The sequence below is a fragment of the Psychrobacter sp. 2Y5 genome (assembly GCF_051847375.1).
Lineage (GTDB): Bacteria > Pseudomonadota > Gammaproteobacteria > Pseudomonadales > Moraxellaceae > Psychrobacter.
Genome location: NZ_JBPYDA010000001.1, coordinates 115,344 through 230,686, shown reverse-complemented (window position 1 = coordinate 230,686; position 115,343 = coordinate 115,344). Strand labels below are relative to the sequence as shown.

The window sequence follows — 115,343 nt, the reverse complement described above, 5'->3', positions numbered from 1 at the left end:
AAGCTGAGCAACTGGCTAAACAAATGCCAAACCCCTCTAGCCGCAGCCCTTTATTAGCCAGTATCAAAAAAGAAATCACAGAGGTAAAAACCGCCCAAGACTTTAAGCCTTAGGCGGTTATGATGCGCGCTCTCTAATTCGCTATAAAACCCATACCGTTTGATTGGTATAAATTTAGCCTTGCAGTGCTTCTTTGACAAGTCTTGAGATAACAGCAGGATCCGCGCGGCCTGCGGTTTTGGTTTTTAGGGCGCCCATGACACTACCCATATCGCGCATAGAGGTGGCGCCTTGTTCGCTAATCTCTTTATTAACTAACGCGGCAAGCTCGTCGTCATCCATCTGTTTTGGCATAAACTCATTGATAATATCAATCTCGAACTGCTCTTTACTTGCCAAATCATCGCGGCCATTTTCGGTAAAGATAGCCAAAGACTCTTGACGCTGTTTGAGCTGCTTTTGCAGTATCTCTAACACCCCTGCATCATCTAGCTCAATTTTGCGATCGATCTCGATCTGCTTGACGACAGATTGCACATTACGCATCACTTTGACGCGCTCAAGCTCGCGGGCTTTCATAGAAGTGACGATAGTATCTGCTAATTGTTGTTTTAGTGCACTCATGATGGTGGCTAATCCTTGTTCATGTTTTTATAGAGGTTTTAGTTAATCAGTATTGACCCAAAGTCATTACTAATTGGCAATAATAAAAATTGTAGCATAAAAAACGCCACTGATATCAATCGATAACAGTGGCGCTAGTCGCTGTACTATTATTAGTACTATCAATATTAGTACTAATAGTCAGTCATTCACTGACTTATTATTAGTACATACGCGTGGTACGAATAGTATCGCGTTGCAGTTTTTTCTTATAACGCTTTACGGCAGCCGCTTTTTTGCGCTTGCGCTCTTGCGTTGGCTTTTCATAAAACTCACGCTTACGTACATCTGACAATACGCCAGCTTTTTCACAAGCACGCTTAAAACGACGGATAGCGATATCAACGGGTTCGTTTTCTTTAACCTTAACTGCAGGCATGAAGACTCCTTATAGGGATGAGATACAAAGGCATTAGTTTGGCTGTGTATTAGTATTTAGCGGTAATATCTCAAGATTAACGCATCAGCTCAAACTAGGATAAGCTTGCACAGAAGTACAAGGGCGGTAATTTTACCTAAAATCATCAATAAAGTCAAGGATTTTGGAGCGTTTATCGTCACTCAGCGCTAGCCTATCAAAAGGCAAATTCTTCATTATTAGATTGTTTAGAGCTATATTATTTTATCAGACTTAACTCTCAATACCGTCTGTTTTACTTATTTACTTCATAAAATAATACTCGGCAAGTCACAAAAATGCCGATAAAACACCTTATGACGATAACGGCTTTAACCGAATTTATGCTATGATAATTGCAATAATCCAGTAAGCTTTATAGGTTTTTATATCAATTTTGGTGAGGATGTTGGAATGAGAAAAACGGCACTAAACACAGCATTGTGGACGACTCTAGTGGTCAGCTTAGGCGTTAGTCTTAGCGCTTGTAGTGGTGGTCATGAAGAGGTAAAAGCGCCAGAGCGAGTCGAGGAGGCTGCTGAGATTGCTCGTGCCAATGCTCCTGAAGCAGAAGATATGGAGTTTGCAGAAACAGAGCCTATGGTCGTCGCGACTGCAGACACCGCCGGCACTGAAGATGAAGATGAAGATGTAGATATGGCAGCGTCAGCAGTTGCAGAAGAGAGCGCTGGTGATTCTGAGGATCTAGCGGTAAACGTTGGGGCTGAGCTTTATGATAAGCAGTGTATGGCTTGCCATGCTACAGGTTTATTAAACGCGCCAAAATATGGCGACGCTGCGGCTTGGGCCCCGCGTATCGAAAAAGGCGTAGCCACGTTAACAGATCATTCAGCTAATGGTTTCAATCAGATGCCAGCGCAGGCTTATAATGGCGTGACCGAAGATCAGATCAAAGCTGCTGTAGAATATATGATTGCTGCTGCTAGCTAATAGCCATCATTCGCTCTTGAAATTTGTTAAATGAGCCGTCATTGTGTACTAACAATGGCGGTTTTTTGTCATTAAGATCATGAGTGTTAAAACACTGAGAAACGTAAGTACACCGCGGTTACTTCAGAAATAAAGGCGATGGCATGAAAGTATTAGGCTTAGAGACTTCCTGTGACGAGACCGGTCTGGCTATTTTTGATAGCAAGCAGATCGATAGTGCCAATAAAGGCCTGATCGGGCAAGTGCTGTATTCGCAAATTGAGCTGCATGCGGTCTATGGTGGCGTGGTGCCTGAGCTGGCTAGCCGCGATCATATTCGCAAACTAGTGCCGCTGCTCGATGAGCTATTAGCGCAATGTAACCTTAGCAAGAACGATATTGATGCTATCGCTTATACTAAGGGTCCAGGGCTGATTGGGGCACTGATGACAGGCGCATTATTTGGTCGCAGTTTAGCTTTTGGTTTAGGTATTCCAGCTATTGGCGTGCATCATATGGAAGGCCATTTGCTTGCACCGCTGATGGGCGCTAATCCGCCGCCGTTTCCTTTTGTCTCCTTGCTGGTCTCTGGTGGTCATACTCAGCTTATTGCTGCTCGCGGCATCGGCGAGTATGAGATATTGGGCGAGTCCATCGATGATGCCGCTGGAGAGTGCTTCGATAAAGCGGCTAAAATGCTCGGTTTGCCGTATCCGGGTGGCCCTAATATTGCCAAATTAGCAGAATCGGGCAATCCGCAAGCTTACGATTTACCACGTCCTATGCTACATCGCGGTCTTGATTTCTCTTTTAGTGGGATGAAAACGGCGGTGCATAATCTCATAAAGGATACGGCAGGTTCAGATAGCGATGCACAAGTACGCGCCGATATTGCCGCGAGCTTCCAACACGCAATGGTTGATACTTTAGTAAAAAAATGCGTAAAAGCGCTTAAACAAGCGGATATGAATCGGCTGGTTATTGCAGGCGGGGTGAGTGCTAATACTCATTTGCGTGAGACCTTAGAGACGGAATTGGCCAAAATCAATGCCACCGTACATTACGCACCGCCCGCTTTGTGTACAGATAATGGCGCGATGATTGCTTATGCAGGCTTTGAGCGCTTGAATGCGGGTCAGAGCGATGATTTGGCAGTGAGCTGCGTGCCGCGTTGGCCGATGACCGAGTTGCCTGCGGTATAAAGTTTAAAAGCCATATAAATTAAGGATAATCTATGCAGTGGCTTGCCATTGGTTTGGGAGCAGCACTTGGTGCGTGTTTGCGTGGCTATTTAGCGCGCTTTAACCCACTGCATCATTGGATACCGCTTGGTACGCTTAGCGCAAATGTGTTGGGCGGTTTACTAATCGGACTAGCGCTCGTTTGGTTTGAGCGTGTGGGTAGCGACTTATCTCCCAATATCAGGCTATTTGTGATTACTGGGTTTTTGGGTGGACTGACGACTTTTAGCACTTTTAGTGCTGAGGTATTTACTTTTATTAGTGCGGGCAAAATAATAGCAGGACTGGGATTAATTGGCTTACATGTTGGACTGACTTTATTGGCTACAGCAGTTGGGTTTTATTTATTTAAGTTGGTGCTTTGAGCTTTTATATATATCACTTGCTTAATGAGTGGTCTGATTTAAATAGTTCTGTTGGAATATATGCTTTTTCACACACACATTTTACTGACTGTAATTTCATTTTCGTACTTACCGGTAGGCCCGTAACCACCTTCAGAGCCAATCACTCCAACCACGCAAGTTTCAAACAACTTGTAATACCCATCTTGACCAATTTCAGTAGACTTTTTCATCAAAAGCTGTTTTGGATCTGCTACATAGTAAATTTTGCCATTCGCCTCTAGCTCATGTACTTCAAAGCTTCTTTTAAAACTTCCATGTATCTTTACTTCTTCTGGAATTTGCTTTGCTATAGTTTCTAATGGGTTCTCTTTTACTTCATTGATGCTGTTAGACTCTTTTTTACTGCAACCGACATTTAAAAGCATAAGTGTCGCAAACCCTATTACTACCAATCTGAGGTTAGACATTGAGTCTTCCTTACCAATGTATTAGTGAGTTAGATTTCTTATAGTACAAAGTCAAAAAAGCGTTTTATAAATATAAAAATAGCTCTCCTTTAATAGATTGTTATTGACTAAATTAAGCAGTTGTACAATAAAGTTGACACCTTTTAACGAAAGAAACTTCATAAGTAAATTATAAATTACACTACCAATATCTAAACAGCTCAAACCACTGATACCATTAGCCCACAGTCAAAGGTTCAAGTCCTCACTAGGGAACCATCATTTACCACAACGCTCATCATAAAGTAACAAAGCGGAGGATATCTCATGACCAAAAAAAGTAATAGATAGTGAAATATTAAACCGGCTTAATAATCCCATCAAGCAAACTGGCAAACCCTTGCATATAAGCCGTATCTTGACTAGAAGTACGCGTAGCCGCATATAGCTGACAATGCACGCCTTCTCCTAATGGTCTTGAAACTACCCAGCCTTTTTTCTCATATTCGCTTACCACCCAATCGGGCAGGGCTGCCACGCCGCGTTCACTAGCCACTAACTGAATCAGCATCGCGGTGAGCTCAGTGGTGCGAATATCTTTAAAGCTGACCTCAGATGGCGTCATAAAATTAGCAATAATATCGAGGCGCTTGGCTTCTACCGGATAAGCGATCAAAGTTTCATCGACCAAATCTGTAGGCGTTACAAAGTCTCGTTCAGCCAAATCGTGAGTAGGTGAGAGTACCAAGCGACTCTCATACTCAAATAACGGCTGATAGCTAATACCCTCAAGGGGCAAATTGCTAGTCGTAATCAGCAGGTCAATATCACCTTCCATCAATAAGTGGTGCGGCTCAGGCTCAAAACCAGTCGCAAAGTCCAGCTCGACATCCGACCACTCGCGGCGATAGTGATTGAGTATCGGCATCAGCCAATCAAAGCAGCTATGACATTCAGAGGCCAGACGCAGGCGACCGGCTTGACCATGGGCTAAGCGCTTTAAGTCGTTTTTGGTACGCGTCACTTGCGGTAGGATGCTATCGGCTAAGGCCAGTACCGCTTTACCCGCAGGGGTGAAGGTGAGCGGGCGTGTGCGGCGATTGACGAGGCTGATATCGTAGTAATTCTCCAGCTCTTTGAGTTGATGCGAGACTGCAGAAGCGGTGACATGAAGCTCGTCAGCTGCTGCTGCTAGTGAGCCATGCGCACGTAGTGCGGTTAAGGTATTGAGATGACGAAGCTCGAGCATAAATAACTTAATAGTGAGGATGAAGTGGATTCATTATAAACGATAAGGTGCTGAAATTCACTCATAAGTATCAATAGGGTTAGCGGCGACGTAATAACAGCTGTGAAATAATTACTAATACTAATGAAGCGGCTAACAACAACGTACCTACGGCATTGACCTCAGGCTTCAGTCCGACGCGTACCATAGAATAAATCCGTAATGGCAAGATCTCATAGCTTGGGCCAGTGACGAAAGTCGAGACCACCACATCATCGAGTGATAAGGTAAAGGCCAATAGCCAACCGGCCATGACTGCCGGCATAATCACTGGAATAAGTACAGTGCGCACCATCGTCGACTCAGAAGCGCCTAAGTCACGCGCCGCTTCCATCAGCCTCTCATCTAAGCTGCTTAGACGCGCAAAAACGGTAATAACCACAAACGGCAAGCAAAAAGTGATATGCGCTATCAGTAAAGACACAAAACCTAGCTGCAATCCTATCAATAAAAACAGCGCCAATAATGAAATCGCTAGCACAATCTCAGGCGACATCATCAGCACAAACAGCAGCCCATTCAATAAACCTTTACCGCGAAAGTGATAGCGATGTAGCGCCATAGCGGTCAAAGTACCGATCAAGGTAGAAACCGTTGCGGCGACCAATCCCAGAACAATAGAATGCCAAAAAGCATCGAGCATCGCTTGGTTATTAAATAGCGATTCGTACCACTTTAGGCTAAAACCGCCCCAGTTATAGCCCGTCTTTGACTCATTAAACGACATCACTACTAAGATGATAATCGGTAGATAAAGCAGGATATAAATGAGGCTTAGATAGCCTTTAGCAAATAGGCTTCCTAGTTTTAGTGCCTTTTTTGGCTTATTCGCTTTTGTAGAGGATTGGCTTTTATTCACTGAGTTAATAGAATTAGCAGACATCAGGCCACCTCATTGAAGTCAGTTTTGCCAATGCGTTTGCTACTGGCGCGATAAGCCAATAATAATACCGCCATTGCCAGCGTCAGCAGTACACTAGCCGCCGCGCCAAAGGGCCAGTCTCGCGCATCCAAAAATTGATTTTTGATGATATTACCTACCAGTAAGTTGCGCGAACCGCCCAAAATATCCGCCACATAGAACATGCCCATAGCTGGCAGCAAGACGAGTAAGACGCCGGAGATGATACCCGGCGTCGTCAAGGGTAGCACGATATGCCAAAAGGTCTGCCGCCTACTTGCGCCCAAATCTTGTGAGGCCAAAAGCATATCATTACGCAGGTCCGTGAATACCGCATACAACGGCAGCACCATAAACGGGAACAACAGATAAGTTAAGCCAACGATCACTGCGCCTTGGGTGTAGAGCATGTTAATAGGCGTCTCAATGATACCGATAGCGAGCAGCGCTTTATTGATTAGACCGTTAGTTGCTAGCAGCAGCTTTAGCGCGTAGACCCGCACTAAGGAGTTGGTCCAAAACGGTAATATAAGTAGTAACATCAGTAGCGGCTGCCAGCGCAGCTGAGCTCGTGAGACCAGCCAAGCAAAAGGGTAGCCAAGTAACAAACATAGTACGGTGGTAATACCCGCCATCCATAAGGAGTGGACGAACACCTCAAAATACAGCGGGTCTAATAAGCGCAGATAGCTCTCAATAGTGACCGGCAAGCTAATAAAGTCGCTAGTATCGCGCGTCAAAAAACTGACGGCAATGACTAAGATATTAGGCAAGAGCGCAAAGATCAACAGCCAGCCCCATATCAGCCATAGGGTAACCGTGCGAAAAGCGCCTTTATTCGTTAAGCTACTACGCGCCATCAGTCCATATCCTTCTGCGTAGCGTTAAGACCGTTCATAGTATCGACTGTCACTGCTTCAGCGGCTGCATGATTGAACGTAACGTCATCTGTCTTGTCGTCGGCAGTAGCGGTGTCATTCGGTAGTACCCACTCCCAACCATCAACCCAAGATACTTTTACCGCCTCATTGATTTTATAATCAAAGCTCGGATCATCTTCATCAAAGAATTCTGAGGCTTTGATGATATGGCCGTTTTGTAGCTCAATAATCGAATCTAAGGTGCTGCCTTTATAATTACTTTCGATCACTCGTCCGAGTAAGCCAGCATGATTGCTGTCGGCGGGATCATAGATACGCAAATCCTCAGGACGTAGCAGTAGATTGACCCTATCGCCGACTTGCACGGCATTGGCAAAGTCAGGACGGCGCAAATTACGCAAATTAGTGGCTCCGTCTTGCGCCTGCGCTTCACAGACTTCGACTTCAATACGGCCATTGGTAAGCTGGCCATTGCGATCCGCTTGCTCAGGATAGACCCCATGTACTTCTGCTTGAAAGAGATTGGCCTCACCGATGAACTTAGCGGTAAACAAATTAGCCGGGGTTTCATAAATCTCTATTGGTGTACCGACTTGCTGAAAGCGGCCGTCTTTCATTACCGCAATTCGATCCGACATCGATAGCGCTTCTTCTTGATCATGGGTCACGAACACAAAGGTAATACCCAGCTCACGCTGCAAGCGCTTGAGCTCTGATTGCATTTGCAAGCGCAGTTTATGATCGAGGGCGGAGAGTGGTTCATCGAGCAAAAGTAGTTTAGGGCGATTGATGACGGCGCGCGCAATAGCGACGCGTTGCTGCTGACCACCCGACAAGTCTTGTGGGCGGCGATTGGCTAGATGCTCCATCTGCACCATAGCTAACATCTCACGCACCCGGGCTTGTATCTCCGCCTTGGGCACTTTTTTGATCTTTAGACCATAAGCGACGTTTTGCGCTACGCTCATATGCGGAAACAAGGCGTATTGCTGAAACACGGTATTGACCGGACGTTTATCAGCAGGCAAGCCTGCCATTTGTATGCCATCTAGTTGAATTTTGCCAACGCTTGGTTGTTCAAAACCAGCAATCAGACGCAGCAGGGTGGTTTTGCCACAACCAGAAGGCCCAAGCAGAGTCAAAAACTCACCATGCTTGATGTCGAGCGTAATATCGCGCAATACTTCGGTCTGATCGTAAGACTTTTTGATCCCTGTCAGTTGCAGTAGCGTCTTGCCAACAGGGTCGGTGCTATCAATTTGCGCGCTATCCATCTTAGCAGACTGGGTAAAAGTAGAAGCGGCGGTCGCGGGCGAGTCAGTCATGAACGAAAGTCCTGATTATCCAAATCAATCTCATATTTAGCGAGAGACAAGTGTGGGTTATTATAACAAACCCGCTGAGCAAATAAGTGCAAGTTCGTTAGGGTCTGTTGAACATTCGCAAATGAGCACGGCCGAATGGTCAACAGACCCCTATAGATTGCAAGAGAGCGTCAAACTGGTCACGTCCGCCTAAAAGAGCAAACCGCTGTTAACCATAAAAAGCAAATTTTATTATTAATCGCTTTTTTATTACTATACAATTATTACGGTTACTGGTTTAAAGCAGATACCTTACCAGTTAACACTTTATAATTGAAATGAGCTGGTTTTAGAGCCAATGTTCTAAAGCTAGCTATTCAAATCTAATTATCTACCCGAAGGTTACTGAAGGATATCTTATGACAGCCGAGAACCGCCCAGCAACAGGCGCTGAAGCATTAGAGATGTTGAAACAAGGCAATATTCGCTATGTAGAAAACTTAACCGCCGAACCCTGCACACAAAAGCGACCGGAGCTAGTCAGTATCCAGAATCCTTTAGCTATTATTTTGGGCTGCTCAGATGCGCGCGTACCGGTAGAGATTGTCTTCGATCAAGGTTTAGGCGAACTCTTTGTCATTCGGGTCGCAGGTAATGTCGTGGCACCATCGCAGATAGGTTCAGTCGAGTTTGCGGCTGACAAGTTCGACACTAAGCTGGTCGTGGTGTTAGGACATTCGCACTGCGGCGCTGTTACCGCTTGCGTTGATGCTTTAATCAATCCTGAACAAAACTACTCTCCAAACCTACAATCTATCGTCGATCGTATTCGTCCTAGTGTTTATAATCTGCATGAGCTTGCCACCGCTGATGGTCAAGACGTCGATGCTGATGAGTTAATTGAGCGCTCAATACGCGCCAATGTACGTACTTCAGTGAGTCAGCTCAAGTACGGCTCACGTATTTTAGAGGATTTAGTAGGCAGCGGCCAACTACTAATCGTTGGCGCAGAATATGACTTGCAGACTGGCAAGGTAAGTTTTTTAGAGGAATAATGGTTGGTTATTAAAGTCTGTTGAACGGCCTAAGGACTGTTGAACAGTTGACCATGGCATCGACAGATCCTAATATAAGTACAATTATCATTATATTTTTTAACGTGATAGGGTAATTAACAACATCAATAATAGAGGCTATTATGTCAAACGATATGTCAACTCATCAGCAACCCGATAACAGTGTAAAATCAGCGGGCGTCCAGGCCATTGCTACGCAAACTGACGGCTTTACCTTCAATCACACTATGCTCAGAGTGAAGGATCCGGTCAAAGCTTTGCACTTTTATACTGGCATACTGGGCATGACTTTATTAGCGGTAAAAAAGTTCCCTGAAATGAAGTTTGATTTATATTTTTTGGCTAAGCTGACTGATGAAGAGCGTGACAACCTCCCCACGGGTGATGATTTAGCCATCTATACCTTTCGTCAGCGCGGAATTTTAGAGCTGACCCATAACTATGGCACAGAAGATAAAGCCGATTTTAGCTATCACGATGGCAACGAAGAGCCACAAGGCTTTGGTCATATTTGCTTTACCGTGCCTGACTTAGAAGCGGCGGTCGCTTGGTTTGATCAAAACCATGTCACCTTCAAAAAGCGTCCCGAAGAAGGCGGCATGAAAAACATTGCTTTTATTAAAGATGTCGATGGCTATTGGATTGAGATCGTTCAAGCGGACTTAATGGGCTAGCGTAGCGTTTATAGTGTACTGATCATAGCCAATACTAACTAAAGGATAACCTGTTTTATGTCGAGCCCTGTCGCTACTGCTGAACCCACTGCGGATACCGCAACGGATGTTGTGCCTACTGATGCTATGACTTATCACACTATCGTTGATACCGCCAACGAGCTAGTGATGAGCTTTGTCGAGCGCATTCCTTATTTTGTCGCCGCGATAATCGTTATAGTTATTTTTTGGTTATTATCGCTGTTGTTCAAAAAAGTGGTGCGCAAGATATTAGGAAGTCGGAGTCGGCATCAAAACTTAGTCAAAGTGTTCCAACGCATAGGCGGCGCGCTGATATTTTTTATTGGTTTTATGATTGCGATGGTGGTTGCTATCCCAGGCTTTACCCCCGCCAAACTGATAGGAGCGCTCGGTATTGGTTCCGTGGCGATTGGTTTTGCCTTCAAAGACATCTTCCAAAACTTGCTATCTGGTATTTTACTGTTGATCTCCGAGCCGTTTCGTATTGGCGATCAGATTGTCTCAGGCGATTATGAAGGAACGGTCGAGGATATTAAGATCCGCGCGACTACAATTAAGACCTATGACGGTCGGCAGGTGGTCATCCCCAACTCTGATTTGTATACTTCAGCGTTGACAGTCAATACCGCTTACAAGCAGCGCCGCTTGCAGGTAGAAGTGGGTATCGGTTATGAGGATGATATCGAAGAAGCCAAGGCAGAGATTATCCAAGCCCTAAAAAAAGCAGATACAGTGTCAGTTAAAGCAGATCCAAGTATCATTGCCACAGGGTTTGGTGGCTCATCTATGGATCTAACGGTACGCTGGTTTATTGAAGATGGTACGCAAGCTAATAAAGTAGCCTCTATCCATCAAGTGATCGTTGAGATCAAAAAAGCGCTCGATGCAGCGGATATCAATATTCCTTTCCCTATACGCACGATAGATTTGAGTGATCCGTCAGTAAAAACTGTCGTCAATGACTTAAATGACTCAAATAAATTGGATCAAACACAAACGAGTGATGCCAATAAAACATCAATAGAATAACAGGATGACTGTAAGATCGCCGGGTCAGTTGCTATTGTCGCCTAACAGAAGCCTCCTTTTATGACCAATAGAACCATCGCCCTTGGTGTCATGAAACTTAGCATTGCTAAGAGGACAGACGATGCTAAGGCAAATGATTTGGTTGGCCTAAACACATCAACAAACACGTTAGATAGCTTGACCGAGGCGGCAATGGTCAAGTTCAATCAAGTCATACAAGAAAGGTTAAACATAGAAGTCGCGTCGTTTTCTTTTGCAGGGCCAGGCCTCACTCCTGATGAGAATGGCTACCGCGCGCTTGATTTTGTACAGATTGGCATCAATGAGAAGACCGAGCGCAAGCTGGCGTTTTTGCTGATTATCACCGATGTAGAGATTGCTGCCGCATCAATGTCCTACCTGCTAGCGCTGCCCTCCCAGCTCACCAATGTGGCAGTGATCTCTACGCGCCGGCTAATCGATAGTAGCGAGGACAAGCGTTCTCAAGAAGCACTACGTACCGAACGGTTGACGACCTTGATGTTGCACTGCTTTGGACGTCTGCTCAATCTAGACTACGCCGCAGATACAAGCAATTATTTGGCTCGCGTACAAGCAGCGGAGGATTTAGATGCTATGCAGCACTTTACAGAGGCTCAGCATCAGCAAATGGTTCAGAACCTGCCGCGCGAGGCCAATGACCGCTACTCCCAAAGCAGCGAAAAGGGTAGCAAACTTGCTTTTATTGTCCGCCATATCTTAGGTAATCTGCCGCGTATCCTACGCGGCGCGATCCGCGCCAACCCGTTACGCATCACTACCAAGCTACCCACTATGATCGCCGCCGCGCTATCGGTGATTATTGTGCTTATCTTTGGCGGCGAGACCTGGGACTTCGCCGCCTCGGTGTCTTATGCACAGTTGGCTGTTTTTGTGCTGGCCAGTTTTTTGGCTGCCAGCTTTGTCCTTTATCGAGCTTTTTCTTTTCGGTTGATCTCCACACGGCGAGGGCAGACCTCAGAGAGTTCAGTGGTGACTGCTGCCGCCACTTATTTGGCGCTGATGCTGACGCTGATCTGTCTGTTTTTTATGTTCGGCGTGCTGATGTACGGCGTGGTGATCTTTGTCTTCCCAGACCCCTTGATGAGTACTTGGACATCGGATAAGGACGGCGCGACCTTAGGCGCTCACATGCGTCTGGTGATCTTTTTAGCTTCTGTAGGCGTGCTATCGGGCTCACTTGGTGGCTCGGCGGATTCGCGCTCAGTGGTACGCAATGTGCTGTTTGCCGCTGACGAGACTTAATGAGTGGCTTAGTTCAGTACCAAAAAACCGCTATATCAGCTGATATAGCGGTTTTATTTTTTACCCTATCAAGATTAATTTATGGTTGTAGTATTAATCAGTTTTTACTTTAAAGTCAGTATGACAAGATTTACAGCTAGCGCCTACTTCTTTGAAGGCAGGTGCAAAATCATTAACGCTAGTTGCAGTCTGAGCTGCATTATTCAATTCAGCAGTTACTTGTTGAAAGTTCTCTGACTCAGCGACAAAGCTTGGGTTATCGCTCCAAACTGCTTCGGTAGCATTACCAATCGCTTCTTGGTTTTCGAAATGGATCCAAGGATTTTGTGACGCTTCTGCCAAAAATGACGTTTGGTTTTTCAGAAGTTCCGCATCAAAGGTGTCAGGCGCTTCCAACATATCGCCCATGATACCCATTGCATCACCATAATCTTTCATAATATCTTGACGAGCTTTTACGTCAGGGTCTACAGGGTCGCTGCAAGCGGTTATGCCTAAGGCGGCAGACATCAAAGCGATGCCAAAGATAGATTTTAGTGAGGTCTTGCGATGAAGGGATAGCATATGCAAACTTCCTTATTTAATGGCTATTGAATTAGGCGCACTATCTAATGCTTTGCCTAAAAATCGGCTGTCGTTAAAGAGGTGCTCTCAGTTAAAAAGTGTTACAAGTTAAAAAGTATGCTAAAAGTACAATGAACTTTTTTTATACTTATTGCTTTAAATATAAAGGGTGCAGCGATGAGTTGTGTAGAGTATTTGTGTAATAAACCACTATAAAGCTTCTATAACGATAAAGGCCAGCTATAAAAGCTGACCTAAAAGTAAGTTTTCACTAATAGCTGACTGTAATTAGCTAACTACCATATCAACTCTCAATAACACCATACCATGAGCGATGGATAAAACACTTGTTTGTAAAAGTAGCGTTCATTGTAGCGGTAAAAGCTACAAAGTCAACCAATCACGCGGCTTTAAATAATAATCCGTCAGCTCAAATTCAGGCGTACCTTCAGCAGGTTCAAAGCGATAATGCCAGCTGGCAAGCGGCGGCATACTGACTAAGATAGACTCAATACGGCCGTTGCTCTGTAGGCCAAATAGCGTACCACGATCGTAGACTAAGTTATACTCTACATAGCGACCACGGCGATAAAGCTGAAACTGGCGCTGCTCATCGGTAAAAGGGGTGTCTTGACGCTGCTCAAAAATAGGCAAGATACCATCAAGATAGCCGTTACCTACGGCTTTCATAAAGTCAAAGCAGGTCTCAAAATCCCAACCGCGACTCTCAAAGTTGACATCGTCATAAAACAGACCGCCGATACCGCGCTGCTCATCACGATGACGCAGATGAAAGTACTCATCACACCACTGTTTGAAATCAGGGTAGACCGTATCGCCAAAGGGCGCGCACAGATCATGACAGACCCGGTGCCAATGCACACAATCCGCCAGTACCGGATAAAATGGCGTCAGATCGAAGCCGCCACCAAACCACCAAATCGGATCTTCGCCTTCAGCCTCGGCGACAAACAGACGCACATTAGCATGGCTAGTGGGAACGTTAGGATTTTTGGGATGGACCACTAAAGAGACGCCCATTGCTTGCGCCCTGCGACCGGCAATATTAGGGTGGCGCGCTGTCGCTGAAGCTGGCAAGTTATGTACGTGGATGTGGCTGAACATCACGCCTGCTTTTTCGATAACCTCACCATCTGCCAAAATACAAGAGCGACCACCGCCACCTTCGGGACGTTCCCAATCATCAGGAACAAAAGTGGCACTGCCGCCGCCCTTGCGCTCTTGTGCTTCTAACGCTTGACAGATACGCGCTTGTAGCTCAACTAAGAAGGCACGTACTCGCGCAATATCATCGTGAGTAGGGGTAACAGGCTCAGTATGAGAATGGCTATTGGGATTAGTGCTATCAGAATAACTCATAAAAATATCTATAATATCTGGTGTGTTTAAGTGTGCCGTTTAAGGTCTGTTTACGCTAGCACAGACCTTATTTATTGAGATGGATTGCGGTATTGAATTCTTTGTCAAATAGATGCCCCATACGATCGCGTTTGGTAGCCAAATAGTCAGCATTGGCGTCATTGATACCAACGACTAGGGGAATGCGCTTCGCAACTTTGATACCGTTTTCGCTTAGATAAGCGACTTTATCAGGGTTGTTAGTGATGAGATGAACCTCATCGACACCGACGTGCGCAAGCATCGGCTGACACATATCATAAATGCGAGCATCTGCTGGCAAGCCTAACATTAAGTTGGCATCTAAGGTATCATGGCCCTGATCTTGCAGCGCGTAAGCACGAATCTTGTTGGTCAAACCGATACCACGTCCTTCTTGGCGTAGATATAAGATAGCGCCGCAGCCATTTTCTTGAATGGCTTGCATCGCGGTATTGAGCTGCGGACCACAATCGCATTTCAAAGAGCCAAAAGCATCACCAGTTAAGCACTCAGAATGGATACGAACCAGTGGTACCGGCCGATTGGCTGCACTATTTTGCTTATCTTCATTGTGCTTATCTATGGGCAGGCCTATAGTCAGCATCACATGCTCTTGACCGTCTTCATTCTCAAAGACGTGAATATCAAAATCGCCATGATGAGTAGGTAGGGCTGCGCTAGTAATAAATTGGTATGACATTTAGGTCCTGCAAAGGCCAATCATCGGGTAATCAAAAACCGTTAAATCTAAAAGCGGCTTTATTATCAATGAGGGTTTATAATTAAGGTTTGTTTATCTGTTTACGACTTCGTACACAAATTATAAGTAGAGACATGGCAGCAACCATAAATACTGACTATATCCTTGCTATAAGATAAGCACTGACTATAAAAATATGTAGAGTATAAAAATAGCTGCGTCTATAGGACTATATAGTTGCTTTTATCCAAAATACTAGGGCAGATGCCGATTGAGCAGAAAAACACATAAAGTTCACAGACAACGCACGATGATTAAAGCGACAGATTAAAAAAAATGCTATTATGCCATACTATTTTAACAGATACAGTGACAAGTCTCTGTCCTCATTCTACTGCCTCGTCAACATTGCTTGCTATAAATCCAAAGTAATGAGGTATGCTATCAGCGCGTGGTGAGACAGTAATGAGTCTATTAAGTCGATATCGAGGGCCGAGACATAGCGTCGCCATCGCTTGATTGTATTTTATACAGCTCGTAGAGTCACTTGTAACATCTATATAATATAACGGTATGGTAAGGCGATGCCTTGTCAGCAGATTGGTAGGTATAGTACGGTTTATGCAGCAATCCCCTCATTCCTCACAGTCTTATTTATCAGCTGATTCGTCTACGTTACCAGCTCCCCATTCTGCTACGCCACTGTCAGCATTGCAACAGACTTATGCGCAGATTCCGCGTGTGCGTCCGAACACGCCACTGCTCGATGCTATTGACTCGCCAAAAGACATCAAATCATTAAATGCAGCAGAGCTGATAACCTTAGCCGATGAGCTACGACTGTTTTTGTTGTATTCAGCCGGACAAAGCGGCGGTCATTTCGGTGCTAATCTAGGCGTTATTGAGCTGACTATCGTGCTGCACTATTTATTAGATACGCCAAGCGATCAGATCGTGTGGGATGTTGGGCATCAGGCTTATGCTCATAAAGTCCTAACTGGCCGCCGTGAGCAGCTACACAGTATTCGCGCGAAAGATGGGCTAACAGCGTTTCCTGAGCGTGTAGAGTCCGTTTATGACACCTTTGGCGTAGGGCATTCTTCGACGTCTATCTCAGCCGGTTTAGGTATGAGCTTGGCGCTGCGTTATCAAGGCCTTGAGCAGACGGTCGCTTGTGTGATTGGTGATGGGGCGATGACCGGCGGTATGGCTTTTGAAGCGATGAATGATGCCGTACAACAAGATGCTGACTTGCTGGTAATTTTGAATGATAATGATATGTCGATATCTTGCTCTATTGGCGGGTTTTCGCGTCATTTAGCGATGCTATGGGAGTCAGGCTATCAAGTCGATATCTCAGATACTGGCGAGCCTATTTTATGCCATCGCCCTCATATGCAGGGCTTTGATCGCCGTAAACGTCACAAAGAACATCGTGATGTGCCGGTAATAGAAGATAATTTATTCAAAGCGATAGGTTTTACTTACTTTGGCCCTTTTGATGGTCATAATATCCCTGAGCTAGTGCGAGTGTTATCGCTAGCTAAGCAAGTATCAGGTCCAGTACTGGTACATATTTATACCACCAAAGGTAAAGGCTTTGCGCCAGCAGAAGCGGATCCTGTGGGCTATCATGCCATTAGCAAACTTCCTGTTGAGACAAGTCCTGAGGCGAATGCGACTCAAAAAAATGATACTAAAAATAATGAGACCGATAGCGAAAAGAAAAGTGCCGAGCAAGCGCCTATTGCTACTTCTGCCTTAAAGTATTCGCAAGTTTTTGGGCAGTTTTTGTGCGATAAAGCCGCTGCCGACGAGCGTTTACTTGCTATCACGCCTGCGATGGAAGAAGGCTCAGGCATGACTGAATTTGCGCGTCAGTTTCCAGAGCGCTTCTTCGATGTGGCTATTGCTGAGCAGCATGCGGTCACTTTAGCGGCTGGTATGGCAACGCAAGGCGTCAAGCCGATCGTCGCTATTTATTCGACCTTCTTGCAGCGCGGTTATGATCAGCTTATCCATGATGTGGCGTTACAAGATCTCGATGTCACCTTCGCTATCGATAGAGCCGGACTCGTCGGTGAAGATGGCGCTACCCACGCTGGGGTCTTTGATTTTGCGTTTTTGCGCTGCGTGCCCAATATGATAATCGCCGCACCAAAAGACGAAAACGAGTGTTATCAGCTCTTGAATACTTGTTATGAGTATAAAGGCGCAGCCGCGGTTCGCTATCCACGGGGGCAGGGTATCGGCGCGGTCATTCAGCGCCCGCTGCAGCAATACAAAGTCGGAGAGGCAGTTATAGAGACTGTGCTGGGAGCCGATAATGCGACGACTAAGCTTACGATTTTAGCTTTTGGTACGACGGTTGCGACAGCACAAGATGCCGCGGTTAGTATCATAGAACAAAGCCGCAACAGCGACAGTAACGATACGCTACAAGTACAAGTGGTCAATATGCGCTGGGTCAAACCGCTAGATAGCGAGCTGATTGAGTCAATACTAGCGCAAGGCGTGACTCATATTGCCACAATAGAGGAGCATATGCTTATGGGCGGCGCGGGTAGTGCAGTCAATGAATATCTACTCAACGACTCTACAGCTTTTAAACATCAGCGCCCTCTACTACGCAATATAGGTATTGCCGATCGATTTATCGCTCATGGCTCGCAAGCTGAGCAGTGGGCTGATAGTGGTCTGGATGTCGTAGGAGTCGTCAAGCAGCTTCAGCAGCTTTTATCGTAAGGCGGCTTGTTCTCTCAATATTATTTTCTTCAATGTTTTACATATTATTTTATCACTCAAGTAAATAGGTTATTTATGGAACCCATGGTCGTTATCGCAGCGCGTGCTGCCGAAAAAGTCGGTAAAGAGATACTATACGCGCATCAAAACCGTCACAAAGTCGAGCTAGATACTGAGTCAAAGGGACTCGATGGTTTAGTGACTCGTATTGACCGCTATAGCGAAGAGTTAACGATTGCTACGCTCAAAGCCAGCTACCCTGACCATTCTTTCTTAGGCGAAGAGTTTGGCAGGCAAGACGGGCGCGGTGAAGATGCTGATTGGTGTTGGATTATCGATCCGCTTGATGGCACTAAAAACTTTGTCCACGGTGTGCCGCAGTTTTGTGTGTCTATCGCTGTGCAGTATAAAGGGGTGACTGAGCATGGCGTCGTCTATGATCCAGTTCGTGACGAGATGTTTTCAGCCAGCCGCGGTAAAGGCGCGCGTTTGAACAACCGCCGTATGCAGGTCACCGATCGCAAAACTTTAGAGGGCGGCCTATTTACTACCGGTCACCCCCTAGAGCGCCATCGTGACGGCGAAGTGGTTTCTTATGCCAAGCAGCACTTTGAGAGTTTGCAAAAGGTAAGCGAAGCGGGCGGCCAAGTACGCCGTTTAGGCTCAGCGGCGCTAGATTTATGTTACGTAGCCGCGGGCCGTTTCGATGGCTATTTTGAGATGTCTATTAAGCCTTGGGATATCGCCGCAGGAGAGTTGATTGTGACCGAAGCACGTGGTACTGTGGTCGACCATACCGGTGCTCATAACTCTATGACCTCAGGCTCTATCTTTGCCTGTAACGTCAAGCTGTTAAAACCACTTATGCAAACGGTCGTTCCTTGCTGGAGTGGCGCGCTATAGTAATTAAACAGCATTAGTTAAATAGCGCCGTACTTAAAAATAGCTAAGAAAAAGTAGTAAGAATTAATAGCAAAAAAGCTGACTTCATTATGAGGTCAGCTTTTTTATTTATTTGACATTGAGCAAATACTTAGCCTCAATAATTAGCGAATTGATGCCGTCAAATCAGTAGCGAACGCCTAAGCGCTTCTCTTCACAGATATCCTCAAGCAAGCTGAGCTCTTCTTCCATTAATAATAAAATATCCTGTACACGGGGTAGCAGCTTACTACACGCGGTGATACAAAACTCAATCTTATCTAAGTAAGTTGCCAAGGTAATATTCATCGCTTGTCCATCGACCAAAATGGAGGCTGGATATAGTGCTCTTAGCGGCGCACCGTTCCAGTATAGCGGCTCTTTTGAGCCTGGTACGTTAGAGATAATCAGGTTAAAAGCTTGTTTCTTGGGGAATATCCCGGTCAGAACGTTGAGCCCCTCCCAAGCGTAAGCGATGGCGCTATAGTTGATGACTTGGGCTTTATTCATCCGGCGAAAGCGGCGCTTACCACTATTCATACTGTCGTGAATCAGTTGCATACGCTTGACGGGATCCTCTAGATGCGTTCCTAAATTGGCCATCAAAAAGGAGATTTGATTCCCCGAAGCGCTTTCATCTCTGCGTAGAGACATAGGAACGAAAGCAATTAAAGGCTTGCTCGGTAGCGCATCCATAGTCAGTAGATAGCGACGGATGGCACCGGCACAAACTGCGAGTACCACATCGTTTTGATTGACACTAAAGGCGGTAGCGATAGTATGAAAACGCTGTAAATCATAGGACTGAGCCGCAATACGACGTGAGGCGGAGATTCGCTGATTAAGCACACTCATAGGCGCATCAAAAGTACCGACATAATCCGGCTTGCCGTTGTGTTTGAAGTTATCGATAAGTTCCGTAAATACCGGTTTGATAGTCGATAATTGCTCTTTGACTATACGCGAAGCGGAGCGGGCAACGGGAAGCAAGTTTTCAGCTTTTTTGCCATGACGGGTGATGAGTGACCAGATAGGTAGCGTCACCGGCTCATTAGGTGATTGTGACAAAGCCTTTTGTACCAAGCGCATCGCGGCAATGCCATCGACTAATGAGTGGTGGATTTTGAAGTATAAAGCGAAACGCTGAGGCCTACCTTCGGCTTCTGGCAAAATACCTTCGATGACATGACACTCCCACAGTGGCATCGCGCGATCTAATAGACGGCTATGCTCTTTGGAGATGTACATTAGTAGCTCACGCACGCGGCCAGGATTAGGCAGCGCCACATGGCGAAAATGGTGCTCGACATCGAACTGATCATCTGTCTTCCAAAATAGCAAGTTTTCTAATACTTGGTTGAATGGAAAACTTGGCGGCACTTCAGAGTTTTGCAGTTGTTGGACAAGCTGATAAACAAAGTCGCTATCTTCTCCTTGTTCCTCTTCCGGTAACTCAAACAAAAACAAGCCGCCCACATGCATGGGCTGCTTACGAGACTCAAGAAGTAAAAAGAGTTGATCAACTGCTGTCATTAGTCGCATGCTAAATCCTTTTATGGCGATAGGGCAATACATAAGTATTATAACTAACTAAATCAATATTCACTAAAAATAATATAAAACTCAGCAGGCTCAAACTGGCTATTGAAAGAAATAACCGGTTTGAGGCGAGCTGGCAGTAGCCATTCTGCGCATCGGCATACGGCCTGCTAAGAAGGCAGCGCGTCCAGCGCGAACCGCTTGTTTCATGGCCTGGGCCATCAAGACTGGGTTTTGCGCGTGAGCAATCGCTGAGTTCATCAGGACGCCATCACAGCCCAGCTCCATTGCGATAGCAGCATCGGAGGCGGTGCCTACGCCGGCATCAACTAAGACTGGCACCTTAGCGTTATCAATAATTAAGCTCAAAGTATGGCGATTTAGCAGACCAAGACCTGAGCCAATCAAGCTTCCTAAGGGCATAATGGCGACGCAGCCCATGCTCTCTAACTCTTGGGCGACGATAGGATCATCTGAGGTGTAGACCATCACCTCAAAACCATCATCAATTAATAGTTTAGCGGCCTTTAAGGTCTCAGTGACATTAGGGTATAGGCTTTTTTCATCGCCTAATACTTCAAGCTTGACTAGGTTGTGACCCCCTAGTAGCTCACGAGCCAATTTACAAGTGCGTACCGCGCTATCGGCATCGAAACAACCAGCGGTGTTGGGCAGTATGGTATATTTATCTGGCGAGATGACCTCTAGCAGATTAGGTTCATCGCTGTTTTGACCGATATTGGTGCGGCGAATAGCGACAGTGACGATCTCAGCCTCTGAGGCGGTAATAGCTTTACCCGTCTGGGTTAAGTCTTTATATTTACCAGTACCGACTAGCAGTCTCGATGAAAATGTCCGGCTACCTACAGTGAAAGTATCTAAATCATCTACAGTGGCAGCGCTGTGGTCGTTAGCTGTCGTTATCGCTTGTGACATATCATGAGTCCTGATAGCTTATTCATAAAAGCAGTTTGAAGTATGGAGTTACTGAAATAAAAGTTAAAAAAAGGGATTGTTTAAGGGTTGTGTTGAGCCAAATAAGATAAATGTCATCAACATCGCATAGTGAATAAATAGTATAGTTTAGCTATTACTCACGCGCTCAAAAGTAGCAAAAGTGTTATTATAACAAAATCATAGAAGCTTACTAAAAAACTTTCAACGCTATAAAGTAACTGTTTATACGCAAGCTATTTTATGATCCAGTTTTTAGATCCATTAGTTATTAGGTCACCATTATGACGCCACTGCCGTACAGCTTTGCTAAGCGCCATCAGTTATTGGCAATACCTGCCATCGACCCTGATATGCCGCCGACACTAGTGCTGACTAAAGCCACGCCTTTATCGGCTGTCAATGAAGCGATGCGGTTTTTGCAGCAGCAAGGGCTACGCACAGCTCCTGAGTATAGTAGCGTCAGTCCTGATGAGTTTGAAAAACGCATGAATGCCGCTTATGCAGGCAATACTGGCGAGTCACAGCATATTGCTGCAGGCCTTGAAGATCATCCCGATCTCGATAGTTTAGCGGATAGTGTTCCTGAGACCGAAGACCTTATGGACAGTCAAGACGATGCGCCTATTATTCGGCTGATCAATGCGCTGTTATCAGAAGCTATTCGCTTAAATGCTTCAGATATTCATATCGAGACTTTTGAGAAGCGGTTGGTGGTGCGTTTTCGCGTTGATGGCGAGCTCAAAGAGATTATCACTCCCAAGCGGCAACTGGCCCCATTACTAGTGTCGCGTATCAAAGTTATGGCCAAGCTTGATATCGCCGAAAAGCGCGTGCCACAGGATGGGCGTATCAGTTTGAGACTGGCAGGGCGCGAAGTGGATGTGCGGGTATCGACGCTGCCCTCAAGCTTTGGCGAGCGGGTGGTGATGCGCCTGCTCGATAAGCAAGCGGGCCGGCTCAACATGACTTACTTAGGGCTCGCCGATAATGACTACAAACAGCTTGCGCATCTGATTCATCGGCCGCACGGTATTATATTGGTTACCGGCCCGACGGGTTCGGGTAAAACCACGACGCTTTATGCTGCGTTGACTGACCTCAATGATCAGACGCGCAATATTTTGACCGCCGAAGATCCGATCGAGTTTCAGCTCGATGGTATCGGGCAGACGCAGGTCAATAATAAGGTCGATATGACCTTTGCCAAAAGCCTGCGCGCGATGCTACGTCAAGATCCAGATGTGGTGATGGTGGGGGAAATTCGTGATCTTGAGACTGCTGAGATTGCGGTTCAAGCTTCTTTAACCGGTCACTTAGTGCTATCTACTTTGCATACTAATACCGCTATTGGTGCGGTGACCCGCTTGCAAGATATGGGTGTCGAGCCGTTTTTATTATCCTCGTCTTTGATTGGCGTTGTGGCGCAGCGCTTGGTACGTACCTTGTGTAGTCACTGCCATAGTTGGCAAGTCGCTGATATTGAGCAAGCCAAGCTATTTACCGAGATTGGCATTGAGCATCTTAGTACTATCAAGCTACCCAAACCTGTCGGCTGTGATAAGTGTAATCAATCCGGATTTAAGGGACGTACCGCTATTTATGAAGTCGTGCCTATCGATGATACCTTGCGGCGGATGATTCATAGCAATACTGCCGAGTTTGAGCTAGAAGCCTACGCGCGTGCGCAGACGCCATCGATTCGCGCTGATGGTTTGCATAAAGTGATCGCGGGTCGCACGACACTTGAGGAGGTGTTACGCGTCACGAAAGAAAGCGCCCTGCTAGAGGACGCTTTACCGATATAAATAATGACCGATATAAAGAATGCTAAAAAATAACGGTCTTCACACGATTTTTATAACGTACTATAGTTAATACACTTCAAAATCACATAGCATTACTGGGATGAATTTTGTGCAGCCTTTGGAGTGACGAAGTCGCACAGCAAGCAAGTAAGATTTATACCAGTAGCGCGTCTAAATTTATAACAGTTTTATTTTCAACAGACCCTATATTAGAGCGTATTGAACCTTTAAGACTAAGCTATTTACTACTTAGCTGCGATACATTCAATCTCAACGCTAGCATTGGCGGCTAAGTCTGCTACTCCAAAGGCTGAACGTACTGGATAAGGCTTGCTCAGCTCAGCTTTATACACCTCGTTGAAGTCGTCAAAGTCGCCCATATCCGTGAGCATAGCCATACATTTGACTAGGTCTGATTTTTGGTAGCCGTATTGCAACAGCACGCCATTGATATTATCTAGGCTCTGTTTGGCTTCTGCTTTGATGCCGCCTTCGACTAACTTACCGTCTTTAAAGCCAATCTGCCCTGACATATATAAGGTATCACCAACCCGAACCGCGGATGAAAAAGGATAGTCGCCACCATCCCCTAAGAATACAGGTTTCGATTGGCTCAAAGTAGGGTTAGCCGTTGCTGTTGCCGCCTGCGCACTAAAAGCTAAGCCTAGAGCTAGTGCTGCCGTGGGTAATATTTTGCCAAGTTTTGTGGCAGGTGATTTATGAGATGTAATCATCATTTTATCCTTATTATTGCAGGTTTGGTTTTAGTCATATTTGACTAGCACTGTAAATGGTAAATTCCGTTGTTAGTGAACGTACTAATCAATAAATTCTAATCCTAGCTCTTGAGTTAAGTATCGGTTTGCTCTTTGTCCGTAGAGTTTGACTCACTATTCTCAGTGTTATTGGCTTTCGTTTCTTGCGCGGATTGCTCGCGGCCTTGACGACGCGCCTCAAGCTCAGATTTGGGTATCCAGGCCCAAGTCATCTCAACGGTGATAGGGTCGCGCGCACTTTCAGACTCGCGATCATTGATCACACAAGGGATAACCATCTCACCCTTTGGCGTATTTAGAATCTCTAAGCGCTGTTCATCAGACAAAGTAGCGATTGCAGCGACTTGGCCTTTTTTTAGCGGACGATAAAAATTGACCGAGTAGGATTTTATCAGCAGCATCCGATCGGTAGGTAAATTAAGCCCTAAGATAAACCCTGTCGCGGTTTCAGCCAGTAAAGTCACGGCGACCGCATGGATGGAGCCGATATGGTTCTGCACGCCTTTGTCGTTTTTTAAACTGACGACCACTTGGTTGGGCTCAACGGTTTCGTAATAAACGCCAGTAGTCCCAACATAAGGCACTACTTTGCCAAAGGCTTTGGATAAAATGGTAGAGCGGGCGCCACTAGGCAGATATTTAGTGACTGATAATAGCTTAGAGAATTGATTATTCACAGGTTTTAAGGTGCTGGTTGGCGCATTGGTCTGGTCGTCTTTATCCGTTACCGTATTGATGGCTTCTGCTACTTTTTCAGGCAGCTGACTGGGAACCTTTTCGGTGACTTTTTTGGTCAATTTACGGGGTAAGTTATTGAATAATCCTGACATATAATATTCCTAGAGTGACACCATTTAAAAGTCATATTGCAGTGAGAGATAAGCAAGATATGATAGCATTAAGCGACTTATCGTTTTGTCTATTAGCATAAACTACCACGCCATCAAAATACAGTGATATACAGTGACGTTATGAGATCTTTGACACCTACCGAAACCTTACCCGCTAACCAAAATCCCGTCAACGTCATCTATAGCGGTGTCGCTGGCACGGGCAAAACGTATCGGCTGCTACAAATCGCTAAACAGTACAGCGATTGTTTGCCCACCGTTGACCAACAAACGTGGGTGACGCAGTTGGTCAGTGAGTTGAGCTGGCGTGAAGTGGTCTGCCTGATCTTATTAGATAAAAAGGCTGAGCAAAAAGAGTTGGTGAAAGTACCAGAAATCGTGGCGCATGAGTTTTTTGTCACAAAAGCGGCGCAGAATGAGCGAATCAAAAATCTTAATAACACCGTCTGGTCGGTACTCCAGACTCATAGTCCGGTCAGTTCACAAACGGTCAGCTGTGATAAGCGCGCCAGCCAAGCTTATTTTGATAAAGATGAGAGCGGTGCTTGGTATTTGTTAGCCGATAGTCTGACACTGCTAGAGGACTTACAGCAGCAGCTAACGGAGTATCGCCAGGCCCAGCAAACTAGCCAAGCTAGCAGCGCTCAACCCATGCGTAACGAGCGCTTCAGTATGGTGAGCTTTCATCAGGCCTATGGTTATGAGGAGTTTGTCGAGGGCATTCGTCCGGTGCTAGGCGCTCACAGCTCGGGGCAAGTCAGCTATCAAGTACAAGACGGCGCATTCTTGCAGCTGTGTCAGCGAGCAGCTCATGATCCTGAGCAGCGTTATGCTATGCTGATTGATGAGATCAATCGCGCCAACGTCGCTCGCGTGTTTGGCGAGCTTTTGAGTTTAATTGAGCCGGACAAACGTATCGGGATGCCCAATGCTATGTCTGTGACGCTCGCGTATTCTGGGCGCTCCTTTAGCGTTCCGGCCAATGTTGATATCTATGCCACTATGAATACCCAAGACCATTCGTTAGCCCCGCTCGATATAGCACTGCGCCGACGTTTTCGCTTCATTGATTGTCCGACGCAGCCTGAATTGCTAGCGACAATTCGCGTCGATGAGGAGGCTGTTGATTTAGGACAGTTATTGGCTGGGCTTAATCAACGAATTACGCAGACGCTTGGGCAAGAGGCGCAGTTGGGCCACGCGTTTTTATTAACCGTAAACAACTTGCCGCAGCTACAAGCCGCGCTAGTAGAGCAGATCATTCCGCAATTAGCACAAGCTACTGGCGGACAGCTAAGGGCGCTACAGTTTCTATTTCGTGATGAGGAGCAGCCTTTGGCGGCGCAGTTCATTCATAATGCACAGATAAGCCGTCAGCATATAGCAGATCATAATGCAGAGGCCCACAACGATATCGCCGCTCATCCTAATGTTTTGGCGTCTAACAGCATCTTTGGCTCACCTAATATTAGCAATAGCGGTTACGTTATCAATGCTGACTTGCTAGCTTGCTCTGGCAAGTTTGCCCAAGCGGCAGTGTATCAGCGCTTATATTGAAGCTATAATGCAACCCTATTGAAAGAATAAACGATGGTATCTAAAACAAACATAGATAGTGCGGCCCAAGCAGTGATGAGTGTGTATGAGCACCAACGCCTAACGGTAGAAGATTTTGCTTATGCCAGCGATTTCATGTGGCTGATGGCGCAAGAGTTGCCTGTATTTAGTATCAAGCGTCAGCGCGGTCAATGGCAGCTCAAAGTCGGTCATTATATAGGCGTCATCCTTATGCCTAGTCATATCACTTTAGAGGTACTACCAAAAACGCTTGCTAATACTCTCAGTAAAGCGCCTGCTAAAACCTCACACTCGCAGAATAATTCACACTCTGAGAATATAGTACAAACACGCCAGTGGGTTGGGCAAATGCTGAGCGCTTTGATTAATGCCAGTGATGCTCAACTGCCAACGCTCAAAAATTTCGGGCAAGCAAGCACAAGTTTGACGCCGCTACCGGTAGCAGACACTCCTATATCGCAATGGCTACTAGAGCAGTTTTTGCAGCTACTCAGTCGTTATCAGCCGAGTCAGCACTATCAAACCAAGGTTGAAAACCAAGCGACTTTACAAGGTAAACTGCTCATCAAAGAGCAGCTGCGAGATAACAGCTATCAGCCGCATAAATTTGTCAGCGAAGTCAGCACCTTAAGCGCTCAGATGCTCAGCAACCGGCTGATTAAAAGCGCTCTTCAGCTCATTGAGCCACTGCTTAACTATCCGCTGTTGCCCAAAGATGGGTTGGCGTGGCGCAGCATCACTGCCCTTAGCGCCCATGAGTATCGGCAGCTTGACTCGTTATACATCAGCGCTAAGCAGCAGCTTAGCCAGCAGCCTGTTGGCAGACAGCAACGTCAGGCGTCTCAGCAGCTGCTAGCCTTCGCTCACTGGCTACTCAAGACTCAAGCGGCAACGATGCCGACGGGCAATATCATCAGCAGTCATCAGAGTAGTCGTCAACAGCAAGACCTTAATCATTCATCGCCACTACGGCTGTGTTTATTACTCAATATGAACCAAGCCTTCGAGCAGTGGGCGAGCCTAAGTATTGCCGCTAGCTTTGCGAAGCTGCAAGGTCATTATCTGCCCCTTTATCAAGCTCAGCACGTTTGGCTCAAAGATCATTTAGGCCAAGCTCAGCTGTCTATGCGCCCTGATTTATTGATCTATCGGCAGGCGACAGAGCAGGGCTGCGTTCCCGGTATCGCTAGCCGCCATTGTAGCCATGTGATAGATATCAAGTGGAAGCTGTTGGCTAAGACTAGTGATATTAGCGCTAGTGATGCTTATCAACTGAGTAGTTACGCGCAGGCTTATCAGGCCCAGCAAGTGTGGCTGGTCTATCCCGTGACTGATAGCAGCCAGCGGCCGATCGCACTGCATCGTCAGTTTGACTCACGCTTTAGCTCTGTTACTAAGGTAGATAACAGAGCCGCAAACCGCACTCAAAATCAAAGCGCTTCTAGTGCTAAGCCGGTAGAAGGAACCCTTTGGTTGATGCCTTTTAATGTCTTGACGGGACAGATACTAAGCTCCATAGAACCTGTATAGAGCAATAACTATGGCAAAAGGTGGCCTCGATTAAAACAATCAATATGCCCCAAATGACTCTACAAAATAGCGCAAGATAAAATTATTTAAAAATAGGTGTTGACAGTATCGTCATTTCCCCTTAATATGTGCACCTCGATAGCGAGGAACACGAAGTAATTAAAAGCGCAGTTTATCTGATAGCCAATAATTATTTAAATGTTTTAACTGTCGAGACAATAGAGACTTTCGGAGTGTGGCGCAGTTTGGTAGCGCATCTGGTTTGGGACCAGAGGGTCGTAGGTTCGAATCCTATCACTCCGACCATCTATTTTAAGAGCCTTACAGGCTTTTTTTTATGTATAATGGTTTAGTTGCTTATATTTAAATAATAGCTCAGCCTAAATAGATAAAAAGCCCTTAAGAGCGCCTGTAGCTCAGCTGGATAGAGCATCTCCCTTCTAAGGAGGTGGCCGCAGGTTCGAATCCTGCCAGGCGCGCCATTTAGCCTGTAAATCTTGCCTTCCTTGGCAATAGTTATGGCGGTTGTAGCTCAGTTGGTAGAGCCCCGGGTTGTGATCTCGGTTGTCGTGGGTTCGAGTCCCATCAGTCGCCCCATTATTTTCATTTCTTCTTTTTATCTTAGTAAACCTTGTAGCTGACTATTCTGCAGCTTGCAAAGCTTAGTTCTATCTCTCCTTTTAGCTTAAACCCCTAAATATTTAGACCCTAAATAGTATAAAATCTATTAACGCTTGCCTTTTTGGGCATTTTTTTGCGTCTGGATTTTATAGTTTTCTGCTTTTTTATATGTTCGCCAAGCTATCGCGATTATATTTGAGCTTTTATCCAAGCTCTTATATGCTTTGTATAAGCCTAGATTAGTGGTATTGTTTAAGGCTAAGATGTGTTTAGCGTACGTATATTCTTATTTAGAGTCCAAATTGAACGATTTGACTTGTTTGCTAACAGATAGGTAGTTTATTTTGCTACCGCTGACTAATTAGCCATTAGAGTGTTGAAGGAAAAATCGATGGACGCACTAAGCGTGTTATTACAAAACGTGAATTTGTTCGAAACCAAATATCATCGTCTGAATGGCGCTGGTAACTGGTCTTATTCAATCGATAAAAAAGATACCATCTTGTTTTATTTAGTGCTATCTGGTGGGTTTTGTCTTGATGTTGGTAATGAAGTGCGTCAAGCTAACGCCGGTGATATTATTATGATATCTAATGCTGCTCAGCATATTAGTTATGCGCTTAATTATCACGGTAATGAAGCGAAATCTTTGGATACCAGATTGGTTAATGAAGGCAGTAAGGTTATCGAGCTAAACGTTACTGGCGATAACAATGCGTCTTTGATATTGATTGAGTGCCAATATGATAAAGAGATAATTCGTCCTTTATTGTCAGTGCTACCATCGATTCTGCCTGAGCTGAGCGAATCTTCTGATGCTAGGTTTGGGGTTGTGGATATTGAGGTCAAACTATTAACCTTAGAATCTGAAAAAGAGCGCATGGGTAGGATGGCGGTCATCAATCACTGGGCAGGTATTATGATGATTGAGTGCTTGCGTACTTATATAGAGAGCTTACCTGAGGCGACTGATAACTGGCTAAGGGCACTAAAAGATCCTTATCTTGCTAAAGCGATAGCCGCTATGCATGGTGACCCGAGCCAGAACTGGACAATCCATAAACTCGCTGAAGTGGCCGGTATGTCGCGCTCGAGTTTCGCGCAACGCTTCAAAGAAGTAGTCGGTATGCCGCCTTTGACTTACTTAATTGGTTATCGTCTACGCTTAGCGTCCCGCTACTTGCGTTTGCAGCAAAACAGTATTAGCCGTATCAGTGAGCTGGTCGGTTATGCCTCTGACTCCACCTTCAGTCAAGCTTTTAAACGCGTTTATGGCGTCTCGCCAAAAGCCTATCGCCAGCAGTATCAAAACAAGATAGCGGTCTAAGCAAGTCATAATGCCGGAATATCATGATGCGCCGATACCATAAACGATAGTCGTCTTCAATGCTAAAAGCATCAAGATTAAATCTATAATCTTGGTGCTTTTTTATTGGCGATTTTTAGGATTATAACCAGCAGCAAAAGAAAAACGATACCTCTTAGTGAACTTAAGCGCTACTGGCATAAATTCTTCTAGCGTGTTGTCTTTCGCTACGAGCGCCACTCTTGTCTTGCAATATATAAAACAGTGCGTTATCCCCTTTCAGGGCAGCTGACAACTGCAGTGGGTTAAGGTACTATAGACAGTGACTCGTTTTAGAGTATCAATACCAAAACGATACTGTCTAAACGATATTTATTTTTGTTAGCGAAGATATGCTATGACCCAACCAAATTCTGAGCAACACTTTACTGCGCTAGAGCCTGCAGCTCAAGATAGCAGTGAAAACCATACAAACAAAGAGAGGCTGTATCACGAGCCATTATCCTCTACGACAGCGTCCAATAAGGCTGAGCTATTAGAGCGGTTTTTAGTGCCCGTAGCGGATGTCATCGATCAAGGCGCAGCAGCGCTCGACACCCAGAGCAATGTGGCGGAGCAGCGAATCGCGCTCTATCGTGCTCAGCATGAGCGCACGCGCCTACTTTATCTAGCTCCCGCAAATATGCGTCCCACTTATTTAGTGCAAACCTTGAAGACGCAGTTCGCTGAATATCAGCAGTTTACGCTCGCCCAGCAGCTTGATAAACGTGGTTTGCTCGAAGTGGAATCTATAGAGCGCCTTTGGCAGCAGCTACATGTGGTCGATGATATTATCGCTGATATCGTTAGCACCATGCCTGCGCAGCAGCCGGCAGGTTGGCAGCTCACCGCGCAAGAGGGTCATAATCCGCTGCGCCTGCCTACTATCGGCAAGCTCAAGCATGGCAAGCCTATTACCGATCAAGGTAGTCTCAATAGCTATGTCTTAGGTCACTTCGGTGTCAGTAGCTTCACTTATGATCGTGGCTATTATATTGGCCATGTCATTGGTTATTTATTTAGCTGTTATTTCTGCGCGCATCTCTCTATCAGTTACGGCGTGTCGGCATTGGGCGAACAAGTGGTTGAGGGCTATGATTACGCCAGTCTTGAGACGCCTTATATGGTACGTCTGCTACAAGGCCTAGATGGCTACTGCAAAAAGCGTGTTTATCAGTTGGCGGTGATTTGTGCGCGTTTGAGCGTCTATGCCAGCGACAAGCGTATCGAAAAAATGCTGATTGCCGAGGTCAATGACTTTGATAAAAAACTACAACAGCAGCACTTAGAGGTATTATTGCTACAAGGAATGATGCCTGAGAGTCAAGATTCGACTCCTTTGTTCTAATTCTTGTTCTAATGCTTCAATTAGGTTTGAACGTTAAAAAAGTTTTATAACCGGCGACTCTAAAGTTGTCTTGTTTGCGGTATTGTCACGCTAATTTCCCCCTTATTCGCTCATTTAGGATCCTTGCTGTTATGACCGCTTATCATTACAAAGCTTTTGATGACCAAGGAGCGATGCAAAAAGGCCTATTAGAAGGCGATTCTGCGCGGCAGATACGCCAGCAGCTACGTGATAAGCACTGGACACCTGTAGAAGTCAGCGCCGTCAATGACAGACAAAATAAACATAAAAACCGCTATAAAAAACCTTCTGCTTATGAGCTAGCGCTATTAACGCGTCAGCTATCGGTGCTACTAGCGGCCGGTATTCCACTAGAAGAAACGCTAGCGGCCGTCGCCAAACAATCGCCTAAAACCCATATAAAATCCTTAATGCTAGCGGTACGCTCGCATGTATTAGAAGGCTTAAGCTTGGCGCGAGCTTTGCAGCAAGCGGCCAGCTTTCCGCCCCTTTATATCGCCACCATTGCCGCCGGCGAGAAATCCGGTCACTTAGATCTCATCCTCAATCAGCTTGCCGACTACACCGAAAACCGCTTTGCTCTACAAAAGAAGATTCAAGGCGCTATGGTTTATCCCATTATACTGATGGTTATGGCGGCAGCGGTTATCATGGGGCTAATGAGCTTTGTAGTACCCAAAATTGTCAAAGTCTTTGAACAGTCCGAGCAAGCGCTGCCTTGGATTACGCAAGTAGTGCTGACGCTATCGAATGTTATTACTGATTGGTGGTGGCTGATGCTGCTTATGTTAGCGGCGGCCGGGTTTGTCTTGTACCGCTTCGCGCAAACGCAGGCAGGTAAGCTGGCTATCGATAGCCTGGTACTAAAACTACCGATATTAGCGAGACTATCCAAAGGCCTAAATGCCGCTCGCTTCGCTAGTACGCTTGCGATATTGGTGCGCTCCGGCGTGCCCCTGATCGAGGCTTTGCACATAGGCGCGGCAGTGGCGACTAACCTGCATATTCAGCAGACCATTATCACTGCAGCCGATCGAGTCACCGAAGGCGCGAGTCTCTCCAGTCAGCTCGAGCGCTCCTCGTACTTTCCGCCGATGATGGTACAGATGATCAAGAGCGGCGAGAACTCAGGCGAGCTTGAAAACATGCTGAGCCGTGCGGCAAACATGCAAGAGGCGGAAGCCACTAACTTTATTAGTACTTTACTATCGCTACTTGAGCCGCTGATGCTAGTGTTTATGGGTGTTATCGTGATGATTATCGTCATGGCGGTGATGCTACCTATCGTCAATATGAATGACTTGGCAGGATAAGCCCGTGCTAGCTTTCTTAAGTTTTGCGCACTGTTGTAGATTGTTGACTGACGCCTGTTTACGCTTATGCCAGATAGCACATTAGGCTATAGTAGCGGTTGTTCCTGATGCCGTTGATAGGATGCGCCTAAAAAAGCGCAATATTGAGCTTTAAATAAGAAGTACTAAAAATATAAAGCACCGAGCATCGTCAGTTCGCTGACGATAGTGGAAAAATAGCAACTCATAGTCTATAGTGATTATTATTAAATTTTACAGCCTTTTATTACTCACTTTTATTATTAACCCGGTACGGATGCAAGCGATGACTATGATGGACCAAGCGCAAACGATCAGCATGAAAGTACAGCACCAGCGCCACCTGACAAAAACAAGCTCACAAGCAGGCTTTACTTTGATTGAGATTATGGTGGTCATTGTTATTTTGGCGATTTTGGCCGGTTTAGTCGTACCCAGAGTGGTGGGGCAAAGTGACAAAGCAAGAGTCAAAACCACAGAGACGGCGCTTGCTACCGTATCAAACGCGCTAGATATGTATAAAGTGGACAACTCGCGCTATCCCACTTCAGGCCAAGGACTAGATGCGCTGACGACGCCGCCAAGCAATGCCAAAAACTATCCAGAAGGCGGCTATATCAAGGGCGGTTATCCAACAGATGGCTGGGATAATGAGCTCCAGTATGCCTCACCTGGTAGCGAAGGGCGTCAGTATGACTTGTTCTCCTTGGGAGCAGATAATCAGCCGGGTGGTGAAGGGCTAGACGCGGATATCTACGCGCAAATATAGTCGAATTACTTTAAAAATGTTATAGCGCTGCTTAGCCTTCTTTCACATCGTCTTTTGCCATCTAGCTTTTTATTATATAAGCACTCAATATCAATCAATAAGTCGTTATTGGTTGATATTTTTTATTAAATATAAGTCGTTGCAACAAAAGGTAGTTTTTTATGTCAATTATGCGAACTTCTAAAACAACCAATCGCCTAAGTACGATAGCTATGGCGTTCGTACTATCAATGGCTGCTATGAGTACGCAAGCGGCGGGCTTAAATGAGCTGTTTGGTAATAACAGCGGGAGCAAAGCGAAGTTTTTGCCAGTGGATGAGGCTTTTGATGTCTTGACTAGCACCAAATCCACGAGTCAAGGCACGCGCCTATCGATTACCTTTGACATCACGCCAGGTCACTATGTTTATAAAGACCAGCTAAAAGTGCGCTTTCCTAAAGGCATCAGCGCGACGCCTTTTACCTACAGTCAAAAGCCGGTGACTATCGATGATCCTACTTTTGGTAAAGTGCCGGTGTTTAAACAAAGAACCGTCGTTGCTACCACCACTTTAGCAACCAAAAACGGTAAAGGCGCCAAAAACGCCCCGATCCTTATCGATTGGCAAGGCTGCGCTACCGCAGGACTATGCTACCCACCAGAAAAAGTAAAAACCAAAATCAATATTCCGGCGACTCTTTAATAGCCCTTATCAGTACCCTGTTAGTCCAGCACTAGTAATAAAAAGGTAGTCCTTTATGTCTAAAACGACGTCAATAAACCATCCAGCGCCGACGAAAAAAGCCCGCTCAAGAGCCGCTTATCTGTTGGCGTTAGGACTATCTGGCGGCTCGTTACTAACGGGTGCGGCAGCGACAGGACTGATGGCTGTCTCTAGCACTGCTCAAGCGTCTGCCCTTAGCGATTTATTTGGCAATAGCTCTGAAGCTCCTCCTAAGTTCTTGCCCGTGGACGAGGCTTTTCAGGTCACTAGCAGCACAAAAGCCTTGGCTAACGGCACGCGGCTAGCGATTAATTTTGAGATTACCCCTGAGCATTATGTCTATAAAGATCAGCTCAAACTTAAGCTGCCTGCTGGAGTAACCGCCAGCCCTTTCAGTTTTAATCAAAAGCCGGTCTCCATCGACGATCCAACTTATGGGCAAGTGCCGGTGTTTGATCAGGCCAATATGATCGCTAGCACCACACTGACAAGCACCAACGGTAAAAGCGTGAGCGCTGGCGAGGTGACGATTGGCTGGCAAGGCTGCGCCAAAGCCGGTCTGTGCTATCCCCCTGAGAAGATCAAAACCACAGTGTCTATTAAAAGTGGTAATGATAGCGAGAATAGTGATAGTAGTAAGGCGGATACGTCTACAATAGCCGCCGCTGGCAATACTGCTAGTAGCGATAACTCAGTAGCTGCCCAATCAGCCTCAACGTCTGCGGCAGCGGCTGACGAGGCTGTCGACTATGATGACTTAGACAGCGATGCTATCGATTATGATACTTTAGAGAGCGACATGACAGCGACGAGCTCAGTCTCTGGTGGCGATAGCAGTGTCAACGGCGAAGATAGTGCCAGCCTTGACGATGAAAGCACGACATCGAGTACCGAGAATAATAGTAGTGGCGTGGTCAACGGTCTAGATAATAGTGATCCGTTTGGGCTTGCAACGCATCCTTGGCTGGCTTTACTACTATTATTTATAGCAGGATTAGGACTAGCACTCACGCCTTGTGTCTTACCGATGCTGCCGATAGTCGCCAATATTGTTGCGCGTCAAGAGAACCCAACGGTCAAAAAGGGCGTTATCTTAACCACCAGCTATGCGCTAGGGGTGGCTATCGCTTACGGTATCTTAGGGGCGGTGATTGCGGTATTTGGTGAGTCGCTCGGTATCATCGGCTGGCTACAAAACCCTATTATTCTAATTAGCTTTGCTATTATTTTTGTACTACTGGCGCTGTACATGCTTGGTGTCTTTAGCATTCGTCTGCCGCGCGCCATTAGCAACAAGATGCAGGGCTTAAGCCAAGTTGGCGACAGTAAGCTTGGCAGTACTGGCGGTAGTTTAGTGGCTGGGTTTTTATCGGCGTTAGTGGTCTCGCCTTGTGTGTCTGCGCCATTGTTTGGTGCGCTATTGGCGGTCTCGACTATTGGCAGTCCGCTATTGGGTTTTGCCGCGTTATTTATGCTCGGGTTTGGTTTGTCTGCGCCGCTGATCTTGATTGGTGCGACCCAGGGCAAGATTATGCCAAAAGCGGGCGCGTGGATGAACTGGGTCAAGCAGGGCTTTGCGCTGTTATTATTCGCCGTGGCACTGTTACTGATCGAGCGAGTGTTTATCTCACCAGTGATGTTACTGGTGTGGGCGCTATGGTTTATGGTGGTAGCGACTTGGGCGTGGAGCTGGGTCGGTAGGGCGCGTATGCTGACGCAGGCGCTAGGTCTAGTCGTTGGGATTTGGGCGACGATGCTCATCATTGGCGCGGCTTTAGGCAATGATGACAGCTTACAACCGCTAGCATCATTAACAGCAGCACCGATGATGGTGCCATCAGCAGGTCAGACTAGTGATCAAGCCGCAGGAGCCAATAAAGCAACAGATGAGCATATCACTACGCTGGCAGAGCTTGATGCGATTACGGCGAAAAACCCGAAAGTCATCGTCGATCTCACGGCCGATTGGTGTATTGAATGCCGCATCATGGACAAAAACTTATTTACCAACCGTCCTGCGCAGATGCAGGACTGGCAATTGGTTAGACTCGATATCACTGAGACTACGGCAGACTCAAAAGCTATCTTAGCGCACTATCAGCTGTTTGGACCGCCTTCGCTGCTATATTATATCGACGGAGAGCTGGTCAATAAGCAGGTCGGTGAAATCGGTCGCCAAGAGTTTGAGCAGACTTTAACGGCTTTGAATAAGTGACATTAATTTTAATAAGTTATTTATTAGCGCGATATTCAGCTTTATAGGGTGGATATCGCGCTTTTTTATGGCTGAAAATGATTAGCGTTGTTAAGTCTTTTTTCATTTAACCTTGTCAATATTAAGTAGGGATAATGCTAGTATAATGCGCATAATTTTATTACAATAACGCAACAATATTTGATAGCCGATGCTGCCGCGTTACTTTACCTAGCTAAGGCAGTAGCAGCTTTTAAAAGTATTCAATGATTTGTCTCTTATATAGCTGACTATCACCGCTATAGTCGATTCAATTTAAAAAGCATGAGGTGTTACAGAGATAAATCTTGCACAGCGCCGAAAATGAACCGCACGCTAGAAGGATTTATACCAGCAGCACGCCAAAACTCTCGACCCTTTTTATTTTGAACTGAGTATAGTCTCGAATTATTTGTGCTATTGATAGCAGATAATATGCCGGCATCTCTGCCCATTATGACCAAGGACTACTATGTTTGCTCAGGTTATCACCCGATATCAAGCTCAGCGTCACCCGACGTTGAACGTTGCACTAAAGACGCCTCTAAACGTGGCTATAGGCGTCGCCTTAAGTTGCACCGCTCTGCAAGCACAAGCCGCCACAGAAGCGCCTATCTACAACGAGATACCAGTAGCCGGTGCCAATGTAGAGTACGTAAGCGAGGACTCGTCGCAAGGTATGAATGAGCCGATGACAAATCCTGACGGCTCTATTGATCGTAGCAAAATGCCGAGCGATGCTTTTATCGCTCAGCAAGCTCAACTGTTTCTTGAATGTACGGAAGTACAGACTAGCGCGGCGCGTTTGGCCTGTTTCGATAAAGTAGCAGAGCAAGGCAAAACACCTAGTTATACCATGAGTAAGCAGCCGGTAGATCTAGCCAAAACCTTTAGAACCACTATCTCGGGTAAGCCGCAAGTGATCCTTGCGCAAGACGACTTAGACGATACTGACGACACTCTAGACGCGGAACAAGCGCAGACTACTCGAAGCTTAGATACCGTAGGACTGACACAAAGAGAAGCAAAAGTGTTAGAAGAAGTGGGAGTCACCCAAGAGCAAATAGAGAAATACTCTCCGCTGAGCTTAGCTTATGATCTAGACCAAAACAGCGAGCGCGGTACATGGACGGTGAGACCGTATCGACCGACTTATGTGTTGCCGCTGTTTTATACTTTTGATCCCAATCTCAACCCAACCTCTAGCAATCCAGATGAGCCAGGTCGAGACTACGACTCTAATGATATTCGTAATACTGAGCTCAAATTTCAATTATCGCTAAAAACCAAAGTCGGCGAAGATTTATTTGATACCAGCGCTGACTTATGGTTTGGCTACACGCAAGAATCGCATTGGCAGGTCTATAACGAAGACAACTCTAGACCGTTTCGAGCGACGGACTATCAGCCAGAGATATTTTTGACCCAGCCGGTTACCGCTGACCTGCCTTTTGGTGGACGTCTACGTATGCTAGGCGCGGGCGCCATTCACCACTCCAATGGCCAATCAGATCCTATTTCCCGCTCATGGAATCGCGCTTATCTGATGGCCGGGGCCGAATGGGGCAAGTTCTCTGTGGTACCGCGACTTTGGGTTCGGGTGAATAATGAAGATGAAAGTAGCGAGGATAATTCGGATATCGAGGATTACATGGGCTATGGTGATATCAAGTTCTTGTATGATCTACCCGATCAACAGAGCCTCAGTGGTACGCTGCGCTACAACCCAAGCACTAATAAAGGCGCAGCCCAAATCGACTATATTTATCCTTTATCCAAAAACGTCAATGGCTATGTGCAACTTTTCCAAGGGTACGGCGAATCCATCATTGATTACAATCACGAAAATACCTCTATCGGCTTCGGTATTGTATTAAATGATTGGAAAGGATTTTAGACTATAGGTCAGACTAATGGTTGTGCGCCGCTTAGCGCCTTATCAGTTGGGGTTGTGGCTGGCAGAGTATGTCAATATACGCTGCCAGTTATGCGGCTGCTACCGTAAAGCGCCCTATAATGACCCTACAAATTCTAACCATGCAGACCCATCAGCCAAACGCTCCTCTAGTCAGTCTGCAACTGCTAATAAAAGCCTGCTTTGTAGCCGCTGTCAGCGGAGTATCGCTTGGCTACCGGCGCCATTTTATGTCGATATTGCCGCGTCAGTTACTTTGCCGATTCAAGCGGCCAGCTACTACGATTATCCGCTGCGCCAAGCCATTCGTGCTTTTAAGCATAGTGAGGATATGACCCGCCTACCTCTACTTGTACATATGCTGCGTCAACTACCCCGGCCGAAAGGCTGTCATGCGGGTAATAGCGTCATCTTACCTATGCCTACTACTGATAGCCGCTTACTCAAACGCGGCTTTGACCCGGTCACTATCCTCTCGGTCTATCTCGCCAAACACTGGCAAATCCCCTTATGGTATGGGGTAGAACGTCAGGATGATACCGTCAGTCAGCAAGGTCTGAGCCGTAGCGAGCGCCTGACTAATCTAAATGAGGCTTTTGTACTCACCCAAACCCCGCCAGTCAAACGTCTGCTCTTATTCGATGATGTCGCAACCACAGGCGCAAGCCTGCAAGCGTTAGCACGTGCTGTCATTCCCACTCATCCTTATCTAACCTCTGAAGAAGTCACTGGGATCACGAATAGCGACAGTCAGCCTGCTGATATCAAGGCGACTAAGTACCATATTTCAGCTTACGCCCTCGCGCATGGCAGTCAAAACCAAAAATAGCCCCGCTCATCTTCTAAAAACTACCGTTTATTTTTACTATAACTAGAGTCTTTATGTCTTTAGTGTTATTTTTGTATATAATAAAGATGAATTGTTTTTGTATTATTTAAACTTGTAAGAGTGTGAGCTTGTCAACGTGTTATTAATAGTGAGCAAATAACACTTCAAGCGACTGTCTTATCTTGATTAGAGACAGAGATGGAACAAATATTGCACATTTAGAATATACAACTGCCTCTATAAGTGGGTAACGCTTGTAGTTGTAAGTGAACGAATCGTAGCTAACTAAGACTTTAAGGATTGTAGAACTTGGATGTGAAAGCCGCTATATCTAACTCGTCTTATAACAATAAAAATTCGGCAGGGTTTACCCTGATTGAGCTGATGGTGACGATTGCGGTATTGGCCATTATCGTTAGTATTGCCGCGCCTAATATGAGTACGCAACTTGCCAATCAGCGGGTGAAGTCGACGACGGCTACACTTGCTAATGCTTTGAAAGAGGCGAAAGTAGAGAGTCGTATTCTTCGGCAACCGCTAACTTTAGAATATGACAATAGTAGTAAAGTGTTAAATATTCAGAACATAGTTTCAAACAAAGTAGTTGCTACTATTGCTAGCTACAAATACGACGTAGAAAGCACCATAAAATCAGCTACTACTAGTATTCAGTTTAGACCTAACAATACGGCTGATGTAATGACTTATACTATCTGTGATAGTAAATCTATAGGAGCCTCTCGCCAGATTGAAGTTAGCAGCACAGGCAATATAGTTATCAAGGTAGGGGGAACCTGCTGATGAGTGGTTTTACACTTCAAAGAGGTATAGGTTTAGTCGAGGTGATGGTAGCCTTATTGCTACTAGCTGTTGCTGTTCTAGGTTTCAGTGCTATGCAATTAAGTGCTGTAAAAGCTACTGATGAGAGTCTAATGCGTACTCAATCAATCTCTGCAATAAAGTCTTTATCAGAAAGTATGCGTATATTACCTGATAGTAGTCTGCTTTATAAAAAGCAGGTTAATGATATATATAAAAGCAGTAGCTCTAGTGATAATTTTGTCAGTACCTACTGTACAAAGGCAAACTCATATGCTGCTTCAGCTAAAAACTGTAATACTGACAATTGTACCGCGGAAGAAATGGTTAAATATAATGTTGGTGCTATCATAAAGTCGACATGTACCAAAGATATTGTATTAAATATAGAAACTTGCCCAAACACCAGTGGCGTTAATCAACGACAATGTATTGTTGCTGGATGGAATCAGACTAAACCCACTATGATTGACAGTGATTTTTCATGTACTAATGCGAGTGGAAGCTACAAGCCTGCCTCTTCCTGCTTTATTATGGAGGCTTATTGATGCCAATTTTTTTATCAAACATATCCAAAAAACTGACTGCTAATAGAGCTAATATTCAGCAAGGGTTTACTTTAGTAGAGCTAATGATCTCCTTAGTGTTAGGACTATTGATATCGGCAGCAGTTATGCAAGTTTATCTAGCTAATGTTAGATCAGCAACTTTGCAAGATGCAGGATCAAGTATCATTGATTCCAATGTTTTTGGCTTACCAGTTATAGAAGATCATATTCGTTTGGCAAACCTAGGACTAGCGGGAAAGGTTGATGATACTAGTGAAGGGTCAGGTATAGTTTTGACTCAAACAGGCAACCTAAAGGGCATAAAGCTGTCTGGCAATAAAGACGTTCCTCTTACTTTATTGACTAATACTGGCGATATGACAACTGTAGGCACAGGTAATCAATGGTCAGCAAAAACCGCGACTAATACTCCGAGTGGACAACTAACTATTCAGTTCAGAGCACCTCAGGATATGTATGATTGTGAAGGTAATCTGGCGCTAGGACCTAGAGAAGTTAATCTCAATAAAGTTAAAAAGATTATCGATGGGCAAATAGTTATAGAGCGCTACTACTTACAAGCTCAAGATGCTACTAAACCCAATCAGCTATCTTTGTACTGTGATGCTGGTAAGTATATCGTGGAAGATATGGATAACTATGCAGAACAAGGAAGAGCAGGAAAGGCTACTACTGTGTTTACAGCTAAGAATGTAATAAAAGACTTTGGAGATAAAGGTGAGGTAATTATTCAGCACATGGATTATTTTGACATTTTGCTAGGAACTAAAGAGGGTCCTGATATTCGTTACTATACGGTTAAAGAGTATAAAGCTGCGGTCAATAAACCTGAAATTATCTCTTTAAAAGTTGGCGGTATTATACGTTCTAATAGTGTGGTTCAAACCTCTGAGCTGAATAATGAATTTTCAGTTTTTGGTAAAACTATAAAACTCAAAACTGATGCTACAGACGTAGAAAAGAAGTATTTGCGTTTTGCGGTTCAAAATGAAATTGCTTTACGTAACGCTAGGCTAAATCTCTAATTAGAAGGTATAAGTCCATGAAAAAGATATCATCTATGCCCAATAGTAGTCAGCAAGGTGTTGCCTTGATCGTGGTTTTATTGTTTTTAATATTGATTACTTTAGCAGGGGCTATAGCAGTAAGAAACAGTACGACTGACTTAAGACTAACTACTAGTGAGCAAGCCGATACCTTAATGTTGAATACGGCTGACAATACTAATAAAAGTATAGAACAAGTGGTAAATATAGATAATGATGATAAAAAGGCTGTGGTACAAAAAAGTATTGCACTTAGCTCAGCGGGAATGTTTGGTTATTTTATGAACTTAGGAGCAGAACAAAATAGAAACGATCAAATTGTATTTTGTTATCGACCTCGCGGTGACTACTTTTTTCGGCTTAATGAGGCCACAGTGATAGACCCTAGTGGCGGCAGTAAGCTTGTCACAGGGACTACCAGCTCAGGTGGGTTTTGCCGAGTGAGTAATGCTGAAGATTTTAGTAGTGCCCGTAATAATGTCATGACGCAAGTCGCAGTGACCAGACCTAGTAGTGATATGCTCGCCTCAGAGCCTTTTGAATATGTACCGACACAACGCTCAATTACTACCGCTAATGTCACCAGTAGCTCACCAAACTTTCGCTTATTTAGTACCTCATTCTTACCAGGAATGACCCAAGCAAGCGAAAAAGAGATATTAGAATGTCTAAAAAAACCCAATCAAAATGCCGCTGATTACGGCTATACTGAAAAAGACAAAGACAATAACGACGTCGTAAAATACTATGACCAGACCTTGACGCAGTGCTTGGCTAGCAAAGGCATACCAGCAAAAACCTTAGTTGAAGATGTTAAATTGGAGAATTTGCTTACTCCGCAAAAGTGCTTAGATTATGGTAAAGGTGGAGCCGGTAATAAGATTAGTACAGAGTGTCAGAAGCTACTAAATATCTCTGCTTCTGGCGCTCCAAAATGAGACGATTAACTACAACAAGTTTATTCGTTCTTGCTTAAAAATTATACTCCAAGGAGTACCCTATGAAAGCTTCTAACTTATTGTCAGTATTACCGGCTACTGCTCAGACCAACTTTAGAGTCTCAGCATTGGTAGTAGCTTTGTCTGCTATTAGTCTTGCTACTACTCACAGTCATGCAGCAGTTAGCTATGATTTAAAAGGAGTGGCGAGCTATAGTACTTTGGGTGATCTCTCCATTTATCAGCCTCCTATTGGCGAGTCTCAGCCAACAGTTATGCTAATGCTTGATAAATCGGGCAGTATGGGTAATTTTTATAGATCTGGTTATGGAAGAATAGACAGTCTATGGATTGACTATGGTAGCTTAGATTATCAAAAAGCCCCTTATATCATAACAGAATACATAGACAGAGTAGAAAGAGAATACATTTGTACTAGGTATGGGTGGTTTGGCTGTAGAGAAGGTTATTGGAAGGAAACCATCGTTACTGATACTGTAAAAACAACATATGACTATCACACTCCTAATTTAACAGGTAAAGACGGTAAGCCTTGCTATTTTAGTAACTATGACCTAGCGACTGTTAACAGCTATATCAACCCATCTAGTGGAATTGGTAATGGTTATCCTACAGGGTTTAAGGATAACTTTATTAGTCAAGAGCGCGATGATGATGGGGAAGATTATGATATTACTTATTGCATCGATACCAGTGCTCAAGATACGCGTACAGTAGCTGAGATTGCAACAGGTGATGTGCCAACCAACTGGCGCTTAGATAGGATGAGTGCACTAAAAGTTGCTGTATTTAAGCTACTACGTAATCCAAAAATGAATGAAGATATCAATGTAGGAGTAGGCTCTTACGGCTACAATGGTGGTAGGTACGGTAAAGTAGGTGTTGCCGCAAAGCCTTTAGACGATGACCATAAAGATGACATCAGAGAATATGTAGCAGATTTAGACCCTTATGGTGGTACACCAACGGCTAGAGCCTTTGCAGAAGCAGGCGCATATGTACTGGGTAATAATACTTCTGCTGGTACTGATACGTATAGCGGATTCTTGAATACTGATATAGATGGCGTTATACGCAATAGTAGTAACTATATCAAACCTGAAAGTTCACAGTGTGCGGGCACTGGTATATATCTACTGACAGATGGTGAGCCGAATAACGGCGCTAGTTACACTCAGACAATGATGCGTCCCTCTTTGAATGATAGTAGCTTTCAATGTAACAACCTTATGAGCAACTCAGGAGCTAGCGGAGGGAACGAAGCGAGATGGGACTGTATTGGTGCTTATGCTCGAACATTAGAAGAGAGTAAAGGGGTCAAAACCGCTATGGTCGGTTTTGGTAGTAGTTTCAATGTATTCAATGATTCCAAAAACTACAAGTCTGTACAGGCACTGCTGTCTGATGGTACGCCTTATGAAAAAAAGTACTACCGCTGTGATCTTCTGAATGACACAGATGCGCGTAATTCTTGCAACTTAGGTATGGAGTCAGAGGACCTTGATACAGGATTTAGTGGCTTTACAGGTGTAGGCGGTTTTGGTAAAGGCGGTTTTTATTACGCCAAAGATTCAAAAGATATTGTAAATAGTGTTTTATCTTTTGTTACTAAACTTGATAATGATTTAGCCAGTATTCCCTCTGGTACGATTACTATTCCTCAAGATCCACTAAGCGCTCAGAATATTCAACCTTATGCTTATCTACCCATGCTTGAGCCAAAAGTAGGTAGTAATTTACTAGTATGGCCAGGTAATCTTAAAAAGTATCAGGTCAATCAAGGCACGCTTTATGGTAAATCCGCCATTGGAAATGATGCGGATACTCGGCTTTATGTCAGTATGGACAAAGATGGCAAGATAGACACTACTGGCAAAAAGTTCCCTGCAGAGCTAAATCCCAATGCTCGCGACTTATGGAGTACCAAAAACTATAAAGCAGTCGATGCGAACGGCAAGACGGTCAATGTCAATGATCGAATAACTGCTGGCGGCTTTTATGCTCGTCTAAAATCCCCCACTACCGCTAATAATTCCTCTCGGTCGGTCTATGTAGAGAGTGGATCGGGACTCAAAAAGGTATCAGTACTTAATGGTAAGCTGGTAGGGTTTGCAGATTTAGACAATAGTTATGGAGCTGAACAAAAGCTATACTTGCTAAGCTTTTTAGGCTATGACATTGCAATCGATGCAGCACTCATCAAAAAAATCAAAGAAGCTAGTAGTCAAGAGACTGAGCTTGAAAAACTGATAACTACTCCTAGTGGCGAAGTCAAAGTATTGGGCGGAGTATTGCATTCAGAGCCTACGCTTGTCAGCTATGGGGGTAAAATTAATTCACCCGAAAAAAATACCGACTCGGATCCTACGACGATAGACGCCGATGCAGGACAAATCTCGACTGATGATAGCGATCGTGAGGACTATGTCATGTTTGGTTCTATGGAGGGTGCACTACATATAGCCAAGTCAGAAACGGGTGAGGAAAGCTTAGCTTTTATACCCAAACAACTCATTAAAGAGCAGTTAAAGGCACTCAAACTAGGAGCAGTCAGTACTGATGTAGCAAAGGACAACCCTCCTGTATTCGGTGTCGATGCTCCTTGGATGACCACGGGTAAGTATGATTATAAGTTTAACGCTGATGGCAGTGGCAAAGTGACTGCCAGTAGCATGAGAATCTATGGGGGACTGAGTAAAGGCGGCGTAGGTCTATATGGCTTAGATGTCAGTAAAGTTAGTGACCCTAAAAAGCTCTTTGCTATCGATGCTGGAGTTTCAGGCTATAGCCGAATAGGGATGGTAATGTCCAAACCTGTAGCAGGAAAGATCAAAATAGGTACAGGTACTAATGCTATAAAAGAGGTGATTATATTCGGTGGTGGCTATGATAAATGTTATGAAGATCCCACCTTTAAACTGAACTCTACTAACAAATTCGCCAACTGTAATATCTCTAAAGCAAAAGGTAACGCAGTTTACATTGCCGACGCTAAAACCGGAGATCTTATCGTCTCTATCTCAGGTGAGACGACAGGCAGCAAAAATGTCAGTGTTACTTCGATGAAACACAGTATAGTAAGTGAGATTACGACATTAGATCGTGATAATGATGGACTTGTAGATCATTTATATTTTGGTGATTTAGGAGGTCAGCTTTATCGAGTCGATTTGCAAAATGGAAGCAGTATTAGCTCCACAGCTGGGGTCAATACTTTTGTACGCCGAGTAAGCCGAGTACTGAATGCCAGTGGCGATAGTACTAGTGATAATCTCTCCAAAAACCTTGCCAATAAAGGTTTGCAGTATCGGTTCTATGCTCAGCCTTCAGTAAGCTTCTTTGATGCTGAGGGTTCTAGTGGTAAGCGTACAGCGGTAGTCAACATTGCCTCAGGAGACCGCAGTAGTCCATTGTCGCGTAATCGTGACCTATCAGAGGCTAATCGACTATTTGGCATTATAGATAGGGATCTAGTCGATGGTAACTTATACGGTAATGGCTTTGAGCTCAAAGTTAATGAGCTGACTTTAGACAAGCTTGCCTCACTACCTTTCGATAAGGTAACTACGCCTCTAGGCGCTCCAACAGTAGCAAAAACTAAAGCAGGAGTCTTAGCAGCGATGAAAAGCGGAGTCTTCTCTGGTTGGAGCTACCCATTAACTTACTTTGAAGGGTACTCTAATATTAAGAATGTCAAGAGTATGGGCGATGGGTTGGCAATGGGCGGTATCTACTATATGACCGCCTACAGCCCTGAGATGCAGTATGATACGACAATTAACACTTGCTCAGCGCAAGTCGTGGGCGGCTCAGAGCGTCAGCTTTATTGCTTGCCTTGGGGTATATGCGATGCTACTAGCTCTAAAAATGGTACTGGTGGCTTCGTGCGAGCAGGCAAAGGTATACAGGAGCTCGCTCTAGGCGCGTTCAGTGAAGATTTTACCAATGTACAAGTCCTTATAGGGAATCAGACTTTCGCTGAGCAGGTCGTCTCCGATAACCGTGTTGAATACGATGCCAGAAACCCTGCTGCTGATGGCCCTAATGTAATACCTCATAAGTTTGATGGTAGTGGTAAGCTATCGAATGCAGCAGGAATGGGGTCAGGAGGTATATTCGGTAATATGAGTGGCTATAAGCTCTACCCTCAGCGCTGGTACGAAAAATCTCCTGATTAAAAGGGCAAGATAGCTATGCATAATATATCTACACTAGTGATTAATAGTACGAGGTCTCTTAAATCTCATCGAGGCTTCACGCTTATTGAGATGATGATTGTAGTATTCATCATTGGCGTACTAGCGGCTATCGCAGTGCCAAGCTATCGTCAGTATCTAGTGGTCAATGCTGAGCGTAATGTACAGGCGAAGATGCAGCAGCTACAACTAGAGCTTGATCGCTGGCGCGCATCGGCGCTTACTTATAAAGGCTTTTTGCCAAGAAATATCGATAGTAATGATAAAATAGTCTATCAATATGATGAGGGCAATACAGTAATTTATGTTCCTAGCGGTAGTACGGCTGCCAATTATAGCTATAAGATTACTTTAGTCGATGGCAGTAGTCCTACTAAGTCATTGGTGGCGACGGCAGGTGTCGATAATGTGACAGGTAGGACATGGAAGATGCTGGCTGAACCCAAGGACTCTGGTATTACAAAATACGGTCATTATTTTTTAATGACTAGTAGTGGTGTGCGTTGTCAGAATACTAGTAAAGTGCTGATAACGGCTACCAGCTGTGGTACCAATCAAGGAGAGTGGTAAAAGTGATTAACAGTCTAGATAAAGCTACTGAACATGGCTTTACGCTCATAGAGCTTATGATAGTAGTCGCTATCCTCGGTATTATCTCTGCTATCGCGTATCCGAGCTATCAAGGGTATATTGAGCGAACCAATCGCGCTGATGTGATGAATGAGCTACAAAACATTGCTACTACTATTGAGAGTCGCAAACTGGCTCAAGGTCGCTACAGCAATGCGCTAGTTACAGGTTTAGGAGGTAGTTATCCCAGTACAGGAACAGCACTATATACGATCTCGGTTACTCCTAATCCTTTAACGTCTAAGTGGACTATCACAGCGACTCCAGTAACAGGAAGTAGAATGGCAGGCGATGGCAATATTACGCTCAATCATCAAGGGCTAAAATGCCGAGATACGAGCTGCGGTTTAGAGGGTGAATGGCAGTAATTGACAATTTTTGCACTGCTTGATGTACCAATGACAAAAAACGTCAGCCAAGGTTACGCTTTATTATATTAAGTGACTGAACTGACAATAATTAGCAGGTTGACAGTAACATTATGTTAACGCTACACTAGCAAGCGGTCGAATTATCATGATAAATGGTAAAAATAGGGGTAAAACCCGTAATTTCCTACTACGTCCGTCATTTTTTAGTTTTGGCATATTATATGCAATCAATATAGAGAGGCGTAACAGCTAATTTTAATCTGTAAATTAAAGGTAGGTCGTACTATAATCGACTGTCTCTATACCACCCTAAGGAGTTCTTATGAACACACAAAAAGGTTTTACCTTAATCGAACTAATGATCGTTGTTGCGATCATCGGTATTCTAGCGGCGATCGCGATTCCTGCTTATCAAGGTTATACTGAAAGATCAAGCAATACGGCATGTAGAGGCGAAGCTAAAGCCATCGCTAATGCACAGTTGATTTCTTTTTCATCTCAACAACCAATGGAACCACCAGTTTGGTCAGCTTGTGAAGTTCCTGAAGACGGCCCAACAGTAGTAGGTGAAGGAGAATTACCACCTACAGGTGATGATCCAGAAATCGCTGATGGTGCTCCAGGTTGGTCAGTTACTGCTCCAACACCAGGTGGCGGTACTGTAACTTGTGATGCAAGTGCTAACTGCACATTAGCTGAAGCTGAATAAAAATCAATTTTTTATCTATTTAAAAATATTGCTTAAGAAGGCCAAATACTTTATTTGGCTTTTTTTATACTACATAGATGAGTTAATGAAAAACTATTATAAAGTGATTTAATCATGGCATGGTTCGTGCTTGTTTTTGAACAAGCTAATAAAACTGTAGAAAACCATGACATCAATATCGGTACAGCGCGGATTTACTTTAATAGAGCTAATGATCGTAGTGACTATCATTGGGGTATTAGCTGCAATTGCAATTCCTGTCTATCAGGGCTATATAGGAGAGGCATACGGTAATTCCTGCTTGATGGAAGCAAAGAGCTATACCAATGAAGTGTATTATGCCCTAACTGATGAAGATCCTGCTACGGTTCCTGTAGCTCCAGTAACGAGCGCTTGCCAAACAATCACTGATGCCTCAGGATGGACATTAGCGACTAGACAAATCATTGAAGCAACTGCTGTAGCGCCATCGACAGCAACTATCGAATGTAATCTACCAGCTGGTACACCATGTCGTAGACTATCCTAATTTATATTACCTCAAAGCTCCTAAATTTTGTAAAAACCAAACCACCACCTCACCTCATCTACACCGCCCAAACCAAACAACCACTTCCTAAACACGCTTAACATCCAATAGTGTAAAATCACCACATCCAAAGTATAACGATGACTCATTTTATGCAAAAAAAGGTGTTAGGCGTTTGTCTCGCGATCGCGCTACTCGAAGGCTTTGCCGGTTTGGGGATTGAGATTTATGCCATTCGTATCTCTGCCACTTATATTGGCTCTTCCATCTCTATCACTGGCGTCATCCTCGCGATGGTACTCATCGCCATTGCCGTCGGTTACTGGTATGGCGGTAGGCTATCGCAAGAGATCCACACCCCAAGACAGGCGCTACTAAAGGCCGGTTATGTGCTCTCTCTTTCCGCTATCTCCCACGCTATCGCTTGTATTATTCAGCTGCCACTGCTTGCGGCCATGACCGCCAGTATCGATAGTCCTATCATTGCCGCTATCGGTGTCGGGCTATTATTCGGCGTAGGACTCGCCTTTGGCTCAACTGCTATTCCGCTGATTACCCAGTTTTTATCGCTCAAATATGAGAACGCTGAGGGCGTCGATGCTGGCAAGAACGCGGGCATGATGGTGGCGATTACCACTGTCGGCAGTGTACTTGGTTCGACGCTGACGCCGATATTATTATTGCCTTATATCGGTCTTATGAGTAGCCTCGCGTTATTTATTACCGCCTTAGCGATTAGCGCTTATTTATCTACCCGCCTTGCCGTGCAAGTCGATAGCAATGAGTCTTTGAGTTTATCGACCCATCGCATGAATTACAGCCTCGCGCTAGCGGCGGTGCTGGTGACCTTGATCTTTATTGCCCTAAATAAAGTCGATACCGGCTATCAAACCGCAACAAACGCTTGGTTTATCAAACAAACCGTCATCGATGACCAATTAGCGGTGACTATCACCGATAAACCCGGCCAGACTACCAGTAGCTGCTGGATATATCTATCTAAGAAGAACTGCCATTGGTACGGCAAAATCACCGTCGAAGCCATTGAGAACATCAAACCTGAGACTTTAGTCTTCCTTGGTGGGGCAGGGATGGGCACGCCTAGCGAAGTGGCGCATCATAACCCTGAGATGGCGCTCACCGTCATCGATATTGATAAAGGTCTGCCAGAGATCGTTGAAGCGCATTTCTTAAAAGCGCCGATAGCGCCGAATATTGAGTTTATCGGTGATGATGCGCGTGGGTTTTTGACCCGTAATAGAGATGCTAGCTATGACTTTATGCTAATAGATGCCTTTCAAGGGCGGCATGTCGCAGGGAATTTATACACTATCGAGGCACTGCGCCAGTTTCAGAACAATAGCAGCTATATCATGGCCAACATGATCGGCAAGGCCAATGTAGAGCACGGCTATAGCCAGACGTTATTTAACAACTGGCAGCAAGTGTTTGGCGATGACGCTTATATCCTCACCAAGACCACACCGAACCAACATAACCGCGATGAGATACAGAACATTATGCTCTGTAACTTTGCCTGTCCGGGCAGCGTCAAGCTTGCGCAAGCGGCCTTCTTTAACCCCTCGCAAGCGCTGCATACCGATGACGTGCCAAGATTGGATCGCTATTATTATCGGGCGATGTAAATACCATTTATGCCATAAAAAAAGGCCGTAGCAAAAGCCACAGCCTAATTCTCATCAAAACGCTTTATTTATAATCTAGCTACTTTTCTAAATACTGGATCTTACCTTTAATGCCGTCCCACTTTGCTGCTTCTGGCAAGGGACTTTTCATCTCGGTAATGTTCGGCCACTTTTGTGCCAGCTCGGCATTCAGCTCGAAGAAGATCAATTGATCTTTGGGCACTTCATCGTCAGCGAATATCGCTTCGGCAGGACATTCAGGCACGCATAAGGCGCAGTCGATACACTCATCAGGGTCGATGGCTAAGAAGTTTGGCCCTTCGTAGAAGCAGTCTACGGGGCAGACTTCTACGCAGTCCGTGTACTTACAAAGAATGCAGTTATCGGTCACGACAAAGGTCATAGCGGACTACCTGCTAGTGAATCGCCTATTGGTTAAATAATCTACTTTTCTAAATACTGAATCTTACCTTCGACGCCGTCCCACTTTTCTGCTTCTGGCATGGGCGGTTTCATCTCGGTAATATTCGGCCACTTTTGTGCCAGCTCGGCGTTCAGCTCAATAAAGATTTCTTGCCCTTTAGGGACTTCGTCTTCTGAGAATATGGCATTGGCTGGACACTCAGGCTCACAGAGGGCGCAGTCGATACACTCGTCTGGGTCAATGACTAAGAAGTTCGGTCCTTCATAAAAGCAATCTACCGGGCAGACTTCCACGCAGTCCGTGTGCTTACAAAGGATGCAGTTATCTGCAACGATAAAGGTCATAGAGGGCTACCTGTTATTGGTTGGACTTTTAAATGCTAAATAGCGAAAATATCGCATATTTTAGCGCTTTTATACCGTTTCCACAAACTCCTTTAACGACTAATGAGTTGTTTGAGGCGATAGAGCATATCATGCGCTTGCTTGGGTGTTAGGCTATCAGGGTCCATATGGTCTAGCTTTTCTTGTAGCGCAAGCCATTGATTTTGTTGCTGAATATCTACGGGTTTAGGTTCTTGCTCAGAAGAATTATTGAGGTTGGTCTTTGCATGAGGGTCATAGCGCTGCTGACGTTTATCCGTTACGGAATGAGTTAAGTCAGTTTTGTCATCAGTGTGCTCGGCTTTGTTAACATTAGCAGCGGTACTCGCGGTGAGAGTATCGAGTAGATAGCGCTGGGCATCGGCGAGTACTGCCTTAGGGATACCGGCCATTTTTGCCACATGCAGGCCAAAGCTAGAGCTGGCGGCGCCGTCCTTGATTTTATGTAATAGTAATAATTGACCATCGACTTCGCTGGCGGCGACATGAACGTTACGAATCGCCTTATTTTGCTGCGCCAATTGCGTCAGCTCAAAATAATGAGTGGCAAATAAGGTTAAGCAGCCAATCTCTAACAGCTTATTGACGCAAGCATGGGCAATTGCCAGACCATCGGTGGTGGCCGTACCGCGTCCGACTTCATCCATCAGCACTAATGATTTATCGGTGGCTTGGTTTAAGATATTTGCTGTTTCTATCATCTCCACCATAAAGGTGGATTTGCCGCCGGCCAGATCGTCTGCCGAGCCAATACGGGTAAAGATGCGATCGATATCGCCAATATGAGCACTCTGCGCCGGAACGAAACTACCACAGTGCGCGAGCAGTACAATCAGCGCGGTTTGGCGCATATAAGTGGATTTGCCGCCCATATTGGGCCCAGTGATCAGTAGTAAGCGCTCAGGATATTCGCTTGCGCCTAATTGACAGTCATTAGCGACGAAACGGTTAGTCGCATGGCTGTGAGGGTTCGCCTTATTTAATACTGCTTCGACCACCACATGACGTCCGGCTTTTACATCAATATGAGCGTTGTCATCTATCATCACCGGACGCTGCCAGTCATAAGTCATTGCCAAGTCGGACCAGTTGACGAGCACATCGAGCTGCGCTACGGCGGCGCTGAGTTGCTGTAGCTCGGTGAGATGACCGCTCAGCTCGCTAAGCAGCTGCTGATAGAGCTGCTTTTCACGCGCTAGCGCTAAAGTCTGCGCGCTTAGGTATTCGGTCTCTAGCTCTTTTAGTTCTTCGGTGATAAAGCGCTCGGTGTTTTTGAGGGTTTGCCTGCGGATGAAATGTGTTGGAGCATGCTGAGCTTGCATCTTTGGCAGCTCAAAATAAAAGCCGCTGACCTTATTGAAGCCGACTTTTAGACTCGGCAGGTTATATTGTTGCCGCGCGCTATCTGCCATCGTATCGAGGGTGGCTTGAATATTATCGTGCAAGTGCGTTAGCCGATCGAGGTCAGCATCGAAGCCTGCTGCTAGCATACCACCATCACGAATATGCGCCGGCGGCTCTTTGATGATAGCGCGCTCGATGCGCTCCGCGACCTGCTGCACGGCAGGTAAGTGGTCGGGCAGCTGTTGCATCAGCATCGGTAATAGACCGCTTTGCTCAGCTTCGATACCAGAGGCGGTTAATAAACGCGCGAGCTGCAGACTACTAGCAATAGCATCAGCGAGTTTACGCAAGTCGCGCGGTTTAGCGCTCATCAGACCGATACGGCTACTTATGCGCTCGATATCGCCAATGGTATTTAGCGTATCGCGCAGCTCAATCACTAAGGCAGAATTGTTTGAATGTGAAGTGGTATGATTGGCTGACAATAGCGCGCTTATCGCCTCCAAACGTAAATTGATACGCGTATGCTGACGTAGCGGCCGCTTCATCTGCTGCACCAGCAAGCGCTTACCCATCGGCGTTTGGCACTGGTTGAGCACGGATATTAGCGAGGTGCCATTGCTACTCACTGGGGTGAATAACTCAAGGTTTTGCTGACTACCGGCATCGATGATGAGATAGTCGTCGCTGTGCTCGACGATGAGCTGATTGACCTGCGGTATTTGCCGCTGCTGAGTTTGCCGCGCATAATGAATGAGCGCCGCGCAGCTGGTTTGCGCAAGCGGCGCTTGACTGATACCTAAGCCATCAAGGCGCTGTACAGCAAACTGCTCACAGAGGGTAGCGGCAGCATGATCGGGGTGAAAATCAGTAGCCGCAACCTCGATAATAGGACAGTCTAGCTGACCGCGCAGCCAAGCGAGCCACTGCTCATCGATAGTCTCACTGACTATCGTTTCGCTGGGCGCAAATCGTGCTAGTACGGTGAGCATTTGCGTTTGTAGTTGGGCGCTAGCTTCAGCATAGTCCGCTGAGTCCGCGACTGTTAGCGTCTGCGTGGTCAGCGTGCCGGCGGCCAAGTCGAGCTGACTGATAGCGGCTTGTAGTGGTTGTTTGCTGTTCTTAGTCTTTGATGGCGTTAATAAGTCCGCCTTAATATCGATGGCGACAACGGTTGGTGTAGAGCCGGCGCTAATGAGCGCATCATCAGTGATGGTACCTGCGGTCAAGGTCTTGACCACCTCGCGGCGCATGATGCCATTATTCGGCGTAGTAGCGGCATTCTTTTTTTGTTTATCAGCGAGCACGGGCGTATTATGACTGGCTGATTCATCTATTTGCTCGCAGACCACGACGGTTTGCCCAGCGGCAATCAGCCGCGCCATATAGCTATCGGCGGCATGAAAGGGCACGCCTGCCATGGCGATGTTATTACCGGCCTTATCGTTACCACGGCGGGTGAGAGTGATGTCTAATATCTGCGCGGCGCGTTTGGCATCGTCAAAGAACAGCTCATAAAAGTCGCCCATCCGGTACAATAATAAAGCGTTTGGATAGCTGGCTTTCATGGTTAGATACTGCACCATCATCGGTGTATGGTGCGCCAAGTCAAAGACGGTATCGCCAATGGTTAATAGGGCATTGGAGTCAGAACTAGAATCAATGGGTTTAACAGGCATTCATCATCTCTTATTGGGCTTCGCTAAAGTAAAAAATAACCACTATTTTAACACGACACAGGGTAATTGATGGTAGCGAATATCTAGTCATTGCCCTTGTATCCATCAGCAGCATAACCATATATAATGGCGAAACACTTAATTGGGTGATAATAAAACGTCAAGCTAAATGTTGGCTTACACGCTTTAATTATTGAATATTTCCATAGGTTAAAAAATTATGTTATCAAAGATTGTAGGCAGTGTGGTTGGCACCAAAAATGACCGTGAGCTCAAGCGTATGCGCAAAGTGGTCACTAAGATTAATGCCCATGAGGCTGGCGTGCAAGCCCTGTCTGATGAGCAATTACAGCAAAAGACGGCGGAGTTTAAGGATAGGCATAAAAACGGCGAGAGCCTTGATGCGCTATTACCAGAAGCGTTTGCCGTCTGCCGTGAAGCCTCACTGCGTATTACTGGTATGCGTCATTATGACGTGCAGCTGATCGGTGGTATTACCTTGCACGAAGGTAAAATCGCTGAGATGAAGACCGGTGAAGGTAAAACTTTGATGGCAACCCTCGCTATGTACCTTAACGCTATCAGTGACAAAGGCGTGCACTTAGTCACCGTCAACGACTATCTAGCCGCGCGTGATGCCGACTTAAACCGGCCGTTATTTAACTTTTTGGGTCTAAAAGTCGGGGTTATTTACTCGCAGCAGCCCGCGCAAGAAAAGGTTAACGCCTATCAAGCGGATATCACTTATGGTACCAACAACGAATACGGCTTTGACTATCTACGCGATAATATGGTCTTTAGTTTGAGCGAGAAAAAACAGCGTCCGCTAAATTTCTGTATTATCGATGAGATTGACTCCATCTTGATCGATGAGGCGCGGACACCGCTGATTATCTCAGGGCAGGCGGAAGACTCTTCACGCATGTATGCACTGATTAATACCATTATTCCGCTGCTAATACGCTCAAAAGATGAAGAAGCCAATAAAGAGAACGAAGACGAAGACTTCTGGATCGATGAGAAGAACCGCCAGATTGAGATCAGCGAAAAAGGCTATGAAAAGATTGAGCGCTTCTTAGTCAAAGTCGGCGAGCTTGGCGAAAACGAGAGTCTCTATAGTCCCAGCCGCCTGCCGCTACTAGCGCACGTGCAAGCCGCTATTCGCGCCCATCATGTCTTTGTCAAAAACGTCCACTATATCGTTGATGAGGGCGAAGTGGTCATTGTCGATGAAAACACAGGCCGGACGATGCCGGGCCGTCGCTGGTCAGAGGGTCTGCACCAAGCGGTCGAGGCCAAAGAAGGTGTCGAGATTCAAGCCGAGAACCAAACGCTGGCGACGACGACCTTCCAGAACTTTTTCCGTCTCTATGACAAGCTATCTGGCATGACCGGTACTGCAGACACTGAAGCGGCAGAATTTAAATCCACTTATGATCTAGACGTTATTGTTATCCCAACCCATAAGCCGATCGCTCGTATTGATATGGATGATCAGATCTATCTAACCAAATTAGGCAAATATCAAGGTATCATCCGCGAGATCAAAGAGATTCAGGCCAAAGGTGCACCGGTGCTAGTCGGTACAGCGACTATCGAAGCCTCAGAGGAGCTGTCCTATTTGCTCGATCAAGAAGGCGTCAAGCATAACGTGCTAAATGCCAAGCAGCACGAGCGCGAAGCCGATATCATTGCGCAGGCGGGCAGCCCAAAATCGGTCACTATCGCTACTAACATGGCGGGCCGTGGTACTGATATTATCCTAGGCGGTAACTGGGAGTCATTTATCGAAGACCCAGAGGCGGTGAGCCCGGACGAAATGCAGCGCCTCAAAGCCCAGTGGCAAGAAAAGCACGATCAAGTCGTCGCGGCTGGCGGCCTACATATTGTCGGCTCTGAGCGTCACGAATCACGCCGTATCGATAACCAGCTACGCGGCCGTGCTGGTCGCCAAGGCGATCCAGGTATGTCACGCTTCTTCTTATCCTTAGAAGATGATCTGATGCGCATCTTCGCCGGTGACCGCGTGGTCAATATGATGAAGGCGATGGGCCTCAAAGAAGACGAAGCTATCGAGCATAAGATGGTCTCTAAATCTATCGAAAACGCACAAGGTAAAGTAGAAAGCCGCGATTTCGATGCCCGTAAAAACCTGCTCAAATACGATGATGTCGCCAATGAGCAGCGTAAAGTCATCTATGGTCAGCGTGATGATTTGCTCGCTGATATGGACTTGTTAGAAGCTATCGAAGCCATGCATCACGATGTCTATAACGCGATGATTAACCAATTTATACCGCCAGGCTCTATCGATGATCAGTGGAATATCGATGGGCTTGAAGATGAGCTAGAAGACGAGTTTAAGCTCTATATGCCGGTCAATGATTGGCTAGACGAAGATCGTCGTCTCGATGAAGAGGGTCTAAGGGCCAAGATTATTGAGACAGCGTTAGATCATTATCATGGTCGCCGTGAGCAAATGGGTGAAAAAGATGCGGCGCAGCTCGAGCGTCACTTTATGCTGCAAAGCCTAGATAAACACTGGAAAGAGCACTTGACGCAAATGGATCAGCTGCGAAAGGGCATTCATCTGCGCGGTTATGCACAAAAAAATCCCGAGCAAGAGTATAAGCGCGAATCGTTTGAGCTGTTCCAAATGATGCTTGGTGCTATCAAGTCGGAAACGGTACAAGACTTATCACGCGTGCACATTCCGACTAAAGAAGAGATCGAAGCGTTAGAGGCACAGCAACGCGCGGATGCTGAGCGTATGCAAATGCAGTTTGAGCATAAAGATGCGAGTGGCCTTGCCGGTAATGAGCAACAAGCCGCCGCCCGCAACCCCAATCAAAGCCAAAACCAAACGCAGACTGCGCGTGCTAATCTAGCTGGTGCTGCAGTGGCAGGGGCGGGCGCTGCTAATGGCGCAAAGGGTAACCCTTATGCCAATATGAACGTTAGCCGTAACGCACCTTGTCCTTGTGGCTCTGGCCTGAAGTATAAGCAGTGTCATGGCAAAATCTAAGCAGTCTAATGCTTAAATCGTTTATTGCTATTATCAACCCTCACCTGTCGTAGATGAGGGTTTTTTTGTAGGCGCCGCTTTGTTTACTGATATTTTTACTGAATCTACTTTAAAACTCAGTAAATTATTTGCTAATATAAAGCCGATAGCTAATAACACTTATAGCTGGTTTGTATTTGGCTAAAAGCAGAGCCGCTTGTTTACAAATCCGATATAGGCGCACAAAGAGAGACAAGCTATAGTATTGAACACGCTAAATCATCATAAGCTTGATTATTGTAAACCGTATCAATATGAGCCTTATCGTTATAAGCTTAAGTATTTGACACTGTCAGTTTTCAGCACACACATTTAGGAGATAGGCATGAGCCTAGGATTATCAAAATCGTTACGAGCGTCTGCAATGATGACCGGAGTATTCGCTTGCGTCATTAGTCTCAGCGCTTGCCAACAAGAGCCTGAAACTGAACCAAGCTTAGAAGAAGATATTGCCGCTGAGCAAGCAGTGCCAATGTCAGCGGAACCTGCTGAGCCTAATGATACCGTCATCGCTCCTGATGCTACGCTCAATGAAGTACAAGACGATACGGTCGCTGAGGTGAACACTGGAATCACTCAAATCACTTATTTATGTGCGCCTGAGCTAAAAGTTGACGTCACTTATAAAGACGAGAGCAATGAAGCCGTTTTGAGTACAGATAAAGGAACGGTCACGGTCAATAAAACCAATGAAGGCACTAACCCAGAAGTCTACGAAGGCACGACAACGATCGATGGTAGCGCAGGCTTTACTCAGTGGCGTGTCGCGCATCAAGAGCGTGAGACCGGCGTTATCCGTACGGCTAGTGAAGGCGAGTCTGACGTTAATACCTATCAATGTGATGAGATTGATTAATAGTTGTAGACTTAACAAAGTCTTGGATTTAGCTAAATTGTAGAAACTAAAAAAAGCAACGCTAATTTAAATTAGCGTTGCTTTTTTATGGCTTACTTTTTTAGTGGTTGAGTTTTGCTGGGGCGTGTTGAATATTCACGAATGAGCACTACTGATAACTACAATGGTTCTAGCTAAGTTTAGTACTTATTTAGGCTTTCGCGTATTTTCATGCGCTAAGAACCCTTCTTCATTGACATCGAGCTCTTCGTGCTTGAGTTCAACTTCAATCGTGTCGGTATGGGTATGAGTGGTTTTGCTAATATCGATCTCTTGAATGGCGTAAGTATCTTTGGTAATCGTCGCCACTTGTCTAGATAGCACAATCTCCACCGGCGCATCACCGATTTCCACTTGTTTGCCATTGATAGTAACCACCGCCTTGCTGTCCAAACTTGGCTCAACATGGCGCAATATATCCTGCTCATCAAAATTACCTGACAGCATATCTTGGCTTTCACTGTCCTCATAAGCGGTTGTTACTGTGATGTATTCTTCAACTAGCTCAATGGGTACTTCAATCGTTCTAGTGCGCGCATGCTTAGTGACAGTGACTTTACCGACATCCAACCGCTCTTTATTGACTACTGGGCGCTCTTCTAATAGCTCAAGATAGCCGCTACCCTTATTGATAGTCGCTCCTGCCAAATGATTGGCTTCATTATCAGCGTGGATACCTTGATTAGTAACATCACGATTGGTAACATCACTGGGAGCAGGGAGTTTATGCTCACTGGCATGGTCTTCTATTTTCTTATCTGTGGTATTATCGAGATCAGTGTTGTTAATATTAGTATTACTAAGATCAGAATTAGTGGCATTGGGATTAAATGGTTTATTGGAGTCATTATTCATAATCATCTTCCTTGTCATTTTCAGTCGTATGGCGAATATAAAATATTATAGTTGTAAATTAACTTAGAACATAAAAAAAGACCAGAGACTAGCTCTGGCCTTAATTTACTGAGATAACTCAGCTGCTTTTAACTATCATAAAATACTGCTATGAGTAGTTTAGCTTATTACATACCACGAGCGCGGCGGACGTCTTCGGCAGTGATATCATCACGATCATATAAGTTACCTTCACGGTCAACGACATTACCTTCATCATTGACATCGAGCTCTTCGCGCTGAATGGTTTCAACGATAGTCTCAGTATGACGTTCAGTAGTTTTACCAACACTAACTTCTTCTGTCACATAAGTCTCTTTACCAACACGAGCACGTTCTGCTTCCAGCTCTACTTCAACAGTTTCGCTAGCACCTACATCACCAATTTTGCGATCAGAAACACGATCTACATTGGTGCGCTGGATATTTGCGTGTTCTTCTTCTAGCTCTACATTGACGTTGCGCTCTTCGGTTACGACATGTTTACCAACTTTAACTAAGCCTGCCACAATACGGTCTTTATTTACAGTGAGACGTTCTTCTAACAGCTCTAAAGTGTTCGGTGCATCATAGTGAGTATCAGCAATTTCTACGCGCTCTTCAGTAGGAACAGTATCTGCTACAAAAGCTTGACGATCTTTCTCGTACTGCTCTTTATAGCTATACTGGTAGTCATGGTCATAGACTTCCATCGCTTCTACTTGTGATTTGGTCAAGCTATCAAAGAATACGTCATCACCAACAATACGAGCTAAGCCTGCAGGTACCAATACTTCTTTTGAGCTAAACCAACCGCCTGCATCGACGATTAAGTAGCGAATACGACCAGTCGTGTCTTCTACTAAAGCGCCATCGATTTTACCGATTTTGTCTTCGTTAACACCATAGGCAGTTTTGCCAGTTGGGTCATAATAGTCATCACCAATTAGGTCACGGTGAGTCGCTTGAATATCTTGTAAACGGATAAGTTGGCTCATTATTATCTTCCTTTTATATGAGTTAATTTTTATTGAAAATGAAAACTTGAATGATAAATATAATTTTAAGTGCTCAGAATATAGCAGCCAAAATCCTAATAATCGATTTCATAACCGCTAATTCTATAAAATTCCAGTTCAGTAAGTGAATTAGTTATTATTAATTACCTAACCTCAACTAACTATTAGAATAACAAGAGCAAGAGGTAGGAGGTATATAAGCGAGGTAGCAAAATGTGCAATAGACGTAAAAGCGTGTAATAGGCTGTAAGCGCTATAACATGGCGAAGGTATAAGTTAACGGTTGTTTACAGTAAATGTTTTTTCATATTGTTTTGAGGATGTTGACTAAAATAAAAACCGCATAGCTTTAGCTGATGCGGTCATAATGAACAAATTATTAACTAAAAAAACTGAGTATCACGCTCTATGGTAGTTCGATAGCAACCGCTACCGCTTCACCGCCACCGATACAAAGGGTCGCGACGCCTTTTTTACCGCCAGTACGTTGTAGCGAGTTAATCAATGTGATCAAAATACGCGCTCCAGAGCAGCCAACAGGATGACCAAGTGCACAAGCACCACCTTCAATGTTGACTTTGCTATGCTCGATATTTAGCTCGTCCATAGCAGCCATAGTCACCATGGCAAAAGCTTCATTAATCTCCCAAAGATCGACATCGGCGACTGACCAGCCCGCTTTATCTAAGACCTTTTCGATCGCACCTATAGGAGCGATAGTGAACTCGCTAGGATGGCGAGAGTTTGAGGCGGTGGCGATAATACGCGCTTGAAACTCTAAGCCCTCTGATTTTGCTTGCGACTCTTTCATCACTACCACTGCCGCGCCGCCATCTGAGATTGAGCTGGCATTAGCTGCGGTGATAGTACCGTCTTTGGCAAAAGCGGGGCGTAGATTTGGGATACGCTCAGCGTTTGCAAGACCAGGCTCCTCGTCAGTATCGACGGTTTGTTCGCCTTTGCGAGTCTCAAAAGTGACTGGGGTGATTTCGTTGTCGAAGTGGCCATCTTTGATAGCGGTTAGCGCACGATTCAAAGACTCAATAGCAAATTCGTCCATTTGTTCGCGGCTATAGCCTTTCTCATTCGCCATCTCTTGCGCGAACTGGCCCATAAGCTTGCCGGTTTCGGCATCTTCTAGACCATCTAGGAACATATGGTCTTTGACTTCTTTATGGCCCATACGGTAGCCTGCGCGTGCACCTGGCATGATATAAGGCGCATTAGTCATCGACTCCATGCCGCCCGCGACGGCGACGTCGAAGCTACCTGCTTTGATACCGTCATAAGCTTGCATCACCGCTTTGAGGCCAGAGCCGCATAGTTTGTTGATAGTGACCGCGCCAGTACTATCTGGCAAACCGGCTTTACGCATGGCTTGGCGGGCAGGGCCTTGACCCAAACCTGCGGTCAAAATACAGCCCATAATCACTTCATCGACACTATCAGCGCTGACGCCAGCACGCTCAATAGCGGCTTCGATAGCCGCAGCGCCTAAATCCGCCGCATTGACATCTTTTAGAGCGCCCTGAAAGCCGCCCATGGGAGTACGCGCGCCATTGACGATTACGATTGCATCATTTGACATAGTTATTCGTCCTTTTTAGTATTCATTTTTGCTATTGGTATTCTTTGTTAATGAAGATTTTACAATAACCTTGCTTTTATTATAGGGGCAAGCTTACTATTTTAAAACGCTCAGTTTTATACTGATAGAGTGATAAAAAAGCAGCTCAGACATTAAACAAGGTTTTTAGACCAAGTGGTTATAGCCGTTAAGCCAACTCATCCAAGCGAATGCGTACCACTTTGCCGGTGATAGCCTCGAGCTTCTCTATCTTTTCTATCGCGAGGTTCATCTGACTCTCTACCACTGGCAAGGTCAAGATAATGACCGGCACTTGACCAACTTTGTGCGCAGGTTTTTGCAAAATCGCATCGATATTGATACCGGCATCACTCAAGATACGAGTGATATCTGCTAGCACCCCTGGATTATCAAAAGCGTGTACGCGCAGATAATAACCGCTAGTCATCTGCTCAGCGCGTAAGATAGGCGTGTCAGATAGCTGCTCGGGCTGAAATGATAAGTGCGGCACATGTTTGGCAGCAACATCACTGCCGATCACGCGCACCAGATCCATCACATCAGCCATTACCGCAGAAGCGGTCGCTCCAGCCCCAGCCCCATCACCGTAATACAGCGTTTGACCAAGTGGATGCGAATTCACCAATACCGCGTTTTTGACCCCATTGACATTCGCCAGTAAGGCGTCTTGCGGGATAAGTGTTGGATGAACTCGCAGCTCAATACCAGCCTTGTCGTCATCGCCGTCTCCATCACGGCGAACCGCGAAGCCAACGTGTTTGATACGGTAGCCCAACTCCTCAGCGTAGCTGACGTCTTGTAAAGTAATATCAGTGATGCCTTCGCAATACACTTTATCAAACTGTAGCGGAATACCAAAAGCAATAGACGCAAGCAGTGCAAGCTTGTGCGCAGCATCAATCCCTTCAACATCGAAAGTCGGATCCGCTTCAGCGTAGCCAAGCTCTTGTGCCTCGCTTAGCACTTCAGCGAAAGGACGACCCTTATCGCGCATCTCCGTCATGATGAAGTTGCCGGTACCATTGATGATACCTGCTAGCCAATCAATTTTATTGGCGGCTAAGGCTTCACGCATAACTTTAATAATCGGAATACCACCAGCGACCGCAGCTTCATAAGCGACATGGACGTTATTGGCTTCTGCCGCCGCAAAAATCTCATTACCGTGCTCAGCAAGTAAAGCTTTATTGGCGGTGACCACATGCTTACCGTTGTTAATGGCTTGCAGAATAACGTCTTTTGCAAGGGTAGTGCCGCCAATGACTTCGATGACAATATCGACATTATCGCTTGCCGCTACTGCCATTAGATCGGCATTTTGGGTAATACTGGCATCAATATCTTCACGCTGACGACGGGTACCGACTTCAGTGATGGTAATATCGCGTCCGCTACGGCGCTTAAGTTCGTCTAAATTGTCATTTATCAAATGGACCACACCAGTACCGACAGTACCGAGTCCAAGTATCGCTAGCTTTATGGATTTACTCACAGTATCCTCAAAAATTAATAAGTGTATAAAAAAGATAAGTCAGGGTTATCAGTGTACTCAGTTAAACTACCAAAAAACGCCCTTAAAAGTGAGATAAAGGCTTAAGTAAGGAGACGCTTAGTTAACTGCTAGGTTCTATTGAGCAGTTACCAATAATCTTTGTCAGTGACACAGCGGAATGTTCAGTGCACCTTACTCTAACGCTGATCTTATTTAACGCTTTATCGTATCATACCGACAAGCAGTCGTTGCGTCTATGCAATGTTGCTGACTTCGATGTTGTTGACTGCAGTGTTATTGATGACATATCGACTGAGCGTTCGTTACTATAACAATCCACTATGAAATATAATACAGTGCTACTAAGATTGATTTTTCGCAGCCGCTACTTAGTGGCATTTATCGCTTGCTCTAGCTGAGCGGCGGGTAGATAACCACCCACTTGATACCCGGTTTCGGTAAAGATAGCTGGCGTACCGCGCACGCCAAGACTCGCCCCTAAAGCCATTTGTTCTTGCACGGGGTTTGCGCAGCTAGGAGCTTGTACGTCAGCGCCCATTTTTGCTTGATTCATAGCTGCCCTGCGATCTTGACTACACCATATAGCTTCCATCTTGGGAATAGATTCTGGGCTACGAGGCCAAGCTAAATAACGAACCTCAATACCGCGAGCATTGATATCGGCAATCTCTTCGTGCAACTTACGACAGTAGCCGCAGTCTGCGTCAGTAAAGGCGTACACCACTGATTTGGTTGCACCCGTTGCTGGGAAAATCACCATGTCTTTTTTATCGACGCGCTCTAACGCTTCTTTTGCGGTTCTAGCGACTAAATCTGCACTGATATCGACAGGTGTCTCGCCGCCGATAGCGATGATCTGACCTTGAATGATATGCTTGCCGGCTTTATCCGTGAAGAAGGAGGGCAGACCTTCGGCGCTTACCCAGTAGATACCATCCATATCAGTTGGCACAGCAGAGATAATAGTCTCCTCAATACCAGAGGCATTTAGGTTAGCTTGCAAGGCGCTCACTACTGCCGCATCGTTGTCTTTCGCTGGTGTGCTGGCCGCTACAACGGCTTGTTTATTACTGACAACCTCAGAGCTGGTCGCGTCAGCAGCATTGTTTGAACATCCGGCTGCTATCACTACCAGTAGAGTACTCATCATCGCTCGCGTCAATCTATCGCGTCTGGGACTATTAGCAGATTTGTGGCTAGCCGCGCCAGCTGTTGGAAAGGGGAGTAGAGACATATAACATTTCCTATAAGCGCTAGCGCTTATCTATGGTTTGGTAGTGGATGCAGATAAAGCACAAGTAAAACCGAATAAAATTTAAATAAAACATTGTATCTTAACATATTTTATTAAATAGACGCGAAGCTAGATATTTTTAACTTAGCCTCACCTAAGAAACAGACAGCATCAATATGAATATCCGTGTCAGCAGTATCCGTGTCGAATTTTATACAGCCTTTGTAAGGAAATCAAAAATAAAATACATTCTTACTATGTAATGTCATTCTGGTTATGTCATCATTAGCTAGGTTTTCTGTGATTAATCTAATAAAAAGACATAGATAGAAAATAGGCACAGACAGACATAAGTGTCGATATACCGTTATTTGTTAAAGCACAATTATAAATTCATAACTTTTAAGGAATATACATGGCAGGTGCCAGTTTATTAACGCTACTTGATGATATCAGTGTGATATTGGATGACGTATCGGTCATGACCAAGGTCGCCGCAAAAAAGACAGCCGGAGTGTTAGGCGATGATCTAGCGCTGAACGCTGAGCAGGTCACGGGAGTCAAAGCCAATCGTGAGCTACCTGTGGTTTGGGCAGTTGCCAAAGGTTCTTTTATAAATAAGCTCATATTAGTACCAGCCGCGCTGATTATTAGTGCTATCTATCCGCCGTTAGTTACTTTTTTGCTAATGTGTGGTGGTCTGTTCTTGGTTTATGAAGGCGCTGAAAAAGTCATCCATAGATTTTGGCCACATGCATTATCTGATGACGAAGAACACACGGCTCGTCTACAAGCCAATGCGGATGAAAACGTTGATTTGGTGGCTTTTGAGAAACGCAAAATCAAAGGCGCTATTCGTACTGACTTTATTTTATCTGCAGAGATTATTGTGATTGCTTTAGGCTCCACCGCTAGCGCTACGCTCCTTCAGCGCAGTTTAGTATTATCTATTTTAGCCATCGCGATCACGATAGGTATTTATGGTCTAGTGGCGGGTATCGTAAAAATAGACGATCTGGGTTTACATCTAATGGAGAAAGAAGGTAACTTCACCCAAAAAGTCGGTAAAGTATTATTTGCTGCCGCGCCTAAACTGATGAAGTTTCTCTCTATTGCGGGTACCTTAGCGATGTTCTTAGTGGGTGGTGGTATTTTAGTACATGGTATTGGCTTTTTGGATCATGGGGTAGAGGATATCGCCCATTTGACAGGCGTTTTTGAAAGCGTGACTACCGCTATCTTAAACGGAGTCATCGGCTTTATTATCGGCGCTATTATCGTTGGTGTTTTTACTATCGTTGGCAAAATGCGCGGCGGTGATGATGATGCAAAATCAGCCGCACATTGATTTGTCATTAAAAGCACTAAGCAAATAAAAAGCCTTAACAAGCAAAAGCCCCGATAGTTAACTATCGGGGCTTTTGAGTATCGGCGCTGCTACTATTTTCGATAGCACAAGCGACTGTCATTAACTATTAACTATCTGCTTCTTTATCTACATTCTCTGCTTCAGCCTTTTCTGCTTGCGTGGGCTTCTTATGCTCAGTCTTTGGCTTACGCGTTCGCGCTTTGGGCACTTTTGGCGTTGTCAGATTAAACATTCCCGTTTGTGGTAATAACTGCTCAGCCACATTTTCGATCATGTTTTTATAACTGGCAATAGTCGTTTTTGACTTTTCAGCCCCGGCACTGTCTGTCGCTGCTGCTTCGCTGTCAGCAGTGGCAGGCTCATTAGCCACGCTCGTCTCCAGACTTTCCTGGCTAGCAAGCGCCTGATCTTCCTGCAACAGTAGCTCACTTTCGGCTGCAATGCTTTCAGCTTGCGCCTCTCTTGATAGCGCAGTAGCTTCTACGTCATCAGCGTCCACCTCACTAGTGTCGCCTGCGACTTCAGGCACAGTCAAAGTTGCTTGCTGAGTCGTTCCTTTATAGTCAGGATGCTGACCACGGGGATCATTACTCGCGCGCTGAGCGATAGGACGCGGCGCTACTGCGGTTTTGCCTTGCTCTATTGCCACTTGGCTTGTGGCGGTAGTCATAGCCGAAAAGCGCTGAAGATACTCGGCACTTAGCGAGTCATAGCCATAGTTGCTAAAGCTAAAGGTGCTGATATCGACAGTAGCAGAGCTAGTGTTTTGCTTAGCAGTACTATCTTCTGCCCCCGCCTTTTGCTGTGAATGCTCAGCTATCGCAGCAATAAAGCAATGGATCACGCCTTCATCAGCTAAGCGCTTCTCAGCCGAAGCTAGAGTCGCCCGAATAAAAGCGCCAACCGAGCCGCGAATGCTAGGCGTAGGACTGACTACAGCAGCTGAGTTGTCCGCTTGTGGCTGAGCATTTGCTAGTTGCTGACTGCGTACTACGCGCGGGTCATTGCTGGCTTGACCGAACTTATTGGCAGTGACGTAACGCGCTGCAAATAAACTATCATGGTCAAGAACAAAGGCGCGGCTTGGCTCAGCCGTCTGCTTGTCGCTAGCGACGTCAGCTGCAGCAGTCGCTTCTTTATGCTCGCCAGTGACAGTTTTATCGGCGTTTTGAGTGCTATCCGCCTGCTTCGCGTTTTCAGCTTTTACGCTAGCAGCGTCTTTGTTAGCTTCCAAACTTGCGCTTTTTTCGCTGTTATTCGCACTTTCTTTAGCCGTCGTTTGACTTGCTTTTTGCGCGTCAGTCTTCTTGTCAGACGCTTGCTTATCCGTTTTCGAGGGTCGGGAGGCGGGCGCTTTGCTATCATCTAGTGACAGATGCACGACTTCCGGCGTCTTGAGCTGCACGGGCGCTTCATTGACCTGTAACGTGACTTCGTTAGGATCTTGATTGCGGCGAGCGTGAGTCGCAGCTTGCGTGTCATTATTACGACGCGGCTGGCTGTTTTGCTTGCCATTATTTTGCTTAACGTTTTCACTCTTAACTTGGTCGTCAGAGCTAGATTGTGCTGTAGCGTCTAGCGTCTCGCCGCGCTCAAGCGAACCCCGTGAGCTACGTTTGCTATGCGGCTTACGCTTAGCAAGGGTTTGCTCATTAGAGTCGGTATTGCGCTGATTGCTTTGACGCTCATTACTGCCATTACGATCATTATCGGTATTACGATCACTATGACGCTTATCAGAGCTGTTTTTATTGTCAGTTCTGCTATCTTGACGACTGCCGTTAGCCGCATTGTTAGTAGCACTGTCGTTATCGCCTTGACTGTGGTTACTACTCGAGCCATCGCGCTGCTCTTTTCTTTGCTGCGACTTCGAAGACTGTGAAGATTTGGGCTTACGGGTCTTACGGCGACGTCTATCATCGCCTTTGCGCTCTTTATCATCATTTTTGTGTTGACGTTCAGACCCTGTATCATCAGCGCTTTGATCTTGGTCTTGCGGGCTTGCAGCTGCGCTTTGGCTTAAAGCACTGCTATCGGTTTGACCGAGTGAGCCTAAGCTCTGCGCGCCAGTATTGACCAAAGCCTCTATCGCTTCTGCGGCATCGCGACTACTGACATTAGCGACTTTAGCTTGCGGGGCTTTCGCAAACAAGTTGGATAACCAAGCGACGGCTTGCGGCTGCGCGGTAGAGCTAGTAGTTGCGGTTTGGCTGGCATTGCTCGAGGCGTTACGGTTGGTTTGATTACGATGCTCGTTACTATGATCGCTGTGGGTTACCGTACGATCAGCCGTGTGTTGCTGGCTTTGAGTCCGGCTCTCACTATTATTTCGGGCGCTACTTTGCGAGCCATTCGCCTGACGAGAGTTTGTGCTGTCGTTTTCAGCCTTATTTTGACTGCTCTGATTAGGGTTATTGGGCTTTGAGTTTTGACGAGGTTGGCGCGTCGGCTGCTGCTCTGGGCGCTCATTTTCGGCCGTTTGCCAATCGACATCGTAGCCCAGATCGTTATGCTCTTGCTGCTGGGTATCGGTGATACGCTCATAGCTTGAGGGCGCAAAACCATCGCGATTGAAGTGCAATTTGAAGTTTGGCGATTCTAAATGCGCGTGCGGCAAGATAGTAATGCGAGTACCGCTGTCTTGCTCAAGATAGACTAAGCTGTCGCGCTTTTCATTTAATAAAAAGGCGGCGATATCAGTCGGTACTTCTGCTTGTACTTCACCTTGACGCTCTTTTAGCGCGATCTGCTCAATCTGACGCATAATCGATAGCGACAGCGAGCGTAAGTCACGAATCATACCGTTACCATGGCAGCGTGGGCAGATATAGCCGGTTGACTCTTCTAATGATGGACGCAGACGCTGACGGCTCATCTCCATCAAGCCAAACTTAGAGATATCGCCGAACTGTACGCGCGCGCGGTCGTATTTGGTGGCGTCAACCAGCCGTTTTTCGACTTCTTTTTGATGCTTATTGTCATTCATATCGATAAAGTCAATAACGATAAGACCGCCCATATCACGTAAGCGTAGCTGACGGGCAATCTCATCAGCGGCTTCTAAGTTAGTATGATAAGCGGTTTCAGCGACGTCTGAGCCTTTGGTCGACTTGGCTGAGTTGATATCGATGGAGACCAGCGCTTCGGTTTGATCGATGACGATAGAACCGCCTGAGGGCAGGCGCACTTCACGCTGATAAGCGGTTTCGATCTGCTTTTCGATATTAAAGCGGGAGAACATTGGCTCGTAATCCGTATATTTACGCAGTTTTTCCGCCTGTTTTGGCATCACCGCATCAATGAAACCGGCCGCCTCAACGTAGGCGTTTTCGTTATCAATCCAAATCTCAGAGATATCATCACGCAGATAATCGCGCACCGCACGGGTGACCACGCCAGCTTCTTGATGTACGAGGCGCGGGGAGGGGTATTTTTTATTTTGCTCTTGGATGGCTTGCCAGATGTTGAGCAAGTGGTTGAGATCGTGCTGTAAGTCTTCTTGTGTTTTACCGATACCTGCGGTACGGATGATGACGCTCATGCCTTTGGGCAAATCAAGATTGCCAAGCATACGCTTCATATCTTCACGCAGCTTGCCAGATATTTGACGAGAGATACCACCGCCGCGAGGGTTATTGGGCATTAGTACTAAGTAGCGTCCAGCCAGTGACACGTAAGTGGAGAGCGCCGCGCCTTTATTACCGCGCTCTTCTTTCTCGACTTGCACGATAAGCTCATCGCCTTCTTTGATGAGTTTTTTGATATTCTCATCACGTGGATTGCCGCTTAAATATTCGGTGGAGATTTCGCGAATCGGCAAAAACCCTTGGCGCTGTGAACCATATTCCACAAACACCGCTTCTAAGGATGGCTCGACACGAGTGACATGACCTTTATAGATGTTGGACTTTTTTTGTTCGCGGGTACGGTTTTCTAGATCGAAATCGTATAGATGATTGCCTTTACACAGGGCAACACGAATCTCTTCGTTTTGAGTAGCGTTGATCAAAATGCGCTTCATATTAATATCCTATGAGGACGCACAAGCACGACAAGTTAGGTTTCAGGCTGATGGGCAAGTAGAGCTGATTTTCAGCTCAGCGCTTATAATAATGTTTACAAAATAATAGAGGGGGTATAAAGGCATATTTGCTTTGCAAAGTTTGCGCCGCCAGTCGCTATGATAAACGAGCCGTTTAAATACGCTTCTCTTTACGGGACTAAGAGGCTTACTGTCAAGCTGCTGATAAAATCTAGAGGGTGTAAAGCTATAGATTCTATTTTATAGCGTCATTCACAAAACTGTGGTTTAAATATTCTTCTAAAAATTGATTGTTCTGACTTTGGTTGTCCTAATAAGAATTGCCATTGTGAGCAAACCATAAGTTTTTTTGTATTGAGCAATCAATCAATATCCTTGATACAGTGATTGTAAGCGTTCAGTTGACAACAATGGTCGTAAGTCACTGGTTGTCAGTCTAGACCTGCAAAAGAGGTTATCTATTATTTTATAAGTAAAGCATTTATTACAAGGATAGTTTTTTGATAATTTATAACGGTACTTCAGGCTAGCGGGGCGTACTTGGCAAACAAAATAAATATTCAAGTTTCAGTCATCTTATTTCGCAACAAAGTTAAACGCCTTTTTGGGCACATCTTAGGCGTTAATACTAATATTTATCGTTAATACTAATGCTTATACGTTGAGGCGAATAGGGACTAACATAGCTACTAAGCTATAGGTAGGATATCGTCGCTACCAGTTAAATCTGTTTGACCGCCAATAGTTTTTTTAAACTAATTTAGTAAGTCAGCTATTCATTATCAGTTCAAACTACTCTTACTTGCTCAATAGCGCGACCTTAGCTGATGAATAAACAAAGGATTGTAGGTCCTAATTTAAACATAAGTTATTATTTAAGCTGTCGTTATGCGCGTATTAAGTAAATGGTATTTGGTTTATTAGCAAATATCTTGCTTTAAAATCGGATGAGACGCGTAACATTACCGCCACCCGTGCTCAACATGCTAAACTATAACAAATCTTTGTGTAAATACCTAACTAAAAATGACGAATTCTACAATGACCGATGATAAACCTAACCATGAAGCCCCTGTGATATTCAATAGCAAAACCCGTCCGCAAAGCGCTGACGACGAAATTGGTAATTTTGGTAAGGTTAATTACTTAGAAGTCACTCGCCATCAGCACGATCAGCGTTTAGATAACTTTTTGCTGAACCGTCTAAAAGGTCTGCCAAAAGCGCATATCTATAAGATGATTCGCTCCGATGAGGTACGCGTCAATAATAAGCGCTGCAAAGCTCATGATCGGCTGCAGCGCGAGGATGTGGTGCGTATTGCACCGGTACAGCTCGCTACTCGTGATAAGCCTATTATCAGTACTGAGTTTGCTGAAAGTCTGCTTGAGCGCGTGGTCTATGAGGATGAGGGCCTAATGGTATTAAATAAGCCCTCAGGCATCGCTGTCCATGGCGGCAGTGGCCTTGACTTTGGCGTAATCGAAGCCATGCGCGAGGTCACTGGCAAAAAATACTTGGAGCTGATCCACCGCATTGACAAAGATACCTCTGGGCTGCTAATGATCTCCAAAAAACGCTCAACACTCAAGACCTTGCAGCAGCATTTGGTCGATAAAACCATTCAAAAGCATTATCTGTGTATTGCCAAAGGTCAGCCAGTGATGAGCGAGCAGCGTATTGACGCGCCTCTACTGCGCTATACGGTAGCTAACGGTGAGCGCCGCGTCAAAGTCGAGACACAAGATGAGCAAGCCAAAGACAGCCAGACCGATATTATCGTCCATAGCCGCTTCACTATTAATGAGCAGCCCGTCAGCTTAATAGAAGCTAAGCCGCTAACGGGACGTACCCATCAGATACGCGTACATTTAGCACATATTGGTCACGCCATTTTAGGCGATGATAAATACCATGTGCATGATAAATCTGGCGTCCACCGCCTCTGCTTGCATGCCTGGCGTTTGGATATTCCTGGCTATAAGATGATTACCGCGCCATTACCGGAAGATATGGCGGACTGGCTCCCTGAGCAAACTGAGCTGCCAGAATAAACCTAGCTATCCGATTGATTATAGCTGTGAGAAGCAAGTTAAAATAAAGGCCAATTTATGACCCAAGCCACTATTGAGCGTAGTGTTCCCATCAATGACTTACGCCCTGAGCATCATTTAGCCCATAAAGCGCTGATTATCTTTGATTGGGATGGGACGTTAATGGATTCAATCGGGCTGATCGTCGAAACCATGCACATCGCAGGCGAGGCGCACGGTTTTATTACTAACGATAAAGCTATCAAAGATATCATAGGCCTAAGTCTACTAAGCGGTATTGAGATACTCTACCCGCAGGCAAGCGCAGAGCAGCAGTTGTCTATTCAGCAAAGTTATGCCGATTATTATATTGCTAATAGCCCGCGTACGCCGTTTTTTGCGCCGATAGAAGCCATGTTAAAGAATCTAAAGTCTCAAGGTAAACAGCTTGCGGTCGCGACAGGTAAAAACCGTCGCGGGCTTGATCGGGTGATATCAGCCTCTGCTAGTCGTGAGTATTTTATAATGACCCGCTGCGCCGATGAAGCAGGCTCGAAACCTGATCCGCAGATGCTTCATGATATTTTAAATTTTAGCAAACAGCCGGTCAGTCGTGCGGTTTATATTGGCGATAGTATCTATGATATCCAAATGGCAAATCGTCTAGGAATGACGAGCATCGCTGTCAATTACGGCACTGCAACTCATGCAGAGCTTGCCGCGCAGCAGCCCACTTATCAGGTGCAGACTCCTGAAGCATTAGCCGAGTTACTGTCTTGTTAGCAAAAGTATAGCAAACGGACCCTAAAAAAACAGGCTACCTCATCTTCAATAAGGTAGCCTGTTTTTTTGCTCAATGAACAGTATTTAAATAAGCAGGTTCATCGGTTACTCATTTTAGTGCTCATTATTATTACTGACAGAGCTGTTCATTTCAACCTCATCGGAATGTGTTACAACCGTTTCGCTAGCTTGCTGCTGTAACATACCGTCTGCGTCAAGCTTGTAGTCGTACCAATGCCCCATCACTCCAGCTAGCTCCTCTAACCCTTCTTTTCTGAGCGCTGAAAACAGCTGAATGCTGCAATTTAGGCCGATCTTTTTAAGATGCTTACGCATATTTAGCAGCGCATTTTTGGAAGCGCCGTATTTAAGTTTATCTGCTTTAGTTAGCAAGATATGTACGGGCAGCTCGCCTTCTTTTGCCCAGTGCAGCATTTGCTCATCAAAGAACTTCAAAGGATGACGGATATCTGTCAATAGCACGAGCCCCGCAAGGCTCTCACGCGAGACCAGATATTCTTCTAGCTCTACTTGCCATTCTTTTTTCATCTCCAGCGGTACAGCCGCATAGCCATAACCTGGCAAATCTACCAAGCGTCTATCGGTGTCGCCGATTTTGAAAAAGTTAATCATCTGCGTGCGCCCTGGAGTCTTGGAAGAGCGGGCAAGCTGACGCTGATTGGTCAAAGCATTGATAGCGGATGATTTACCAGCGTTTGAGCGCCCTGCAAATGCAATCTCCAACCCAGCATCAGGCGGGCAGAGGCGAAAAGTAGGCGCTGAGGTCATAAACTCAGTTTGCTGAATACGTTGACGCGATTTGGTATTGAATGCGGCGTGCTCACTAGCAACGTCGCTGTAAGGGGTGCTCATAACGGACTCATTATTGAAATAATTAATAAAGGCATTATATCAATAACAGCCCAACATTAAAGCAAATAGGCACTTAAGATTGCTCAAAGCGCGTGAATTAATTAATGGCACTAAATGTTGAGCTATACGATGGCTTGCTGCTTTTCCTCCTATACCTGTACCATAATTAAACAGGAGGAAACTATATTAATATGACATACATTGTTACAATACTAGCAAGTGCAGTTGCAAAACAACCAATCCACCAAAGGAGGTGTCTTATGCGTTCATTACTGAAAACGGTTGCAAACACCAGTCGTACTTTGGGCGGTAGTGTCGCTGCGGTGATGCTAAGTAGCATGCTGATGAGCAGTCCTGCTGTGGCTGATATTGCCACTACTTATGATAACTCGTGTGCAGCCTGCCATGATAGCGGTGCGCTAGGTGCTTTAAAAAAAGGCGATAGTGCGGCCTGGGCAAAGCTGAAACAGCAAAAAGGGATGCCAGCCTTAGTTAGCTCAGTAAAAAACGGTATGATTCAGATGCCAGCGGGCGGCTTATGCGATGAGTGTAATGATGATGACTATCGTAAATTAATTGATTACATGAGTAAATAAGGGTTAATTAATGCCTTGTTGTTGGCTTTTTAGGGGGCTAATCTCATGATAAAAACCCTTAGGTATGATGATTAAGTAGGCAAATCCATCAAAGTCTTGCTATAATAATCGCAAATAAACCCTGATGTTAGTAAGTACTTCTGGGCGGCTTGTAATTGAGACCTAAAGAGGCAAGTCACTGTGCTAATAAATAGCATAGTGATAATTGTGCGTCAGATGTCTGTATGTGTCAGATATCTGGCTCCTTCATATTACAAATACTCCAAGCAATGCTTACGCCGAGTTAGTAGGATTCGTATCAATGAAAAAGTTAATCGCTGCCGCCAGCTTATGTGTTGCAAGTTACAGCGTCCAAGCTGCTATTATCGTTCCTGAATATGACGCTAATGCCGGTAAACAAATCGCTGAAACAGTGTGTGCTGCCTGTCACGGTGTCGATGGAGTGAGTGTCGTACCTGCGCAAGCTAACATAGGTGGTCAGAATGTCAAATATCTCTATAAACAACTGGTCAACTTCAAATCAGGTTACCGAGTCAATGGTATTATGCAGTCACAAGTGGCGAACTTGTCACAGCAAGATCTGGCTAACGTAGCAGGTTACTATTCTGAACAACCAGTTTGGGGCGTAGGGTTTGCTAATCCGGCTACTAACCAAGAAGCGACGAAGCTATTCTTAGGTGGTGATAAGTCGCGCGGCGTTATTGGCTGTGCCGGTTGTCATGGTCCTGATGGCGCTGGTAATACTTGGGCCGCTTTTCCGCGTCTAGGCGGGCAACACGCTGAGTATATCTCCAATCAGCTCAAACTGTTCCGTGCTGCTGGTCGTGAAGACGATGTGACCGGTGATGATCAAAAGCGTTATAATGATGCGGATAAAGAAGGCGAAAAAGGCATGATGCAGATGGTATCATCAAGACTATCAGATCGTGATATTCGCATTTTGTCAGACTACATTAGCGCTCTTCATTAAGATTGTTTAGTAGATAGACTGAGTGGATCGCTTACTTTAAATAATAATTGTCAAATGATTAAACCCCGTTTTCGGGGTTTTTTTATAGCTGTATGACCTTTACTATTGTTTAGATGATACCGTTTAAAGGTAAGCGGATTTTTTGTATTATTACTAGGGTCTATTGAACACTCTACCGTGGTACTGACAGTGCCGTCTAATGAATGTTTAACCCGCCCTAACCTTAGATTAGTTTGGATTGAGATTATGATGAGCCGCTATGCTTCTTATTTTATAGCAGCATTACTGCCGCTATTGCTTTTTCGTTGGTTTGCACCGGACTTAGTAGGACAGATTGATTTTTGGCTACTGTGGTTACTGGCGATGGTATTGGTATCGTTACCGGTGGTGTATGCTGAGATTGCCTTAGCCTACCGCAGTGTCGAGGCGCCATTAGCCGGTATGCAAAAGCTGACTCGTGAAGCGGATGCTAGCCCAGTGTGGCGTAGCTTTGGCTGGCTGGCAGCAGGAGTGACTATCGTCATCGCCGCGCTCGTCATATCAGGAGCAAGTAGCGGCGTTTTGGCAGCATTGACGGAGCTAAATAGTGCTCCTAATCTACCCCATTTTGCAGTAGCAGGCGGCTTAGTCGTCATTGTAGTATTACTGAGCTTGCTTGCAGCAACCACTTTACCTATTGGCTTAGGGCTTATTATCCTAGGGTTATTGTTAGGATTTGCTAACGGCTTACCGAGCATTGATTTTGCTATGACTAATATTACGCTAAGCGAGTGGGCACGAGCTGTCGCTTTGGCTTTAGTCAGCGTCGGCGCAGGTACAGGGCTATATTGGTTTGCACAGCACTTAGTGAGTAAAGAGTCTATAACCGCGGTATCTAGCGATCAGCAAAGCAATTCATTCACTAATACTTCAGCTTCTAGCCTCTCTATTGGTAGCACATCAGCTAAGCTACCGGCAACGAAGCGAGTGTTACCGATTTGGATATTGCAGTTAGTGGTCGGGGTCATCGCTTTATTAACGAGTGCCTTAACTTTACCACCTATAGGTCAGTTGTCTTATTGGTTTGGGGTATTGTTTGTCGCCAGCTATTTGCTACATTATAGTACTCAGCAATTGGCGCATAAGTTTGGCTTGCTAGTCAGCTTAGTGCTCGCTTTCATATTAGTCGCGATCTTAGCCGTAGCAGTACCGACTATATGGCTAGTGGGATTACTAGTCATAATAAGCAGTATCGCGGTACTGTTCTTATCTATCTTTGCCGGCTGGCAGATGAAGATTAGCCATTTACGTAAGGCTTTGAATTTTAGTAGCGAAGCCCTATACAACCTTTGGCGTATAGCGATACGTTTAGTGGTGCCGCTAGCGATGGTATTGGCCTTTTTCGGTTGGCTACTGTCGTGGTCAAGCTGATGGATAAGATAGAAGTAGAGGAGGTCACGGCTAGTACGAGAGCCTCGATGCAGACCTCTATGATCACTGTATATTTGGCGTATGCCGAAACCGCGCAGCGCCAGCATTATAAATCGCTAGCTGTAAACATAGGCACGACGCTATATGAGGCGCTAGCACAAGCAGGGTGGCTCTCGCAGTTTGAGGAGTTGGCAGTGTGGTGTGAGCAGATGGCGGATATAGAGGTGCCAAAAGCCAAGCTCTGGCACGTCGGCGTTTACGCGCAAAAACAGCCTTTAAACTATCAGTTGCAAGCCAGCGATCGCATCGAGGTCTATCGCAGCTTAAACGCTGATCCTATGTCTCAGCGTAAAAGCAAAAGCGTCGTGAAGTCCTCTAATTAAGAGGTGGGTAAAGAATCAATACCTTCGATACGAGTAACGATACCTTGTTCGTCAAAATAAACGATTAGATGCTGACTGGCATTTTTGACATCAGCAATGCCTTTACGCTTGCCTTCAGTGCCGGCCTGATAGTCATAAATATAATCCCAACGATTGGGCGCGAGGGTGTCTCTAATAGCAGGACTGCCCAAGATATAGAGCACTTGGTTCTGATTCATACCCACTTGCAGTTTTTGCGCTTGCGTTTGGGTTATAGGAGTTCCTTGTGGCAAGTCGATCGTATAGACGCTAAATAACGAGCAACCAGATAAGGCGACGCTAGCGCCCAAGGTTAATGTCAGTAGTCCTTTACGCAAAAAGGTTTTTGGTAAAGAAGCTTTGCCAGAAGATAAAAGATTTGGAGTACGGAGAACTAATGACTTTATCATGGTAAGATGACTCATAAAAAATGGGTGGGGCACGGTGCATCGCCATTATGGCGACTCTAGCCGGCAATCTTGAACAAATGATACGTCATTTACTTGCAATTGCCTACCACTTACGACATTATTTACGCAGTGCTTGAGGTTGCTTTTAATGATTTATAGTGTAGATTCATAGACTTGCGTTAGGGTTGCTAGATAATGCTAGCAACTGATAACCGCATTATTTCGGCTTTAAAACTTGTCAGTATAAGGCTAATTACCTTTAATAATGATTTCTTTATTCTTATTTGTTAAGACTTAACAGTCAGAAGGGATATTATGACGATTACCAATCAAGAATTACGTAAAGCGGGGTTAAAAGTAACCTTACCGCGTGTCAAAATATTAGAGCTGCTTGAGCAGGCAGAACGTCACCATATGAGCGCAGAAGAGGTCTATAAAGCGCTGATTGAGCAAGGGGAAGACGTTGGGCTAGCGACCGTGTACCGAGTGCTGACTCAATTTGAGCAAGCCGGTATTGTTGAGCGCCATAATTTTGAAAACAACTTATCGGTGTTTGAGATTACTCAAGAGGAGCATCACGATCACCTGGTTTGCGACATCTGTGGCAAAATCGTTGAGTTTCATAATGAGATCATCGAAGAAGAGCAGCTTAAAGTGGCTAAAGAGTATGGCTTCAAGCTATCAGGTCACTCCTTAGTGTTGTACGGCATTTGTGATAATCAAGAATGCCAAGACAACGCTAGATAAGTCATACTTTTATACAAAAAAAGCAGCTTCTCTTTTTAGTAGCTTATTTCAAAAGAGTAAGCTGCTTTTTTTGTGTTCATTAAATAAAATTAACCGTTATTCAAAGATAAGCTATCACTGTTATCCGTAAAGCTGCGTTTATTGTTTTTACTATTGAGTTTGATCTGTAGGCGCAAATCATTCGGGGAGTCGGCGTGCTTAATCGCTTCTTGGTACTCTATTTCCCCGTTTTCGTATAAGTCAAATAGCGCCTGATCAAAAGTCTGCATGCCGCTATCACGCGAACGAGTCATGACATTTTTTATTTCATGAATCTCACCCTTACGAATGTAATCGCTGATTAATTGCGAGTTTAAGAGAATCTCAATAGCCGCGCGCCGACCTTCACCATCAGCAGTCGGAATGAGCTGCTGAGCGACAATCGCTTGCAGGTTCAGGGATAGATCCATAAAGGTCTGGGTATGGCGATTGCTTTCAAAAAAGTGAATAATACGATCGATAGCTTGGTTAGCATTATTAGCATGCAAAGTGGCAAATACTAAATGGCCGGTCTCAGCATACTGGATGGCGTAGCTCATCACCGTTGGGTTACGAATCTCACCGATCAAAATGACGTCTGGCGCTTGGCGTAGAGTGTTTTTCAGGCCAGCTTCAAAGGACTGCGTGTCGATACCCACTTCACGCTGAGTAATAATACACCCTTGGTGTTCGTGGACAAACTCAATAGGGTCTTCAACTGTGATAATGTGGCCGTGCGAGTGTCTATTACGATGGCCTATCATCGCTGCTAGAGTAGTGGATTTGCCGGTACCGGTAGCGCCTACCAATAAGATAATACCGCGTTTCTTCATAGCCAACTCTTTTAAAGAGTCGGGGAGACCCAGCTCTTCAACGGTTGGAATCTTACTTTCAATCTTACGCAGAACCATGCCAGCCATATCACGTTGCACAAAGGCGCTGACCCGAAAGCGAGCTTGCTGTGCTTCATCGGTAATGGCAAATTGACACTCGTTCGTGCTCTCAAACTCTTGTTGCTGATTGCCCGTCATCACGCTTTTGACGAGTTTCATGGTCTGTTCACCATTGAGCGGTGTTTTACCAATCGGAAAAATCTGACCATTGACCTTCATTGAAGGCGCGACATCAGCGGTAATAAAGAGATCAGAACCATTTTTTGCAATCATTAATTGCAGCAGTTTCTCGAAGTCCATGGTTTTCCTAAACTATAATGATGAAATGATAAAATTAAAAAATCTCTACGTTTAAAAAGCTTTATAAATCCTTTCCCAAGCTTTGTTACTGGCTAATTTAGCAAAACGCTATTCATCTTTAACTTACTATAAAAAAGTCTCAGGCTGCTTGGCATAAGGGCGCGCCACCTCTCGCGATACCGTACCTCGGCTGACCAAGTTCTTTAAGGTTTGGTCGAGGGTAATCATACCGTCGCCGGCACTCGTCTGAATCGATGAGTACATCTGAGCGATTTTATTTTCGCGAATCAAGTTACGAATAGCAGGGGTGCCGAGCATAATTTCATGAGCAGCGATACGGCCACCGGTCTTACGGCGTAATAAGGTTTGTGAGATAACCGCTTGCAGAGACTCTGAGAGCATAGCGCGAATCATGTCTTTCTCGGCAGCCGGAAAGACGTCAATAACGCGGTCAATGGTTTTAGCCGCTGAGCTGGTATGCAAGGTGCCAAACACTAAATGCCCCGTTTCAGCAGCGGTAAGCGCCAGCCGAATAGTCTCAAGATCACGTAACTCACCAACTAGAATGACGTCGGGATCTTCACGCAAGGCTGAGCGTAGTGCTGGCTCGAAACCTAACGTATCGCGGTGCACTTCGCGCTGATTAATTAAGCTCTTTTTGGACTGATGCACAAACTCGATAGGATCCTCGATAGTCAAGATATGCTCTTTACGCGTCTCATTGATATAATCGATCATAGCCGCTAGAGTCGTTGATTTACCAGAACCTGTCGGGCCAGTAACCAAAACAATACCGCGCTTAAAGTCGGACACTTTTTTGAAGATATCTCCCATTCCTAAATCTTCTAGAGTCAAAACGGTTGAGGGAATCGTCCGAAACACTGCACCTGCGCCGCGATCTTGATTAAAAGCGTTGACCCGAAAGCGCGCTAAGTTCGGTATGGCAAAAGAAAAATCCGTCTCAAAAAACTCTTCAAAATCTGCGCGCTGCTTATCATTCATAATGTCATAAATAAGCTGATGCACGACTTGATGGCTCATCGCTGGCATGTTGATACGGGTCATCTCGCCATCTACTCGAATCATCGCCGGCATTCCTGCTGAGATATGTAGATCAGACGCTTTATGCTTGACGGTGAACTGCAATAAGTCTTCGATACTTATAGCGTTTTTTTCAGTCATAGTGGGGCTTTCCTAGTGATCATTTCTTGGCAATCAGTTATTCATGACCAGTACAGTTGAGATAAGCGAATCATGCGCTTACGTTAATTCATGTAACAATATAATAACAAGACTGGGCTTATATGACCATCTGCTATATAAATAAAATGCAAAAATAGACTAAGTCGACATTTTTAGTCTATGACGCGAACAAATACTTCTAAAAAATATCTAAAATAACTGAGTCATTTATGAATACTGAAAATAGGGCTACTGATAAACTGATAAGCAACTGGCGACAAGTCAATGCAGAGGTACAAGAGGCGTGCAAGCAAAGCCATCGCCGTATAGATGATGTTCAGCTGCTAGCGGTTTCTAAGACTAAACCTGTAGAGATGATAAGCGCTTTAGCGGAGAGGGGTCAGCGCGATTTTGGCGAGAACTATCTACAAGAAGCACTGGAGAAAATTACTCAACTGCGAGAATTCGCCGCGACGCAAGATATTGTCTGGCATTACATCGGTAGTATTCAGCGTAATAAGACCCGCGATATCGCCGAGCATTTTGATTGGGTGCAAACGCTTGAGCGCGACATTATCGCCAAGCGCTTAAATGATCAGCGCCCAGATAATATGCCAGCACTCAACGTCCTCATTCAGCTCAATATTGATGATGAAGACAGCAAATCTGGCTGCACGCCTGAGCAATTACCAGAGCTGATAGAGACTGTTAAAGGCTATGAGCGCTTACAATTACGTGGTCTGATGATTATCCCTGCCAAAGCGGACACCGATGCCTTTGCTCGTACACAGCAGCTGTTCGATGAGGTGCAGCAAGCTCATCCAGAGCTGACCTCATGGGATACCCTTAGCATGGGCATGAGCGCCGATATGACGGAGGCGATAGCGCATGGCTCAACGATGGTACGCGTTGGTAGCGCTATTTTTGGCGCCCGTGATTAAGGTCTTTAAGTTGAAGTATCGTCATCAAGCATCCTCATCGAACTTAGTGACTAATAGTTGATTAATCTTTAAGTGCTGTGTTGCCAAAATCTCAAAGCGATAATTGGCGTATTCGATTGTATCGGTCTTTTTGGGGATTTTGCGTAGCATATACATCATAAAGCCGCTGATGGTTTCGTAGTTTTGACTGTGCGGTAAATTGACAATACCCAAAGCCCGAATCACATCTTCAATCGGTGTCATCCCATCGATGAGCCATGAGTTATCAGTGCGCTGCACGATAGGCTGCTCTTCAAGGGTCACCAGCTCACCCATTACGATACTCATGACATCTTTGAGGGTAATCACGCCAACGACGAGCGCATATTCATTTACGATAACTGCAAAGTCAGCGCCGGTCGATTTAAAGGTCTCTAGTACCTCAAATAGTGATAAGGTATTAGGCACATACAGCGCCGGCTTTATCAGCGCCTTATCCAGCAAGCAGACTTCTTGCTGCTCTAGCACAGCAGCCAAAAAGGTACGCGATTCTACATAGCCAACAATATGCTCTAAATCATCATCCTTACAGACCAAAAACTTATTGTGTGGCTGCTTAATCATCACGCTAACGACTTCTTCGGTGCTAGTAGTGGTGTCGAAATAGACAATGTGCTCGCGCGGATTCATCACTGAGGTGACGGTACGCTCTTGCATCTCAAAGATATTCTCGATTAAGTGGTGCTCTTGCCGCTTGATAACACCAGCCTCTGCTCCTGCATCCATTACCGCATAGATATCCTCAGAAGTCATTTCATCTTGACGTATAGTTGACACTCCCATGAGCTTAAAAAGCGAGTTTGCTGCGCCATCGAACACCCAAATAATAGGTTTGAAAATAAAAATCAAAAATATCATCGGCCGGACCATTTTCACCGCGATAGCTTCAGAGTTGGACATAGCCAAACGCTTGGGCATTAGATCGGCAAAGAGGACAAACACGCTCGTCACGACTATGAAAGACACGACAGAAGCGGCTGTTTCATTGCCGAATAAATGTTGTAGATAAGGACTAACGGCTGACTCTCCAATAACCCCGGCTAGGATAGCCACTGCGTTTAGTGCGACTTGTACAACGGTGATAAAGCTACCGGGCTGCTCTTGCATAGCCAGCACGTCAAGGGCGCGTACTTCACCTTCTTTGGCCATGACTTGTAGCTTGATCTTACGGGCGGAGGCCAGCGCCAACTCCGAGCTTGAGACAATAGCGCTCAGCGCAATTAGGATAAAGATAAACACACTAGCAGTTAGCAAGCTCATGACGTACTCGGATATAAAAGAGAAAACAATGATAATAAGAGGGAGGTAAATAAGAACTAAATAAAAAATTATCGATAAAAACTAAAAAAGCTGGGCAAGCACCCAGCTAATGATAAAAGTGAGACGACTATTTTTTAAAAGTGCGCTTAGCCCTTGATAGACCATTTATTGACCAGCGGATAGCGGCGTTCACGGCCAAAGGCTTTATGACTAATCTTGGTACCGATTGGCGCTTGCAGACGCTTGTATTCGCTATTGTCTACCATTTTGATGGTTTTGGCGACTAGCTCTGCCTCAAAGCCTTTATCGATGATTTCTTGATAGCCCATATCTTCATCAATATAAAGTGTCAAGATAGCATCTAAAGTATCGTAGTCCGGCAAGCTATCTTGATCTTTTTGATCAGGACGCAGCTCAGCCGATGGCGGACGCGTAATGACGCGCTCAGGAATAACGGGCGTGTCCTCCAAGCGATTGCGATAACTGGCTAAGTCATAAACCTGTGATTTGTAGACATCTTTTAGCACATCAAAGCCGCCCGCCATATCGCCATACAAGGTTGAGTAGCCTACTGCCAGCTCAGACTTATTACCTGTGGTAATCACTAAATGACCGAACTTATTGGATAGAGCCATCAAGATAACGCCGCGAGCGCGAGCTTGGATGTTCTCTTCGGTAGTATCAGCCGGTGACTTATTGAATAGAGGCGCTAAAGTGTGGCGAATACCTTCAACGGCATCGAAGATCGGGCAGACGGTATAAGAGACATTCAAGCGGCGAGCTTGCGCTTGCGCGTCTTCCAAGCTGATCTTTGAGGTGTACTCATAAGGCATCATCACCGCATAGACTTTGTCAGCACCTAAGGCATCAACGGCGATACATAAGGTCAACGCTGAGTCGATACCGCCTGATAAGCCAATAATCACGCCAGTGAATCCTGAATGATTGACATAATCGCGTAGACCGACGACTAAGGCTTGATACATCTCAGACTCACGGCTAAGGCTCAACGGAGCTTTTTGCTGCGTGTTAAATGTAGCAGTATTGACATTCAAACTAGCTAGCAAGAGCTGATCCATAAATCTTGGCGCTTCGTGAGCGATAGTGCCATCGGCTTGCACCGCCATCGAGCCGCCATCAAAGACCAAATCATCTTGGCCGCCGACAGCATTGAGATACAGAATCGGTAACTGTTGCTCGCTGCTGCGCTTAGCTAGCATGGCTTTACGGTTATCTTGCTTATCAAGCTCAAAAGGCGAAGCATTGAGACTAATGACCAGATCAGCACCTTGTTTTTTGAGATCGCTGATAGGCGCTTTTTCCCATAAGTCTTCACAGATTAGCAGGCCAATAGTGAGACCTTTATAGTCAAACAAAACCTGGTTACGGCCTTTATCGAAGTAACGGCGCTCATCAAATACACCATAATTTGGCAGGATTTGCTTGTGATAAAAGCCTTTTTGGTGACCATTATGCAAGATAGCTGCTGAGTTAAAAGTGCCATGATGATCGACATGAGGGTAGCCCACGATCATTACGATGTTTTCAATATCACTGAGCGCCGATAAAGCGTTTTTGACTCGGCCTGAGAGGCTAGGACGCAATAATAAGTCTTGCGGCGGATAGCCAAGCAATGCTAATTCTGGAAAAACGATGACATCCGCGCCTTGTTCGCGAGCCTCGATAGCCAGTTTGCGCATTTTATCGGTATTGGCATTGATATCGCCGACCAAAAAATGCGATTGTGCTAACGCAAAAGTGACACTGTCAGCGGCATTATTGGTGACTGTATCAGCATTCGCAGGAGTATTATTAACTCTACTTTTATCAGCAGAATTTGTGTTGTTGTCTTTTGACATTGTTATTTTCCTATAGATATATTATCTGAGTAGTGAGTTGTTATAAGTCGAGCAAAATAAAGTAAATAAATTCTTATTTTTTTGAGTAGCACTTAAGGTTAGGGCTGTTATTTATCAGTAAAACTGCTAAGCTAAAATAGTTAAAAATAAACCTTAGCAATCTAAAATACTAGATCCAAATACAGAATAAATCCTAGCCACAATATTTAAAAACTATCTTATCGAGTAGTAATTTGATAGCGGTTAAAACACGAGCACAATGCCTTTAGTATAACATCAATTGCCAAGCCTACGAGAATGCTGCGGTCATTTAGCTCAGTAAGTGACTGGCTAGTATTCATAATAAGGGTAATGAATTGAGTCAGGTTTATTGACTAGTTGGGCTTATTACCAGAGAGTGGTCCTTCATTAAAAACGCGGCTTATCTTTAGCCTTGAGCAACCTTAGGCATAAAATTGTAAGTAAAAATTACAACATACTATTACTGTTCTATAAAGGGTTGCTGCATAATGGCTATCGACGATTGGGCTTGTACTCCTTCTTGCTGTGACTAAAAGGATTTAGCTTTAAGCAAGTAAAACTAGTTTATTAGGATTCTATCTTTGATTACGAATGATAGTCGATTCTAAATAAAACAGATACATTATATTTCAACGCGAAACTGGTACAAATTTTCCTGGCGTGCTGTGCCTGCACAGACAGAGGCTGCGTAAAATTCATCTCAGTCCCGCTTTATCGTTTTTATACTGAACTTACTATATCTATTAATAATCACTCTATTTATAGTATCTTCAAGTTGCACTTTGTCTGAAATAGCGCTAGTGGATTCATTAATAACTATCAGTAGTGCTTACGCGTGAAAAAGCAAATACGGCTGATTGAGTCAGTCTTTACGAGCGCCATCCGTTTTAGCGGCGCCATATCGTTATATTTATACACTCTACGATAAAAATCTCGCGGTTTTTATGGTGCCTTCTTGGTTGATAGCTATGATTGAAAACTGGACAAAAGAGTTTATTATTCAGCGCTTGCTGGCTATAACGCTGCTAGTGGTATTGTTTATTTTATGCTTTCAGGTGATACAGTTTTTTATTATACCAGCGCTATGGGCGGCCATTTTAGCTTACGTTACTTTTCCTATTTATAAGTTTTTTAATGAAAAGGCTCAGTTCAGCTCAGGGGTCAGCGCCGGCATTATGACGGTTAGCATCAGCTTGATTATAGGCGTGCCTTTGCTTGTTGGGGTGTTTATCTTGCAGCAAGAAGCGGTCAGCTTATATAGCAACATCATCTACCGCGTGAAGGCAGGTTATCTAGATGTGCCAGACGCGATCAAAGACTTACCGGTGATTGGTCAGCAGATTAGAGATATTCTTTGGAGTATCAATAAAGATCCTGAGAGCGCGCTTGAAGCGTTCCGGACCTGGATACAGTCGCATTTGTACTATGGTAAAGTGGCATTTGATGTAGTGTTCAGTAGTTTAGCAAAGCTTGGTATGGCATTGATGACACTGTTTTTCTTCTACCGCGATGGTAATAGCCTGATGCGCCAGATCAGACAGGCGCTGCGTAATATCATCGGTAATCGTATCGATGGATATATCGACTCTGTCGGTACCACGACGCAGGCGGTAGTCTATGGGATTGGCTTAACGGCATTAGCGCAAGCTTTGCTCGCAGGTATCGGCTACTATTTTTCAAACTCTCCTAGTCCTATTTCTTTAACCATTATTACCTTTATCGTGGCTTTGATTCCTTTTGGTACGCCATTTGCTTGGGGAGCAGTGTCTATTTGGCTGTTAAGTCAAGGTCATACCACAGAAGGCATTGGTCTGGCGCTGTGGGGGATATTAGTTATCAGTTGGGTCGATAATTTGATTCGACCTATCGTCATTAGTGGCGCTACTAAGATTCCTTTTATTATTATTTTTATCGGCGTATTAGGCGGTTTGACAGCCTTTGGTTTTGTTGGCCTGTTTATCGGTCCAGTGGTATTAGCTATAGGCCTAGCAGTATGGCGAGAGTGGATATCTAATCATAAAAACGAGATCTTTGCGTCGCAAGATGTGGTACTGTCAGGCGATGGTGTTGTTTCCCTAGCAGATAAGCCGGATAACAGAAGTCAAAGCTAACACTGTAGCCTGGGCACCGCTTAATTGCCAATGGCTTAGAACCTTTTGCCGTAACCTATACCGACTATTTCAAAAGAGGCCTAACCATGCCCAATACTAAAGCCAAGATTGGTACCTTGACTATCATTGCCGATAGTAATATTGCAAGCCTCGATGAGTTTTTTAATGCGCAGACGCTTGGAAAAAACACTCAGCAAGGGGTCAACATTATCCGCGTAGCAGGGCGTGAGATTGATGCGCACTTGCTCGCTGAGCATCAGCCTGAGGTACTATTAATTCGCTCAGTAACGCCCATAAATGAGTCGCTACTAGCAGATAATCATAGCGTAACATTCGTAGGCTCTGCTACTATCGGCACCGATCATGTTGATCAAGCCTATCTGAGCACACGCCATATTCGCTTTGCTAATGCAGCAGGCTCTAGCAAGCATTCAGTCGCCCAATACGTGCTAACCGCGATTTTGACTTTGCGGCCAGAGTACTGGTCACAGAACATAACGCTAGGTATTATCGGCTTAGGTAATATTGGCAAGACGCTGGCGCAATATGCCAATGATTTGGGCTGGCAAGTACTGGGTTATGATCCTTTACTACCGGCCTCGAAGTTCAATAATGCAAGCTTTGAGCAGGTGCTACAAAGTAATGTCGTCAGCTTGCATGTGCCTCTAACGGATAAAGAAGCTAGCGACTATCCTACTTATCATCTAATCGATATGGCAGCTTTGCAGAAAATGCCGGCGGCTACGTTACTGATTAATAGTGCCCGCGGGCCTGTGATAGATGCCGCAGCACTAGCCGCTGATATTGAGCATAGCCATCGGCAAGTGGTGCTCGATGTATTCGAGCATGAGCCGCAAGTGACTGAATCATTACTCGACAAGCTCGCTATCGCCACGCCGCATATCGCCGGTTACAGCCTAGAAGGTAAGCTCCGCGGTACGCAAATGATCTATGACGCTCTATGCGATGCGCTCAAGGTCACACCCTCTCAGTCTATGCACAGTTTGCTTCCTGATAATCTCTATTTATGGTCAGAGCTCAAGACAGATCCTGATAAACTGAGCAAGTTCTACGATATCAAACAAGACGATGAGCAGCTGCGCGCAAAAGTGGCAGATGGGCGGGTGAGTGGTAGTGACTTTGATCAGCTCAGGCGCGACTATCATTTGCGCCGGGAATGGCAGTTATAGACCAAATAAAGTAGCTATAAATAACAGCAAATAGTAACCCGTAAACGCTATTGATGAGCACCTAAAATAGCCGATTAGCAGTAAAGAATAATGAGTATAACCATGTCAGATGATATGCACACTGATAAGTCCACTTATGCCCCAACCATGACTTTAGAGATGGCGCGCAGACGCGGGCAGATGCTAGCGACGATTCGCCAATTTTTCGCTCAGCGTCAAGTGTTAGAAGTGCAGACACCGCTACTCTCACAAGCGGCAAATACTGATACCTTTTTGCAGTCGGTTGCCGCTCGGGTCACTTATCAGGATAAACCGCGGCCCTTTTATTTACACACTTCTCCTGAATTTGCGATGAAGCGCTTGCTTGCTAGCTGGCAAGTGGCGATTTATCAGATCTGTTCGGTGTTTCGGGACAATGAAGTCGGCTCGCGGCACAATATTGAGTTTACGATGCTAGAGTGGTATCAGCCGCATTATAGTTTGAACGATTTGGCTGAAGAGTTAGGCAAGCTGCTAGAAGCGCTGTATGGATATCCGGTCATTATGAATCATTATCGTTACATCGATGCTTTTATGGATCATGTCGGTATTCATCCGCTGAGCGCTAGCCTTGAGGCGCTAAAAGCGGTAGCAGAAGATAAGGGGTTGGCTAACATAGATTTTGCGCCGCCAGAACAACTAGCGGTAGATAGCGCAGAGAGTCGGCAAGGCTGGCTTGATCTGTTATTTAGCCATCTCGTGGAGCCTAAGCTCGGTCATGATTTGCCAACGCTGATTATCGATTATCCACCCGCGACAGCGGCGCTGGCGAAAACAAGTCTCGATAAAGAAGGCAATCTGATTGCCAAACGCTTTGAGCTTTATATCGACGGGATTGAGCTTGCTAATGCTTATGATGAGCTAGCAGATGGGCAGGCTTTAAGGGAACGTTTCGAGGCGGACAATAAGCAGCGCTTAGCCCATGGTTTAGCGCAGATGCCGATAGATGAGTTCTTACTAGCGGCTTGTGATGATTTGCCGCCATGCAGCGGCATAGCGTTAGGAGTAGATAGACTACTGATGGTGATCACTGGCGCGGACAAGCTCTCAGAGGTGATCGCTTTGCCAAGTGGTTTGGCGTAAATGCAAAAAGGATAAGTTAAATAGCTTATCCTTTTTTTGTTGAACTGGTTTTATCTTAGGCTTATTTAAGAGCTTATAGGCTAGCAATCGCTTCTTTGATAAGCGTCTCACCATTTTGCATGTTAAAGACTTTTTTATTGGTGTTATCCGCATTTAGTACCGCAACTAAAGTCGCTGCGACATCTTCGATAGCGTTTTCACCGGCTTCATCTTTATCGATAGCAATTTTACCTGTACCTGCTCGCTCTTTTAGCGCGCCTGCTTGCACTATAGTATAGTCAAGGCTGCTATCATCAACTAACCACTGATCAGCATAGTGCTTACCGATATAATAGCCTTTTAGATCTTTAATACCTTCATTATCCCACTTGCTCGTGTCCAACGAGAACACGGTACTAAGCATGATGTAGCGCTTAATGCCTTTATCTTGCACCGCTTGCATCGTTTTTACCGCGCCATGCAAGTCTACTTCTAATATCTCTTTACCGCCGGAACCTGCCACAAAGTATACGGCTTCTATACCATCCTCTAGCTGCTGCTGGATGTTATCTTTATCAGCCATGATATCTAAATCTAGCTGAGAGTAATTGTCATCAGAGAACAGTTTTTCATCTTGACGAGTCGTACCGATGACTTGATGATTCTCGGCTAACAGTTGTTTGACTAAATCACTACCGACACGGCCGCTGGCACCTATCACTAAAATTTTCATATACAGTCCTATTATTATTGATTGATTTTCTTAAAATCTTGCATTCTACTTTCAATGTTTAAGTATCCTAAGTTCAAGTATTTTAAGAAACTAAAACTAGCATAACAAAAATAGCTAATGTCTTGGGTTAGCTTAGGTGCCTATTGCATAGTGTTTAGTAGCAGAGTGTATACGCTTTGCAAAACAAGCAAGTAATGTAAAAACTCGCTCTAAGTTTTAGCGCACTAAACGATTAAGGCCATCGGCAAAGGCTTTTTTATCGCGCTCGCCATAAGGCTTTTGACCGCTCATTTCTTGTAGCTCCAGTACCCCCGTACCGCGCATGGTATCCATAAAGTCGCGCATGTTGAGCTTTTGCTTGATGTTGTTTTTATCATAAACTATGCCGCGCGGGGTCAAAACCATCCCGCCTTTTTCTAGTATGTCGTTAGCTAAAGGAATGTCACTAGTGATAGCCAAATCGCCTACTTGAATCTGCTCAACGATATAGTCATCGGCTTTATCAAAGCCATGCGGCACTACTGTCATCAGTAGCAGCGGTGATTTTCGCAGCTTAATGGGCTGATTGGCGACAAATATCGCCATGGTTTTCGTGCGCTCAGCGGTCTTGATAATCAAGTCTTTAGCAATGATCGGCACCGCATCGGCATCCACCCAGATCTGCATTATTTTTTGACCTTAGGGTTAGTTTCTTTAGTTATAGGACTGCTATCAGCATCACTAGGCTCACTAGCTTCTGACGTTGTTTGTGTCTTATCAGCGCTTATAGCGCCTGCCTCTAAGCTTGATTCTTTAGTTTTAGCGGCTAAGTCTGTGGTTTTATCTAGACCGACGTTGTTAGGTAGCACCGCGACTAGCTTAGCTAAGGCAGGATCCAGATCAGCCACATCGTTCGGCATTAGGGTAATGTGCGCAATTTTACGGTCTTCACGCTCTTCTTTATGGTAGCTATGATAATGCGCCCCATCGATAGCTAGTACGTCCTTGATGTTAGGGTATTGTCCCAAGACATTAACCATAATCGCTGGATGAATATTATCAGTATCGCCCAACGGCAAACCAACAACCGCACGGATATGATTCTCAAACTGGCTAGTAATCGCGCCCTCGATGCTCCAGTGTCCGGAGTTGTGCACCCGCGGAGCGATTTCGTTGGCTAGCAGATGGTCGTGACCTTGCGCGTCTTTACTGACGAAGAGCTCGAGCGCCATGACTCCCACATAATCGAGATGATTCATCAGCGTAGTCATAGCAGCCTTTGCCTTAGGAAATAAGTGGCTCGTGCCGACAGCTGGCGCCCGAGTCTTGGCCAATATACCGTGATGATGGTGGTTTTCCACTAGCTCATAACAGCGCACCTCTCCCTCTTGTCCGCGCGCTGCAATGATAGAAACCTCGCGGCTAAAGTGGATAAAGCCCTCAGCGATCAGCGGTGCGGGCGTAGCCGTCAGACTACCTTTGCCAGATACCGCATCTTTTAGAGCTTGCCAAGCCGCCTTAATGTCGCTGTCCTCTTTAATGACATATTGACCTTTGCCATCATAACCGCCGCGACTGGTTTTAAGGACGATAGGCAGCCCTAAGTCTTGGCAAGCTTGCTGTAGCTCTACTAATGACTGGACCGCCATGAACGGCACTGTGGCGATATCCAGCTCATTGAACATCTGCTTTTCTTTTAGGCGATCTTGCGCGACATCTAGAGCAATAGGAGGCGGGAACATGCCTTTGCTTTTGCCTGATTTTGCGAGAGTAGCGAGCCTCTGCACCGTTTCTGCCGGCGTGTTTTCAAACTCTAAGGTAAAAACGTCAGCAGCAGCGATAAAGTCCTCTAGCTGCTCGCTATGATAGACCGTACCGTAAAGGCTAGCAGGGCAAGCGGCGTTGTCCTCCAGAAAAACACACTGATAACCAAGTGGCAGAGCAGCTTCAGCGAGCATCATGCCGAGCTGGCCACCACCTAAGATACCGATGGTACGAATAGTTTGAGAAGTAGGATAGGCATTAGCGGTGGTCATAACAGGCTCTTTAATTTGGCAGTAGGTACAGTGAGTACAGTGGGTTTAAATTTTCTAACTATTTAAAGTGAGTTATTTAGCTCAGAGTAGGAATAAGAAAAGGTGCGCTATCGTTATAGGCACCTTAGGTTTAGTTAAACGCATCTGATAATAAATATCAAGTGAAACGACTGAAAAAGCAACTTTTCAAATAGTTAATTGTTTTTAGGCAGGCGTTTTATTAACGATTTATCGTAAAGATTAGCTATTAATGATACCAGGCGTTGGGCTAGCTAGAATGGTCTGTGTTTGCTGCTGTCTGAGCTCATGTAGTTTATTAGCGATAGCCTCATCATGCAGTGCTAGTATCTGAATAGCTAATAACGCGGCATTGTAAGCGCCAGCGGTACCGATGGCTAAAGTGCCGACTGCAACGCCTTTTGGCATTTGTACGATAGAGAGCAAGCTATCCCAGCCGCTGAGCATAGAGGATTTCACCGGTACACCCAATACGGGTAGGGACGTTTGACTGGCGCACATACCAGGCAAGTGCGCCGCACCGCCTGCGCCTGCAATGATAACTTGTAAGCCTTGGTCTTTGGCACTTTTGGCATAGTCAAATAATCTATCTGGCGTACGATGAGCGGAGACTACTTCACAAGCGAAGGCAATATCGAAATCCGCTAATAGCTGTGCGGCCGCACTCATGGTCGACCAATCAGACTGCGAACCCATAATAATACCAACTTTAGGCTGACCGGCTGGGGAGTCAATAGGGCTTGGTTGATCGCTAGATGGTATGCTCATGATGCAATATCCTCAAAAAGCCCATCATACAAAAGTTTCCCTACTGACGTAAAGACAAGTTTTTATAATAAGCTGGCAGATATAAGTGATAAGATTCTCTACTCTATGAATGCTAATAAACTTGGCTATGGATCATAAGTCATCTACTCATGACGATATTGCACAAAATTAGCATTATCTAACGGCAATGGCTGCTTAGTATCGAGCTGATAACAAGTCAAGTAGCCACTATCGACTGCGGCTGAATAATCGATACAGACCACTTGCGGACTCAGCAGCTGCGGCTCACCAGTTAGCCAGTAGTGACCTACAAATATAGGCTTGTCGGTCTTTAATGCAAAGTCGATATTTTCAGCTAGCGCATCTTTTGGAATTTGCGCCAAGCCTGATTTGGGGGCTCGCGCTACTTCATGAAGAGTCTTTTTGTTGAGCTCATCTAGCCACCACTGTACTCGTACTCGCGAGCGTTCAGTGCCTTCTTTATCGACCATCACTAAACCATCAGGCAACGGCGTTTCCACTCCTTTTAATACCCGCTCTAAGGCGTCAAAATGTAAACTAGGCTGCTGCGAGGTCATGACTAACGCTTTTTTGGTTAAGCAATTATCAGCTGTCAGCAAGGGCTTGAGTACCGCCATACTATCGACATCCCAGCAAGCATGGACAAAACAGGCGTAATCAGTCTCAAGCCAAAGCGGAATCTCATAGAGGCGCTCAAGCCAATAGCGGTGGCTTACAGAGTCAAACGGCGCTTCTGCTAAGAACGCCTCATGCTGGCGAGTATGCAGCTCAGTATGCGAGCGCAAATAGTGACCTTCGTTATGGGGATCAAGAGTGGCAAAAGCTAGCGCATTGTATTCATGATTACCCATAACGGCATCAGCGACATCGGCATCGAGCATCGCAAAGACAATCTCTAGCGTCTGTAGTTGCTGCGAGCCGCGGTCAATCAAATCACCGATGAATAAGGCTCGATGATTGGCAGGCGGTACATAATACTTACCGTTATGCACATAGCCCAACTGAGTCAATAACCCAGTGAGTTTATCTGCATAACCATGAATATCACCAATAATATCTATAATCATAACGGCTAATCTAATTTATCTGTCATTCAATTAAACAAGTCTACTGTAAGTGGTTTGCTTAAAAAGTAGCTTACGATAAAATAACTCACACCCAAATGCTTTATTCTAAAAGCCAGGCGAGAGGAGAGCGTTAATAAAGTGGGGTAGTATCCGCGGTTCTAAGATGATAGTTGCAACTACCCCAAAAGCGCCGCCCCACATGTGTGCCATGTGATTGATATTGGAGCCACCACGCTTATTGGCATAAATACTATAAGTCACATAAGCCACTGCAAACAAGATAGCAGGGATAGGCACGATAGCAAATAAGTAAATCATATCCCATGGCGCTAACAAAATGTAGGCAAATAGTACCGCAGACACCCCGCCCGAAGCTCCTAGACTTAGATAACTGGCGCTGTTTTTATTTTTAAGGTAGCTTGGTATCATCGCCACTATAATAGCGAGGATATAAAAAGCGATAAACCCAAAGCCCCCTAAAAAGGGTTGATATAAACCCTCAATGGCGCGCCCAAAAAAGTACAAGGTAAACATGTTGAATAACAAATGCATGCTATCTGCATGAATGAAACCGTGAGTGACAAAGCGGTCCCATTGACCATCGCTGATTGCTGGTGGATAAAAAATAAGCCGATTAAACAGGGCTTTGTTTTGCCAAGCTAATAAGCTGACAATCACCGTAACGAAGATAATAAGAGTGGTATGATTTAGCAAAACACAATCCTTAGGCAACGCCTGATGGATAAAAATATGAGTAAGTGTCAGATACACGACACTAAAAATCAATACCAAAATGGCTAAGCAAAAAACGATTAGAGACCAAAAAATTATGCTTTAATAATAAGTAAATGATAACCACTGACATCGGCTTATTAAGGCTAATCAGCATAACTTATGTCATAAAGTATATAGTCGTCAGCACATAAAACAAACTCATCATTTATCATAAAAGCGCAGTAAATCTTTCTTGTTTTTTTTAATTCGTTCTAGCTATCATTAATATATACATCATTTTAAGGTCTTTAATGCTAAAGGACAATTATCTGTCAGTTGAATTTACATAGCTATACAAATTATATTTTATAAGCAAGACACAATAGTATCACAACGATATAGCAATGATATCTTAGTGGTTTCTAAATTAAACGTTTATCACTATTTTCTTAATTCTAGTAAAGATGACTTTATGACTATTATCGAACAGCTTGAGCAGAGTGTCAGCCTGCCGCTTCTAGGAGCGGAGCATAATATTGCTCATATCAGTCTTTTAGAGCAATTTTATGCACTACTGATTGTGCGTTTGGCCCTACCTAAGGTTTATACTCAGCTATTACAAGCTCCTCCTCCTCTTACCGCGCAGGCTGAACCCTTAACCTCAGCAATATCGACAGCTGCTGAACTATCAACAGCGAATACAGCAGCTAGCTCCTTGTTCAGTCAGTTGTGGCAAGACCCAGAAAAGCGCGAGCTCATTATCGATGAATTAGCTGTGACCCATCACCTTGATAAGAGGGCTACGGCAGCACTAATCACTAGCGCGAGCGCCTTGGCTTATCATGAGCTAAAAATACTAGCGGATGGCCAGTTTTTACCGGCGTTTTTACAGCAGCAGCAATCAGGGATTCGTTATTATTTGCCGGTTTGGGCAGAATCAGTACTGATAGACAGTGACTCTGTTTCGGCTTTGGATGGGAGTTCAGATTCTGTTAGCCTTCGTAGTGACTTAAACTCTGATGAAGTTGCTATAACGACAGAAGCTGGCAAGCCCATGTCTACAATGGCTAAAGTAGTTACTAGTAATCCAAACGACGCAGCACCGCATGCTGCCATTGTTGATAGCGCTCATAGCCACAGCCATAGTCAATTTAGGCGTACTCGCAGGCGTAATAATAAACATGACTTATGGTGGCGTTTATTATTAATAGTCGCCGCGATAACCGCTTTGGCACTAGTATGGGTATTGATGATTCAGCCTAACTATATCAGCACAACCCCTACAGATGAGCCAGTAAGCGTAGAGCCGGACATGGTAATCACTGATCCTGAACCAGTCGCTGCGGTGCTGACGCCAGCTGAGCTACTGATCGCTGTTGATAATGGTGGCCGCCTTTATACTTGTAACGGCATCGCTGGCAGTGCAACTCTACAAGACGCGCTGAGCCAAGCATTAGTGAGGAGCTTTGGTGAGCAAGCGAGTATTTGTGAGGTGCAGCTAAAATCAGGCGTTGCTGATAGCCTTACTGCTATTGATATCGAGCTGCTACCGAGTCTTTTTACCTTGTTGAAATCTGCACCATTTGCGCGATTACAATTACAGAATGACATTATCACCATAGAGTCGCCTGATGAGAGTTTGTCACAGCGTTTGCTAACCGATATGCGTGCTTTGGCGCCCACTGCTAACCTAACGACTAATGCTAGTTTTAGTGCTATAGAAAGTCCGACACCACCAAGCGAGCAGGAAGCATTATTAGCCAATAATTTTGAATGGCAAAATGAAGCGCAGGACAATGGCAGTTTCAGTAACAACAACGCTAATCCCAATGCCAATAATGCGAACAATGCCAATAATAATGTCAGTAGCAACATAAACAATAATGCAAATAACAGCACTTATAATGGTATTAATCCTACTCTAGATACTAACCCTATAGCTAATACTGGAACGATAAGCGGTATGTCTACAGCAGAAGTAGACGACCTAGCCAATAGCGTCGTCGTTGCTGAACGTTTAGATAACGAATCTCGAGTTGAATCGAGTATAGGCGCTAACTGATAGTGAGACTTATTTTAGTCGTTACAATGTAAACTAATTCCGCTAAATGGTCACCAAAGTTACGCGTCATACTTGAAACATTACCTATTGTATCATTTGTACAACAGCGCATTTATTGTGATATATAGGCTCCCACTCCTATACTGTCTTTAGTAAAACTAAATAGCCATACCGTAATATTCCACATTGTTACTCAAGATACTGATATTGAGAAATGCTGATATTAAGACTATTACCAACATGATAGATAGTAATACGATAGTGATGAATAGTAATACGATAAATTTCAAGGACAGTTGGCTTAATAAAGATTAGCTTAATAAAGATAAGTTAGACCATATAATTTTTATAAATTAAATCATAATAATTGGAGAGAGCTTCTTATGGATATCATCAGTCATTTAACCCGCACGGTTACTCCAGCAGTACTTGGGGATGATAACGACCCTGCAAAAAGAAACCTACTAGAGCAGTTCTATGCTATCTTTGCCGCGCGCTTAGCAGACAAGGACACTTATGGGCGTTTTGCTAACGAAAACATCGCTCAAGATGACCAAGGTTTCTACGATAGAGTGTGGACGGACGGTAGCCACCGTGACCAAATCTCTCGTGAGCTAGCAGCTCAACATAATGTCGATGCGACAGCGTCGCGTGGTCTAGTTGCTATGGCAGCACCACTAGCTTTTCATGAAATCAAAAGCTTAGCAGGTACTACCCCTGTACCACAGTTTTTGAATGATAATTTATCTACTTATCAGCATCATATTCCGGCATGGGCGGCAGGGGTTATTCCTGCCGGCATGATTGCTAATGCCCCGGCTGGCGAGCGTATCTCTAACACCACAAGCACTGCGCCCCTAGTTCGTGAAGAGGAGAAAAGTGGTAGCTTTATGAAAGCGCTGCTACCTATTATCGGTCTGATTATATTAGGTGCTCTAGCCTGGGCGCTACTTAGAGGGTGTCAAGAAGACCCAGCTCCAGTAGCTACGCCAGTGGCGACTGAAGAGGTGGTGACCGATGAGCAAACCGTCGTCGCTGCTGATATTGAGCCGGCCTCACTGACGTTAGCTACCGGTGAAGCGAACACGCTATATGCTTGCCGCATGAACGTAGGTGATGAAGCGCTACAAACTAACGTGATGAATGCGCTATCTAATGCTTTTGGTACTGAGGCTGACAAGTGCCGCGCTGATGTTGATGATAGCTTTGCAGCTGACATGCCAGCCGCCGCGCAATTGTCTTCGATATTGCCTATTTTCCAAAGCGTACCAGACGCTAATATGATTATCAAAGGTGATGAGATTATCGTTAACGCCGCAGATGCAGGGGTACTCGATCAGTTAGTCAATGACTTGCAAGCTGCAGCTCCTGGAATGACAGTGAGCGCCGAAGGTCCGCTAGATCTACAAGGTGAGATTGATAATAGCTTAGTGGCTACTGATACCGCGATGAATAATCTTGGCGAAAACCCAGATCCAAGAGATGTGGCTCGCGCCCTAAGCTTACAGGTTATTAACTTTGAGCTTGATAAAGCGATCATTCCTGATGCGAACAAGCCTTATCTTGATCGAGCTGCCCAACTGATCACAGAAACTCCAGATGTAGAGCTGATGATTATTGGCCATACGGATAAACTAGCCTCTAACGCTTATAATATGAAACTGTCACAAGAACGCGCTAATGCTGTAAAAGAGTATTTAGTCTCTAAAGGGGTAGATGCCAGTAAGCTTATGACTAAAGGCATGGGCGAGACTGATCCTATCGCGACAAATGCTACTGAGCAAGGTCGCTTCCGTAACCGCCGTATCGAATTTAGTGTTTATGATGAGAGCATGGGCGCTGATGCTGATGGTATCGTAGTTGGTGATATGACAGATCCTGATCTAAACCCATTAGATGCTAATAACGACGATATTACGGTAGATGGTGATGATCGTATGTTGAATTCAGATGGTACGATGGCAGATCCGGATCTAAACCCGTTAGACAATAATAATGATGATGTATTGCCAGATGGTGATGATCCAAGCCAAGGAACTAGTCTAGATCCTAATGCTCAGTAAACGGACATTGGTAACTGTCTATCAATAGCTATATACAGTATTAAGCGTATAAAAATAAGAAAACTGCATCTTTAAAAGGTGCAGTTTTTTTATGTTCTGATAAAGGTTTCAAAATTAACACTCAGCTTTATTTGCACAAGTTTTATTTATAATCAGTAGGGTCTCTTAAATCGCTCAAGTTATTAGGGTTGTCTAAATTATTACTATCCTGCATTTGGCTACCATCTGCGCTTGGCGTTTGTATATTAAAAAAAGTTTGCATAACATTGTGTCTAGCTTGTTGCCAATGCTCAAACTGCTGGCAAGTAGAGTTCAAATCTCCTCGCCATTCAGGAATCTGGCCGCACATCGTCTTAAGACGTTGCTGATCAGGGTAGGGTAAGTCTTGTGCTGCTTTTGCCGCTTCGTGCGCTGCTACTCGGTCGTTACAGACCAAAGCAATATCGCAGCCAGCATTGATCGCAGCGCGCACTCGATCGCTGACATCGCCTGCGGCCTGCGCGCCTGCCATCGATAAATCATCGGAGAATAACACACCATCAAACTTTAGTTGATCGCGAATGATGTCCTTCAACCAAACCTTAGAAAACCCTGCAGGTCTATTATCTACCTGAGAGAAGATCACATGCGCCGGCATCAAGGCATCGAGCCAAGGTAGAGTCTGAGCAAAGGGCTGCATATCATGACTCATAATCTCATCGAGGGAGCGTGTGTCGATAGCTTCAGTAACGTGTGAATCTGGGGCAACTCCGCCGTGACCTGGAAAATGCTTGCCGGTCGTTGCCATACCTGCTGCGCGCATTCCGCGCATAAACTGGGTCGCTAAGGCGGTGATAACTTGCGGGTCTTTGTGGAAGCTGCGATCACCGATAACTTCACTCACACTATTAGTATCTAACACCGGGGCAAAGCTCAAATCGATACCAACGGCTAAGACTTCAGCGGCCATCAAGTAGCCACAATCATAGGCACCGCTTAGCGCTTCGCTAGGACTTTGATCAAATAATTCGCCTAGCCTCCCCATTGCCGGTAGTGGTGTAAAGCCATCACGCAGTCTTGCGACTCGGCCGCCCTCTTGGTCAACGCCGATCAAGATATCAGGATTATAATAGCGTATGTCATCGCATAGCTGTCGTACTTGCGCTGCATCAACGACATTACGAGCGAACAAAATAATCCCGCCTACCTGAGCTTGTTCAATCAAGCTAACATCATCAGCTGTTAATACACTGCTACCAACATCTGTCATTATTACGCCGTACATACTTTGCTCTCCAAACTGCTTTTTAAAGTAGTATTCATCGCTATATCACTTATTGTAAACTCAGTCTTTTGAGACTTATGCTGAATTTAATTCCTACGTTCGCTGGTTTAAGTGATATAAGTTAAGTGGTATATATTAAGTTGTATATATAAGTGTAAAGGTTAAGTGTGAGACCATTATGCCAGTAATCATCCTACAGTTATAACTTAACCACTCAGTTAATCTCACCACAATGTTTATAAATGAGTATATAAATATAATAGAAAGTTTGCCCATACAGATTGAGACAGCGCAGGTCAATAAATCATGATAATATTGATTGATTTTTGATAATAAACTGATGGTAGTGGTCGGTGAATTGGTAGCCACAAGTCGTTCAAAAATAGTCTCTGTCAGTTCCATAAATGAATGCTATACAGTCCCTCAGATACCCCCTAAGACAACTAGGTAGATATGATGAAAAAACAACCCGCACAATGGTTATTAAGTATTGCCTCAATTGGCGTGGTCGGCGCTATTATGACGCAAAGCTACGGTACGGCAGTGGCAAACACTGATACTGGAAGTTTCGTACAAACCCCTGAGCAAAAAATCACCACTAGACAAGTGGCCGCTTTATTAGATCGCAGTCATTATCTAAATCAGCCGCTCGACACTCAGATGGGTAGCGATATCTTAGATATGTATATCGATAGCTTAGACCCGAACCATACGCTATTTTTGCAAGCTGATGTTGATGAGTTTAAGAAAAAATATGCTGATGATTTTGGTAATCGTCTTAAGCGCGGAGACTTGTCAGCCGGGGTTGATGTATTTGAGCGCTATCGCAAGCGCTCTAATGAGTATTTTGAGATGGCCAAAAAGATGCTCAAAACTGATATTGATTTGACCAGTGATGAGACGATTATTCTTGACCGTGAAGAGCTGCCTCATTTCACAAGCAAAAAAGCTCAGCGCGATTATTGGGCGCGTCAGTTGAAGTTTCAGCTAATGAGTATTACTTTAGGTCAAGAAAGTGAAAAGGCGAAAGAAAAAGTCTTCTTAGATGATCCTGATATTACTCTTGGTCAAGATTTGGTTCGTGATGATCAGCGCACGCCAAGCGAGATCTTACTCAATCGCTTATCGAGACAACAAGGCCAAATGGAGCGTCTCAAAGATGACCAGATCATGGAGACTATCTTAAATACCGCGATGCTCACTTATGATCCGCACAGCAATTATTATGCCCCAATTCAAGCCAACGAGCTACAAATTCAATCAAGCCTGCAACTAGAAGGTATCGGCGTCTCTATTCGCCCTGATCGCAAAAATCCAGATTATACTCGCATTGTTACTTTAGTCGATGGGGGCCCTGCTGCCAAAACAGGACAAATCAAGCCAAACGATTTGATTATCGGTATCGCTGAAGACGGCAAAACTATGACCGACGTGGTCGGTTGGTCCACTCGCGAGATCGTAAGTCTCATTCGTGGTAAGCGCGGTACGTCGGTCACCCTAAAGCTGCGTCAGCCAAACACCCCTGATGCTAGTGCCCGTACCATCACGGTAGTACGAGATATTATCCAACAAGAAGAGTCGGGAGTGACTCAGCGCGTCGTTGAGGTACCATATGCTAGTGGCGCGAAGGATAGTAATGCTGTACTAAAACGTATCGGTGTACTGGAAATACCAAGCTTTTATTTAAACTATAGAGCGCGCCGTAATGGCGAGGATTACCGTAGCGTCAGCATCGATACCGAAAATGCTATCAAGGAGCTCAATAAGCAAAATATCGATGGCTTAGTCATTGATTTACGTAACGATCCAGGCGGATCTTTAGACGAAGTCGCTAAGATGCTTGGGCTGTTTATCAAAAGTGGGCCTTTGGTTCAGATCCGTGATAACCGCGGCAACATCCAAGTCTATCGCGATGATGATGGTGGCAAGCAGCTCTACGATGGCAAGCTGGTGGTTATTACCAACTTAGCCTCAGCCTCAGCGAGTGAGATCTTTGCCGCAGCGATTCAGGATTACGGCCGCGGCTTGGTCGTTGGTAGCACTACTACCGGTAAAGGCTCAGCGCAGATTCAGTTAGATAGTCTCGCATTAGGATCAGCGACTTTGACTCAGCGTAAGTTTTACCGTATCACCGGCGGTAGTACGCAGAATAAAGGCGTAGTACCAGATGTTGAGCTCGTCAATATCTATGATGATGCCACTTTTGGTGAGCGCGCGCAAAAGAATGCGCTACCATGGGATACTATCAAGACCGCCCCGTATAAACCTGAAGGTAAGTTTAGCACTGATACGCTAACCACCTTGAATCAGCAATCCAGAATTCGTCAAGAAAAAAATCCTCAATTTGTCTACTTATCTACGCTTAATGATATTCGAGACATGGATGACGAGAAAAAACCTATCGCCCTAGACATTGACAAGCGTCGCGCTAAGATGAAACTGATTGAGCAGCGCTCCTTAGAAGCTGAGAATAGAAGACAAATAGCGACTGGCTCTAGCCCTTATGCTAACTGGAACACCTATCAAGCAGCGATGGATGCGAAGTTTGAAGAGCGTAGTAAAATGAAAGAAAGTGAGCGTCCAGAGCTGCCAGAAGACGAGGTGTATATCTTTGAAGCGGCGCGTCTCATGTTAGACGCTGAGCCCACTGTTGTAGCTAGTCCAGCGGAGAGTTTATAAGCCCATCTCTATCATGTAAGCATATGCTTACATGCGTTGACGCTTAGACGTCTTACTTATTATCGTCTAATTTGCGATTATAGTGTCACTGCACAGTTTGTTGATACTGTTTATTTACACTAGGGATTGGTGTTATAAGATAGATGGTTTATGAATTGCGTCAGGGATGGACTGCTGATCAAGGAAGATAGGGCCATAAGCCTGAATAGCGATATATCTCGGGATTAGATATGACGTTATATTAACAAGGATGTTAAGTAATAAAGACTGTATAGTGCTCGTCACTATGCAGTCTTTTTACGTTTGGATAAAGCTAGATCCTTAAATAGAATCTACAAAGAAAAAGAGCCAGTAGTATAATAACTACTGGCTCTTGCGCTTTATAGCTCAGCTATAAAGAATAACTCAGCTATAAAAAGCTGATAGCAGATTAGTGCTCAACGCCGCCGGCACCGTGGACATGGCCGTGGTTCAGCTCATCTTCAGTAGCAGCGCGTACTTCTTGAATCTCTACATCGAAAGTCAAACGCTTACCCGCTAGAGGATGGTTAGCATCAACAGTAACTTCTTGATCGTTGACATCAGTTACCGTCACTAGCATCACTTGGCCACCCGCTTCTGACTGAAACTGCATGCCAGGCTGAATGTCATCAACGCCTTGGAAGTTATCGCGAGGTACCTTTTGTACCGCTTGCTCTTGGTATTCGCCGTAGCCATCAGCAGGCTCAACGACTGCATTGACTTTTTCGCCAGCAGATTTGCCTTCTAGTTGCTGCTCAAGGCCTGGAATGATGTTGCTATGACCATGAAGATAAGCAAGAGGTTGGCCTTCTGGCGACTGATCAAGGATATTGCCTTCATCATCTTTTAGCGTATAGTTGAATTTGACGGCGGTATCTTTTGCGATAGTAGTCATAAATTATCCTAAATTGAATATCGTTATAAAATTAAATTTGGAGGTAATAAACCTAAAAAGGTCGATCAGCTAAAGAGCCATATCAATAATCAATTATCATCAGTTTATTAAGGTAACTGTTAAAAAGAAACTGTTAATTTCACTATTAATTAGAGTAACTGTAGCAGTTAGCCTCTTTAATTGAGATGGTTATGATAACTTTCAAGGCAAAATGCATAAAAAAAGAGGATTTATCGCATATTCATGCTATTTGCGGTCTAGACTACTTTGAGTTTGAGCTATTGTTAGCTGTAGCATACGCTTTAGCCGTTGCGTTTTTGCGCAAGGACTTCTACCATAACTATAAATACTACCAAGATAATAAGCAGAGATTATGACCGCTACTACTTTTAACCATTTAACTGAAAGCTTGGACAATAAAAAAACTGCTTTGAGCGATAATACCGCTACTATTAGCTATAGCTTAGATTTTGCGCGTTTTAATGAGCATTTAGTCGATGTGACCTTGAGCTTTACGGCGACTATGGATAGCCCTGAGCTGTGGTTGCCGGCATGGATTCCAGGTAGTTATCTGATGCGTGAGTTTGCGCGTAATATTACCGCAGTCCATTATGAGATAGTAGCAAATAAGCCGACAAAATCTTATCGTGCTCAAAAAATAGATAAGCACAGCTGGCAGCTACCAGAGGTAACAGCAGGACAGGCAATAAAAGTGCAGTACGAAGTCTACTGCTATGATTTGTCCGTGCGTAGCGCTTATGTCGATCAGCAGCGTCTCTATGGTAATTTCACCTCGTTAACGGTGGCAGTAGCAGGGCAAGAGCTGTCGCCTGTACAAGTCAGTTTGTTAGTTCCAGCCGCTTTTATAGCTAACAATAATAATGGTGCCACAACTGATAGCTTTATAGATAATAATGAGACTAACCAAAGTGAAGTGGTGTTAGCTTGTGGTCTTAAAGCTAGCCATTTACAGCTAGATAATCATCACGGTTATGGCCTACAGGCAGACGATTACTATCAGCTGATTGATCATCCGTTTGAGATTGCGCTGCAGCAGTCCTTTGATTTTATTATTCAAGACGATGAGCATCAAACCTTGCCGCATAGCTTTTATCTCTCTGGCAGACACAATGCCAATATGGGGCGTCTGCAACATGATGTCACCCAGATTTGTCAGACCTATCTGAACTGGTTAGGAGATGCGCCTTTTAATGACTATACCTTTATGACTTACGCCAGCGGCCAAGATTATGGTGGCCTTGAGCATATTAATTCAACGAGCTTGATTACGCCGCGTAACGATCTGCCAAGTGGTGATGAGCCAGTATTGCCAAGCCCTGATTATCAGCGCTTTTTAGGTCTATGTAGCCACGAGTACTTTCATGCGTGGTGGGTGAAGACGGTGCGCCCTGATGTGATGATGGAGGTGGATTTACGCCGTGAAGCTTTCACCCCGCTTCTTTGGGTGTTTGAGGGTTTTACCTCTTATATTGATGATTTTATGCTACAAGCCTCAGGCGTCATCGATAAGCCAAGTTACCTTAAGCTATTGGCGGAGCAGATCAACCGCTATTATCAAACCGATGGCCGCGCCAATCAAAGTGTTGCCGAATCGAGCTTTGATGCTTGGATCAAGCTCTATCGAAGTGATGAAAATACTGGTAATGCTGGTATTAGTTACTACAATAAAGGCGCTTTAGTCGCGCTGTGTTTGGATCTAACGCTGCAACAAAAAACGAATGGCCGCTATCGTTTATTTGATGTCGTCAAAGCCTTTTATGAGCAAGCCAAACAAAACAACAAACAGCGTATCGGTATCAGTAGCGCCGATATGGGAGCAGTGATTAGTGAGTTTATGTCACAGGCGGAGTGGCAGGATTTTGAGCAGCGCTATATCAATGGGGTCGAAGAGTTACCTATTAAGACGTTGCTAAGCGCGAATGGTATCAGCTGGCATGAGAACGAGATAGAAACGGCGGATAAAAACATCCCTTGGGGCATGCGCTGTAGCGAGGCGGCTACAGGGCTAAAAGTGAATCGTGTGCAGCGCGGTAGCATTGCGGCAACAGCTGGTATCTCAGCCAATGATATCATCGTCGCCATTGACGGTATCAAGGCTACCAGTAAGCAATTAGGGCTATTTAGTCCTCTGAATCAACCGGTGAGCTGTCATCTGTTCCGCCGCGACGAGCTCATGACGATGACGATACTGCCAAAACAAAGCGCCGATACTGCTATTCAGGGTCAACAAGCACAAGGTCAACAAGTATTTCCGCACAAGATAAGCTTGACGCTAGTCAATACAGATAGCGCTGAACAAGAGGCTGACAAGACAGCTTCGGCTTGGCTGGATGTTTTATCGGACTAATCGTTTTTGGTTTTTAATAACAAATAAGACTTTTACTCATAGTAAAAGTCTTATCATCGATCTGGAGGTTTTTGGCATTACGGTTTTAATGTCGGTTAGTAAGTCATAGCTTTATGCCTTAGTAGCTAACCGCTATCTGCTTACCAGTGGTCTTGTTGTCTTTGCTTGTTATTCTTGCTCGTCGTGTTTGATAGTATCGCCATGTTCTTCTGGCTCTAGACTCTCTACCGATTCTGGTACTGGGGCATTGTTGGCAAGCCAGTCTTCTAATATCTGTATAATACGCGGCTGATCTCTAGTGATCTGTACCGCCAGTCGGCGCATCTCCACATCAGTACCATATCTAAGCTGTACTTGCGCAAGTTGTAATATGGCTTGCTGATGAGCAAGCATTCCGCGCGCAAAAGCTAAATCTGCGGCAGGAGACTCCGTACCCATTCTGATGTTATAGTTCATAGAAGCTACAATGTCGGCATAGTCGAGCTGCATGGCTTCAGTATTGGGCTTAGGATTAGGGATATCAGGGTGGCTGGCTAGCCATTTGTTACTGATATCAATCTTTTGCTGCTGAGATTCGATGATCTCTTGAGCCAGTAGTTTGAGCTCGTTGTCTGTTCCATATTTGAGCTGCAGCTCCGCCATACTGATAGCGCCGCGATGCAAAGCAAGGATGGTTTTGGCAAAAGCGGTATCTGGATCGTTATAAACTATGCCTATCATGATCTCATTATTCATTCTAGTCATTGCCTTAGTATAGTCCTCCGTCATCTGCTCGCTATTGACCATACTCTCGTCTGTTTCATCCGCTACTATTACTTCATCAGTATCATCTTGAGTCGCCGAGTTTTGCGTGACTATCGGGGTATCCGTGGTCTCGGCTGTTGTTTCGCTAGGGTCAGAGGCAGGCTGACAAGCACTTAGGGCAAACCCTACCACAACGCTGATGAGAGAAGCGCTAAAACGCGATGACAGTATCATAGTAATCCTTAACATAAGCCGGCGGGATCAAACGTAACCATAGAAAACGGTAGTTAAATACTAGCAGATTTAACAGATAAATCTAGAGAGTTTGAGAGAGCGATTTCATAATGATTAAGGTATTTGTGGCAACCTTGATAAAACTACTATTTTCTTAACAGAATAACGGCCTGTTAGTCATTAATCCCTAACTGCTGACAGCGTTCAGTATTGAGATGAATCCGTACAAACTCTCCACTCGCCAATGACCCTAAGTCAAAACCGGCTACCGACCAGCGGATAAGGCGTAAGCAAGGTAGATCCACATGTGCGGTCATTCGTCTGACTTGTCGATTTTTGCCCTCATAGATCGTCAGCATCAGCCACGAAGTCGGAACGTTTTTGCGCTCGCGTATCGGTGGATCGCGTTGCCACAATTCAATAGGTAGCTCGTCTTCTGCGACCATTTTTGCTGTCGCAGGTAGCGTCATACCGTCTTTTAGTAAGACACCGTTTGTCAACTTATCGAGCTGCTCTTGGCTCGCTTCTCCTTCCACTTGCACTAGATAAGTTTTACCTTGTTTATATTTATCTTTATTAAAATTTTTTTGACTAGGCGGCTGGGTAATGGCTTTATTGACACGGCCATCACTAGTCAGAATTAACAGACCCTCTGAGGTGGCATCTAAGCGGCCGGCGACGCGCAGTGACTTATCGGTGAAATACTGCGATAGGGTAATATGGTTATTATTACTGTCATCACGAAACTGACTTTGTACCCCATAAGGTTTGTTAAAAAGCACTAAGCTTGAGGTGGCCATGAGAGGAGTGTTCCTAATTAAAGATTAGAGATAGTCATACTATCAATCTTTGCCATAAAAAACACCTCAACAGTATTATACCATTGAGGTGTGGCTATCATTTAAGCGTTCTATATTGCTCAACTAGCGTTATAGCGACTTATTAATCACTATTATAATGAAGCAATAGCTTCGTTAAATAGCTTACTCGGACGCATGGCCTCTTCAGCTAGTTTTTCATCAGCTAAGTAGTAGCCTTTGATATCTACAGGCTTGCCTTGTGCTTCATTCATCTCTTCAACAATCGCTTGTTCATTATTTTCAAGCTGCTCAGCTAGAGGTGCAAACTGAGCTTTTAGCTCCGCATCTTGATCTTGCGCTGCAAGCTCCTCAGCCCAGTACTTAGCTAAGTAGAAGTGGCTACCACGGTTATCAAGCTCACCAGTTTTGCGTGATGGCGATTTGTCGTTTAGTAGTAGTTTTTCAGTCGCTTTATCCAATGAGTCTGCTAGTATTTTCGCTTTAGCATTATCATCATTTTTGGCTAAGTGCTCTAAAGATTCAGTCAAGGCTAAGAACTCACCTAATGAATCCCAGCGTAGATGGTTTTCCTCAACCAGCTGCTGCACGTGCTTAGGAGCAGAGCCCCCTGCGCCGGTCTCAAACAAGCCGCCACCTTTCATGAGCGGTACTACCGAGAGCATCTTGGCACTAGTACCAAGCTCGAGGATAGGGAACAAATCAGTCAGGTAATCTCGCAGGATATTACCAGTAGCTGAGATAGTATCGAGACCGCGAGCGACACGCTCTAAAGTGTAACGCATGGCACGAACTTGCGACATAATTTCGATATGCAGACCGTCGGTATCATGATCTTTTAGGTACATATTGACCTTTTTGATCAGCTCATTTTCGTGTGGACGGTATGGGTCTAACCAAAAGATAACCGGCGTATCTGACTCACGTGCGCGGCGCACAGCAAGCTTAACCCAGTCTTGGATTGGCTCATCCTTGGTCTGACACATGCGCCAAATATCACCCTTCTCAACATACTGCTCCATGAGCACTTCATCAGTTTCTTCGTCAACAATACGAGCGGTACCTGAATCGGCGGCTTCAAAAGTTTTGTCGTGCGAGCCGTACTCTTCTGCTTTTTGCGCCATAAGGCCAACGTTTGGTACTGTGCCCATCGTAGTAGGATCAAAGTTGCCATGCCACTTACAGAAGTTGATCATCTCTTGGTAGATGCGTGCAAAAGTAGATTCAGGCATCACGGCTTTACAATCATACATTTTGCCATCCGCGCCCCACATCTTACCGCCTGAGCGGATCATCGCTGGCATAGACGCGTCAACAATCACATCGCTAGGTGAGTGAAAGTTAGTGATACCTTTATTAGAGTCGACCATCGCCAGACGAGGACGATGCACTTGGCAGGCATGTAAGTCGCGCTCAATCTCTTCTTGTAGAGAGGTTGGCAGCTCTTTGATTTTGTCGTAAAGTGATGCCATACCGTTATTGACGTTGATGCCTAACTCATCAAAGAGCGCACCATGTTTTTGAAAAGCGTCTTTATAATAAGTCCTGACCGCATGACCGAAGACGATTGGATGCGAGACTTTCATCATCGTCGCTTTGACGTGTAATGAGAATAAGATACCAGCTTCGCGGCAGTCTTCCATTTCACGCTCATAAAACTCAAGCAGCGCCTCTTTACTCATAAACATAAGGTCAATGACTTCTTTATCTTGCAAAGCTAGACCCTTTTTGAAGACATGAACCGTACCATCGTCAGTAACACGCTCCATACGTACAGTGCGCGCTTTATCTAAAGTCATCGATTGCTCACCGGCGTAGAAATCACCACCATGCATGTGTGAGACGTGCGTCTGTGACCACTGCTTCCATTCGCCCATCGAGTGCGGATGTTTACGCGCGTAGTTTTTGACCGCTTTTGGCGCGCGGCGATCGGAGTTACCTTCACGCAGTACAGGGTTGACTGAGCTACCTAAAGCCTTGCCATAACGACGGCGAATCTCTTCTTCTTCCTCTGTCTCTGCCTCATCTGGAAAATCAGGTAACGCGTAGCCTTTACCTTGTAGCTCTTTGATAGCAGCTTTTAGCTGACCAACAGAGGCACTGATATTTGGTAGCTTAATGATATTAGCGTTTGGATCTTGCGTGAGACGGCCTAGCTCCGCTAAGTTATCAGGAACACGCTGCTCCTCGTCAAGATAGTCAGGAAACTCAGCTAAGATACGCGCGGCAACAGAGATGTCACTCATCTCTACTTCGACGCCTGCGGTTTTAGTGAAGGCTTCAACGATAGGCAAAAATGATAGGGTGGCTAGCGCTGGGGCTTCGTCGGTTTTTGTATATATAATTTTTGACATTGTAATCTCTTATTCCTTTTGGTTGTCATTAAGCGTTTGATTCTTATAAAAATAAAAGCTGTTTGCGAATTAAAATAAAGACAGCGGCAAACGGGTAGGGCGGTAAGTGGTTCATTTATCAAAGTGATAATACGGATAAGCTAACAATCGAAAGCAATACTCAAAGATAGTAATAAATAGCCAGTTCCAATCGATTGATCCTTCTAATTGATCCTTTTAAATGATCAGCAAGGGTCTCATTTTGAACAGCTTAAGGCTAATTTTAACATTAGCCCACAGAGAACAACAGCGACACGACTATTTTTTACCATAACGAGACTAAAATAAAACGTCTTAAGCTCATATCAGAAACTATCCATGCAAATAGTTTAAATGATGAGCTTGAAAGAGTACTACTAAGCTTAATCGTTATAAGCTCAAAGCCATTTTAAAACTACGGTATCGAGGCGATGATGTCGTTTAGAAGTTGACTTGGGCGCATGACATTTTCAGCCCGTTCTTTATCTAATAGATAGTAACCGCCGATATCAACAGCTTGACCTTGCACCTCATTGAGGTCTTTGACAATGGCGTCTTCATTATCAGTGAGGGCTTTGGCTAACGGTGTAAAGGTCTGTTTTAACTCGCTATTATCATTTTGCGCTGCTAGCGCCTCTGCCCAGTATAGCGCTAGATAAAAGTGGCTACCACGGTTATCAAGCTCGCCGGCTTTGCGTGAGGGAGATTTATTATTCATTAGTAGCTGTTCTGTCGCGGTATCTAGCGTATCTGACAGTATTTGCGCTTTATCATTGTCCTCATGAATAGCCAAATGTTCAAGCGACTCTGCTAATGCCAAAAACTCCCCTAAAGAATCCCAACGTAAATGGTTTTCCTCAACCAACTGCTGCACGTGCTTTGGCGCTGAACCACCAGCACCTGTTTCAAACAGACCGCCGCCATTCATAAGGGGCACGATAGAGAGCATTTTGGCACTGGTGCCAAGCTCTAAAATTGGGAACAGGTCAGTGAGATAATCACGCAGCACGTTACCGGTGACTGAAATGGTATCTTTGCCTGCTTTTAGGCGCTCTAAGGTAAAGCGCGTGGCTTCACGCACCGGCATGATACGGATATCTAGGCCTTCAGTATCGTGATCTTTTAGATAGCGTTCTACTTTTTTGATTAAGGCGGCATGATGCGGGCGTTTTTTATCTAACCAGAAAATAGTAGGAACTTTGCTGGCACGAGCGCGAGTGACGGCGAGCTTGACCCAGTCCTGAATCGGCGCGTCTTTGACCTGATTCATCCGCCAGATATCTTCTTTTTTGACTTGATGTTCAGTAAGTACGTTGCCAGCATCATCTAGCACTTGCACTTTACCTGAAGATGGGATTTGGAAGGTTTTGTCATGCGAGCCATATTCTTCTGCTTTTTGGGCCATCAAGCCGACATTCGGTACTGAACCCATCGTTGCCGGATCAAAAGCACCGTGCTCTTTACAGAACTTAATAGTCTCATCATAGACACAAGCGTAGCTACTATCAGGAATGACGGCTTTGGTATCATGCAGCTCATGATCAGTGCCCCACATTTTACCTGAGTTACGAATCATCGCAGGCATGGAGGCATCGACAATGACATCGCTAGGCACATGCAAGTTAGTGATGCCTTTTTCTGAATCAACCATTGCCAGACTAGGATTGTGTTTATAGATATTTGCAATATCAGCTTCGATAGCTTGGCGTTTGTCAGCAGGCAGCTCTTTTATTTTGGTGAGTAGATTACTAAAGCCATTATTGACATTGACGTCTAGCTCTTTAAAAGTATCGCCATATTTTTCAAACAGCTCTTTAAAATAAACTTTTACCGCTTCACCAAAGATAATAGGGTCAGAGACCTTCATCATGGTGGCTTTTAGATGTAAGGAAAACAACACATCTTTTGCTTTTGCGTCTTTAACTTGCTCGTTTAAGAACGCTACTAAGGCGTCGTGACGCAGTACCGCCGCATCAATCACTTCGCCTGCGAGTAGGGGCGCTGGCGCTTTTAGCTCAGTAATTTCTCCGTTATCGTTAGTAAATTCGATACGATAATCTGTCGGCTCGTCAACTGTCACTGAGGTCTCTGTATCAGCAAAGTCGCCATGATCCATAGTAGCAACGTGCGACTTCGAGTCAGGACTCCACGCGCCCATTGAGTGCGGATGACGCCTAGCGTAGGCTTTGACGGCTTTTGGCGCGCGTCGATCTGAATTACCTTCACGCAGGATCGGGTTGACCGCACTGCCTTTGATCTTATCATAACGAATACGTACGTCTTTTTCTTTATCCGTTTCTGGATGATCCGGATAGTTAGGCAAGGCGTAACCTTTATCTTGTAGCTCTTTGATAGCCGCCTTTAGCTGTGGAATAGAAGCGCTAATATTAGGCAGCTTAATAACATTGGCGCCAGGCGTTTTAACCAATTCACGTAGCTCTTGAAAAGCGCTAGGAATACGCTGTTCTTCAATCAAAAAATCGGGAAATAAAGCAATAATGCGTCCTGCTAACGAAATGTCGGCGGTTTCGACGTCGATGCCTGCGGTATTCGCAAAAGCTTTGACGATAGGTAGAAAGGAGAGGGTGGCTAGTGCCGGTGCTTCATCCGTTTTTGTATAAATTAGTTTTGACATTATAGTGGTTATTCCTTTGAGTAATTATTAATAATAAATGTGAAGTTTGGCAATTTTATATTTGGTAGTAGTATTCCGCTTTGAGTTACCTTCGGCCTTGAATTAACAGCGGCTATGCTTTTAAATAAATGATTTTAGAGTAACAAGTTGGCGGGTGGTCTCTTGAAGAATTTTGATTCTACTGAGAGTTTTTATAAAAAATCAGAATCAGTTAATGTTTTGACTGTTATAGTCAAGCTATAGCTAAGCGATAGTCAAGCCATCCAAAATCAATGATAGATGATGCATTGCGTTGATAAACTATAAATTCAAGGCGATGTCAATGTATCAAAATGAACTAGGGATAGTATAATTGCTAATATCTCATATCTTAGAATTATATTAAACTGTTAAAAGCCTTATTCTAGCAGTCATCAGTATTAAAAACATCTTTTTGCTACCTCTAGCATTGGCTGCTTCTTTATTCCTCAATGAACATCAAGGCTAACTCGCTGTTAAAAAACGCATAAAGAACAGCCGTTAGAATTTGCAAATTTTAACCGCATTCTTATCAAAGTTTGTTAGGCTAATAGTGACTTAGTACACAATAATAGTAGGTGTCATGAATTTAAAGTATGCGCTAGTAGGTGATATGAGCTGGCAAACCCAAGCGGACTGGCAAGCGCCTGACACGCCGTTTATGTCTTTTGCCTTTTGGCAGGCGCTAAGTGACACTGGTGCTATCGGTGAAAAAGCAGGCTGGCTGCCGATTTATATTAGTGTTTATGAAGATAATACGCACAGCCCTATCGCGGTAATGCCTGTCTTTGTTAAAGGTCATCACCAAGGCGAGTTTGTGTTTGATTATTCTTGGGCGCAGGCTTACGCGCATTACGGTCTGGATTACTATCCGCGTCTAGTGACGAGCGTGCCTTATACACCGATTACCGGGCAACGTCTATGGCTAGCGGCAAATCGGAGCTTAACGCCTGAAATAATACAGGCCGCCATCAAAGGAGTAGATGATATTGCTCAGCAAGTGGGGGCGTCTAGCTGGCATTGTCTCTTTGCTGAGCCTGCGCTTGCAACTATAGCTGCTTCATCAAGCCAAGAGATTGCGCAGATTATCCATGATAGCGCCAAAGAGTTGGCTAGCGAAGAGGATAGGCAGATACAAGGACAACCACCAGACTCCCCACAAAAAAATAAGCGATCTTTGCCTATCCTTGAGCGTCAGGGCTGTCAGTTTTTATGGCAAAATCAAAACCTGACTGCTGACGCTCAGCCTTTCGTTGATTTTGATGGTTTCTTAGCGACGTTAAGAGCGAAAAAACGCAAAACTATTCGTGCCGAGCGCCGTAAAGTCACTGAGCAAAATATCGTCTGTGCACGCAAATGCGGTAGCGATATTACTGATAGTGACTGGAAAGCGTTTTATCATTGTTATGTGATGACTTATGCGGTGCGCGGTCAGCAGCCTTATCTGACATTAGACTTTTTTATGGCGCTCGCTCAGAGTATGCCTGAGCACTTAATGCTGGCGCTCGCATATGACAACGACAATGAGATTATCGCTAGTAGTTTGTTTCTCTACGATAAGCCTGATAGCGAGCATTCAACGCTTTATGGGCGCTATTGGGGCGCGCTTGCCGATTATGACAGCTTGCACTTTGAGCTGTGCTATTATCAAGGCGTAGAGTTTGCTATTGAACAAGGTTTGCAGTATTTTGACCCGGGTACGCAAGGCGAGCATAAGCTAGTGCGCGGTTTTATTCCGACGACGACCCACTCGTTACATCGTATTTATGATGAGCGTTTTATTCCAGCGATTAGCAATTTTTGTATGGAGGATCGGCAACGCATGGCACAGTATCGTCAACAAGCGCATCAGGCTCTGCCGTTCAATGCTGACAATATGCCGGTCTTTGATAGTGAGCAATAATCGCCATCCCTTATACTCTCCCTTCTACCTTGCTATTGGATACTAGGGTATTGAGGGTTTTTTTTGTTTTTATATCTGTAATAATCAATAATTTTGTTAACTATGCCAAGTCACTCTTCTAACGCTCATACTCCTTCTTCAGTCTCACCGCCGGCTGCGCTATCATCTTGGCTCAATGTCGAAGGCTCATTGACCGCCGTGTTAGAGGCAAAGTCAGGTCAACCTCTGCGAGTAGAGCGCTGTTTTGAGGGCTATCGGCTACTGAGCTTAGCGCAAAAAAAGCAACTAGGCATGTCAGCAAAGCAGTACAACAGACCGATACTGGCTTGGGTGCGCGAAGCGAAACTATATGGCGATAGTGACCAGCCCTGGGTGTGGGCGCAAAGCGTTTTTCCGCTACCTAGTTTGCAAGGCTCAGCCAAGCGCTTACAACAGCTAAAAGGTACTCCCATCGGTTACGTACTCTTTAAGCGCCGCCGGACGCTACCCAATCAGCGCTTTATCTCCTATACTGAGCAAGGATGGCAGCGCCAAACCCGCTATGATTGGTACGGTAGAAGGTTATTGATTAGTGAAACTTTTTTGCCGGATTTTTTATCTCGTCTTGATGAATGCTAGGCGCTGAGCAAACTTTAGCAGTATGGGTTTAAGAACTGAGGAGGTTGTGCTTAGTAAGCTAAATTAGCAACCCATCAAAGCCTACTACTTTGGTACTTCTTTTTTCATAGTTTAAAAAACATCTCATTTACTCAGCGCAAAGTGAGTTTTTGCATTTACCTTATCTGGTTTCATGTTAAACTCAAATCACAGCAAAATTTCAGTAGGATAAGACCTGCAAGATGAATGCTGAATTATCGTCACCAAGCATGAGTTTATTTTAGGTTTATCATGAGCCAGTACTCATCGCT

92 protein-coding genes and 3 tRNA genes (1 of these 95 only partly in view) are annotated in these 115,343 nt (G+C 45.0%); 54 read left to right on the top strand and 41 right to left on the bottom strand.

Features of this window, described 5'->3' with window-relative positions; genetic code table 11:
• On the top strand, window positions 1–113 hold the 3' portion of the coding sequence (locus ACS8E3_RS00950) for a M48 family metalloprotease (protein ID WP_439240272.1). 1,480 nt of this gene lie to the left of the window's left edge; the window shows 113 of its 1,593 coding nt (coding positions 1,481–1,593); its start codon lies off the left edge, out of view; the stop codon is at window positions 111–113.
• A gap of 61 nt (window positions 114–174) precedes the next feature.
• Here the strand turns inward: ACS8E3_RS00950 and ACS8E3_RS00945 are convergent, their stop codons facing one another.
• Together ACS8E3_RS00945 and rpsU are read right to left on the bottom strand one after the other, a co-directional pair.
• Window positions 175–624, bottom strand: coding sequence for a GatB/YqeY domain-containing protein (locus tag ACS8E3_RS00945; RefSeq protein ID WP_439240270.1), 450 nt, complete (start codon window positions 622–624; stop codon window positions 175–177).
• Between the two features lie 202 nt (window positions 625–826).
• Window positions 827–1,042, bottom strand: a complete 216-nt coding sequence (gene rpsU / locus ACS8E3_RS00940; protein ID WP_025645021.1) for a 30S ribosomal protein S21 — start codon at window positions 1,040–1,042, stop codon at window positions 827–829.
• 432 nt (window positions 1,043–1,474) lie between these two features.
• On the opposite strand from rpsU, the gene ACS8E3_RS00935 reads away from it, so the two are divergent.
• From ACS8E3_RS00935 to ACS8E3_RS00925, 3 genes are all read left to right on the top strand, one after another.
• Window positions 1,475–2,011 carry a c-type cytochrome gene (locus ACS8E3_RS00935; protein WP_439240267.1) on the top strand — a complete coding sequence of 179 codons (537 nt, stop codon included), beginning with the start codon at window positions 1,475–1,477 and terminating at the stop codon, window positions 2,009–2,011.
• A gap of 143 nt (window positions 2,012–2,154) precedes the next feature.
• Complete coding sequence (gene tsaD / locus ACS8E3_RS00930; protein ID WP_439240265.1) at window positions 2,155–3,192, top strand: tRNA (adenosine(37)-N6)-threonylcarbamoyltransferase complex transferase subunit TsaD; 1,038 nt, start codon at window positions 2,155–2,157, stop codon at window positions 3,190–3,192.
• 32 nt (window positions 3,193–3,224) lie between these two features.
• On the top strand, window positions 3,225–3,596 hold the full coding sequence (locus ACS8E3_RS00925) for a CrcB family protein (protein WP_439240262.1): 372 nt from the start codon (window positions 3,225–3,227) through the stop codon (window positions 3,594–3,596).
• Window positions 3,597–3,664: 68 nt separating this feature from the next.
• Here ACS8E3_RS00925 and ACS8E3_RS00920 read toward each other — a convergent pair whose 3' ends face one another.
• The 5 genes from ACS8E3_RS00920 to potA form a co-directional block, all read right to left on the bottom strand.
• On the bottom strand, window positions 3,665–4,045 hold the full coding sequence (locus ACS8E3_RS00920; RefSeq protein ID WP_439240260.1) for a hypothetical protein: 381 nt from the start codon (window positions 4,043–4,045) through the stop codon (window positions 3,665–3,667).
• A 337-nt stretch (window positions 4,046–4,382) separates the two neighbouring features.
• The gene (locus ACS8E3_RS00915; RefSeq protein ID WP_439240258.1) at window positions 4,383–5,273 is read right to left on the bottom strand and encodes a LysR family transcriptional regulator; all 891 of its coding nucleotides are present in this window, start codon (window positions 5,271–5,273) and stop codon (window positions 4,383–4,385) included.
• A gap of 79 nt (window positions 5,274–5,352) precedes the next feature.
• Window positions 5,353–6,195, bottom strand: coding sequence for a spermidine/putrescine ABC transporter permease PotC (gene potC / locus ACS8E3_RS00910; RefSeq protein ID WP_439240255.1), 843 nt, complete (start codon window positions 6,193–6,195; stop codon window positions 5,353–5,355).
• On the bottom strand, window positions 6,195–7,073 hold the full coding sequence (gene potB, locus ACS8E3_RS00905) for a spermidine/putrescine ABC transporter permease PotB (protein ID WP_439240253.1): 879 nt from the start codon (window positions 7,071–7,073) through the stop codon (window positions 6,195–6,197). Before potB ends, potC begins: the two co-directional genes overlap by 1 nt.
• Complete coding sequence (potA, locus tag ACS8E3_RS00900; protein ID WP_439240663.1) at window positions 7,073–8,368, bottom strand: spermidine/putrescine ABC transporter ATP-binding protein PotA; 1,296 nt, start codon at window positions 8,366–8,368, stop codon at window positions 7,073–7,075. Before potA ends, potB begins: the two co-directional genes overlap by 1 nt.
• 449 nt (window positions 8,369–8,817) lie before the next feature.
• On the opposite strand from potA, the gene ACS8E3_RS00895 reads away from it, so the two are divergent.
• From ACS8E3_RS00895 to ACS8E3_RS00880, 4 genes are all read left to right on the top strand, one after another.
• Complete coding sequence (locus ACS8E3_RS00895; RefSeq protein ID WP_439240251.1) at window positions 8,818–9,453, top strand: carbonic anhydrase; 636 nt, start codon at window positions 8,818–8,820, stop codon at window positions 9,451–9,453.
• A gap of 143 nt (window positions 9,454–9,596) precedes the next feature.
• The gene (gene gloA / locus ACS8E3_RS00890; protein WP_439240249.1) at window positions 9,597–10,148 is read left to right on the top strand and encodes a lactoylglutathione lyase; all 552 of its coding nucleotides are present in this window, start codon (window positions 9,597–9,599) and stop codon (window positions 10,146–10,148) included.
• Between the two features lie 57 nt (window positions 10,149–10,205).
• The gene (locus ACS8E3_RS00885) at window positions 10,206–11,198 is read left to right on the top strand and encodes a mechanosensitive ion channel family protein (protein ID WP_439240247.1); all 993 of its coding nucleotides are present in this window, start codon (window positions 10,206–10,208) and stop codon (window positions 11,196–11,198) included.
• A gap of 60 nt (window positions 11,199–11,258) precedes the next feature.
• Window positions 11,259–12,482: a hypothetical protein gene (locus ACS8E3_RS00880; RefSeq protein ID WP_439240245.1), complete on the top strand. Its 1,224-nt coding sequence runs from the start codon at window positions 11,259–11,261 to the stop codon at window positions 12,480–12,482.
• Window positions 12,483–12,575: 93 nt separating this feature from the next.
• On the opposite strand, the gene ACS8E3_RS00875 is transcribed toward ACS8E3_RS00880, so the two are convergent.
• The 3 genes from ACS8E3_RS00875 to ribA all read right to left on the bottom strand — a co-directional run bounded on the left by ACS8E3_RS00875 (window position 12,576) and on the right by ribA (window position 15,147).
• Window positions 12,576–13,046: a c-type cytochrome gene (locus tag ACS8E3_RS00875; protein ID WP_439240243.1), complete on the bottom strand. Its 471-nt coding sequence runs from the start codon at window positions 13,044–13,046 to the stop codon at window positions 12,576–12,578.
• 384 nt (window positions 13,047–13,430) lie between these two features.
• Window positions 13,431–14,426: an oxygen-dependent coproporphyrinogen oxidase gene (gene hemF, locus ACS8E3_RS00870; protein ID WP_439240241.1), complete on the bottom strand. Its 996-nt coding sequence runs from the start codon at window positions 14,424–14,426 to the stop codon at window positions 13,431–13,433.
• Window positions 14,427–14,493: 67 nt separating this feature from the next.
• Complete coding sequence (gene ribA, locus ACS8E3_RS00865) at window positions 14,494–15,147, bottom strand: GTP cyclohydrolase II (protein WP_439240239.1); 654 nt, start codon at window positions 15,145–15,147, stop codon at window positions 14,494–14,496.
• A 621-nt stretch (window positions 15,148–15,768) separates the two neighbouring features.
• Here ribA and dxs point away from each other — a divergent pair.
• Window positions 15,769–17,892 carry a 1-deoxy-D-xylulose-5-phosphate synthase gene (gene dxs / locus ACS8E3_RS00860; protein ID WP_439240237.1) on the top strand — a complete coding sequence of 708 codons (2,124 nt, stop codon included), beginning with the start codon at window positions 15,769–15,771 and terminating at the stop codon, window positions 17,890–17,892.
• 75 nt (window positions 17,893–17,967) lie between these two features.
• Window positions 17,968–18,795, top strand: coding sequence for an inositol monophosphatase family protein (locus tag ACS8E3_RS00855; RefSeq protein ID WP_439240235.1), 828 nt, complete (start codon window positions 17,968–17,970; stop codon window positions 18,793–18,795).
• Window positions 18,796–18,960: 165 nt separating this feature from the next.
• Here ACS8E3_RS00855 and ACS8E3_RS00850 read toward each other — a convergent pair whose 3' ends face one another.
• Complete coding sequence (locus ACS8E3_RS00850) at window positions 18,961–20,355, bottom strand: WS/DGAT/MGAT family O-acyltransferase (protein ID WP_439240233.1); 1,395 nt, start codon at window positions 20,353–20,355, stop codon at window positions 18,961–18,963.
• Between the two features lie 99 nt (window positions 20,356–20,454).
• The gene (locus ACS8E3_RS00845; protein WP_439240231.1) at window positions 20,455–21,288 is read right to left on the bottom strand and encodes a thiazole synthase; all 834 of its coding nucleotides are present in this window, start codon (window positions 21,286–21,288) and stop codon (window positions 20,455–20,457) included.
• 302 nt (window positions 21,289–21,590) lie between these two features.
• Between ACS8E3_RS00845 and gspE the strand changes: the two genes are divergently transcribed.
• Window positions 21,591–23,114 (top strand): type II secretion system ATPase GspE, encoded by a 1,524-nt coding sequence (gene gspE, locus ACS8E3_RS00840; RefSeq protein WP_439240229.1) that lies wholly within the window; start codon window positions 21,591–21,593, stop codon window positions 23,112–23,114.
• A gap of 245 nt (window positions 23,115–23,359) precedes the next feature.
• On the opposite strand, the gene ACS8E3_RS00835 is transcribed toward gspE, so the two are convergent.
• The gene (locus tag ACS8E3_RS00835) at window positions 23,360–23,848 is read right to left on the bottom strand and encodes a RidA family protein (protein ID WP_439240227.1); all 489 of its coding nucleotides are present in this window, start codon (window positions 23,846–23,848) and stop codon (window positions 23,360–23,362) included.
• Window positions 23,849–23,964: 116 nt separating this feature from the next.
• The gene (locus tag ACS8E3_RS00830; protein WP_439240225.1) at window positions 23,965–24,720 is read right to left on the bottom strand and encodes a DUF4442 domain-containing protein; all 756 of its coding nucleotides are present in this window, start codon (window positions 24,718–24,720) and stop codon (window positions 23,965–23,967) included.
• A gap of 141 nt (window positions 24,721–24,861) precedes the next feature.
• On the opposite strand from ACS8E3_RS00830, the gene ACS8E3_RS00825 reads away from it, so the two are divergent.
• The 23 genes from ACS8E3_RS00825 to ACS8E3_RS00715 all read left to right on the top strand — a co-directional run bounded on the left by ACS8E3_RS00825 (window position 24,862) and on the right by ACS8E3_RS00715 (window position 50,439).
• Window positions 24,862–26,298 carry an McrB family protein gene (locus ACS8E3_RS00825; RefSeq protein ID WP_439240223.1) on the top strand — a complete coding sequence of 479 codons (1,437 nt, stop codon included), beginning with the start codon at window positions 24,862–24,864 and terminating at the stop codon, window positions 26,296–26,298.
• A 33-nt stretch (window positions 26,299–26,331) separates the two neighbouring features.
• Window positions 26,332–27,849 carry an McrC family protein gene (locus tag ACS8E3_RS00820; RefSeq protein ID WP_439240221.1) on the top strand — a complete coding sequence of 506 codons (1,518 nt, stop codon included), beginning with the start codon at window positions 26,332–26,334 and terminating at the stop codon, window positions 27,847–27,849.
• Between the two features lie 229 nt (window positions 27,850–28,078).
• Window positions 28,079–28,155 (top strand) — tRNA-Pro (locus ACS8E3_RS00815).
• A gap of 99 nt (window positions 28,156–28,254) precedes the next feature.
• Window positions 28,255–28,331, top strand: a tRNA-Arg gene (locus ACS8E3_RS00810).
• 39 nt (window positions 28,332–28,370) lie between these two features.
• Window positions 28,371–28,446 (top strand) — tRNA-His (locus ACS8E3_RS00805).
• A gap of 415 nt (window positions 28,447–28,861) precedes the next feature.
• Window positions 28,862–29,797 carry a helix-turn-helix domain-containing protein gene (locus ACS8E3_RS00800; protein ID WP_439240219.1) on the top strand — a complete coding sequence of 312 codons (936 nt, stop codon included), beginning with the start codon at window positions 28,862–28,864 and terminating at the stop codon, window positions 29,795–29,797.
• A 376-nt stretch (window positions 29,798–30,173) separates the two neighbouring features.
• Window positions 30,174–31,163, top strand: a complete 990-nt coding sequence (locus ACS8E3_RS00795) for a hypothetical protein (protein WP_439240217.1) — start codon at window positions 30,174–30,176, stop codon at window positions 31,161–31,163.
• A gap of 131 nt (window positions 31,164–31,294) precedes the next feature.
• Complete coding sequence (gene gspF, locus ACS8E3_RS00790; RefSeq protein WP_439240215.1) at window positions 31,295–32,497, top strand: type II secretion system inner membrane protein GspF; 1,203 nt, start codon at window positions 31,295–31,297, stop codon at window positions 32,495–32,497.
• Between the two features lie 337 nt (window positions 32,498–32,834).
• Window positions 32,835–33,284, top strand: a complete 450-nt coding sequence (gene gspG / locus ACS8E3_RS00785; RefSeq protein WP_439240661.1) for a type II secretion system major pseudopilin GspG — start codon at window positions 32,835–32,837, stop codon at window positions 33,282–33,284.
• A gap of 161 nt (window positions 33,285–33,445) precedes the next feature.
• Window positions 33,446–33,967, top strand: coding sequence for a protein-disulfide reductase DsbD N-terminal domain-containing protein (locus ACS8E3_RS00780; protein ID WP_439240213.1), 522 nt, complete (start codon window positions 33,446–33,448; stop codon window positions 33,965–33,967).
• A gap of 55 nt (window positions 33,968–34,022) precedes the next feature.
• Window positions 34,023–36,203, top strand: coding sequence for a protein-disulfide reductase DsbD (gene dsbD / locus ACS8E3_RS00775; RefSeq protein ID WP_439240211.1), 2,181 nt, complete (start codon window positions 34,023–34,025; stop codon window positions 36,201–36,203).
• A 490-nt stretch (window positions 36,204–36,693) separates the two neighbouring features.
• The gene (locus tag ACS8E3_RS00770) at window positions 36,694–38,118 is read left to right on the top strand and encodes a phospholipase A (RefSeq protein ID WP_439240209.1); all 1,425 of its coding nucleotides are present in this window, start codon (window positions 36,694–36,696) and stop codon (window positions 38,116–38,118) included.
• Window positions 38,119–38,134: 16 nt separating this feature from the next.
• The gene (locus ACS8E3_RS00765; protein ID WP_439240207.1) at window positions 38,135–38,965 is read left to right on the top strand and encodes a ComF family protein; all 831 of its coding nucleotides are present in this window, start codon (window positions 38,135–38,137) and stop codon (window positions 38,963–38,965) included.
• Between the two features lie 384 nt (window positions 38,966–39,349).
• Window positions 39,350–39,766, top strand: a complete 417-nt coding sequence (locus tag ACS8E3_RS00760; protein ID WP_439240659.1) for a pilus assembly FimT family protein — start codon at window positions 39,350–39,352, stop codon at window positions 39,764–39,766.
• Complete coding sequence (gene pilV, locus ACS8E3_RS00755; protein WP_439240205.1) at window positions 39,766–40,332, top strand: type IV pilus modification protein PilV; 567 nt, start codon at window positions 39,766–39,768, stop codon at window positions 40,330–40,332. The genes ACS8E3_RS00760 and pilV overlap by 1 nt, the downstream gene beginning before the upstream one ends.
• Window positions 40,332–41,378: a PilW family protein gene (locus tag ACS8E3_RS00750; protein ID WP_439240203.1), complete on the top strand. Its 1,047-nt coding sequence runs from the start codon at window positions 40,332–40,334 to the stop codon at window positions 41,376–41,378. The genes pilV and ACS8E3_RS00750 overlap by 1 nt, the downstream gene beginning before the upstream one ends.
• Window positions 41,379–41,395: 17 nt before the next feature.
• Window positions 41,396–42,337, top strand: coding sequence for a hypothetical protein (locus tag ACS8E3_RS00745; RefSeq protein ID WP_439240201.1), 942 nt, complete (start codon window positions 41,396–41,398; stop codon window positions 42,335–42,337).
• Window positions 42,338–42,399: 62 nt separating this feature from the next.
• Window positions 42,400–46,536 (top strand): PilC/PilY family type IV pilus protein, encoded by a 4,137-nt coding sequence (locus ACS8E3_RS00740; protein ID WP_439240199.1) that lies wholly within the window; start codon window positions 42,400–42,402, stop codon window positions 46,534–46,536.
• Window positions 46,537–46,551: 15 nt separating this feature from the next.
• Window positions 46,552–47,124, top strand: a complete 573-nt coding sequence (locus ACS8E3_RS00735) for a type IV pilin protein (RefSeq protein WP_439240197.1) — start codon at window positions 46,552–46,554, stop codon at window positions 47,122–47,124.
• Between the two features lie 2 nt (window positions 47,125–47,126).
• Complete coding sequence (locus ACS8E3_RS00730) at window positions 47,127–47,552, top strand: type IV pilin protein (protein ID WP_439240195.1); 426 nt, start codon at window positions 47,127–47,129, stop codon at window positions 47,550–47,552.
• Window positions 47,553–47,877: 325 nt separating this feature from the next.
• Window positions 47,878–48,264 (top strand): type IV pilin protein, encoded by a 387-nt coding sequence (locus tag ACS8E3_RS00725; protein ID WP_439240193.1) that lies wholly within the window; start codon window positions 47,878–47,880, stop codon window positions 48,262–48,264.
• A gap of 166 nt (window positions 48,265–48,430) precedes the next feature.
• Window positions 48,431–48,793 (top strand): type IV pilin protein, encoded by a 363-nt coding sequence (locus ACS8E3_RS00720; protein WP_439240191.1) that lies wholly within the window; start codon window positions 48,431–48,433, stop codon window positions 48,791–48,793.
• A 140-nt stretch (window positions 48,794–48,933) separates the two neighbouring features.
• Window positions 48,934–50,439, top strand: a complete 1,506-nt coding sequence (locus ACS8E3_RS00715) for a fused MFS/spermidine synthase (RefSeq protein WP_439240189.1) — start codon at window positions 48,934–48,936, stop codon at window positions 50,437–50,439.
• 79 nt (window positions 50,440–50,518) lie between these two features.
• Here ACS8E3_RS00715 and fdxA (ACS8E3_RS00710) read toward each other — a convergent pair whose 3' ends face one another.
• From fdxA (ACS8E3_RS00710) to mutS, 3 genes are all read right to left on the bottom strand, one after another.
• On the bottom strand, window positions 50,519–50,842 hold the full coding sequence (fdxA, locus tag ACS8E3_RS00710) for a ferredoxin FdxA (RefSeq protein WP_439240187.1): 324 nt from the start codon (window positions 50,840–50,842) through the stop codon (window positions 50,519–50,521).
• A gap of 41 nt (window positions 50,843–50,883) precedes the next feature.
• Complete coding sequence (gene fdxA, locus ACS8E3_RS00705) at window positions 50,884–51,207, bottom strand: ferredoxin FdxA (protein ID WP_439240185.1); 324 nt, start codon at window positions 51,205–51,207, stop codon at window positions 50,884–50,886.
• A 92-nt stretch (window positions 51,208–51,299) separates the two neighbouring features.
• The gene (gene mutS, locus ACS8E3_RS00700; RefSeq protein ID WP_439240183.1) at window positions 51,300–54,269 is read right to left on the bottom strand and encodes a DNA mismatch repair protein MutS; all 2,970 of its coding nucleotides are present in this window, start codon (window positions 54,267–54,269) and stop codon (window positions 51,300–51,302) included.
• 220 nt (window positions 54,270–54,489) lie between these two features.
• Between mutS and secA the strand changes: the two genes are divergently transcribed.
• Entirely contained in the window at window positions 54,490–57,294 is a 2,805-nt protein-coding gene (secA, locus tag ACS8E3_RS00695) for a preprotein translocase subunit SecA (protein WP_439240181.1), read from the top strand.
• A 364-nt stretch (window positions 57,295–57,658) separates the two neighbouring features.
• Window positions 57,659–58,189, top strand: coding sequence for a hypothetical protein (locus ACS8E3_RS00690; protein WP_439240179.1), 531 nt, complete (start codon window positions 57,659–57,661; stop codon window positions 58,187–58,189).
• Between the two features lie 186 nt (window positions 58,190–58,375).
• Here ACS8E3_RS00690 and ACS8E3_RS00685 read toward each other — a convergent pair whose 3' ends face one another.
• From ACS8E3_RS00685 to ACS8E3_RS00665, 5 genes are all read right to left on the bottom strand, one after another.
• Window positions 58,376–59,083, bottom strand: coding sequence for a YsnF/AvaK domain-containing protein (locus ACS8E3_RS00685; protein WP_439240177.1), 708 nt, complete (start codon window positions 59,081–59,083; stop codon window positions 58,376–58,378).
• 167 nt (window positions 59,084–59,250) lie between these two features.
• Window positions 59,251–60,099 carry a DUF2382 domain-containing protein gene (locus ACS8E3_RS00680; protein ID WP_439240175.1) on the bottom strand — a complete coding sequence of 283 codons (849 nt, stop codon included), beginning with the start codon at window positions 60,097–60,099 and terminating at the stop codon, window positions 59,251–59,253.
• A gap of 427 nt (window positions 60,100–60,526) precedes the next feature.
• Complete coding sequence (locus tag ACS8E3_RS00675; RefSeq protein WP_439240173.1) at window positions 60,527–61,708, bottom strand: thiolase family protein; 1,182 nt, start codon at window positions 61,706–61,708, stop codon at window positions 60,527–60,529.
• A 187-nt stretch (window positions 61,709–61,895) separates the two neighbouring features.
• Window positions 61,896–63,221 carry a homoserine dehydrogenase gene (locus ACS8E3_RS00670; protein WP_439240171.1) on the bottom strand — a complete coding sequence of 442 codons (1,326 nt, stop codon included), beginning with the start codon at window positions 63,219–63,221 and terminating at the stop codon, window positions 61,896–61,898.
• Window positions 63,222–63,606: 385 nt separating this feature from the next.
• The gene (locus ACS8E3_RS00665; RefSeq protein ID WP_439240169.1) at window positions 63,607–64,476 is read right to left on the bottom strand and encodes a DsbC family protein; all 870 of its coding nucleotides are present in this window, start codon (window positions 64,474–64,476) and stop codon (window positions 63,607–63,609) included.
• A gap of 415 nt (window positions 64,477–64,891) precedes the next feature.
• Here ACS8E3_RS00665 and ACS8E3_RS00660 point away from each other — a divergent pair, with 415 nt between their 5' ends.
• On the top strand, window positions 64,892–65,824 hold the full coding sequence (locus ACS8E3_RS00660) for a DUF808 domain-containing protein (protein WP_439240166.1): 933 nt from the start codon (window positions 64,892–64,894) through the stop codon (window positions 65,822–65,824).
• Window positions 65,825–65,951: 127 nt separating this feature from the next.
• Here the strand turns inward: ACS8E3_RS00660 and ACS8E3_RS00655 are convergent, their stop codons facing one another.
• A complete protein-coding gene (locus ACS8E3_RS00655; protein ID WP_439240164.1) occupies window positions 65,952–69,866 on the bottom strand; it encodes an Rne/Rng family ribonuclease in 3,915 nt (1,304 codons plus the stop codon).
• A gap of 1,062 nt (window positions 69,867–70,928) precedes the next feature.
• On the opposite strand from ACS8E3_RS00655, the gene ACS8E3_RS00650 reads away from it, so the two are divergent.
• A complete protein-coding gene (locus tag ACS8E3_RS00650; protein ID WP_439240162.1) occupies window positions 70,929–71,939 on the top strand; it encodes an RluA family pseudouridine synthase in 1,011 nt (336 codons plus the stop codon).
• A gap of 57 nt (window positions 71,940–71,996) precedes the next feature.
• Window positions 71,997–72,701, top strand: a complete 705-nt coding sequence (locus tag ACS8E3_RS00645) for an HAD-IA family hydrolase (protein ID WP_439240160.1) — start codon at window positions 71,997–71,999, stop codon at window positions 72,699–72,701.
• 114 nt (window positions 72,702–72,815) lie between these two features.
• Here ACS8E3_RS00645 and yihA read toward each other — a convergent pair whose 3' ends face one another.
• On the bottom strand, window positions 72,816–73,574 hold the full coding sequence (yihA, locus tag ACS8E3_RS00640) for a ribosome biogenesis GTP-binding protein YihA/YsxC (RefSeq protein ID WP_439240157.1): 759 nt from the start codon (window positions 73,572–73,574) through the stop codon (window positions 72,816–72,818).
• 260 nt (window positions 73,575–73,834) lie between these two features.
• Between yihA and ACS8E3_RS00635 the strand changes: the two genes are divergently transcribed.
• The 4 genes from ACS8E3_RS00635 to ACS8E3_RS00620 all read left to right on the top strand — a co-directional run bounded on the left by ACS8E3_RS00635 (window position 73,835) and on the right by ACS8E3_RS00620 (window position 76,933).
• On the top strand, window positions 73,835–74,170 hold the full coding sequence (locus ACS8E3_RS00635; RefSeq protein ID WP_439240155.1) for a c-type cytochrome: 336 nt from the start codon (window positions 73,835–73,837) through the stop codon (window positions 74,168–74,170).
• Window positions 74,171–74,471: 301 nt separating this feature from the next.
• Window positions 74,472–75,140 (top strand): c-type cytochrome, encoded by a 669-nt coding sequence (locus ACS8E3_RS00630; RefSeq protein WP_439240153.1) that lies wholly within the window; start codon window positions 74,472–74,474, stop codon window positions 75,138–75,140.
• 246 nt (window positions 75,141–75,386) lie between these two features.
• Window positions 75,387–76,550, top strand: coding sequence for a hypothetical protein (locus ACS8E3_RS00625; protein WP_439240151.1), 1,164 nt, complete (start codon window positions 75,387–75,389; stop codon window positions 76,548–76,550).
• Window positions 76,550–76,933, top strand: coding sequence for an RnfH family protein (locus ACS8E3_RS00620; protein ID WP_439240149.1), 384 nt, complete (start codon window positions 76,550–76,552; stop codon window positions 76,931–76,933). The genes ACS8E3_RS00625 and ACS8E3_RS00620 overlap by 1 nt, the downstream gene beginning before the upstream one ends.
• Here ACS8E3_RS00620 and ACS8E3_RS00615 read toward each other — a convergent pair.
• Entirely contained in the window at window positions 76,930–77,376 is a 447-nt protein-coding gene (locus ACS8E3_RS00615; RefSeq protein ID WP_439240657.1) for an outer membrane protein assembly factor BamE, read from the bottom strand. The genes ACS8E3_RS00620 and ACS8E3_RS00615 overlap by 4 nt on opposite strands.
• A 300-nt stretch (window positions 77,377–77,676) precedes the next feature.
• Here ACS8E3_RS00615 and fur point away from each other — a divergent pair, with 300 nt between their 5' ends.
• Window positions 77,677–78,108, top strand: a complete 432-nt coding sequence (gene fur / locus ACS8E3_RS00610; RefSeq protein WP_439240147.1) for a ferric iron uptake transcriptional regulator — start codon at window positions 77,677–77,679, stop codon at window positions 78,106–78,108.
• Window positions 78,109–78,197: 89 nt separating this feature from the next.
• Here the strand turns inward: fur and ACS8E3_RS00605 are convergent, their stop codons facing one another.
• Window positions 78,198–79,319, bottom strand: coding sequence for a PilT/PilU family type 4a pilus ATPase (locus ACS8E3_RS00605; RefSeq protein WP_439240145.1), 1,122 nt, complete (start codon window positions 79,317–79,319; stop codon window positions 78,198–78,200).
• Between the two features lie 126 nt (window positions 79,320–79,445).
• Window positions 79,446–80,483 carry a type IV pilus twitching motility protein PilT gene (locus ACS8E3_RS00600; RefSeq protein ID WP_439240655.1) on the bottom strand — a complete coding sequence of 346 codons (1,038 nt, stop codon included), beginning with the start codon at window positions 80,481–80,483 and terminating at the stop codon, window positions 79,446–79,448.
• A gap of 248 nt (window positions 80,484–80,731) precedes the next feature.
• Here ACS8E3_RS00600 and ACS8E3_RS00595 point away from each other — a divergent pair, with 248 nt between their 5' ends.
• Window positions 80,732–81,442: a YggS family pyridoxal phosphate-dependent enzyme gene (locus ACS8E3_RS00595; protein ID WP_439240143.1), complete on the top strand. Its 711-nt coding sequence runs from the start codon at window positions 80,732–80,734 to the stop codon at window positions 81,440–81,442.
• A 24-nt stretch (window positions 81,443–81,466) separates the two neighbouring features.
• On the opposite strand, the gene paeA is transcribed toward ACS8E3_RS00595, so the two are convergent.
• Together paeA and ACS8E3_RS00585 are read right to left on the bottom strand one after the other, a co-directional pair.
• The gene (gene paeA / locus ACS8E3_RS00590) at window positions 81,467–82,741 is read right to left on the bottom strand and encodes a polyamine export protein PaeA (protein ID WP_439240141.1); all 1,275 of its coding nucleotides are present in this window, start codon (window positions 82,739–82,741) and stop codon (window positions 81,467–81,469) included.
• 146 nt (window positions 82,742–82,887) lie between these two features.
• Entirely contained in the window at window positions 82,888–84,600 is a 1,713-nt protein-coding gene (locus tag ACS8E3_RS00585; protein ID WP_439240139.1) for an NAD+ synthase, read from the bottom strand.
• A 989-nt stretch (window positions 84,601–85,589) separates the two neighbouring features.
• Here ACS8E3_RS00585 and ACS8E3_RS00580 point away from each other — a divergent pair.
• The 3 genes from ACS8E3_RS00580 to epmA all read left to right on the top strand — a co-directional run bounded on the left by ACS8E3_RS00580 (window position 85,590) and on the right by epmA (window position 89,044).
• Window positions 85,590–86,732 carry an AI-2E family transporter gene (locus tag ACS8E3_RS00580; RefSeq protein ID WP_439240137.1) on the top strand — a complete coding sequence of 381 codons (1,143 nt, stop codon included), beginning with the start codon at window positions 85,590–85,592 and terminating at the stop codon, window positions 86,730–86,732.
• 86 nt (window positions 86,733–86,818) lie between these two features.
• Complete coding sequence (locus tag ACS8E3_RS00575; protein WP_439240135.1) at window positions 86,819–87,922, top strand: 4-phosphoerythronate dehydrogenase; 1,104 nt, start codon at window positions 86,819–86,821, stop codon at window positions 87,920–87,922.
• Between the two features lie 102 nt (window positions 87,923–88,024).
• Window positions 88,025–89,044: an EF-P lysine aminoacylase EpmA gene (gene epmA, locus ACS8E3_RS00570; RefSeq protein ID WP_439240133.1), complete on the top strand. Its 1,020-nt coding sequence runs from the start codon at window positions 88,025–88,027 to the stop codon at window positions 89,042–89,044.
• 73 nt (window positions 89,045–89,117) lie between these two features.
• Here the strand turns inward: epmA and ACS8E3_RS00565 are convergent, their stop codons facing one another.
• From ACS8E3_RS00565 to ACS8E3_RS00540, 6 genes are all read right to left on the bottom strand, one after another.
• Window positions 89,118–89,756, bottom strand: a complete 639-nt coding sequence (locus ACS8E3_RS00565; protein WP_439240131.1) for an NAD(P)H-binding protein — start codon at window positions 89,754–89,756, stop codon at window positions 89,118–89,120.
• 216 nt (window positions 89,757–89,972) lie between these two features.
• A complete protein-coding gene (locus ACS8E3_RS00560) occupies window positions 89,973–90,422 on the bottom strand; it encodes a YaiI/YqxD family protein (protein ID WP_439240129.1) in 450 nt (149 codons plus the stop codon).
• Window positions 90,422–91,771: a 5-(carboxyamino)imidazole ribonucleotide synthase gene (locus ACS8E3_RS00555; RefSeq protein ID WP_439240127.1), complete on the bottom strand. Its 1,350-nt coding sequence runs from the start codon at window positions 91,769–91,771 to the stop codon at window positions 90,422–90,424. The genes ACS8E3_RS00560 and ACS8E3_RS00555 overlap by 1 nt, the downstream gene beginning before the upstream one ends.
• A gap of 240 nt (window positions 91,772–92,011) precedes the next feature.
• Window positions 92,012–92,557, bottom strand: coding sequence for a 5-(carboxyamino)imidazole ribonucleotide mutase (purE, locus tag ACS8E3_RS00550; RefSeq protein ID WP_439240125.1), 546 nt, complete (start codon window positions 92,555–92,557; stop codon window positions 92,012–92,014).
• Window positions 92,558–92,700: 143 nt separating this feature from the next.
• A complete protein-coding gene (locus ACS8E3_RS00545; RefSeq protein ID WP_439240123.1) occupies window positions 92,701–93,645 on the bottom strand; it encodes a metallophosphoesterase in 945 nt (314 codons plus the stop codon).
• A gap of 105 nt (window positions 93,646–93,750) precedes the next feature.
• Entirely contained in the window at window positions 93,751–94,359 is a 609-nt protein-coding gene (locus ACS8E3_RS00540) for a rhomboid family intramembrane serine protease (protein WP_439240120.1), read from the bottom strand.
• A 472-nt stretch (window positions 94,360–94,831) separates the two neighbouring features.
• Here ACS8E3_RS00540 and ACS8E3_RS00535 point away from each other — a divergent pair, with 472 nt between their 5' ends.
• Together ACS8E3_RS00535 and ACS8E3_RS00530 are read left to right on the top strand one after the other, a co-directional pair.
• Entirely contained in the window at window positions 94,832–96,421 is a 1,590-nt protein-coding gene (locus ACS8E3_RS00535; protein WP_439240118.1) for a hypothetical protein, read from the top strand.
• Window positions 96,422–96,804: 383 nt separating this feature from the next.
• Complete coding sequence (locus ACS8E3_RS00530; protein WP_439240116.1) at window positions 96,805–98,484, top strand: OmpA family protein; 1,680 nt, start codon at window positions 96,805–96,807, stop codon at window positions 98,482–98,484.
• A gap of 142 nt (window positions 98,485–98,626) precedes the next feature.
• Here ACS8E3_RS00530 and nagZ read toward each other — a convergent pair whose 3' ends face one another.
• Entirely contained in the window at window positions 98,627–99,748 is a 1,122-nt protein-coding gene (gene nagZ / locus ACS8E3_RS00525) for a beta-N-acetylhexosaminidase (protein WP_439240114.1), read from the bottom strand.
• A 456-nt stretch (window positions 99,749–100,204) separates the two neighbouring features.
• Between nagZ and ACS8E3_RS00520 the strand changes: the two genes are divergently transcribed.
• The gene (locus ACS8E3_RS00520; protein ID WP_439240112.1) at window positions 100,205–102,427 is read left to right on the top strand and encodes a carboxy terminal-processing peptidase; all 2,223 of its coding nucleotides are present in this window, start codon (window positions 100,205–100,207) and stop codon (window positions 102,425–102,427) included.
• 430 nt (window positions 102,428–102,857) lie between these two features.
• Here the strand turns inward: ACS8E3_RS00520 and ACS8E3_RS00515 are convergent, their stop codons facing one another.
• Complete coding sequence (locus ACS8E3_RS00515; RefSeq protein WP_025646448.1) at window positions 102,858–103,343, bottom strand: FKBP-type peptidyl-prolyl cis-trans isomerase; 486 nt, start codon at window positions 103,341–103,343, stop codon at window positions 102,858–102,860.
• Between the two features lie 373 nt (window positions 103,344–103,716).
• On the opposite strand from ACS8E3_RS00515, the gene ACS8E3_RS00510 reads away from it, so the two are divergent.
• On the top strand, window positions 103,717–105,711 hold the full coding sequence (locus tag ACS8E3_RS00510; protein WP_439240110.1) for a M61 family metallopeptidase: 1,995 nt from the start codon (window positions 103,717–103,719) through the stop codon (window positions 105,709–105,711).
• Between the two features lie 168 nt (window positions 105,712–105,879).
• Here ACS8E3_RS00510 and ACS8E3_RS00505 read toward each other — a convergent pair whose 3' ends face one another.
• The 4 genes from ACS8E3_RS00505 to ACS8E3_RS00490 form a co-directional block, all read right to left on the bottom strand.
• On the bottom strand, window positions 105,880–106,689 hold the full coding sequence (locus ACS8E3_RS00505) for a DUF305 domain-containing protein (RefSeq protein ID WP_439240108.1): 810 nt from the start codon (window positions 106,687–106,689) through the stop codon (window positions 105,880–105,882).
• Window positions 106,690–106,862: 173 nt separating this feature from the next.
• Window positions 106,863–107,489 (bottom strand): pseudouridine synthase, encoded by a 627-nt coding sequence (locus ACS8E3_RS00500; RefSeq protein WP_439240106.1) that lies wholly within the window; start codon window positions 107,487–107,489, stop codon window positions 106,863–106,865.
• Window positions 107,490–107,641: 152 nt separating this feature from the next.
• On the bottom strand, window positions 107,642–109,861 hold the full coding sequence (locus ACS8E3_RS00495) for an NADP-dependent isocitrate dehydrogenase (protein WP_439240103.1): 2,220 nt from the start codon (window positions 109,859–109,861) through the stop codon (window positions 107,642–107,644).
• 433 nt (window positions 109,862–110,294) lie between these two features.
• On the bottom strand, window positions 110,295–112,514 hold the full coding sequence (locus tag ACS8E3_RS00490) for an NADP-dependent isocitrate dehydrogenase (RefSeq protein ID WP_439240101.1): 2,220 nt from the start codon (window positions 112,512–112,514) through the stop codon (window positions 110,295–110,297).
• 601 nt (window positions 112,515–113,115) lie between these two features.
• On the opposite strand from ACS8E3_RS00490, the gene ACS8E3_RS00485 reads away from it, so the two are divergent.
• Together ACS8E3_RS00485 and ACS8E3_RS00480 are read left to right on the top strand one after the other, a co-directional pair.
• Window positions 113,116–114,435 carry a GNAT family N-acetyltransferase gene (locus ACS8E3_RS00485; RefSeq protein ID WP_439240099.1) on the top strand — a complete coding sequence of 440 codons (1,320 nt, stop codon included), beginning with the start codon at window positions 113,116–113,118 and terminating at the stop codon, window positions 114,433–114,435.
• A gap of 102 nt (window positions 114,436–114,537) precedes the next feature.
• Window positions 114,538–115,053: a chorismate--pyruvate lyase family protein gene (locus ACS8E3_RS00480; protein ID WP_439240097.1), complete on the top strand. Its 516-nt coding sequence runs from the start codon at window positions 114,538–114,540 to the stop codon at window positions 115,051–115,053.
• Window positions 115,054–115,343 lie beyond the last annotated feature (290 nt).

Excerpts from the sequence above, each read along its gene's own strand:
- ACS8E3_RS00945 (WP_439240270.1), bottom strand. The coding sequence starts at position 624 with ATGAGTGCACTAAAACAACAATTAGCAGATACTATCGTCACTTCTATG.
- rpsU (WP_025645021.1), bottom strand. The coding sequence starts at position 1,042 with ATGCCTGCAGTTAAGGTTAAAGAAAACGAACCCGTTGATATCGCTATC.
- ACS8E3_RS00935 (WP_439240267.1), top strand. The coding sequence starts at position 1,475 with ATGAGAAAAACGGCACTAAACACAGCATTGTGGACGACTCTAGTGGTC.
- tsaD (WP_439240265.1), top strand. The coding sequence starts at position 2,155 with ATGAAAGTATTAGGCTTAGAGACTTCCTGTGACGAGACCGGTCTGGCT.
- ACS8E3_RS00925 (WP_439240262.1), top strand. The coding sequence starts at position 3,225 with ATGCAGTGGCTTGCCATTGGTTTGGGAGCAGCACTTGGTGCGTGTTTG.
- ACS8E3_RS00920 (WP_439240260.1), bottom strand. The coding sequence starts at position 4,045 with ATGTCTAACCTCAGATTGGTAGTAATAGGGTTTGCGACACTTATGCTT.
- ACS8E3_RS00915 (WP_439240258.1), bottom strand. The coding sequence starts at position 5,273 with ATGCTCGAGCTTCGTCATCTCAATACCTTAACCGCACTACGTGCGCAT.
- potC (WP_439240255.1), bottom strand. The coding sequence starts at position 6,195 with ATGTCTGCTAATTCTATTAACTCAGTGAATAAAAGCCAATCCTCTACA.
- potB (WP_439240253.1), bottom strand. The coding sequence starts at position 7,073 with ATGGCGCGTAGTAGCTTAACGAATAAAGGCGCTTTTCGCACGGTTACC.
- potA (WP_439240663.1), bottom strand. The coding sequence starts at position 8,368 with ATGGATAGCGCGCAAATTGATAGCACCGACCCTGTTGGCAAGACGCTA.
- ACS8E3_RS00895 (WP_439240251.1), top strand. The coding sequence starts at position 8,818 with ATGACAGCCGAGAACCGCCCAGCAACAGGCGCTGAAGCATTAGAGATG.
- gloA (WP_439240249.1), top strand. The coding sequence starts at position 9,597 with ATGTCAAACGATATGTCAACTCATCAGCAACCCGATAACAGTGTAAAA.
- ACS8E3_RS00885 (WP_439240247.1), top strand. The coding sequence starts at position 10,206 with ATGTCGAGCCCTGTCGCTACTGCTGAACCCACTGCGGATACCGCAACG.
- ACS8E3_RS00880 (WP_439240245.1), top strand. The coding sequence starts at position 11,259 with ATGACCAATAGAACCATCGCCCTTGGTGTCATGAAACTTAGCATTGCT.
- ACS8E3_RS00875 (WP_439240243.1), bottom strand. The coding sequence starts at position 13,046 with ATGCTATCCCTTCATCGCAAGACCTCACTAAAATCTATCTTTGGCATC.
- hemF (WP_439240241.1), bottom strand. The coding sequence starts at position 14,426 with ATGAGTTATTCTGATAGCACTAATCCCAATAGCCATTCTCATACTGAG.
- ribA (WP_439240239.1), bottom strand. The coding sequence starts at position 15,147 with ATGTCATACCAATTTATTACTAGCGCAGCCCTACCTACTCATCATGGC.
- dxs (WP_439240237.1), top strand. The coding sequence starts at position 15,769 with ATGCAGCAATCCCCTCATTCCTCACAGTCTTATTTATCAGCTGATTCG.
- ACS8E3_RS00855 (WP_439240235.1), top strand. The coding sequence starts at position 17,968 with ATGGAACCCATGGTCGTTATCGCAGCGCGTGCTGCCGAAAAAGTCGGT.
- ACS8E3_RS00850 (WP_439240233.1), bottom strand. The coding sequence starts at position 20,355 with ATGCGACTAATGACAGCAGTTGATCAACTCTTTTTACTTCTTGAGTCT.
- ACS8E3_RS00845 (WP_439240231.1), bottom strand. The coding sequence starts at position 21,288 with ATGTCACAAGCGATAACGACAGCTAACGACCACAGCGCTGCCACTGTA.
- gspE (WP_439240229.1), top strand. The coding sequence starts at position 21,591 with ATGACGCCACTGCCGTACAGCTTTGCTAAGCGCCATCAGTTATTGGCA.
- ACS8E3_RS00835 (WP_439240227.1), bottom strand. The coding sequence starts at position 23,848 with ATGATTACATCTCATAAATCACCTGCCACAAAACTTGGCAAAATATTA.
- ACS8E3_RS00830 (WP_439240225.1), bottom strand. The coding sequence starts at position 24,720 with ATGTCAGGATTATTCAATAACTTACCCCGTAAATTGACCAAAAAAGTC.
- ACS8E3_RS00825 (WP_439240223.1), top strand. The coding sequence starts at position 24,862 with ATGAGATCTTTGACACCTACCGAAACCTTACCCGCTAACCAAAATCCC.
- ACS8E3_RS00820 (WP_439240221.1), top strand. The coding sequence starts at position 26,332 with ATGGTATCTAAAACAAACATAGATAGTGCGGCCCAAGCAGTGATGAGT.
- ACS8E3_RS00800 (WP_439240219.1), top strand. The coding sequence starts at position 28,862 with ATGGACGCACTAAGCGTGTTATTACAAAACGTGAATTTGTTCGAAACC.
- ACS8E3_RS00795 (WP_439240217.1), top strand. The coding sequence starts at position 30,174 with ATGACCCAACCAAATTCTGAGCAACACTTTACTGCGCTAGAGCCTGCA.
- gspF (WP_439240215.1), top strand. The coding sequence starts at position 31,295 with ATGACCGCTTATCATTACAAAGCTTTTGATGACCAAGGAGCGATGCAA.
- gspG (WP_439240661.1), top strand. The coding sequence starts at position 32,835 with ATGAAAGTACAGCACCAGCGCCACCTGACAAAAACAAGCTCACAAGCA.
- ACS8E3_RS00780 (WP_439240213.1), top strand. The coding sequence starts at position 33,446 with ATGTCAATTATGCGAACTTCTAAAACAACCAATCGCCTAAGTACGATA.
- dsbD (WP_439240211.1), top strand. The coding sequence starts at position 34,023 with ATGTCTAAAACGACGTCAATAAACCATCCAGCGCCGACGAAAAAAGCC.
- ACS8E3_RS00770 (WP_439240209.1), top strand. The coding sequence starts at position 36,694 with ATGTTTGCTCAGGTTATCACCCGATATCAAGCTCAGCGTCACCCGACG.
- ACS8E3_RS00765 (WP_439240207.1), top strand. The coding sequence starts at position 38,135 with ATGGTTGTGCGCCGCTTAGCGCCTTATCAGTTGGGGTTGTGGCTGGCA.
- ACS8E3_RS00760 (WP_439240659.1), top strand. The coding sequence starts at position 39,350 with ATGGTGACGATTGCGGTATTGGCCATTATCGTTAGTATTGCCGCGCCT.
- pilV (WP_439240205.1), top strand. The coding sequence starts at position 39,766 with ATGAGTGGTTTTACACTTCAAAGAGGTATAGGTTTAGTCGAGGTGATG.
- ACS8E3_RS00750 (WP_439240203.1), top strand. The coding sequence starts at position 40,332 with ATGCCAATTTTTTTATCAAACATATCCAAAAAACTGACTGCTAATAGA.
- ACS8E3_RS00745 (WP_439240201.1), top strand. The coding sequence starts at position 41,396 with ATGAAAAAGATATCATCTATGCCCAATAGTAGTCAGCAAGGTGTTGCC.
- ACS8E3_RS00740 (WP_439240199.1), top strand. The coding sequence starts at position 42,400 with ATGAAAGCTTCTAACTTATTGTCAGTATTACCGGCTACTGCTCAGACC.
- ACS8E3_RS00735 (WP_439240197.1), top strand. The coding sequence starts at position 46,552 with ATGCATAATATATCTACACTAGTGATTAATAGTACGAGGTCTCTTAAA.
- ACS8E3_RS00725 (WP_439240193.1), top strand. The coding sequence starts at position 47,878 with ATGAACACACAAAAAGGTTTTACCTTAATCGAACTAATGATCGTTGTT.
- ACS8E3_RS00720 (WP_439240191.1), top strand. The coding sequence starts at position 48,431 with ATGACATCAATATCGGTACAGCGCGGATTTACTTTAATAGAGCTAATG.
- ACS8E3_RS00715 (WP_439240189.1), top strand. The coding sequence starts at position 48,934 with ATGACTCATTTTATGCAAAAAAAGGTGTTAGGCGTTTGTCTCGCGATC.
- fdxA (WP_439240187.1), bottom strand. The coding sequence starts at position 50,842 with ATGACCTTTGTCGTGACCGATAACTGCATTCTTTGTAAGTACACGGAC.
- fdxA (WP_439240185.1), bottom strand. The coding sequence starts at position 51,207 with ATGACCTTTATCGTTGCAGATAACTGCATCCTTTGTAAGCACACGGAC.
- mutS (WP_439240183.1), bottom strand. The coding sequence starts at position 54,269 with ATGCCTGTTAAACCCATTGATTCTAGTTCTGACTCCAATGCCCTATTA.
- secA (WP_439240181.1), top strand. The coding sequence starts at position 54,490 with ATGTTATCAAAGATTGTAGGCAGTGTGGTTGGCACCAAAAATGACCGT.
- ACS8E3_RS00690 (WP_439240179.1), top strand. The coding sequence starts at position 57,659 with ATGAGCCTAGGATTATCAAAATCGTTACGAGCGTCTGCAATGATGACC.
- ACS8E3_RS00685 (WP_439240177.1), bottom strand. The coding sequence starts at position 59,083 with ATGAATAATGACTCCAATAAACCATTTAATCCCAATGCCACTAATTCT.
- ACS8E3_RS00680 (WP_439240175.1), bottom strand. The coding sequence starts at position 60,099 with ATGAGCCAACTTATCCGTTTACAAGATATTCAAGCGACTCACCGTGAC.
- ACS8E3_RS00675 (WP_439240173.1), bottom strand. The coding sequence starts at position 61,708 with ATGTCAAATGATGCAATCGTAATCGTCAATGGCGCGCGTACTCCCATG.
- ACS8E3_RS00665 (WP_439240169.1), bottom strand. The coding sequence starts at position 64,476 with ATGTCTCTACTCCCCTTTCCAACAGCTGGCGCGGCTAGCCACAAATCT.
- ACS8E3_RS00660 (WP_439240166.1), top strand. The coding sequence starts at position 64,892 with ATGGCAGGTGCCAGTTTATTAACGCTACTTGATGATATCAGTGTGATA.
- ACS8E3_RS00655 (WP_439240164.1), bottom strand. The coding sequence starts at position 69,866 with ATGAAGCGCATTTTGATCAACGCTACTCAAAACGAAGAGATTCGTGTT.
- ACS8E3_RS00650 (WP_439240162.1), top strand. The coding sequence starts at position 70,929 with ATGACCGATGATAAACCTAACCATGAAGCCCCTGTGATATTCAATAGC.
- ACS8E3_RS00645 (WP_439240160.1), top strand. The coding sequence starts at position 71,997 with ATGACCCAAGCCACTATTGAGCGTAGTGTTCCCATCAATGACTTACGC.
- yihA (WP_439240157.1), bottom strand. The coding sequence starts at position 73,574 with ATGAGCACCCCTTACAGCGACGTTGCTAGTGAGCACGCCGCATTCAAT.
- ACS8E3_RS00635 (WP_439240155.1), top strand. The coding sequence starts at position 73,835 with ATGCGTTCATTACTGAAAACGGTTGCAAACACCAGTCGTACTTTGGGC.
- ACS8E3_RS00630 (WP_439240153.1), top strand. The coding sequence starts at position 74,472 with ATGAAAAAGTTAATCGCTGCCGCCAGCTTATGTGTTGCAAGTTACAGC.
- ACS8E3_RS00625 (WP_439240151.1), top strand. The coding sequence starts at position 75,387 with ATGATGAGCCGCTATGCTTCTTATTTTATAGCAGCATTACTGCCGCTA.
- ACS8E3_RS00620 (WP_439240149.1), top strand. The coding sequence starts at position 76,550 with ATGGATAAGATAGAAGTAGAGGAGGTCACGGCTAGTACGAGAGCCTCG.
- ACS8E3_RS00615 (WP_439240657.1), bottom strand. The coding sequence starts at position 77,376 with ATGAGTCATCTTACCATGATAAAGTCATTAGTTCTCCGTACTCCAAAT.
- fur (WP_439240147.1), top strand. The coding sequence starts at position 77,677 with ATGACGATTACCAATCAAGAATTACGTAAAGCGGGGTTAAAAGTAACC.
- ACS8E3_RS00605 (WP_439240145.1), bottom strand. The coding sequence starts at position 79,319 with ATGGACTTCGAGAAACTGCTGCAATTAATGATTGCAAAAAATGGTTCT.
- ACS8E3_RS00595 (WP_439240143.1), top strand. The coding sequence starts at position 80,732 with ATGAATACTGAAAATAGGGCTACTGATAAACTGATAAGCAACTGGCGA.
- paeA (WP_439240141.1), bottom strand. The coding sequence starts at position 82,741 with ATGAGCTTGCTAACTGCTAGTGTGTTTATCTTTATCCTAATTGCGCTG.
- ACS8E3_RS00585 (WP_439240139.1), bottom strand. The coding sequence starts at position 84,600 with ATGTCAAAAGACAACAACACAAATTCTGCTGATAAAAGTAGAGTTAAT.
- ACS8E3_RS00580 (WP_439240137.1), top strand. The coding sequence starts at position 85,590 with ATGATTGAAAACTGGACAAAAGAGTTTATTATTCAGCGCTTGCTGGCT.
- ACS8E3_RS00575 (WP_439240135.1), top strand. The coding sequence starts at position 86,819 with ATGCCCAATACTAAAGCCAAGATTGGTACCTTGACTATCATTGCCGAT.
- epmA (WP_439240133.1), top strand. The coding sequence starts at position 88,025 with ATGTCAGATGATATGCACACTGATAAGTCCACTTATGCCCCAACCATG.
- ACS8E3_RS00565 (WP_439240131.1), bottom strand. The coding sequence starts at position 89,756 with ATGAAAATTTTAGTGATAGGTGCCAGCGGCCGTGTCGGTAGTGATTTA.
- ACS8E3_RS00560 (WP_439240129.1), bottom strand. The coding sequence starts at position 90,422 with ATGCAGATCTGGGTGGATGCCGATGCGGTGCCGATCATTGCTAAAGAC.
- ACS8E3_RS00555 (WP_439240127.1), bottom strand. The coding sequence starts at position 91,771 with ATGACCACCGCTAATGCCTATCCTACTTCTCAAACTATTCGTACCATC.
- purE (WP_439240125.1), bottom strand. The coding sequence starts at position 92,557 with ATGAGCATACCATCTAGCGATCAACCAAGCCCTATTGACTCCCCAGCC.
- ACS8E3_RS00545 (WP_439240123.1), bottom strand. The coding sequence starts at position 93,645 with ATGATTATAGATATTATTGGTGATATTCATGGTTATGCAGATAAACTC.
- ACS8E3_RS00535 (WP_439240118.1), top strand. The coding sequence starts at position 94,832 with ATGACTATTATCGAACAGCTTGAGCAGAGTGTCAGCCTGCCGCTTCTA.
- ACS8E3_RS00530 (WP_439240116.1), top strand. The coding sequence starts at position 96,805 with ATGGATATCATCAGTCATTTAACCCGCACGGTTACTCCAGCAGTACTT.
- nagZ (WP_439240114.1), bottom strand. The coding sequence starts at position 99,748 with ATGTACGGCGTAATAATGACAGATGTTGGTAGCAGTGTATTAACAGCT.
- ACS8E3_RS00520 (WP_439240112.1), top strand. The coding sequence starts at position 100,205 with ATGAAAAAACAACCCGCACAATGGTTATTAAGTATTGCCTCAATTGGC.
- ACS8E3_RS00515 (WP_025646448.1), bottom strand. The coding sequence starts at position 103,343 with ATGACTACTATCGCAAAAGATACCGCCGTCAAATTCAACTATACGCTA.
- ACS8E3_RS00510 (WP_439240110.1), top strand. The coding sequence starts at position 103,717 with ATGACCGCTACTACTTTTAACCATTTAACTGAAAGCTTGGACAATAAA.
- ACS8E3_RS00505 (WP_439240108.1), bottom strand. The coding sequence starts at position 106,689 with ATGATACTGTCATCGCGTTTTAGCGCTTCTCTCATCAGCGTTGTGGTA.
- ACS8E3_RS00500 (WP_439240106.1), bottom strand. The coding sequence starts at position 107,489 with ATGGCCACCTCAAGCTTAGTGCTTTTTAACAAACCTTATGGGGTACAA.
- ACS8E3_RS00495 (WP_439240103.1), bottom strand. The coding sequence starts at position 109,861 with ATGTCAAAAATTATATATACAAAAACCGACGAAGCCCCAGCGCTAGCC.
- ACS8E3_RS00490 (WP_439240101.1), bottom strand. The coding sequence starts at position 112,514 with ATGTCAAAACTAATTTATACAAAAACGGATGAAGCACCGGCACTAGCC.
- ACS8E3_RS00485 (WP_439240099.1), top strand. The coding sequence starts at position 113,116 with ATGAATTTAAAGTATGCGCTAGTAGGTGATATGAGCTGGCAAACCCAA.
- ACS8E3_RS00480 (WP_439240097.1), top strand. The coding sequence starts at position 114,538 with ATGCCAAGTCACTCTTCTAACGCTCATACTCCTTCTTCAGTCTCACCG.